109 protein-coding genes and 5 tRNA genes (2 of these 114 cut by a window edge) are annotated in these 112,251 nt (G+C 64.5%); 63 read left to right on the top strand and 51 right to left on the bottom strand.

What is annotated here, in order from left to right; all coding sequences use genetic code 11:
* The 7 genes from L0963_RS07975 to L0963_RS07945 all read left to right on the top strand — a co-directional run.
* Window positions 1–621, top strand: partial view of a pyruvate dehydrogenase complex dihydrolipoamide acetyltransferase gene (locus L0963_RS07975; protein ID WP_234179072.1) — the final stretch only. The gene continues 660 nt to the left of window position 1, outside the view; 621 of the gene's 1,281 nt are visible here — the last part of the coding sequence; its start codon lies beyond the left edge, outside the window; it ends in the stop codon at window positions 619–621.
* Between the two features lies 1 nt (window position 622).
* Complete coding sequence (gene lpdA, locus L0963_RS07970) at window positions 623–2,035, top strand: dihydrolipoyl dehydrogenase (protein WP_234179070.1); 1,413 nt, start codon at window positions 623–625, stop codon at window positions 2,033–2,035.
* Window positions 2,036–2,041: 6 nt separating this feature from the next.
* Window positions 2,042–2,638: a hypothetical protein gene (locus L0963_RS07965; protein ID WP_234179068.1), complete on the top strand. Its 597-nt coding sequence runs from the start codon at window positions 2,042–2,044 to the stop codon at window positions 2,636–2,638.
* A gap of 23 nt (window positions 2,639–2,661) precedes the next feature.
* Window positions 2,662–3,276 carry a phosphatase PAP2 family protein gene (locus L0963_RS07960; RefSeq protein ID WP_234179066.1) on the top strand — a complete coding sequence of 205 codons (615 nt, stop codon included), beginning with the start codon at window positions 2,662–2,664 and terminating at the stop codon, window positions 3,274–3,276.
* A gap of 38 nt (window positions 3,277–3,314) precedes the next feature.
* Window positions 3,315–4,235, top strand: a complete 921-nt coding sequence (locus tag L0963_RS07955; RefSeq protein WP_234179065.1) for an aminotransferase class IV — start codon at window positions 3,315–3,317, stop codon at window positions 4,233–4,235.
* Entirely contained in the window at window positions 4,232–4,966 is a 735-nt protein-coding gene (locus L0963_RS07950) for a sulfotransferase (RefSeq protein ID WP_234179063.1), read from the top strand. The genes L0963_RS07955 and L0963_RS07950 overlap by 4 nt, the downstream gene beginning before the upstream one ends.
* Before the next feature lie 73 nt (window positions 4,967–5,039).
* Entirely contained in the window at window positions 5,040–6,359 is a 1,320-nt protein-coding gene (locus tag L0963_RS07945) for a Xaa-Pro dipeptidase (protein WP_234179120.1), read from the top strand.
* A gap of 20 nt (window positions 6,360–6,379) precedes the next feature.
* On the opposite strand, the gene L0963_RS07940 is transcribed toward L0963_RS07945, so the two are convergent.
* The 8 genes from L0963_RS07940 to L0963_RS07905 all read right to left on the bottom strand — a co-directional run bounded on the left by L0963_RS07940 (window position 6,380) and on the right by L0963_RS07905 (window position 15,005).
* The gene (locus L0963_RS07940; RefSeq protein ID WP_058811709.1) at window positions 6,380–7,159 is read right to left on the bottom strand and encodes a tyrosine-protein phosphatase; all 780 of its coding nucleotides are present in this window, start codon (window positions 7,157–7,159) and stop codon (window positions 6,380–6,382) included.
* A gap of 2 nt (window positions 7,160–7,161) precedes the next feature.
* On the bottom strand, window positions 7,162–7,965 hold the full coding sequence (locus L0963_RS07935) for a crotonase/enoyl-CoA hydratase family protein (protein ID WP_003051289.1): 804 nt from the start codon (window positions 7,963–7,965) through the stop codon (window positions 7,162–7,164).
* A gap of 104 nt (window positions 7,966–8,069) precedes the next feature.
* Window positions 8,070–9,200 (bottom strand): CaiB/BaiF CoA transferase family protein, encoded by a 1,131-nt coding sequence (locus L0963_RS07930; RefSeq protein ID WP_217373381.1) that lies wholly within the window; start codon window positions 9,198–9,200, stop codon window positions 8,070–8,072.
* Window positions 9,201–9,336: 136 nt separating this feature from the next.
* Window positions 9,337–10,587, bottom strand: coding sequence for an acetyl-CoA C-acetyltransferase (locus tag L0963_RS07925; protein ID WP_234179061.1), 1,251 nt, complete (start codon window positions 10,585–10,587; stop codon window positions 9,337–9,339).
* 24 nt (window positions 10,588–10,611) lie between these two features.
* The gene (locus L0963_RS07920) at window positions 10,612–11,394 is read right to left on the bottom strand and encodes an SDR family NAD(P)-dependent oxidoreductase (RefSeq protein WP_186403215.1); all 783 of its coding nucleotides are present in this window, start codon (window positions 11,392–11,394) and stop codon (window positions 10,612–10,614) included.
* Window positions 11,395–11,405: 11 nt separating this feature from the next.
* Entirely contained in the window at window positions 11,406–12,611 is a 1,206-nt protein-coding gene (locus L0963_RS07915) for an acyl-CoA dehydrogenase family protein (RefSeq protein ID WP_234179059.1), read from the bottom strand.
* Window positions 12,608–13,702, bottom strand: a complete 1,095-nt coding sequence (locus tag L0963_RS07910; RefSeq protein ID WP_186403217.1) for an acyl-CoA dehydrogenase family protein — start codon at window positions 13,700–13,702, stop codon at window positions 12,608–12,610. The genes L0963_RS07915 and L0963_RS07910 overlap by 4 nt, the downstream gene beginning before the upstream one ends.
* A gap of 118 nt (window positions 13,703–13,820) precedes the next feature.
* Window positions 13,821–15,005: an acyl-CoA dehydrogenase family protein gene (locus L0963_RS07905; RefSeq protein WP_186403218.1), complete on the bottom strand. Its 1,185-nt coding sequence runs from the start codon at window positions 15,003–15,005 to the stop codon at window positions 13,821–13,823.
* Between the two features lie 121 nt (window positions 15,006–15,126).
* Here L0963_RS07905 and L0963_RS07900 point away from each other — a divergent pair, with 121 nt between their 5' ends.
* Both L0963_RS07900 and L0963_RS07895 read left to right on the top strand, forming a co-directional pair.
* Complete coding sequence (locus L0963_RS07900; RefSeq protein ID WP_234179057.1) at window positions 15,127–16,107, top strand: NAD(P)H-dependent flavin oxidoreductase; 981 nt, start codon at window positions 15,127–15,129, stop codon at window positions 16,105–16,107.
* A gap of 232 nt (window positions 16,108–16,339) precedes the next feature.
* Window positions 16,340–17,566, top strand: a complete 1,227-nt coding sequence (locus L0963_RS07895) for an alpha/beta fold hydrolase (RefSeq protein WP_234179055.1) — start codon at window positions 16,340–16,342, stop codon at window positions 17,564–17,566.
* Between the two features lie 25 nt (window positions 17,567–17,591).
* Here L0963_RS07895 and L0963_RS07890 read toward each other — a convergent pair.
* Both L0963_RS07890 and folK read right to left on the bottom strand, forming a co-directional pair.
* Window positions 17,592–17,667: transfer RNA gene (locus tag L0963_RS07890), tRNA-Lys, on the bottom strand.
* 44 nt (window positions 17,668–17,711) lie between these two features.
* Window positions 17,712–18,239 (bottom strand): 2-amino-4-hydroxy-6-hydroxymethyldihydropteridine diphosphokinase, encoded by a 528-nt coding sequence (folK, locus tag L0963_RS07885; protein ID WP_409574545.1) that lies wholly within the window; start codon window positions 18,237–18,239, stop codon window positions 17,712–17,714.
* A gap of 17 nt (window positions 18,240–18,256) precedes the next feature.
* On the opposite strand from folK, the gene L0963_RS07880 reads away from it, so the two are divergent.
* Window positions 18,257–18,946 (top strand): uracil-DNA glycosylase, encoded by a 690-nt coding sequence (locus L0963_RS07880; RefSeq protein WP_234179053.1) that lies wholly within the window; start codon window positions 18,257–18,259, stop codon window positions 18,944–18,946.
* Here L0963_RS07880 and L0963_RS07875 read toward each other — a convergent pair.
* The gene (locus tag L0963_RS07875; RefSeq protein WP_186403223.1) at window positions 18,907–19,383 is read right to left on the bottom strand and encodes an RNA pyrophosphohydrolase; all 477 of its coding nucleotides are present in this window, start codon (window positions 19,381–19,383) and stop codon (window positions 18,907–18,909) included. The two genes, L0963_RS07880 and L0963_RS07875, sit on opposite strands and share 40 nt — an antisense overlap.
* Window positions 19,380–20,321, bottom strand: a complete 942-nt coding sequence (locus L0963_RS07870; RefSeq protein ID WP_186403224.1) for an alpha/beta hydrolase — start codon at window positions 20,319–20,321, stop codon at window positions 19,380–19,382. The genes L0963_RS07875 and L0963_RS07870 overlap by 4 nt, the downstream gene beginning before the upstream one ends.
* A 196-nt stretch (window positions 20,322–20,517) precedes the next feature.
* Here L0963_RS07870 and L0963_RS07865 point away from each other — a divergent pair, with 196 nt between their 5' ends.
* The 6 genes from L0963_RS07865 to L0963_RS07840 are packed head-to-tail and all read left to right on the top strand — an operon-like array spanning window position 20,518 to window position 28,312.
* A complete protein-coding gene (locus L0963_RS07865) occupies window positions 20,518–22,380 on the top strand; it encodes a 2-oxoacid:acceptor oxidoreductase subunit alpha (protein ID WP_186403225.1) in 1,863 nt (620 codons plus the stop codon).
* On the top strand, window positions 22,377–23,414 hold the full coding sequence (locus L0963_RS07860) for a 2-oxoacid:ferredoxin oxidoreductase subunit beta (RefSeq protein ID WP_003051331.1): 1,038 nt from the start codon (window positions 22,377–22,379) through the stop codon (window positions 23,412–23,414). The genes L0963_RS07865 and L0963_RS07860 overlap by 4 nt, the downstream gene beginning before the upstream one ends.
* Window positions 23,415–23,454: 40 nt before the next feature.
* Entirely contained in the window at window positions 23,455–24,402 is a 948-nt protein-coding gene (locus tag L0963_RS07855) for a metal-dependent hydrolase (protein ID WP_234179051.1), read from the top strand.
* Window positions 24,402–25,790, top strand: coding sequence for a cryptochrome/photolyase family protein (locus tag L0963_RS07850; protein WP_234179048.1), 1,389 nt, complete (start codon window positions 24,402–24,404; stop codon window positions 25,788–25,790). Before L0963_RS07855 ends, L0963_RS07850 begins: the two co-directional genes overlap by 1 nt.
* A 35-nt stretch (window positions 25,791–25,825) precedes the next feature.
* Complete coding sequence (locus L0963_RS07845; RefSeq protein ID WP_234179046.1) at window positions 25,826–27,109, top strand: SAM-dependent methyltransferase; 1,284 nt, start codon at window positions 25,826–25,828, stop codon at window positions 27,107–27,109.
* A 30-nt stretch (window positions 27,110–27,139) separates the two neighbouring features.
* Entirely contained in the window at window positions 27,140–28,312 is a 1,173-nt protein-coding gene (locus L0963_RS07840; RefSeq protein ID WP_234179044.1) for a serine hydrolase domain-containing protein, read from the top strand.
* 131 nt (window positions 28,313–28,443) lie between these two features.
* Here the strand turns inward: L0963_RS07840 and L0963_RS07835 are convergent, their stop codons facing one another.
* The 3 genes from L0963_RS07835 to purF are packed head-to-tail and all read right to left on the bottom strand — an operon-like array spanning window position 28,444 to window position 31,091.
* Window positions 28,444–28,836: a hypothetical protein gene (locus L0963_RS07835; protein ID WP_186403231.1), complete on the bottom strand. Its 393-nt coding sequence runs from the start codon at window positions 28,834–28,836 to the stop codon at window positions 28,444–28,446.
* A 58-nt stretch (window positions 28,837–28,894) separates the two neighbouring features.
* Complete coding sequence (locus L0963_RS07830) at window positions 28,895–29,623, bottom strand: SDR family NAD(P)-dependent oxidoreductase (RefSeq protein ID WP_186403324.1); 729 nt, start codon at window positions 29,621–29,623, stop codon at window positions 28,895–28,897.
* Between the two features lie 10 nt (window positions 29,624–29,633).
* The gene (gene purF, locus L0963_RS07825) at window positions 29,634–31,091 is read right to left on the bottom strand and encodes an amidophosphoribosyltransferase (protein WP_062764792.1); all 1,458 of its coding nucleotides are present in this window, start codon (window positions 31,089–31,091) and stop codon (window positions 29,634–29,636) included.
* A 144-nt stretch (window positions 31,092–31,235) separates the two neighbouring features.
* On the opposite strand from purF, the gene hisI reads away from it, so the two are divergent.
* The 5 genes from hisI (at window position 31,236) to L0963_RS07800 (ending at window position 36,057) form a co-directional block, all read left to right on the top strand.
* Complete coding sequence (gene hisI, locus L0963_RS07820; protein WP_186403232.1) at window positions 31,236–31,610, top strand: phosphoribosyl-AMP cyclohydrolase; 375 nt, start codon at window positions 31,236–31,238, stop codon at window positions 31,608–31,610.
* Window positions 31,603–32,151: a hypothetical protein gene (locus tag L0963_RS07815; RefSeq protein ID WP_186403233.1), complete on the top strand. Its 549-nt coding sequence runs from the start codon at window positions 31,603–31,605 to the stop codon at window positions 32,149–32,151. The genes hisI and L0963_RS07815 overlap by 8 nt, the downstream gene beginning before the upstream one ends.
* 63 nt (window positions 32,152–32,214) lie before the next feature.
* Window positions 32,215–32,646, top strand: coding sequence for a MerR family transcriptional regulator (locus L0963_RS07810; protein WP_003051357.1), 432 nt, complete (start codon window positions 32,215–32,217; stop codon window positions 32,644–32,646).
* A gap of 68 nt (window positions 32,647–32,714) precedes the next feature.
* Entirely contained in the window at window positions 32,715–34,517 is a 1,803-nt protein-coding gene (locus L0963_RS07805) for an acyl-CoA dehydrogenase C-terminal domain-containing protein (protein ID WP_234179043.1), read from the top strand.
* A gap of 46 nt (window positions 34,518–34,563) precedes the next feature.
* Window positions 34,564–36,057, top strand: coding sequence for a phospholipase D-like domain-containing protein (locus tag L0963_RS07800; protein ID WP_234179042.1), 1,494 nt, complete (start codon window positions 34,564–34,566; stop codon window positions 36,055–36,057).
* A 10-nt stretch (window positions 36,058–36,067) separates the two neighbouring features.
* Here the strand turns inward: L0963_RS07800 and L0963_RS07795 are convergent, their stop codons facing one another.
* Genes L0963_RS07795 through L0963_RS07775 form a run of 5 tightly spaced genes read right to left on the bottom strand, consistent with a single transcriptional unit; the run spans window position 36,068 to window position 41,271 of the window.
* Entirely contained in the window at window positions 36,068–36,919 is an 852-nt protein-coding gene (locus tag L0963_RS07795) for an HpcH/HpaI aldolase/citrate lyase family protein (protein WP_186403236.1), read from the bottom strand.
* Window positions 36,919–37,371 (bottom strand): MaoC family dehydratase, encoded by a 453-nt coding sequence (locus L0963_RS07790; protein ID WP_186403237.1) that lies wholly within the window; start codon window positions 37,369–37,371, stop codon window positions 36,919–36,921. Before L0963_RS07790 ends, L0963_RS07795 begins: the two co-directional genes overlap by 1 nt.
* A gap of 2 nt (window positions 37,372–37,373) precedes the next feature.
* A complete protein-coding gene (locus tag L0963_RS07785) occupies window positions 37,374–37,832 on the bottom strand; it encodes a GNAT family N-acetyltransferase (protein ID WP_186403238.1) in 459 nt (152 codons plus the stop codon).
* Entirely contained in the window at window positions 37,829–39,667 is a 1,839-nt protein-coding gene (locus L0963_RS07780) for an acetyl/propionyl/methylcrotonyl-CoA carboxylase subunit alpha (protein ID WP_234179041.1), read from the bottom strand. The genes L0963_RS07785 and L0963_RS07780 overlap by 4 nt, the downstream gene beginning before the upstream one ends.
* A 5-nt stretch (window positions 39,668–39,672) precedes the next feature.
* Window positions 39,673–41,271, bottom strand: coding sequence for a carboxyl transferase domain-containing protein (locus L0963_RS07775; protein ID WP_186403240.1), 1,599 nt, complete (start codon window positions 41,269–41,271; stop codon window positions 39,673–39,675).
* 145 nt (window positions 41,272–41,416) lie between these two features.
* Between L0963_RS07775 and L0963_RS07770 the strand changes: the two genes are divergently transcribed.
* A complete protein-coding gene (locus tag L0963_RS07770; protein WP_186403241.1) occupies window positions 41,417–43,501 on the top strand; it encodes a M13 family metallopeptidase in 2,085 nt (694 codons plus the stop codon).
* A gap of 108 nt (window positions 43,502–43,609) precedes the next feature.
* Here the strand turns inward: L0963_RS07770 and L0963_RS07765 are convergent, their stop codons facing one another.
* From L0963_RS07765 to L0963_RS07750, 4 genes are read right to left on the bottom strand one after another with little or no spacing between them, the layout of a single operon-like run.
* On the bottom strand, window positions 43,610–43,891 hold the full coding sequence (locus L0963_RS07765; RefSeq protein WP_186403242.1) for a hypothetical protein: 282 nt from the start codon (window positions 43,889–43,891) through the stop codon (window positions 43,610–43,612).
* A complete protein-coding gene (locus L0963_RS07760; RefSeq protein WP_234179040.1) occupies window positions 43,888–44,307 on the bottom strand; it encodes a VOC family protein in 420 nt (139 codons plus the stop codon). Before L0963_RS07760 ends, L0963_RS07765 begins: the two co-directional genes overlap by 4 nt.
* Window positions 44,304–44,651: a hypothetical protein gene (locus L0963_RS07755; protein WP_186403244.1), complete on the bottom strand. Its 348-nt coding sequence runs from the start codon at window positions 44,649–44,651 to the stop codon at window positions 44,304–44,306. The genes L0963_RS07760 and L0963_RS07755 overlap by 4 nt, the downstream gene beginning before the upstream one ends.
* Window positions 44,648–45,817 (bottom strand): isovaleryl-CoA dehydrogenase, encoded by a 1,170-nt coding sequence (locus tag L0963_RS07750; protein WP_186403245.1) that lies wholly within the window; start codon window positions 45,815–45,817, stop codon window positions 44,648–44,650. The genes L0963_RS07755 and L0963_RS07750 overlap by 4 nt, the downstream gene beginning before the upstream one ends.
* A gap of 136 nt (window positions 45,818–45,953) precedes the next feature.
* On the opposite strand from L0963_RS07750, the gene cysD reads away from it, so the two are divergent.
* From cysD to L0963_RS07725, 5 genes are all read left to right on the top strand, one after another.
* Window positions 45,954–46,859: a sulfate adenylyltransferase subunit CysD gene (gene cysD / locus L0963_RS07745; protein WP_186403246.1), complete on the top strand. Its 906-nt coding sequence runs from the start codon at window positions 45,954–45,956 to the stop codon at window positions 46,857–46,859.
* A gap of 117 nt (window positions 46,860–46,976) precedes the next feature.
* Window positions 46,977–48,878 carry a sulfate adenylyltransferase subunit CysN gene (cysN, locus tag L0963_RS07740; RefSeq protein ID WP_234179039.1) on the top strand — a complete coding sequence of 634 codons (1,902 nt, stop codon included), beginning with the start codon at window positions 46,977–46,979 and terminating at the stop codon, window positions 48,876–48,878.
* A gap of 3 nt (window positions 48,879–48,881) precedes the next feature.
* Window positions 48,882–49,169, top strand: a complete 288-nt coding sequence (locus L0963_RS07735; protein WP_234179038.1) for a DUF2061 domain-containing protein — start codon at window positions 48,882–48,884, stop codon at window positions 49,167–49,169.
* A complete protein-coding gene (locus L0963_RS07730; protein ID WP_186403249.1) occupies window positions 49,166–49,909 on the top strand; it encodes a 3'(2'),5'-bisphosphate nucleotidase CysQ in 744 nt (247 codons plus the stop codon). Before L0963_RS07735 ends, L0963_RS07730 begins: the two co-directional genes overlap by 4 nt.
* Before the next feature lie 80 nt (window positions 49,910–49,989).
* On the top strand, window positions 49,990–51,126 hold the full coding sequence (locus tag L0963_RS07725; protein WP_186403250.1) for a zinc-binding dehydrogenase: 1,137 nt from the start codon (window positions 49,990–49,992) through the stop codon (window positions 51,124–51,126).
* Window positions 51,127–51,205: 79 nt separating this feature from the next.
* On the opposite strand, the gene L0963_RS07720 is transcribed toward L0963_RS07725, so the two are convergent.
* The 3 genes from L0963_RS07720 to L0963_RS07710 all read right to left on the bottom strand — a co-directional run bounded on the left by L0963_RS07720 (window position 51,206) and on the right by L0963_RS07710 (window position 54,564).
* On the bottom strand, window positions 51,206–52,291 hold the full coding sequence (locus tag L0963_RS07720; protein WP_234179037.1) for a cell wall hydrolase: 1,086 nt from the start codon (window positions 52,289–52,291) through the stop codon (window positions 51,206–51,208).
* A gap of 66 nt (window positions 52,292–52,357) precedes the next feature.
* Window positions 52,358–53,278: a cysteine synthase A gene (gene cysK, locus L0963_RS07715; RefSeq protein ID WP_186403252.1), complete on the bottom strand. Its 921-nt coding sequence runs from the start codon at window positions 53,276–53,278 to the stop codon at window positions 52,358–52,360.
* A complete protein-coding gene (locus tag L0963_RS07710; protein WP_186403253.1) occupies window positions 53,275–54,564 on the bottom strand; it encodes an MFS transporter in 1,290 nt (429 codons plus the stop codon). The genes cysK and L0963_RS07710 overlap by 4 nt, the downstream gene beginning before the upstream one ends.
* A 128-nt stretch (window positions 54,565–54,692) precedes the next feature.
* Between L0963_RS07710 and L0963_RS07705 the strand changes: the two genes are divergently transcribed.
* On the top strand, window positions 54,693–56,411 hold the full coding sequence (locus L0963_RS07705) for a DUF885 domain-containing protein (RefSeq protein ID WP_234179036.1): 1,719 nt from the start codon (window positions 54,693–54,695) through the stop codon (window positions 56,409–56,411).
* Window positions 56,412–56,593: 182 nt separating this feature from the next.
* Window positions 56,594–57,589 carry a glycosyltransferase gene (locus L0963_RS07700; RefSeq protein ID WP_186403255.1) on the top strand — a complete coding sequence of 332 codons (996 nt, stop codon included), beginning with the start codon at window positions 56,594–56,596 and terminating at the stop codon, window positions 57,587–57,589.
* A gap of 6 nt (window positions 57,590–57,595) precedes the next feature.
* On the opposite strand, the gene L0963_RS07695 is transcribed toward L0963_RS07700, so the two are convergent.
* Complete coding sequence (locus L0963_RS07695) at window positions 57,596–58,891, bottom strand: RsmB/NOP family class I SAM-dependent RNA methyltransferase (RefSeq protein WP_186403256.1); 1,296 nt, start codon at window positions 58,889–58,891, stop codon at window positions 57,596–57,598.
* Between the two features lie 55 nt (window positions 58,892–58,946).
* Here L0963_RS07695 and L0963_RS07690 point away from each other — a divergent pair, with 55 nt between their 5' ends.
* Window positions 58,947–59,156 (top strand): DUF1674 domain-containing protein, encoded by a 210-nt coding sequence (locus tag L0963_RS07690; protein WP_234179034.1) that lies wholly within the window; start codon window positions 58,947–58,949, stop codon window positions 59,154–59,156.
* Between the two features lie 21 nt (window positions 59,157–59,177).
* Here L0963_RS07690 and L0963_RS07685 read toward each other — a convergent pair whose 3' ends face one another.
* From L0963_RS07685 to L0963_RS07675, 3 genes are all read right to left on the bottom strand, one after another.
* Window positions 59,178–59,732 (bottom strand): cytochrome b, encoded by a 555-nt coding sequence (locus tag L0963_RS07685; protein ID WP_003051454.1) that lies wholly within the window; start codon window positions 59,730–59,732, stop codon window positions 59,178–59,180.
* Between the two features lie 12 nt (window positions 59,733–59,744).
* Complete coding sequence (locus L0963_RS07680; protein ID WP_234179032.1) at window positions 59,745–60,521, bottom strand: SapC family protein; 777 nt, start codon at window positions 60,519–60,521, stop codon at window positions 59,745–59,747.
* Window positions 60,522–60,613: 92 nt separating this feature from the next.
* Window positions 60,614–62,056 carry an FAD-binding oxidoreductase gene (locus L0963_RS07675; protein WP_234179031.1) on the bottom strand — a complete coding sequence of 481 codons (1,443 nt, stop codon included), beginning with the start codon at window positions 62,054–62,056 and terminating at the stop codon, window positions 60,614–60,616.
* 177 nt (window positions 62,057–62,233) lie between these two features.
* On the opposite strand from L0963_RS07675, the gene L0963_RS07670 reads away from it, so the two are divergent.
* Window positions 62,234–62,764 carry a hypothetical protein gene (locus L0963_RS07670; RefSeq protein WP_186403260.1) on the top strand — a complete coding sequence of 177 codons (531 nt, stop codon included), beginning with the start codon at window positions 62,234–62,236 and terminating at the stop codon, window positions 62,762–62,764.
* Window positions 62,765–62,899: 135 nt separating this feature from the next.
* Complete coding sequence (locus L0963_RS07665) at window positions 62,900–64,261, top strand: DEAD/DEAH box helicase (RefSeq protein ID WP_217373416.1); 1,362 nt, start codon at window positions 62,900–62,902, stop codon at window positions 64,259–64,261.
* Window positions 64,262–64,291: 30 nt separating this feature from the next.
* Here the strand turns inward: L0963_RS07665 and L0963_RS07660 are convergent, their stop codons facing one another.
* A complete protein-coding gene (locus L0963_RS07660) occupies window positions 64,292–65,308 on the bottom strand; it encodes an NADP-dependent oxidoreductase (RefSeq protein ID WP_082819950.1) in 1,017 nt (338 codons plus the stop codon).
* Between the two features lie 91 nt (window positions 65,309–65,399).
* Between L0963_RS07660 and L0963_RS07655 the strand changes: the two genes are divergently transcribed.
* A tRNA-Ala gene (locus L0963_RS07655) sits at window positions 65,400–65,475 on the top strand.
* A 23-nt stretch (window positions 65,476–65,498) separates the two neighbouring features.
* On the opposite strand, the gene L0963_RS07650 is transcribed toward L0963_RS07655, so the two are convergent.
* The 5 genes from L0963_RS07650 to cpdR form a co-directional block, all read right to left on the bottom strand.
* Window positions 65,499–66,551 carry an aspartyl/asparaginyl beta-hydroxylase domain-containing protein gene (locus tag L0963_RS07650; RefSeq protein ID WP_234179028.1) on the bottom strand — a complete coding sequence of 351 codons (1,053 nt, stop codon included), beginning with the start codon at window positions 66,549–66,551 and terminating at the stop codon, window positions 65,499–65,501.
* Window positions 66,548–68,857 (bottom strand): ATP-dependent helicase, encoded by a 2,310-nt coding sequence (locus L0963_RS07645; RefSeq protein ID WP_217373418.1) that lies wholly within the window; start codon window positions 68,855–68,857, stop codon window positions 66,548–66,550. The genes L0963_RS07650 and L0963_RS07645 overlap by 4 nt, the downstream gene beginning before the upstream one ends.
* Window positions 68,858–68,870: 13 nt before the next feature.
* Complete coding sequence (locus L0963_RS07640; protein ID WP_234179026.1) at window positions 68,871–69,761, bottom strand: Rossmann-like and DUF2520 domain-containing protein; 891 nt, start codon at window positions 69,759–69,761, stop codon at window positions 68,871–68,873.
* Between the two features lie 75 nt (window positions 69,762–69,836).
* A tRNA-Val gene (locus L0963_RS07635) sits at window positions 69,837–69,911 on the bottom strand.
* Window positions 69,912–69,984: 73 nt separating this feature from the next.
* On the bottom strand, window positions 69,985–70,362 hold the full coding sequence (gene cpdR / locus L0963_RS07630) for a cell cycle two-component system response regulator CpdR (protein ID WP_062764864.1): 378 nt from the start codon (window positions 70,360–70,362) through the stop codon (window positions 69,985–69,987).
* Window positions 70,363–70,513: 151 nt separating this feature from the next.
* Between cpdR and L0963_RS07625 the strand changes: the two genes are divergently transcribed.
* On the top strand, window positions 70,514–71,389 hold the full coding sequence (locus tag L0963_RS07625; RefSeq protein ID WP_234179024.1) for an N-formylglutamate amidohydrolase: 876 nt from the start codon (window positions 70,514–70,516) through the stop codon (window positions 71,387–71,389).
* 181 nt (window positions 71,390–71,570) lie between these two features.
* Here the strand turns inward: L0963_RS07625 and L0963_RS07620 are convergent.
* A tRNA-Pro gene (locus L0963_RS07620) sits at window positions 71,571–71,647 on the bottom strand.
* A 106-nt stretch (window positions 71,648–71,753) separates the two neighbouring features.
* On the bottom strand, window positions 71,754–72,182 hold the full coding sequence (locus L0963_RS07615) for a JAB domain-containing protein (RefSeq protein WP_234179022.1): 429 nt from the start codon (window positions 72,180–72,182) through the stop codon (window positions 71,754–71,756).
* Between the two features lie 131 nt (window positions 72,183–72,313).
* Between L0963_RS07615 and thyA the strand changes: the two genes are divergently transcribed.
* The 4 genes from thyA to L0963_RS07595 all read left to right on the top strand — a co-directional run bounded on the left by thyA (window position 72,314) and on the right by L0963_RS07595 (window position 76,989).
* On the top strand, window positions 72,314–73,249 hold the full coding sequence (thyA, locus tag L0963_RS07610; RefSeq protein WP_003051489.1) for a thymidylate synthase: 936 nt from the start codon (window positions 72,314–72,316) through the stop codon (window positions 73,247–73,249).
* Window positions 73,250–73,343: 94 nt separating this feature from the next.
* A complete protein-coding gene (locus L0963_RS07605; RefSeq protein WP_234179020.1) occupies window positions 73,344–74,639 on the top strand; it encodes a 3-methyl-2-oxobutanoate dehydrogenase (2-methylpropanoyl-transferring) subunit alpha in 1,296 nt (431 codons plus the stop codon).
* A 29-nt stretch (window positions 74,640–74,668) separates the two neighbouring features.
* Window positions 74,669–75,673 carry an alpha-ketoacid dehydrogenase subunit beta gene (locus L0963_RS07600; protein ID WP_003051495.1) on the top strand — a complete coding sequence of 335 codons (1,005 nt, stop codon included), beginning with the start codon at window positions 74,669–74,671 and terminating at the stop codon, window positions 75,671–75,673.
* A gap of 5 nt (window positions 75,674–75,678) precedes the next feature.
* Window positions 75,679–76,989 carry a dihydrolipoamide acetyltransferase family protein gene (locus L0963_RS07595; RefSeq protein WP_234179018.1) on the top strand — a complete coding sequence of 437 codons (1,311 nt, stop codon included), beginning with the start codon at window positions 75,679–75,681 and terminating at the stop codon, window positions 76,987–76,989.
* Between the two features lie 60 nt (window positions 76,990–77,049).
* Here the strand turns inward: L0963_RS07595 and L0963_RS07590 are convergent, their stop codons facing one another.
* From L0963_RS07590 to L0963_RS07575, 4 genes are all read right to left on the bottom strand, one after another.
* Window positions 77,050–82,179 (bottom strand): hypothetical protein, encoded by a 5,130-nt coding sequence (locus tag L0963_RS07590; RefSeq protein ID WP_234179016.1) that lies wholly within the window; start codon window positions 82,177–82,179, stop codon window positions 77,050–77,052.
* A gap of 61 nt (window positions 82,180–82,240) precedes the next feature.
* Complete coding sequence (locus L0963_RS07585) at window positions 82,241–83,305, bottom strand: DUF11 domain-containing protein (RefSeq protein ID WP_062902398.1); 1,065 nt, start codon at window positions 83,303–83,305, stop codon at window positions 82,241–82,243.
* 73 nt (window positions 83,306–83,378) lie between these two features.
* The gene (locus L0963_RS07580) at window positions 83,379–83,843 is read right to left on the bottom strand and encodes a hypothetical protein (protein WP_120649328.1); all 465 of its coding nucleotides are present in this window, start codon (window positions 83,841–83,843) and stop codon (window positions 83,379–83,381) included.
* Window positions 83,844–83,854: 11 nt separating this feature from the next.
* The gene (locus L0963_RS07575; protein ID WP_234179015.1) at window positions 83,855–84,856 is read right to left on the bottom strand and encodes a hypothetical protein; all 1,002 of its coding nucleotides are present in this window, start codon (window positions 84,854–84,856) and stop codon (window positions 83,855–83,857) included.
* A gap of 209 nt (window positions 84,857–85,065) precedes the next feature.
* Here L0963_RS07575 and L0963_RS07570 point away from each other — a divergent pair, with 209 nt between their 5' ends.
* Both L0963_RS07570 and L0963_RS07565 read left to right on the top strand, forming a co-directional pair.
* Entirely contained in the window at window positions 85,066–86,262 is a 1,197-nt protein-coding gene (locus L0963_RS07570) for an AI-2E family transporter (RefSeq protein WP_234179013.1), read from the top strand.
* Window positions 86,263–86,305: 43 nt separating this feature from the next.
* Window positions 86,306–86,382: transfer RNA gene (locus L0963_RS07565), tRNA-Asp, on the top strand.
* A 32-nt stretch (window positions 86,383–86,414) separates the two neighbouring features.
* On the opposite strand, the gene L0963_RS07560 is transcribed toward L0963_RS07565, so the two are convergent.
* The 5 genes from L0963_RS07560 to L0963_RS07540 all read right to left on the bottom strand — a co-directional run bounded on the left by L0963_RS07560 (window position 86,415) and on the right by L0963_RS07540 (window position 89,408).
* A complete protein-coding gene (locus tag L0963_RS07560; protein WP_234179011.1) occupies window positions 86,415–87,686 on the bottom strand; it encodes a hypothetical protein in 1,272 nt (423 codons plus the stop codon).
* A gap of 58 nt (window positions 87,687–87,744) precedes the next feature.
* Complete coding sequence (locus L0963_RS07555) at window positions 87,745–87,987, bottom strand: DUF2842 domain-containing protein (protein WP_003051523.1); 243 nt, start codon at window positions 87,985–87,987, stop codon at window positions 87,745–87,747.
* Window positions 87,984–88,562, bottom strand: a complete 579-nt coding sequence (locus L0963_RS07550; RefSeq protein WP_234179008.1) for a 5-formyltetrahydrofolate cyclo-ligase — start codon at window positions 88,560–88,562, stop codon at window positions 87,984–87,986. The genes L0963_RS07555 and L0963_RS07550 overlap by 4 nt, the downstream gene beginning before the upstream one ends.
* Window positions 88,563–88,786: 224 nt before the next feature.
* Window positions 88,787–89,215: a cell division protein ZapA gene (locus L0963_RS07545; protein WP_003051532.1), complete on the bottom strand. Its 429-nt coding sequence runs from the start codon at window positions 89,213–89,215 to the stop codon at window positions 88,787–88,789.
* On the bottom strand, window positions 89,208–89,408 hold the full coding sequence (locus L0963_RS07540) for a hypothetical protein (protein WP_003051535.1): 201 nt from the start codon (window positions 89,406–89,408) through the stop codon (window positions 89,208–89,210). The genes L0963_RS07545 and L0963_RS07540 overlap by 8 nt, the downstream gene beginning before the upstream one ends.
* A 147-nt stretch (window positions 89,409–89,555) precedes the next feature.
* Between L0963_RS07540 and tkt the strand changes: the two genes are divergently transcribed.
* The 5 genes from tkt (at window position 89,556) to L0963_RS07515 (ending at window position 95,526) form a co-directional block, all read left to right on the top strand.
* Window positions 89,556–91,523: a transketolase gene (gene tkt / locus L0963_RS07535; protein ID WP_234179006.1), complete on the top strand. Its 1,968-nt coding sequence runs from the start codon at window positions 89,556–89,558 to the stop codon at window positions 91,521–91,523.
* 37 nt (window positions 91,524–91,560) lie between these two features.
* Window positions 91,561–92,568: a type I glyceraldehyde-3-phosphate dehydrogenase gene (gene gap, locus L0963_RS07530; protein ID WP_003051541.1), complete on the top strand. Its 1,008-nt coding sequence runs from the start codon at window positions 91,561–91,563 to the stop codon at window positions 92,566–92,568.
* A 137-nt stretch (window positions 92,569–92,705) separates the two neighbouring features.
* Window positions 92,706–93,902 carry a phosphoglycerate kinase gene (locus tag L0963_RS07525; RefSeq protein WP_062902404.1) on the top strand — a complete coding sequence of 399 codons (1,197 nt, stop codon included), beginning with the start codon at window positions 92,706–92,708 and terminating at the stop codon, window positions 93,900–93,902.
* A 77-nt stretch (window positions 93,903–93,979) separates the two neighbouring features.
* Complete coding sequence (locus tag L0963_RS07520) at window positions 93,980–94,870, top strand: fructose bisphosphate aldolase (RefSeq protein WP_442800550.1); 891 nt, start codon at window positions 93,980–93,982, stop codon at window positions 94,868–94,870.
* Window positions 94,870–95,526: an O-methyltransferase gene (locus L0963_RS07515; RefSeq protein ID WP_234179004.1), complete on the top strand. Its 657-nt coding sequence runs from the start codon at window positions 94,870–94,872 to the stop codon at window positions 95,524–95,526. Before L0963_RS07520 ends, L0963_RS07515 begins: the two co-directional genes overlap by 1 nt.
* Here the strand turns inward: L0963_RS07515 and L0963_RS07510 are convergent.
* On the bottom strand, window positions 95,523–95,924 hold the full coding sequence (locus L0963_RS07510; protein ID WP_234179002.1) for a hypothetical protein: 402 nt from the start codon (window positions 95,922–95,924) through the stop codon (window positions 95,523–95,525). The two genes, L0963_RS07515 and L0963_RS07510, sit on opposite strands and share 4 nt — an antisense overlap.
* 35 nt (window positions 95,925–95,959) lie before the next feature.
* Here L0963_RS07510 and thiE point away from each other — a divergent pair, with 35 nt between their 5' ends.
* The gene (gene thiE, locus L0963_RS07505; protein WP_234179000.1) at window positions 95,960–96,589 is read left to right on the top strand and encodes a thiamine phosphate synthase; all 630 of its coding nucleotides are present in this window, start codon (window positions 95,960–95,962) and stop codon (window positions 96,587–96,589) included.
* 10 nt (window positions 96,590–96,599) lie between these two features.
* Here the strand turns inward: thiE and L0963_RS07500 are convergent, their stop codons facing one another.
* Window positions 96,600–96,746, bottom strand: coding sequence for a hypothetical protein (locus L0963_RS07500; RefSeq protein ID WP_202988281.1), 147 nt, complete (start codon window positions 96,744–96,746; stop codon window positions 96,600–96,602).
* A gap of 137 nt (window positions 96,747–96,883) precedes the next feature.
* Here L0963_RS07500 and L0963_RS07495 point away from each other — a divergent pair, with 137 nt between their 5' ends.
* The 3 genes from L0963_RS07495 to L0963_RS07485 all read left to right on the top strand — a co-directional run bounded on the left by L0963_RS07495 (window position 96,884) and on the right by L0963_RS07485 (window position 100,431).
* The gene (locus tag L0963_RS07495) at window positions 96,884–98,845 is read left to right on the top strand and encodes an OPT family oligopeptide transporter (RefSeq protein ID WP_234178998.1); all 1,962 of its coding nucleotides are present in this window, start codon (window positions 96,884–96,886) and stop codon (window positions 98,843–98,845) included.
* 104 nt (window positions 98,846–98,949) lie between these two features.
* A complete protein-coding gene (gene efp / locus L0963_RS07490; protein ID WP_003051563.1) occupies window positions 98,950–99,513 on the top strand; it encodes an elongation factor P in 564 nt (187 codons plus the stop codon).
* Between the two features lie 99 nt (window positions 99,514–99,612).
* Entirely contained in the window at window positions 99,613–100,431 is an 819-nt protein-coding gene (locus L0963_RS07485; RefSeq protein WP_062902411.1) for an inositol monophosphatase family protein, read from the top strand.
* Between the two features lie 75 nt (window positions 100,432–100,506).
* On the opposite strand, the gene L0963_RS07480 is transcribed toward L0963_RS07485, so the two are convergent.
* Entirely contained in the window at window positions 100,507–100,992 is a 486-nt protein-coding gene (locus tag L0963_RS07480; protein WP_062902412.1) for a YbjN domain-containing protein, read from the bottom strand.
* Window positions 100,993–101,207: 215 nt separating this feature from the next.
* On the opposite strand from L0963_RS07480, the gene L0963_RS07475 reads away from it, so the two are divergent.
* The 14 genes in view from L0963_RS07475 to nuoL are tightly spaced (at most 35 nt apart) and all read left to right on the top strand, a layout consistent with a single transcriptional unit that may run on beyond the window.
* Entirely contained in the window at window positions 101,208–101,582 is a 375-nt protein-coding gene (locus tag L0963_RS07475) for an NADH-quinone oxidoreductase subunit A (protein WP_003051572.1), read from the top strand.
* Complete coding sequence (locus L0963_RS07470; RefSeq protein WP_086455609.1) at window positions 101,579–102,133, top strand: NuoB/complex I 20 kDa subunit family protein; 555 nt, start codon at window positions 101,579–101,581, stop codon at window positions 102,131–102,133. Before L0963_RS07475 ends, L0963_RS07470 begins: the two co-directional genes overlap by 4 nt.
* A complete protein-coding gene (locus L0963_RS07465) occupies window positions 102,133–103,050 on the top strand; it encodes an NADH-quinone oxidoreductase subunit C (RefSeq protein WP_234178996.1) in 918 nt (305 codons plus the stop codon). The genes L0963_RS07470 and L0963_RS07465 overlap by 1 nt, the downstream gene beginning before the upstream one ends.
* A 35-nt stretch (window positions 103,051–103,085) precedes the next feature.
* On the top strand, window positions 103,086–104,303 hold the full coding sequence (locus L0963_RS07460) for an NADH-quinone oxidoreductase subunit D (protein WP_234179118.1): 1,218 nt from the start codon (window positions 103,086–103,088) through the stop codon (window positions 104,301–104,303).
* Window positions 104,300–104,563, top strand: coding sequence for a hypothetical protein (locus tag L0963_RS07455; protein WP_234178994.1), 264 nt, complete (start codon window positions 104,300–104,302; stop codon window positions 104,561–104,563). Before L0963_RS07460 ends, L0963_RS07455 begins: the two co-directional genes overlap by 4 nt.
* The gene (locus L0963_RS07450) at window positions 104,556–105,224 is read left to right on the top strand and encodes a complex I 24 kDa subunit family protein (RefSeq protein WP_234178992.1); all 669 of its coding nucleotides are present in this window, start codon (window positions 104,556–104,558) and stop codon (window positions 105,222–105,224) included. The genes L0963_RS07455 and L0963_RS07450 overlap by 8 nt, the downstream gene beginning before the upstream one ends.
* Window positions 105,224–105,385 carry a hypothetical protein gene (locus tag L0963_RS07445; protein WP_202988282.1) on the top strand — a complete coding sequence of 54 codons (162 nt, stop codon included), beginning with the start codon at window positions 105,224–105,226 and terminating at the stop codon, window positions 105,383–105,385. The genes L0963_RS07450 and L0963_RS07445 overlap by 1 nt, the downstream gene beginning before the upstream one ends.
* The gene (gene nuoF, locus L0963_RS07440; RefSeq protein ID WP_234178991.1) at window positions 105,385–106,674 is read left to right on the top strand and encodes an NADH-quinone oxidoreductase subunit NuoF; all 1,290 of its coding nucleotides are present in this window, start codon (window positions 105,385–105,387) and stop codon (window positions 106,672–106,674) included. Before L0963_RS07445 ends, nuoF begins: the two co-directional genes overlap by 1 nt.
* Window positions 106,674–108,686 (top strand): NADH-quinone oxidoreductase subunit NuoG, encoded by a 2,013-nt coding sequence (gene nuoG, locus L0963_RS07435; protein ID WP_234178990.1) that lies wholly within the window; start codon window positions 106,674–106,676, stop codon window positions 108,684–108,686. Before nuoF ends, nuoG begins: the two co-directional genes overlap by 1 nt.
* Window positions 108,683–109,726 carry an NADH-quinone oxidoreductase subunit NuoH gene (nuoH, locus tag L0963_RS07430; RefSeq protein ID WP_062902417.1) on the top strand — a complete coding sequence of 348 codons (1,044 nt, stop codon included), beginning with the start codon at window positions 108,683–108,685 and terminating at the stop codon, window positions 109,724–109,726. The genes nuoG and nuoH overlap by 4 nt, the downstream gene beginning before the upstream one ends.
* Complete coding sequence (gene nuoI, locus L0963_RS07425; RefSeq protein ID WP_058811641.1) at window positions 109,723–110,211, top strand: NADH-quinone oxidoreductase subunit NuoI; 489 nt, start codon at window positions 109,723–109,725, stop codon at window positions 110,209–110,211. The genes nuoH and nuoI overlap by 4 nt, the downstream gene beginning before the upstream one ends.
* Window positions 110,212–110,223: 12 nt before the next feature.
* Window positions 110,224–110,835, top strand: a complete 612-nt coding sequence (locus tag L0963_RS07420; protein ID WP_003051606.1) for an NADH-quinone oxidoreductase subunit J — start codon at window positions 110,224–110,226, stop codon at window positions 110,833–110,835.
* Window positions 110,832–111,137 carry an NADH-quinone oxidoreductase subunit NuoK gene (gene nuoK / locus L0963_RS07415; RefSeq protein WP_003051614.1) on the top strand — a complete coding sequence of 102 codons (306 nt, stop codon included), beginning with the start codon at window positions 110,832–110,834 and terminating at the stop codon, window positions 111,135–111,137. The genes L0963_RS07420 and nuoK overlap by 4 nt, the downstream gene beginning before the upstream one ends.
* Before the next feature lie 4 nt (window positions 111,138–111,141).
* On the top strand, window positions 111,142–112,251 hold the 5' portion of the coding sequence (gene nuoL / locus L0963_RS07410) for an NADH-quinone oxidoreductase subunit L (RefSeq protein WP_234178989.1). It continues 924 nt past the right edge of the window; the window shows 1,110 of its 2,034 coding nt (coding positions 1–1,110); it begins with the start codon at window positions 111,142–111,144; the stop codon falls past the right edge of the window.

The raw sequence follows: 112,251 nt of genomic DNA, 5'->3' as shown, positions 1-112,251 counted from the left end.
CAGGAGGTGCCGCACATCTATCTGACGGTCGATGTCCAGCTCGACAAATTGCTCAAGCTGCGCGGCGAACTCAACGCGGCACTCGAGCCGCAGGGCGTCAAGCTCAGCGTCAACGACCTGCTGATCAAGGCGCTGGCAAAGGCGCTGATCCAGGTGCCGAAATGCAATGTCAGCTTCGCCGGCGATCAGCTCATCAGCTACGAACGCGCCGACATCTCGGTCGCGGTCAGCGTGCCGGCTGGCCTGATCACCCCGATCATCGTCGGCGCCGACGACAAGTCGGTCAGCAAGATTTCGACCGAGATGAAGGAACTTGCGGGCCGCGCCAAGGAAGGCAAGCTCCAGCCGCACGAATATCAGGGCGGCACCGCCAGCCTGTCGAACATGGGCATGTTCGGCATCAAGCAGTTCGAGGCGGTCATCAACCCGCCGCAGGGCATGATCATGGCGATCGGCGCGGGCGAGAAGCGGCCTTATGTGGTCGACGACGCGCTCGCCATCGCGACCGTGATGTCGGCCACGGGCAGCTTCGACCACCGCGCCATCGACGGCGCAGACGGCGCGCAGTTGATGCAGGCGTTTAAGCAGATCGTCGAAAACCCGCTCGGACTGGTGGCGTAACATGGCTGAAAATTACGACCTCATCGTTCTAGGCTCCGGCCCCGGCGGCTATGTCGCGGCGATCCGCGCGGCGCAGCTTGGGTTGAAGACCGCGATCGTCGAGCGCGAGAATCTGGGCGGCATCTGCCTCAACTGGGGCTGCATCCCGACCAAGGCACTCCTGCGCTCGGCCGAGATCTTTCATTATATGAGCCACGCCAAGGATTATGGCCTCGCCGCCGCCGGCATCAGCGCCGATCTCGATGCGGTGGTCAAGCGGTCGCGCGGCGTCGCGAAGCAGCTCAATCAGGGCGTCACGCACCTGATGAAAAAGAACAAGATCGCGGTTCATATGGGCGACGGCAAGCTCGCCGGCGCGGGCAAGGTCGAGGTGAAGGGCGACAAGGGCAGCGAGACGCTGACCGCCAAGCATATCATCGTCGCGACCGGCGCCCGCGCGCGCGACCTGCCTTTCGCGCCAGCCGACGGCAAGCGCATCTGGACCTATCGCCATGCGATGACCCCGGCCGAAATGCCCAAGAAGCTGCTCGTCATCGGATCGGGCGCGATCGGGATCGAATTCGCGAGCTTCTACAACGATATGGGGGCCGAGGTGACGGTCGTCGAAATGCTCGACCGCATCGTCCCTGTCGAGGATGCCGACGTGTCGAGCTTTCTCGAAAAATCGCTGAAGAAGCAGGGCATGACGATCCTGACCGGCGCCGGCGTCGAGGAGTTGAAAGCGACCGCGAGCGGCGTTTCGGCGAAGATCAAGACGAAGGACGGCAAGGTTCAGGCGGGCGACTACAGCCACGCGATCGTCGCCATCGGCATTGTTCCCAACACCGAAAATATCGGCCTCGAAGCGCTCGGCGTCAAAACGACGAAGGGGCATATCGACACCGATCCCTATTGCCGCACCAATGTGAAGGGTCTGTGGGCGATCGGCGATGTCACCGCGCCGCCGTGGCTCGCGCACAAGGCCAGCCACGAAGGCGTGATCGCGGCCGAGGCGATTGCGAAGGAACTCGGCAACAAGGACGCGCACCCGCATCCGATGGACGCGAAGAACATCCCCGGCTGCACCTATTGCCACCCCCAGATCGCAAGCGTCGGGCTGACCGAGGCGAAGGCCAGGGAAGCGGGCTATGACGTCAAGGTCGGCAATTTCCCTTTCATCGGCAACGGCAAGGCGATCGCGCTCGGCGAAGTCGAAGGGTTCGTGAAGACCGTGTTCGACGCCAAGACCGGCGAACTGCTCGGCGCGCATATGGTCGGCGCCGAAGTGACCGAAATGATCCAGGGCTATACCGTCGGCAAGACCGCCGAGCTGGTGGAACAGGATTTCATGCACACCGTCTATCCGCACCCGACGATCAGCGAGACGATGCACGAAGCGGTGCTTGGCGCCTATGGGCGGGCGCTGCATATCTGATCGCGCTTGAACCCGTCGATCCTTCACTATGCGCGCGGCGGCAATAGCGGGAAGGCTCTGCTCTTCCTTGCCTTTGCGGTCGTGGCTTTCCTTGTGGCCGGGTTGATGTACGACGACGCCCACGCCCCGCCGCCGCCGCCAGTGCCTCTCGCCGGCGGCTTGTGGCCCGCGTCGGCGCCGCGGCGCGATCCGCTGGCACCGTTCCATATGATCGTGCTGATCGGGGCCGGATGCGGCTGCCTCTTCTATGCGGCGCGGCATGGGGGGCGGGCGGCCGCGGCGCGCGTTGCGGCCAGGATCGAGAACGGGCGCCTCTATTCCGATCTGCTGCACGATGCCGGGATCGGGTCGCTCGATGCGCGCGACATCACGCAGCTTCTCGTCGAACGCGCCGATCGCCTTCCGGGCGACCTCTCCGTATCGGTTGGATTGGGCGCCGGTTTCCGGCACGGACTATATCTCGCCTATCGCACCGATCAGGGGCCGGGCGTGCTGCGGTTGATGGACAATGACGTCGACGGCGGCACCGAGCAACTGCGCCGTTTTGCCGCCTATCTCGAGGCATGGCGCAAGCCCGCCGGCGACCGGATCAGGCAAGCCTGATCGTGGCGCAACCACCGGCGCGTTTGCGGAACAGGGCGGTCATCGTCGTGATGCTTGCTGTCGCGGTGCTGATGCTCGGCCTGCTGACCCGCGCTGATTATGGCGCGGCCCTCGACGCCGCGATCGCGCGGCATCTTACGTGGCCCGACGGCGCCGGTCCCGCACCGCTTATCGCCTTCATGCAGGCGATAAGCTGGATCGGCGGCGGCACGCCGCGTTGGGTACTGGTCGGCCTGATCGCGGCGGCGGTGCGCTTTTGGGGCGGGCGGCGTCCGGCGCTCGCGATCGTGGCCGCAGTGCTGTTCGCCAACATTGCGTCGAGCCTGCTCAAGGCGGCCTTCGACCGCCCGCGCCCCGACCTGATCGCGCATCTCGATCATGTCAGCAGCGCCTCCTATCCCAGCGGCCACGCCACCAGTGCAGCGGCGCTCTACCTGACGCTGGCGTTGCTCGCGCCAGTGCAATGGCGGCGGGCGACATGGACCCTCGCGGTGCTGATGATCGGCTTTACCGGCCTGTCGCGCATCATGCTCGGCGTGCATTGGCCGAGCGATATCGTGGGCGGCATCCTGCTCGGCGCGGCCTTCGCGCTGACGGCGGCGTGGTGGGCGCAACCGGAGCGCGCCGGGCTGGCATGACCGCTCGACAGCGCCGGCCAAGCAGCTAGGGTGGGGTGATGACACATGGCACGCATGACTTCGTCCCCGATCCGCGCAACGACGCGATCCTAATCAACGTCAACGGCGCGCTCGTTCCGCGCGCCGAAGCCAGCGTGTCGGTCTTCGACAGCGGCTTCATGCTCGGCGACGGAGTGTGGGAGGGGATCCGCGTCCACCGCGGCCGCATGGCCTTTCTCGACCAGCATCTCGACCGGTTGTGGGAGGGCGCGAAGGCGATCGCGATGGACATCGGGATTTCGCGCGAAGCGCTCGAACGGCGGCTCTACGACACGATCGATGCCAACCGGATGGACGCGTGCCATATCCGCCTGATGGTGACGCGCGGTATCCGCTCGACCCCTTATCAGGATCCGCGCGTGATCGTTTCGCCCGCGACGATCGTCATCATTGCCGAACATAAGGACCCACTGCCCGCGACGGTCGAAAAGGGGCTGTCGCTCTTTACCGTCCACGTCCGCCGCGGCGATCCCGCGGTGCAGGATCCGAAGCTCAATTCGCATTCGAAGCTCAACTGCATCACGGCCTGCATCCAGGCGGCGCAGGCGGGCGCCGACGAGGGGCTGATGCTCGATCCGCACGGCTTCGTCGCGACCTGCAATTCGACCCATTTCTTCATCGTCCGCAAAGGCGAGGTGTGGACGTCGACCGGCGATTATTGCCTGGGCGGGATCACGCGCGGCAACGTCATCCGTATCTGCCGCGACAACGGAATAGCGGTCCATGAACGGAACTTCTCGCTGACCGATGTCTATGGCGCCGACGAGGCGTTCGTGACCGGCACCTTTGCGGGCGTCGTGCCTGCGCACACGATCGACGGGCGCACGCTGACCGATGGGCGCGGGCCGATGGTCGAGCGCCTGCAGGGCCTCTATCGTGCGCTGATCGAGGCCGATATCGCGGCGCGGGGACGACCGTGACCGATTGCATCCGCATCGCCATGTGGTCGGGGCCGCGAAACCTGTCGACCGCGATGATGCGCAGTTTCGGCAGCCGCGCCGACAGCATCGTCACCGACGAACCTTTTTACGGTGCCTATCTGCGGCAAACCGGCGACCCGCAGCCGATGAGGGAGCAGGTCATGGCGTCGATGGACTGCGATTGGCGCAGCGTCGCGCGCACCCTGTCGGGGCCGAATCCCGCCGCCACGCCGATCTGGTACCAGAAGCATATGGCGCACCATATGGTCGGCCCGATTGCGCATCACGATCTGCCCGGCCTTCGCCACGCCTTCCTGATCCGCGACCCGGCGCGCGTCGTCGCGAGCTATGCCGCCAAGCGCGTGATGGTCCGCCCCGACCATCTCGGCACCGCGCGTCAGGTCGAGTTTTTCGACCGCGAGGCCGACCGGCTCGGCCATGCGCCGCCGGTGATCGACAGCGCCGACATATTGCGCGATCCGGCGGCGATGCTGCAGAAATTGTGCGCAGCGCTCGGCATCGACTGGGATGCCGCCATGTTGCGGTGGCAACCCGGAATCCACGCCACCGACGGTATATGGGCCTCGCATTGGTATGATGCGGTCGCCGCCAGCACGGGCTTCGGTGCGCCCGACAAGCCGGCGGCGCCGCTGTTGCCTCAGGCCCAGGCCGTCGCGGACGCGTGCCGCGCCGACTATGCCTATCTTGCGCAGCATAAAATCGCCGCCTGACGCAATTTTCGCTGTCCTACACGGGCGCCTTTTGCCATCAAGTCTGCGGGCAGCAACAGAGGGTGGACGCGTGATGCAATCCAGTGTGAAGTTCGGCAGTTTTCTGCGGGGAATCGCGATCGGCGCGGCGGCGCTTTTCGCCGTTGGTACGGCATCGGCGCAGGACGCGGCGGCGACGCAGAAGACGGTGATTACCGCGGCGCGCTATCTCGACGTGCTGACCGGCAAGACCGTCGAGCATCCCGCGATCTTCGTCGGGCCAGACGGGCGCATCACCGGCATCGCCGATGCGCGCACCGTGCGCTGGGGCTCCGACGTCCGGCAGATCGACCTCGGCGATCGCACGCTGTTGCCCGGCCTCATCGACATGCACGTCCATCTGACCTCGCTCGCCGAAGTCGGCGGCTATCAGGGGCTGCGCTACACCGACAGCTTCTGGACCGTCGTCGGCGTCGCCAATGCGAAGAAGGTGCTCGACGCGGGCTTCACCACCGTGCGCAATGTCGGCTCGGCCGATTTCGAGGATGTCGGGCTGAAGCAGGCGATCGAGGGCGGTTTCATTCAGGGACCGCGCATCATTCCGGCGGGTTGGGCGATCGGCGCGACCGGCGGCCATTGCGACAGCGGCGGGCTGCCGCCCTCGATGGACCGCAAGGAGGCGTCGGTGATCGACAGCCCCGAAGAGGCGCGCGCGAAGGTGCGCTGGCTGCACAAATATGGCGCGCGCGTCATCAAGATCTGCGCGACCGGCGGCGTCTTTTCGCTCGGCGACAGCGTCGGCGCGCAGCAACTGACCTTCGACGAGATGAAGGCGATTGCCGACGAGGCGCATATGCTGGGGCTGAAGGTCGCGGCCCACGCGCATGGCGACGACGGGATCAAGACGGCGATCCTTGCCGGCATCGATACGATCGAACATGCCAGCCTTGCGAGCGATGCGGCGATCAAGCTCGCCATCGAGCACAAGACCTGGTTCGACATGGATATCTATAATGACGATTATATCCTCGCGACCGGGACCGCCAACGGCACCGAACAGGAAAGCCTCGACAAGGAAAAGGCGATCGGCCTTGCCCAGCGCCAGACCTTCCAGCGCGCTGTGAAGGCAGGAGTGCGGATACTGTTCGGCACCGATGCCGGCGTCTATCCGCACGGCGATAACGGCAAGCAGTTCGCAAAGATGGTCGAGTGGGGGATGACCCCGCTCCAGGCGATCCGCGCCGCGACGGTCAGCGGCGCCGAAGCGCTCGACATGACGAACGACCTCGGCGCGATCGCGGTCGGTCGCTACGCCGACATCATCGCGGTCGATGGCGACCCGCTCACCGATGTAACCCGGCTCGAGCATGTGGCCGCGGTCGTGAAGGGCGGGGTGGTGGTGAAGGGCGAATAATCTGCCCTTGAGGAAAGGGGCTAGACGACCAGCTTGTCGATCAGGGCCTCGCGCATCGCGGGGGTGAAATTCAGCACCGCCTCGGCATAGCTTGGAATATCCCCATGATCGCGGCGCACCGTCGCCAGCGCGGCGTCGAGATAGGCGGGATTGACCGACATCAGCGCGCGCACCGCCTCGTCCTTGATCTCCGCCCCATAGCGGGCGCGGATGTGCGCGGCGCCCTGCGCGATGCGTTCCTCGATCTTGCCCGCCGTGTTGGTGAGCAGATAGTCGTGCATCAGGTCATCTTCGTGCACGCCGACGAGCCGGTGGACGATCGCGACCGCAAAGCCGGTGCGGTCCTTGCCGGCGACGCAGTGCACCAGGCTCGGCGCGTCATATTCGGCGAGCGCCGCCAGATAGAGGCGCAGCGTCGCGACGAGCGCCGAGCGATAGGGCATGCCTGCATAGGTGTCGATCATTCGCGCCCGTGCCGTCTCGACATCGATCGCGCCGCCCGCCGCCTGAAGATGCGGTGCCAGGCCGGCGGTGACGCCGCCCGCGAACAGGACGCGCGCCGAAAAATTGTCGGAACGGCGACAGGGATGCATTTCGCGCTCGTCGTCGCCGCGCAGGTCGATCACGGTTTCGAGGCCCAGCGCATCGACCGCGCCCAGATCCGCGTCGGTCGCCTGTTCATGGTGCGCCGAACGCCAGAGCAGTCCCTGCCGTAGCCGCCCGCCATCCTCGACCGCATAGCCGCCATAGTCGCGGAAATTGTGGATGCCCGAAAGCGGCAGGACGCGGTCGGCGATCATGGCTATTCTCCGGTAAAGACGGGTGGGCGCTTTTCGACGAAGGCGTTGATCGCCTCGCGGTTGTCGGCGGTTTCGTGGACGATCGCCTGATAGGCGGCGCTGAGTTCGAGGATGTCGCTCATCCGGCTGTGCTGCGCCTCGCGGAGCAGCCGCTTGGTGAGCCGCAGCGCGCGCGGCGGGTTGCACACGATGCGCTCGGCGATCGCCACCGCACGGTCGAGCAGTTCGGCGTCGGGGACGACTTCGGTGACAAGCCCATAGTCCTTTGCCGTCTGCGCATCGAAGCGGTCGCCGGTCAGGAAGAGTTCGGCCGCGCGCGGATAGCCGAGGACGCGCTGGAGAAGCCAGGCGCCGCCGTCGCCGGGGACGATGCCGACCTTGATGAAGCTGCAGGCGAATTTGGCGCTCTCCGCCGCGATACGGATGTCGCAGGTGCAGGCAAGGTCGCAGCCGAGGCCGACGGCATGGCCGTTGACCGCGGCGATCATCGGGATTTCGCAGTCCATCAGCGCGCGGATCACCGCCTGCACGCCGCGGCGATAATTGGCGCGGGTTGAATCAGGCTGATCGAGCACGCCGATCCCCTTGCGATCCTGCATCGACTTGAGATTGCCGCCCGCGCTGAACGCCTTGCCGCTGCCCGTAAGGATGATCGCGCTGACGCTGCGATCCTCGCCCAGCGCGCGGAGCGTGTCGACGATATCGTCGCAGTCGGCATGGGTGCCGATGGCGTTCATGCTCTCGGGCTTGATCATCGTCAGGATGGCGATCTTTCCCCGCCGCTCGACACTCAGAAATTCGCCCATCATCACCTCTCCTGTACCGCGCACAGGCTATGCCCCGCGGTCTGTTCTGGCAAGTTGCAGATGGCGTTGCCGGGCGCGGATCGGCGCCCGGTCGCCGTATCGGTTCAGCGGACCGCGCCTCCGCTGCGCAGCGCAGCGATTCGCTCGGCGTCGTAGCCGAGCGCGGCAAGCACCGCGTCGCCATCGGCGCCCACCGCCGGAGCGGGACGCGGCGTGTCGGCCTTCGTCGCCGAATAGCGCGGAGCGGGGGCGGGCTGGGTGGCGCCGCCGACCGAGAGGAAGGTTTCGCGCTCGACATTGTGCGGATGCTGCGGCGCCTCGGCGAGCGAAAGGACGGGGGCAAAGCACACGTCGGTCATTTCCATCAGCGCGCACCATTCGTCGCGCGTCTTGGTCGCGAACAGCGCTGTCAGCTTGTCCTTGAGCGGTTCCCACTGCGACGGGTCCATCTGCGCATCGAAGGCGGGATCGGCGTCGAGCCCGGTCTTTTCGCGCAGCAAGGCATAGAATTGCGGCTCGATCGAGCCGATCGAGATGAACTTGCCGTCGGCGCACGCATAGGTGTCGTAGAAATGCGCGCCGGTATCGAGCATGTTCACCCCCGGCTCGTCGCGCAGCCGACCCATGGCATAAAAGCCCCAGCTCATCCCCGCGAGCAATGCCGACCCGTCGGTCATGGCGCAGTCGATGACCTGACCCTCGCCGGTCTTCGCGGCGTGCAGCAGCGCGCTTGCCATGCCGAAGGCCAGCATCATGCCGCCGCCGCCGAAATCGCCCACATAATTGACTGGCGGCACCGGCTTTTCTCCAGCGCGGCCAACGGTATGGAGGACGCCCGACAGCGCGATATAGTTGATGTCGTGTCCGGCCGCCTGCGAATAGGGGCCATATTGGCCCCAGCCGGTCATGCGTCCGTAAACAAGCCTGGGATTGTCGGCGAGCAGCACATCGGGGCCGAGCCCCAGCCGCTCCATGACGCCCGGACGATAGCCTTCGATGATGCCGTCGGCGCTCTTGCACAGATCGCGCGCGATCGCGACCGCATCGGGATTTTTCATGTCGAGCGCAATCGAGGTGCGGTTGCGCGACAGCGGATCGCGCGGGTCCATGAAACCGCCGGGACGATCGATGCGGATCACCTCCGCACCATGGTCGGCGAGCATCATCCCGCAATAGGGGCCGGGACCGATCCCTGCAAATTCGATGATCCTGATGCCCTTCAGGGGTCCGGCCATGTCGTGTCTCCCATGCCTGCATCGTGATTGCGAGGACCCCGGACTTGATCCGGGGGACGCTGCAATCCAGGGGGGCGTAAACCGCCCTGGATTGCTTCCCCCGGCTTTCGCCGGGGTCGCAATGACGATGATTGTCTTAGATGCGTTCGATGATGATGGCCGGTGCCATGCCGCCCGCGGCGCACATGGTGACGAGGCCATAGCGGCCACCCGAGCGTTCGAGTTCGTCGAGCGCGGTGCCGATCAGGATCGAACCGGTCGCGCCGATCGGGTGACCGAGCGCCATCGCGCCGCCGTTGATGTTCACCTTTTCGCGATCGAGGTCGAGGTCGCGGATGAACTTTTCGGCGACCACCGAAAAGGCTTCGTTGATTTCCCAGACGTCGATGTCGTCCTTGGTCAGTCCCGCTTTTTCGAGCACCTTCTTGGCCGCCGGAACCGGGGCGTTGAGCATCAGCGTCGGATCGTCGCCGATATTGGCATAGGCGACGACGCGGGCGCGGGGCTTCAGGCCATGCTTGTCGGCATAATCCTTGGATGTCAGCAAAATCGCGGCGGCGCCGTCGACAACGCCCGACGAATTGCCTGCATGATGGAAATGCTGGATTTCAAGGTCGGGATAGCGGCGGTTGATCTGCTTCCGGAAGGTGAAGCCGCCGCCCATGTCGAAATCGGCGAGCGCAGCAAAGCTGGGCTTGAGTGACGCAAGGCCCTCCGCGGTGGTTTCGGGGCGCGGGAACTCTTCATGGTCCAGCGCAACGCTGCCGTCCGGGTTGAGGACGGGCACGACCGACTTGTTGAAGCGGCCTTCCTTGATCGCCCTGTCGGCGCGCTGTTGGCTGACGAGTGCGAGCGCGTCGAGCGCTTCGCGGCTGATGCCTTCGATCGTCGCGATCGCGTCGCCGCAGATGCCCTGGTGCGACTGCGGGTGGATTTCGTCGAGCGCTTCATGGCCCGATCCCATCAGGCGCGGCGGCAGCCCAGCGTTCGCCTGCTCGGCGGCAAAGGCGGTGGTGTAGCTCATCATCTCGGTACCGCCGGCGACGACGCAATCTTCCATGCCGCTCATCACGCTCGCCGCGGCGAAATTGACCGAGCTGATGCCGCCGCCGCAGAAGCGGTCGAGCGTCGTTCCGCTGGCCTTGGTGTCGTACCCCGCCGACAGCGCCGCCATGCGGCCAAGGTCGCCGCCCTGCTTGCCGTTCTGCGACGAGGTCGACCAGACGATATCGTCGACCGTTGCCGTGTCGAGATGATTGCGGTCGCGGATCGCGGCGAGGACGGTGGCGGCGAGATGCTGTGGGTGAAGATGCGACAGCGCGCCCTTGCCGGGCTTGCCGATCCCGCGCGGGGTGCGGACGGCGTCGATGATATAGGCTTCGGCCATGGAGGTATTCCTTCGCTGGGTGACTTAACGGGGAGCCATGCGGATCGCGCCGTCGAGGCGGACGGCCTGGCCGTTGAAATAGGTGTTGCGGATCATTTCCATCGCCAGGCTGGCATATTCCTCGGCCTTGCCGAGCCGCTTGGGGAAGGGGACCGACGCTTCGAGGCTTTCTTTGACCTTGGGGTTCATATTGCCGAGCAGCGGCGTACCGAACACGCCGGGCATGATCGAATTGACCCGGATGCCGAGGTCCATCAGATCGCGCGCCATCGGCAGGACGAGGCCGTTTACCCCGGCCTTGGCCGACCCGTAGATGACCTGACCGATCTGTGCGTCCTGCGCCGCGACCGAGGCGGTGAAGATGATTGCGCCACGTTCGCCGTCTTCCAGTTCGGGCAATGTCGCCATGCCTTCGGCCGCGATCGATCCGATGCGATAGCTTGCGGTCAATATGCCCGCGACACCATATTCATAATCCGCGGTTGGGGTCCGGCGAAATTTGCCCGTTTCCTTGTCATAGGCGAGCGTCTTGCCGCGGCGCGACGTCATCGCGCAGTGGACCGCGATGCGTTCCTGACCATGAGCGGCGCGCGCCTTGGCAAAGCCGTCGAGAACCGACTGTTCGTCGGTGATATCGACATGGACGAACAGGCCGCCGATCGATTGCGCCACCTCTTCGCCCAGCGCGTCGTTGATATCGAAGATCGCGACCTTCACACCCGCGGCGGCAAGCGCTTCGGCGGTTGCGCGGCCAAGACCGGACGCGCCGCCCGTGACAACGGCCGCGGTCGAGGAATCGAGTTTCATGGGGAGGCTCCTCAGGCTGGAATCTGGTTGAAGGGGACGCCCTTGTCGGGGCGATGGTCTTGCGGCAGGCCGAGGATGCGCTCGGCGATCGTGTTGAGCAGCGTTTCGTCCGATCCGCCGGCGATGCGGCCGGTCGGCGCGTTGATCCAGCTCGCTGCCCAATCGTCCTTGGGCGAGGCATGCTCGTCGAAGTGGAAGCCGCCGACGCCCTGCAGGTCGATCGCGAGTTCGGACAGCTTCTGGCGCGAGCGCACCGCAACCAGCTTGTTGAGCGAGCCTTCGGGGCCCGGCGTCATACCCGCCTGCATCATCAATCGTGCGCGGACATTGATCGAATCGAGTCCCGAACGCATCGCATAGTTGCGGGCGATCTGCTGCCGGATGCGGCCATCCTCGATCGCCGGTCGGCCATTGATCATCAGGTCTTTCGCCATATCGACGAACAGGTCGAGGTGCGGGCCGAATCCGGCGCTGTCGGTTGCGACATAGCGTTCGATCATCAGGGTCGCGAGCGCGACCGAGAAGCCGCCGCCGACCGGAGACATGCGGTGGTCGTCGCTGATCTTCACATCGTCGAAGAAGACTTCGTTGACGTGACTGTCGCCGCCGGCGAGCTTGATCGGGCGCACGGTGACGCCGGGCGCCTTCATGTCGACCCAGAAATAGGTAAGGCCCTTGTGCTTGGCGACGGTCGGGTCGGTGCGCACGACGATGACGCCATAGTCGCTATATTGCGCCCAGCTCGTCCAGACTTTCTGGCCGTTAATCTTCCATCCGTTGCCATCGGTTTCGGCGCGCGTGCGCAGGCCGGCAAGATCGGTGCCGCCCGATGGTTCGGAGAAGAGCTGGCACCAGATTTCTTCGCCCTGCAGCGCCTTGAGCACGCGCTCCTTCACGAAATCGCGGTCGGAGCCGAACTGCATCAGCACCGGCACCGGCATGCCGAGCGAGATGCCGAAATAGACGTTGGGGAAGCCGTGCTTCATCTCCTCGGCTTCGAAGGTGATCTTCTCGATATGGCCAAGGCCCTGTCCGCCGAGGTCGGTAGGCCAGTTGATGCCGGCGAAGCCCGCATCGAATTTCGCCTTTTGATAGCGGCGTCCGAGCGCGAGATCCTCTTCGACGCTCAGGCCCTTGCGGGCCGCCTTGCCGAACGTGGGCGCGACGGATTCGCACCAGGCCGCGGCCTTCGCGCGATAGGCTTCGAGATCGCTCATGCTGCTTCTCCTGCCAAGCGGTCGACCAATATATCTTCCCAGAACAGGCTGCTTCCCTGTTCGAGCGCCAGCGTGCGGGCGCGGCGCATATGAAGGTGAAGGCCGATTTCCCAGGTCACGCCGATGCCGCCGTGGATCTGCACGCAATCGCGCGCCGCGGTATCATAGGCTTCGGTCGCCGAAAGCCGCGCCGCGGCGGCCGCCGTCACGAAATCGCTCTGCCCCTCGCGCGAGGCCGCGTGGATGCAATTGGCGCGCGCGAGTTCCACAAGGCCGTAGAGTTCGGCGATGCGGTGCTTGATCGACTGGAAGGCGCCGATGGGCTGCCCGAAGGCCTTGCGCGTTACGGCATAGTCGCGCGCGATTTCCATCAGCGCCTCGGCGCCGCCCGTCTGCTCATGCGCGGTGATGACGGCCTGCAATGCCAGAATGTGCAGCGCCGCCGCGCGCGCGGCGCTTCCGCTGACGAGCGTCTCGGCGGGCGTATGAGAAAAATGCAGGTCGGCGAGGCAGCGGCTGTTGTCGAAGCTGTCGATCGCCGTCTTTTCAACCTTGGCAAGATCGACAAGGGCAAGCACCGGCATCCCCGGGCCATTGGCGAAGACGATGGCAACGTCGGCATGTAATGCACCCGAAACGCCGTCCTTCACGCCATCGAGCCGGTCATCGGTCAGTGTGACCTTGGGATGGGCGGGCAGGGCGTCAGGCCCCGAAGCAATCGCGACCGCCCCGATGACGTCCCCGCTTGCCAGGCCCGGTAGCCAGCGCTGTTTCTGATCATCGCTGCCGTATAGCTCGATCGCTTTTGCCGCACCGAAATTCGAGGTCAGAAAGGGTGCGCCGCTGAGCGTGCGGCCCGCCTGGTGCGCGATCAGCCCGAGTTCGACGAGGCCGAGCGCAAGGCCGCCATAGGCTTCCGGCAAGGCCAGCGCGGTCCAGCCCTGTTCTTTTGCGGTGGCCCAGAAGGCTTCGTGATAGCGCCCGCTCGTCTGGAGCAGCGGGAGCAGATCGTCCTTGTGCACGCGCGCTTCCAATATGCGGCGCGATTCGGTGGCGATCGCCTGTTGTCCTTCGTCGTACAAAATCGACATCGGTCCGAGTCCTCTACCCTTTATGTTTTCACCCATCATCCGGACGTTAACGTAAACGTCAAGTCGTTTTGACGCTACGGCTGGAGGATCGGGCGGCAAAGCGCAACTGACAGGGGCATCAGGTGCGTCCGGCCTTCCAGTCGCGGCGGATCTTCTTGGCAAGGCTCCATTTGTGGACCTCTGTCGGACCGTCGTAGATGCGGAAGGCGCGCACTTCGCGGAACACCTGTTCGACGATCGTGCGATCGGTGACGCCGGTCCCGCCCATCACCTGAACGCAGCGGTCGGCGATCCGCATCAGGGCTTCGGAGACCGCAACCTTTGCCATCGAGCTTTCGACGGTGCCGAGCGATCCGGTGTCGAGAACGCCGGCGCACCAGTCGATCATCAGTTCGGCCTGCTTCAGATCGATCATATTCTCGGCGAGCATGAAGCCGACGCCTTCATGCTCGATCAGCGGCTTGCCAAAGGCTTCGCGCCGGTTGGCATAGTCGGTCGCGATTTCGTGCGCGCGAATGCAGCAGCCGAGCCAGCGCATGCAGTGCGACAGCCGGGCGGGGGACAGGCGGACCTGCGCGTAGCGAAATCCTTCGCCCGCCGCGCCCAGCATCTGGTCGGCGGGGATGCGCAGATTGTCGATGGTCAGCGTCGCGTGCCCGCCAGGCATCGAACTGTCGATCGTGTTCGGAATCTCGTCGATGCGGATCGCCGGATCGGGCAGGTCGACGAGGAACATGCATGCGCCTTCTTCGGCCTTCGCCATGACGATGCCGACGCGCGCGCCTTCCGCGCCGGTGATGAAGGTCTTGCGGCCGTTCACGACCCAATGATTGCCGTCGGGGCGGCAGGTCGTTTTCATCATCGACGGATCGGACCCCGCACCGCCTTCTTCGGCGGGTTCGGTCATGAAAAAGGCCGATCGGACGCGGCCCTCGACCATCGGCTTGAGGAAACGTTCCTTGAGCTCGGGGCTGCCTTCCTTGCCGAGAAGATACATATTGCCTTCGTCGGGCGCCATCGTGTTGCACGCGAGCGGACCGAGCGGCGAAAGCCCCGACTTGATGAGGACGACCGCCGTCTCGCGCTGATTGAGGTGGCTGCCATCGGACAGGATGTGCGGCGTCAGCACGCCCGCGGCCCGCGCATGCTCACGCATTTCCATCACCAGCTCGTCGGTCGGTGCGCCATGATGGTCGCGGCGCGGGTCTTTCTCATAGGGGACCACCGTCTCGCGGACGAAGGCCTCGACCTTGGCTGCAATCGCGAGCGCCCGATCCGATATGCCTTGGTGCGTCGCCGCCATTCCGATTCCCTTCGCTGTCTAACTATATCGTCTCTCAACCCGACGTTGACGTAAGCGTCAAGTTAATTCAAGGGAGAAGCAACGGTGCCGTAACGGCAGAGACAGAAGGGAAGGATGGACCATGGCTTTCAAGACGCGCATCACCGAAATGCTGGGTATCGAGCATCCGATCGTGCAGGGCGGCATGCAGAGTGTCGGCTATGCCGAACTGGCGAGCGCTGTGTCGAACGCCGGCGGCCTCGGCATCCTCACCGCGCTGACCCAGCCAAGCCCTGACGCTCTGCGCGACGAAATCGAACGCTGCCGGTCGATGACCGACAAGCCCTTCGGCGTGAACATGACGGTCTTTCCGACGATCAACGCCCCCGATTACAAGGCCTATGCGCAGGCGATCATCGACGGCGGCGTCAAGATCGTCGAAACGGCGGGCACGCAGGCGGTGCGCGAGATATGGGAAATGCTCAAGCCCCATGGCGTTACCATCCTCCACAAATGCACCGCCGTGCGTCATGCGCTGTCGGCCGAAAAGGCGGGCTGCGATATCATCTCGATCGACGGCTTCGAATGTGCAGGCCATCCCGGCGAGGACGATATTCCGGGGCTGATCCTGATCCCGGCCGCCGCCGACAAGGTGAAGATCCCGATGCTGGCGTCGGGCGGCTTCGGCGACGGTCGCGGGCTGGTCGCAGCGCTGTCGCTCGGTGCCGAAGGCATCAACATGGGGACGCGCTTCTGCGCGACCAAGGAAGCGCCGATCCACGACAATGTGAAGCAGGCCTATGTCGATAATGACGAGCGCGGCAGCTTCCTGATCTTCCGCAGCCTCAAGAACACCGCGCGCGTCGGCAAGAGCGCCGTGTCGGAGGAGGTGGTGCGCCGCCTTGCGCAGCCCGATGCGACCTTTGCCGACGTCGCCGAACTGGTCAACGGCAAGGCCGGCCGCGAACTCCTCGAAACGGGAGATCTGACGAAGGGGGTATTCTGGGCCGGGATGGTCCAGGGCCTTATCCATGATATTCCGAGCTGCCAGGAATTGATCGACCGTATCATTGCCGAGGCGGAGGCTGTCCTCGATCAGCGACTGGCCGGGTTTCGAGCCTGAACGGCCTTCCCAAAGAAATGCCCCGCCGGTGGGACGCCGGCAGGGCAGTTGGGGGAGGTGATCTGGGTGGCAACTGGTGCAGGGTTGCCATGAACGCAGGTTCGATCACCAGAACCCGCCATCCGCTTTTGGCAATGGCGCGGTTCCCCGACTTTGACTTGCATCAACAAGCGAAAATAATCATGCCCGACCGGTCGCCGCCGCGGCACCGGACGAAAGAGATTTTCACGGCATGAGCATCGTTCATTATCAGGGCTTCGCGGGAATCCGCCTCGAAGCCGACGTTATCGGATCGGACAATGATCCGGCGGTGCTGCTGCTCCACGGTGCCGGTCAGACGCGCGCGATCTGGTCGAATGTCGCCGACGCGCTCGAACAGGCCGGCCGCCGCGTCATCAGCCTAGACCTTCGGGGTCATGGCGGTAGCGAGTGGCCCGAGGACGGGCGCTATGATTTCGATGCGTTGGTCGGCGATCTGCGCGCGGTGCTGGCACAGCTCGGCACGCGGCCGGTCGTTGTCGCCTCGACCCTGGGCGGATGGATCGCCGCCGCCGCGCTCGAACGCGACGCGGCAGTGCTCGCCTCGGGGCTGGTGCTCGTCGACCTGCCGGTCAGCGACGATGTAACGATGGCGCAGCGCATCGGCGACCGCCTGCGCGAAGCGGCCAACCGGGCGCCTGGTCAGGCTGCGTGGGACGCCCGGCTGTTCGAAGCCTTCGACGCCGCTACCGTGTCCGAGCGGCTTTCGGGGATCGCCCCCAATATAGCCCTGCCGACGCTCTATGTCCGCGGCGCGATGAGCGAACTCGTCTCGCGCGCCTCGGCGGCGGCGTTCGTCGGCCAGCTTCCCGACGGCGAACTGGTCGAGGTGGAGGATGCCGCGCTGGTCGTCACCGAAGACCGGATCGACGCGCTTGGCGCGCATCTGATCGACTTTCTTGAGCGCCGCGCGCCGCGCGGGTGGCCGGAATATCGCGCTGGGTCCGACGCGCGGACCTTTCGCGACGCACTCGGCTGCTTCGCGACCGGCGTTACCGTGGTCACCGCTATCGATGCGGCGGGCCAGCCGATCGGCCTCACCGCCAACAGCTTCACCTCGGTATCGCTCGACCCGCCGCTCCTCCTCGTTTGCATCGCGAACAACGCCGGCAGCGCGGCAGTGCTGCGCGAGGTCAAGCATTTCGCGGTCAATGTGCTCCAGATCGGCCAACAGCCGACCTCCAACCGCTTCGCGGGCAAGGGCGAGGATCGCTTCGCCGCAACCGGATGGGAGATCGGCGAATTCGGTACGCCGGTGCTGTCGGGATCGCTCAGCAGTTTCGAATGCGCTCGCGAGGCGGTGCATCCGGGCGGCGATCATTTCATTCTTGTCGGCCGCGTCCTGAAGGCGATTTTCGAACCGCGCCGCGATCCCTTGCTCTACTTTCGCGGCAAATATCGCAAGCTGCACTTCGCCTGAGGTAAAGCGGCGATTCCGGCGGTTATGGTGAGCCCTGCTGGGTTCGAACCAGCGACCTACTGATTAAAAGTCAGTTGCTCTACCGACTGAGCTAAGGGCCCATCGCGGACCGCCGGGGGGCGGTGTGCGAAAGCGAGCCGTCGCCCTAGTGCGCCGAAGCGCCGTGGTCAACCGGCTTTGCCCGCGAAAGACGCGCGGCGAGTTGCCGGACGCTTTGGCCGCTGAGTGGATGGCGCCAGGCGGGTGCGATCATGCGGAGCGGGCCAAGCACGAAATCGCGCACGGTCATTGCCTCGTGCGGCACGGTGAGCGCCGCATCGCTCCATCCGCCCTCCGACCACAGCAATATGTCGAGGTCGAGCGTGCGAGCGCCCCAGCGCTGGCCGCGCCGCCGTCCGAAAGCTGCTTCGATGGCTTTCAGCCGATCGAGCATCTCGGGCGGGCTGAGCGGCGAGGCGACGAGCGCGACGGCATTGGCGTAGCGGCGGCGCGATGGACCGAGCGGCGCGCTGGCGACGATCGGGCTCGCATCGACGGGTTCGATTTCGTCGCTTTCGAGCGCGGCAAGCGCGGCGAGCAACACGCGCCGCGGATCGCCGAAGCGGACGTGGCGGCGGTTCGAACCAAGGCCGATGGCATAGAGGGGGAGGGGCGTTGCGCTGGTCATGCCCATGCGCCTATCGCAGCGGGGTGAAGATTGACAGTCCTTTGCCCGCCACCGAGCCGCCGCGCGATTGCCTGCGCTGCCCGCGACTCGCCGGCTTGCGCGCCGCCTGTCGCGCCGAGCATCCCGATTGGTGGAACGCGCCCGTCTATGCATTCGGCGACCCCGATGCGTGGCTCGCCATCGCCGGGCTCGCGCCGGGAAAGCACGGCGCCAACCGCACCGGGCGGCCGTTTACCGGCGATTATGCGGGCGACCTGTTGTTCGAAACGCTCGCCGCCTTCGGGCTCAGCCGCGGCGTCTATGACGGGCGGATCGACGACGGGCTGCGCCTGGACGGAACGATAATCGTCAACAGCGTCAAATGCCTGCCGCCGCAGAACAAGCCGACGCCCACCGAAATTGCTGCCTGCCGCCCCTATTTCGAGGGACAGCTCGCAGCGCTACCACAGGTCAGGGTGCTGATCGCACTCGGCCGAATTGCACATGACGCGGCGGTTCGCGCTGTGGGCGGGCGGCTCGCCGCCTATCGTTTCGCGCATGGCGCGGTGCATCGCCTGCCCGACGGGCGTCATCTGGTCGATAGCTATCATTGCTCGCGTTACAACACGAACACCGGGCGACTGACGCCGGCGATGTTCGCCGACGTCTTTCGCACCGCCGTCGCGCTGCGCGATCAGACCAGCGGGCGGAATTCGTCGACGACGGCGCGGTAAAGCTGGCGCTTGAACGGGACGATCAGCCGTTCGAGTTCGTCGAGTTCGGCCCAGCGCCAGGCGCGAAACTCCTGATGCCGGGTCGCGATATCGACATCGCTATCCTCGCCCATAAAGCGCATCAAAAACCACGACTGGCGCTGACCGCGATATTTCCCGCCCCACATCCTGCCCATCAGATGGTCGGGCAGATCGTAGAAATGCTCGGTCTTGCTGCGCGCGATGATATCGACCAGCCCGGCATGGACGCCGGTTTCCTCGCTGAGTTCGCGGATTGCGGCATCTTCGGCATCCTCGCCGGGATCGATGCCGCCTTGCGGCATCTGCCACGCGTCCTCGGCCGAATCGAGTCGCTGGCCGACGAAGACGAGGCCATGGCGATTGGCGAGCATCACCCCGGCGCAGGGGCGATAGGGAAGGGCGCTGGGGTCGATCATGCGGTCGCTTCGGCGACGATCGCCTTGAGGACCGTCAGATTGCCGCGGATGTCGTCCTTGGCACTCGGAATGCCCTGCGCCAGACAGATATAGCCGTGGATATTGCCTGCAGCTTCACGATAGGTGGTCGGCACGCCAGCGGCGATCAGCTTGCCGGCATAGGCGCGGCCCTGATCGCGCAGCGGATCGAGTCCCGCGGTGACGAGCAGGGTCGGGGGCAGGCCGGCGGCGTCGAAATCGATCGGCGACGCGCGGCGATCGGCAGGGTCGGCGGCATAATGATCGCCGAACCAGGTCATGCCGCCTTCGGTGAGCAGATAGCCATCCTTGAAATCGCGGTAGCTTTGCCAATCCTGATGCGTCGTGACCGCCGGATAGATCGGATGGATCGCGACCACGGGCTTCGCGGCTGGCGCATCGCGCAGCGCGAGCGCGGTCGCGATGGTCAGATTGCCGCCCGCGCTGTCGCCCGACAGGACCAGCCCGGTGCATGGGATATTGTCCGCAACCCAGCGCGTCGCCGCCTCGCAATCCTCGGGCGCCGCCGGGAAGGGGTGTTCGGGCGCGAGGCGATAGTCGACGGCAATCACCGGCATGTCGAGCTGGCGTGCCGCTTCGGCACAATAGGGATCGTGCGTGTCGAGATCGCCGATCACCCAGCCGCCGCCATGGTAGAAGACCATGACCGGTCCGGGCTCGCGATCGGGACGGTTGTCATAGATGCGGATCGGGATCTCGCCGGCGGGTCCGGGAATGGTGCGATCCTCGATCTTGGCGATTGCGCCGCGCGGCACGTCGGCCATCTGCCCCATAACGCGCATCATTTCGCGCCCCGCCTCGGGCGGCATCTCTTCCATCTTGGGGCCTTCCTGGGCATTGAGGAAAGCGAGAAAGGCCGCCACATCGGGGCGAACATAAGGAGTCGTGCCGTCGGTCATCCGTCAAATCCCTTGCTATGTTGTTGCCGCTGCTATTCGCCATCGGGCGGCATAATTCAATGGCAATTGGAAACTGATTACGGCAGGCGCGCGCCGATCCGCTTTGCAGCGCACAAATTTTTCTGAATTGCGGGCGACGAAAGACGGGCCTAGGCCCATTCCGGTAATTCGCAGGACTCTAAAGGCAGAACAGAAAATGGCGACAGTGGTCGAGGACCGGGCCGAAGATCGGCAGTCCCCCCGTTCCGACGCAGTGGTGGTTCGTTTCGCAGGCGACAGCGGCGACGGGATGCAGCTTACCGGTGGTCAGTTCACGCTTTCGACCGCGCTCGCGGGCAATGACCTGGCGACTTTCCCCGATTTTCCGGCCGAAATCCGAGCGCCGCAGGGGACGTTGTTCGGTGTTTCGGCGTTCCAGATCAATTTCGGGTCGAGCGAGATCACGACCGCGGGCGACGCCCCCGACGTGCTCGTCGCGATGAACCCCGCGGCGCTCAAGACCAATGTCGGCGTGCTCAAGCTGGGCGGCCTGATCATCGCCGACGAAGGCGAATTCAACGACCGCAATCTCGCCAAGGCGAAATATGACGCCAATCCGCTCGAGGATGGCAGCCTTGCGAAATGGCAGCTGCTGAAGCTCAACATCAGTCAGGCGACGATGGATGCCGTCAAGCCGTTCGGGCTCGGCAACAAGGAAGCGCTGCGCTGCAAGAATATGTGGACGCTCGGCCTTGCGCTGTGGATGTTCGACCGCGACCGCCAGCCGCTGACCGAGTGGCTGAAGGCGAAATTCGCCAAGGATCCCAATCTTGCCGAAGCGAATATCGCGGCGCTTAATGCGGGCCATGCCTATGGCGAAACCGCCGAACTCGCGGGACCGCTCAAGCAGCATCATGTCGCGCCGGCGCCCGCCGAACCCGGCCTCTATCGCACGCTGACCGGCGCCGAGGGCATCGCGCTCGGTCTTGTCGCCGGGGCGCAGCTTGCGCATCTGCCGATGTTCTTCGGCGGTTATCCGATCACACCCGCATCGGCGATCCTCCACCATCTGTCGCGGCTCAAGGAATATGACGTCACGACCTTCCAGGCCGAGGATGAAATCGCCGCAATCTGTTCGGCGATCGGTGCGAGCTACGCAGGGTCGCTGGGCGTCACTAGCTCGTCGGGTCCGGGCATCGCGCTGAAGGGCGAGGCAATGGGCCTCGCGATCATGACCGAACTGCCGCTCGTCATCGTCAATTCGCAGCGTGGCGGCCCGTCGACGGGCCTGCCGACCAAGACCGAACAGTCGGATCTCTATCAGGCTGTCTATGGCCGCAACGGCGATGCGCCGATGCCGGTGATCGCCGCGCGCTCGCCTGGTGACGCGTTCGAATGCGCGATCGAGGCGTGCCGGATCGCGGTCCAATATATGACGCCGGTGATGTTGCTGACCGACGGCTATATCGCCAACGCGGCCGAGCCGTGGAAAGTCCCCGACCTGACCGCCTATGAAGCCTTCCCGGTCGAATTTCTGACCCAGGTACCCGAAGGCGGCTTCAAGCCCTATGGCCGCGACGAAAAGCTCGCGCGCCCCTGGGTGAAGCCGGGTACGCCCGACCTGCTGCACCGGATCGGCGGGATCGAGAAAGAGATCGACACCGGTCACATCAATTATGCGCCCGAAAATCACCAGGCGATGACCGACATTCGCAAGGCGAAGATCGACGGGGTCAAGGTTCCCGACCAGATCGTCGAACTCGGCGCCGAAGGCGGCAAGCTTGCCATCGTCGGCTGGGGATCGACCTATGGCCCGATCCATCAGGCGGTGCGCCGCAAGCGCGCCGAAGGGAAGGACGTCAGCCAGATTCACCTGCGCCATATCTGGCCGCTCCCCGCCAATCTGGGCGAATTGCTCAAAAGCTATGACAAGGTGATCGTGCCCGAAATGAACACGGGCCAGCTCAAGACGGTGCTGCGCGACCAGTATCTGGTCGATGCCAAGCCGCTCAACAAGGTGTCGGGCCAGCCCTTCCGGATTGCCGAAATCGAAGCTGCCATCGAGGAGGCGCTCCAGTGAACGAGATGACGACCATCGCCCGCACGACGACGCTCAAGGATTGGGAAACCGATCAGGAAGTGCGCTGGTGCCCCGGCTGCGGCGACTATGCGATCCTGAAGGCAGTGCAGCGCACCCTGCCCGAAATCGGCGCGGTGCCCGAAAGCACCGTGTTCATCAGCGGGATCGGCTGCTCGTCGCGCTTTCCCTATTATGTCGAAAGCTATGGCTTCCATACGATCCATGGCCGTGCGCCGGCGTTCGCGACGGGGCTGAAGCTTGCCAATCCCGAACTCGACGTGTGGATCGTCACCGGCGACGGCGATGGTCTGTCGATCGGCGGCAATCACACGATGCACCTTATCCGGCGCAACCTCGATTGCCAGATCATGCTGTTCAACAACGAGATTTACGGGCTGACCAAGGGCCAATATTCGCCCACCAGCCGCGTTGGCACCAACAGCCCGTCGACCCCGTTCGGCTCGGTCGACCGCCCGGCGCAGCCCTGCGCCTTCGCACTCGGCGCGGGCGCCCGCTTCGTTGCGCGCGGCTTCGATGTATCGAAGGAACTGCCGAATGTTCTGAAAGCAGCCCATGCGCACAAGGGCGCGGCCTTTATCGAAATCTTCCAGAACTGCATCGTCTATAACAAGGACGTGTTCCAGGATTTCGCCGCGCCGAAGGGCGCTGAAGACCGCCAGCTCTGGCTCCAGAACGGGGAACCGATGCTGTTTGCCAAGGGCGCGAAGGGTATCGCGCTCGATCAGGAGGCGCTGACGCTCAAGGTCGTCGATGTCGTCGATGGCGACTGGCAGGCGGCGGGCGTGATCGTCCACGACGTCACCAACCGCAGCGTCGCGCACATGCTCGTGGAAATGCGCTTCGGCGAATTCCCGATGGCGCTCGGTGTCCTCTACGATGATCCGCGTCCGACTTTCGAAGCCGACGTATGGCGCCAGAACAAGGCGGCGGCTGAGGGCAAGAAGGCCGATCTGCAGAGCCTGCTCAAAAAAGGGCAGACCTGGACGGTCAGCGAAGGTGGGCCCGATCTCTGATCGCTTGCGGTCGATGCGCGCGTCGGCTTTATAGGGGCGCATGGACAATCTGACCCACAGCCTCGTCGGCGCGGTACTTGGGCAAATGGGACTCAAGAAAAAGACCGCGCTGGCGATGCCGACGCTGATCCTCGCCGCGAACCTGCCCGATATCGACGCAAGCTGCGCCTTTTATGGCGTCGAATCGCTCGCGATGCGCCGCGGGATCACCCATGGGCCGATCGCGCTGCTTTTGCTGCCGGTCCTGCTCTGGGCCGCGATGATTGCCTTCGACGGCTGGCAGACGCGGCGGGGAACGCGGCCCGCTACAAGGCCGCCCTTGCATCGCGGCTGGTTGCTCGCGCTCGCCTATATCGGGTGCCTCAGCCACCCGGCGCTCGACTGGCTCAACAACTATGGCGTGCGGTTGCTCGAACCGTTCAGCCACCGCTGGTTCTACGGCGATACACTGTTTATCATCGACCTGTGGATATGGCTGGCGCTCGGCCTGTCGGTCTGGCTGTCGCTGCGACGCGAACGTCGCGGGGCGCCTGACTGGCAACGACCGGCTTGGATCGGTTTCACCGCCGTTTGCGCCTATATCTTCGCCAACGGTGTCATGACGGGGCAGGCCGAGGCGCAGGCATCCGACCTGCTGCGGCGGAGCGGACAAGACGGCGCGCTGGTCGTCGCGAGCCCGCCGCCGATCGCCTTCTGGCGGCGCGATATCTTTTGGCGCGGCGGTGGACGCTATGGCAGCGGCGCCTACGCGCTGGGGCAGGGGAGCACGGTGGAGCCGGGGGTTCCGACGGGCATGGACGACATGCGCCTCCGCGAGTGGCTGAAGTCCGATCCGCCCGCGCGCGCCTTCCTTTTCTGGGCGCGGATGCCGGTCGCGACGCGCGACGGCGATGCGATCGTCCTGCACGATCAGCGCTACATGCAGCCGCTGGCGCGCGACAACTTTACGGTGCGCGTGACCGCACCCGATACCGCCAGCTATCCCTGATGGCACCGCCGACGATCCTGTGGTTTCGCCGCGATCTGCGGCTCGCCGATCAGGCGGCGCTAGTCGCTGCGGCGGCATCGGGGCCGGTCATTCCCGTCTATATTCTTGACGACGAAACGCCGCGGCATCGCGCGATGGGCGGCGCGTCGCGCTGGTGGCTGCATCACAGCCTCGCGCGGCTCGACGAAAGCCTGCGCGCGCGCGGTTCGCGGTTGATCCTGCGGCGCGGCAAGTGCGAGGACGAACTGGCGAAGATTGCCGAGGAGAGCGGGGCCGGCGCCGTGCATTGCCTCCGTCATTACGAGCCGTGGTGGCGCAATGCCGAGCGCGCGGTCGCGAAGCGCCTCGATCTTAGATGTCACGACGGCAATTACCTCGCGCCACCGGGCTCGGTGAAGACCGGCAGCGGCGGTCTCTATAAAATCTACACGCCTTTCTGGCGCGCGCTGCGCGATCATATGCCGCCGCCTGTGCCCGTGGATGCGCCCGAAGGCCTCGATGCGCCCGACCGCTGGCCCGCGTCGGACCGGCTGGACGATTGGAGACTGCTGCCGTCCCGGCCCAATTGGGCGATTGGGTTCGAAGGCGAATGGACGCCGGGCGAAACGGGCGCGCAGGTGCGACTCGGCGCTTTTGCCGAGATCGCGGCGCGTTATGACGAGCAACGGAACCTGCCCGCGATCGAAGGCAGTTCGCGCCTGTCGCCACATCTTCACTTCGGCGAGGTTTCGCCCGCCGCGATCTGGCATGCCGTCGCAGACGCGGGGGGATCGGTCGATGTGTTCCTCGCCGAGATCGGGTGGCGCGACTATGCGCAGACGGTGATCTTGCAATATCCCGATTACGGCGGCCGCAGTGCCCGCGAAGCCTTCGATACCACGCTGCCCTGGCGGAGCGGCAAGGAGGCCGACGCCGATTTCGCCGCCTGGCAACAGGGACGCACGGGCTATCCGATCGTCGATGCCGGCATGCGGCAGCTCTGGGCAACCGGCTGGATGCACAATCGCGTCCGGATGATCGCCGCGAGCTTCCTCATCAAGCATCTGCTCATCGACTGGCGGCGCGGCGAACAATGGTTTTGGGATACGCTGGTCGATGCCGATTACGCGTCCAATGCGGTGAATTGGCAGTGGGTCGCGGGGTCGGGTGTCGACTCGAACATGTTTCCGCGGATCATGGCGCCGCTCAGTCAGTCGGAGAAATTCGATGCCGCCGCCTATATCCGCCAATGGGTGCCCGAACTGGCCGACATTGGCGAGCCCGCAATCCACGATCCTGACGAATTCGGCCGCCGTCCGCGAAGCTATCCCCCGAAAATCATTGGGCATCGCGAAGCCCGCGCGCGGGCGCTGGCGGCTTATGACGTCATGAAGGCCGACGACAACTGATTGTCATGGCGCAGGTTTTGCGGCAGGGAATGCTAATGAACACCCATGTCAGCCCCCGTCGCGGCAAAGCGCTTCTTCGCGCCGACAGGGCTTTTCGGTCGGGTGGTTTCATCGCGCGCCTCGTCGGCCGCGCCCCGTCGGCGCTGTTCCATCGCCTGCTCGACCGCATCGATGCCGGGCTGGGCAAGGGGACGCTCGAGGGACATCTGCCCGACGGCAGCGTGCGCATCCTGGGCGGGCGGGGCAAGGGGCCGACCGCAATCGTTCATCTGAAAAGCTGGTCGGCGCTGGTGCGCCTCGCGATGTCGGGATCGGTCGGCTGGTACCGGGCCTGGGATCTGGGCGAATGGAGTTCGCCCGATCCGGTCCCGCTGTTCGATCTGTTCATGCGCAACGGTGAAACACTGGGCAATGTCGCGCGCTCGCGCGGGCCGCTGCACTGGATCAATCGCGCCGCCCATATCGTCAACCGCAACAGCCGCAGCGGTTCGAAGCGCAATATTCTGGCGCATTACGATCTGGGCAATGATTTCTACCGGCTGTGGCTCGACAGCGGACTCAATTATTCGAGTGCGTTGTTCACCGACCTTAGCATGACGCTGGAAGAGGCGCAGGAGGTCAAGGTCGATGCGATCCTCGACCGGCTCGACCTGCGGTCGGGGACGCGACTGCTCGAAATCGGCTGCGGCTGGGGCGCGCTCGCCGAACGCGCGGTCGAGCGCCACGATGTTCTCTACACCGGTATCACCCTGTCGCCGTCGCAGGCGGAGGTGGCCGAGGCGCGATTGCAGGCGGTCGATCTTTCGGGGCGCTCGCGTGTCGAAATCTGCGATTATCGCGACGCCAAGGGTCCCTATGACGCGATTGCGAGCGTCGAAATGGTCGAGGCGGTGGGGCAGACCTATTGGCCAGCCTATCTCGACGCGATCGCGCGGCTGCTCCGCCCCGGCGGCAAGGCGGCGATCCAGTATATCGCGATCAACGACGCGCTGTTCGAACGCTATGCGGCGAGCAGCGACTTCATTCAGGCCTATATTTTCCCCGGCGGTTGCCTGATTTCCGAAAGTCGCTTCCGCGCCTTGGCCGAAGCGCGCGGGCTGGCATGGGGCAATGTGCGTCACTTCGGCGGCGACTATGCCGAAACGCTGCGCCAGTGGCGCGAACGTTTCGACGAGGCGGTGTCGGCGGGGCAACTCCCGTCGGGCTTTGACGAACGCTTCATCCGCCTGTGGCGCTATTATCTGCAATATTGCGAAGGCGGCTTTCGCGGCGGCGGGATCGACGTCGCGCAGGTCACGCTGGAAAAGATCGACGGATAGTCGCCTGTAATCGAGAAGAGGGAGAGGGGAATGCGACGACGATTGGCCGCCTTGCTATTGCCCGTGGCGCTGGCCGGCCTTGCCGCGCCCGCCGCGACACAGACCACCGACGCCATGCCAAAGGATCAGAATGTGCTGTTTTGGAGCCAGGATCAACGCGACGCTGCTTTCCGTACGATGGAATCGGTGCCCAAGGTCGTCGTGTACACCATTGCGGCGGGCGGCCCGGTCTATCCGCTGCCCGAAGGACGGCCGATCGATGTCGGGGTCGACATCGACGCGCATATGGCGCGCCAGCGCAATGCGGGGCTGATCATCGTTCAGGACGGCAAGATCCGGCTCGAAAAATATGCTCTCGGCTATGGTCCTGCGGGGCGGTGGACGAGCTTTTCGGTCGCGAAGAGCTTCACCTCGACGCTCGTCGGCGCGGCGGTCAAGGACGGCTATATCAAAAGCCTCGACGACAAGGTGACGCAATATATCCCCGGACTTCGCGGTTCGGCCTATGACGACGTCAGCGTGCGCCAGCTTCTCACGATGACCTCGGGCGTGCGCTGGAACGAGGATTATACCGATCCCAAATCGGACGTCGCGCAGTTCAATCTGCAAAAGCCCATCGCGGGTGAGGATATTACCATCAGCTATATGAAGACCTTGCCGCGCGAAGCGCCGGCGGGGTCGAAATGGGTCTACAAGACCGGCGAGACCAATTTGATTGGCGTCCTCGTGTCGAGCGCAACGGGCAAGACACTGTCAGCCTATCTGTCCGAAAAAATATGGAAGCCGTTCGGCATGGATCAGGACGCCGTCTGGATGCTCGGGCCGACGGGGCACGAGATCAGTGGTTGCTGCGTATCGGCCAGCCTGCGCGATTATGCCCGCTTCGGTCTGTTCATTCTCGGCGGCGGCGTGGCTGGTGGGGAGAAAGTTCTGCCCGACGACTGGCTCGCCGCCGCGACGACCAAGCAGGCCGCGATCGACCAGCCGGGGCGCGGCTACGGGTATCAATGGTGGACCAACGATGACGGCAGCTTCGCCGCGCAGGGCATCTTCGGGCAGGGCATCTTCATCGACCCCAAACGACGGCTCGTCATCGCATCGAACGGCAACTGGCCGACCGCAACCGACCCCGAAGGCGTGGGCGCGGCGCGCGAGGCCTTTTACAAGGCGGTGCAGGCCGCCGTGGACAAGGAAAGCCACTGATTTTTCGGTGCGTCATTGCGAGCGGCGAAGCCGCGCGGCAATCCAGAGCGGGCGTAACCGCCCTGGATTGTTCGCAGCGCCGGCAATGACGATTTGAAGACCCTTCTCGCCCTCTTTCGCTACAATGACGTTCAGGCGATCGGTGCGGCTGTCGCGCGCTGGGCGAGCCAGGCGGCGGCAACCGGGATCAGGACGCCTAGCGCCATCACCCACCAGGCATCAGCCAGGCTGATCGAACGATAGATGGCTGCGCCCAGAATCGCTCCGGCAACAACCCAGCCGGCGCCGGTGCCGTCCGAAATGCGCATCGCGAGCCAGCTTCCGGCGAAGGTGCCAACGAACCAGCCGACGAGCAACGCAATTGTCGCGCCGAGCGGGATCAGGATTTCGCCAGTGTCGAGGTCATAGACTTCGGGAGCGAATTCGCCGCCCGCATATTGGGCGATCCACAACAGGCCGAAGGCGACCGCAATGCCGATAACCGCCGCGACCGCGGAACGTAGAATATTGCCGCCCATTTTCATGCCCTTGCTTCTCGAAACGCTTGAGAGCGCGTGATAGCCCGGGAAAGCAAATATCGCGTTAAGCCTCTGCCATCACCTTCGGCAGCGCGTGATAAGCGGTGCTGTCGAAGCCATCGACCATCATCCTGGCGACGAATTCGCCGACGACTGCCGGATCCTTGATGCTCTGCGGGTCTTCGCCGGGATAGGCGCGTGCGCGCATCTGGGTGCGCGTGCCGCCGGGGTCGAGAATTGCGGTGCGGACGTTCGAGATATTGCGCATTTCGGCGCCATAGCTCGACACCAGTACCTCGAACGCCGCTTTTGAGGCGGCGTAGGCGCCCCAATAGGCGCGCGGCGTCCGCGCGACGCTGGTCGACAATGCGACGAGGCGCCCCGCGGGCGCGCGGCGCAGCAGCGGATCGAAATTGGCGATCAGCGCCTGCTGCGCGACAAGATTGAGCGTCAGCAGCTTGTTGAATTCCTTGCTGTCGATCGCGCCAACCGGGGTCAACGTGCCGAGCATCGCGGCATTGAGTACCAGCATGTCGAGTTGCTGCCACCGTTCGGCGATCGCGCTCGCCAGCCGGGCGATGCTGTCGCCGTCGGTCAGGTCGAGCGGCGCAATGGTCGCGCTGCCGCCCGCATCGTGGATGCGGTCTTCCAGTTCCTCGAGCCCGCCCGCGGTGCGGGCGGTGATCACGACATGCGCGCCGCGTCGTGCGAGCGATTCGGCGATCGCAGCGCCGATGCCGCGGCTCGCGCCGGTGACGAGCGCCGTCTGTCCTGCCAGTTCTTCAGAATTCATCGTCATTTCGTCAGACAACCCGTTCGGCAAGCAGCGAAAACTGATCTTCCAGGCTGTTCTCGTCGAAATCGGTCAGCGTGGTCGGATAATCGCCCGTGAAGCAGGCGTCGCAATATTGCGGACAATCATCGGTGCGCCGCGCCTCGCCCAGCGCGCGGTACAGGCCGTCGATGGTCAGGAAGGACAGGCTGTCGGCATTAATGAAATTGGCCATCTGGCCGACCGTCATCTGCGCCGCGAGCAGCTTGGCGCGTTCGGGCGTGTCGACGCCGTAGAAGCAGCTATGCGACGTCGGCGGGCTGGCGATGCGCATATGCACTTCGGCGGCCCCCGCGTCGCGCATCATCTGCACGATCTTGAGGCTGGTCGTGCCGCGCACGATCGAATCGTCGATCAGCACGATCCGCTTGCCGGCGATCAGCGCGCGATTGGCATTGTGCTTCAGCTTGACGCCGAGATGGCGAACCTTGTCGCCCGGTTGGATGAAGGTGCGGCCGACATAGTGCGAACGGATGATGCCGAGCTCGAAGGGAATGCCAGATTCCTGCGCATAGCCGATTGCCGCCGGGGTTCCCGAATCGGGGACCGGGATGACGAGATCGGCATCGACCGGATTTTCGCGCGCCAGTTCGGCGCCGATCGCCTTGCGCACCGAATAGACGCTGGTGCCGTCGACGATCGAATCGGGGCGCGAGAAATAGACATATTCGAAGATGCACGGCCGTGCCGCGCGGTCGGCGAAGGGGCGGTGCGACGAAAGCTGGCCGTCGCGAATGATCACAAGTTCGCCGGGATCGACCGAGCGGACGAATTCGGCGCCGACGACGTCTAGCGCCACGGTTTCGGACGCGAGGATATACGCATCGCCCAGCTTGCCGATGACCAGCGGACGAATGCCGAGCGGATCGCGGCAGCCGATCATGCCTTCCGCGGTCAGGCAGATCAGCGAATAGGCGCCCTCGACCTGTTTCAGCGCGTCGATGAAGCGATCGAGCAGGGTGCGATAGTTGGACGTGGCGACCAGGTGGATGATGACCTCGGTATCGCTCGTCGACTGAAAGATGGATCCGCGGCGCACCAATATCTTGCGCAGCGCCATCGCGTTGGAAATATTGCCGTTATGCGCGACCGCAAAGCCGCCGGTGGCCAGGTCGGCGAACAGCGGCTGGACATTGCGCAGCGCCGTCTCGCCGGTGGTCGAATAGCGGACATGGCCGATCGCCGACGCGCCTGCGAGCTGGCGGATGATGTCGTCGCGGTCGAAATTGCCCGCAACATGCCCCATCGCGCGGTGGGTATGGAAATCCTTGCCATCGAAGGCGGTGATGCCCGCGGCTTCCTGACCGCGGTGCTGCAGGGCGTGAAGCCCCAGCGCCGCGACCGCAGCGGCACTTTCGGCGCCGTGAATACCAAAGACGCCGCACTCCTCGCGGAGCTTGTCGTCGTCAAAAGGATGGGTCGTCAGCATGTCAATCCAGGGGCAGGGGGCTGGGACTGCCGCGCATATAGGAGTGCCGAACCCAAATGTCGCCCCCCATATTTGACCTTTTGATGTCAACCGGACCCGCGCGGGGGGTGACAGCCGCTCTCGACCTGCTCTAAGGCGCGGACCATGGATGCTTCGCGCGACACCACCGACAGTTTCCTGCCGCGTTTCGACGCCGCCGGGCTGGTGACCGCCATCGTGACCGACGTCGACAGCGGAGTGCTGCTGATGGTCGCGCATATGAATGCCGACGCGATCGCGCTGACGCAGGAGACGGGGCAGGCGCATTTCTGGTCGCGGTCGCGGGCCGCGCTGTGGCGCAAAGGCGAAACCTCGGGCAACGAGCTGGCGGTCGTCGAGATGCGCGTCGATTGCGATCAGGATGCGCTGCACTTGCGCGTGAAGCCTGCCGGTCCGGCCTGTCACACCGGGCGCCGGTCCTGCTTTTATCGCCGGATCGAGCGCGACGGCAGCCTGACCTTCCTAGATACCGATGCCTAGCCCACGCGTCGCGGGCCTTCTCGTCGCGGTTCTGCTGCTCGTCGGCGGCTGCGACCGGGCGAAGCGCGATGGCGCCGATGCCGCGATCGATACGCGCAATCCGTTGGAAATCGCCGCGCGCGAACGCGGGGTGGTACGCGCCGATGCAAGCGATCCGACCGGCCTGTTCGAACGCACGCACGAGCTTGGCCGCGATGCGATGTGCGTTGTCCCCGATGGCGCCGGGCAGTGGCGCTTTGCGGTGAGCGCGTCTTTCGGACCCGGCCTGTCGTGCAATGCGCGCGGCACCATCGTCCGCGACGGGGATGACTGGCGGATGCGCTTCGCCGGGGTCGAGGGATGCGAGGCACTTGTCCACGAAGAGGATGACGAACTGCGCCTGCCCGGACGCCTGCCGTCGCAATGCGACAGCCTGTGCCCGTCGCGCGCCTCGCTCTCGGGTCTGCGCCTGCCGCGGGCGAGCTGGTCGGCGGACGATGCAAAGGGCTTGCAGTTGCGCGATGGACGCGGCAATATGGTCCGGCCTTGCGGATCGCCGTAAGCGGCGCTTTTCCTTATCTCCGACGGCCTTGACGTTCACGTCAACGGAAACTAGTCTTTCGGGATGACCGAAGAATACGGCCACGCCCATATCGACACGCCCGATCATCTGGGGCGCGAGCAATATAGCATCACCGATCTGTCGACCGAATTCGGCGTCACCGCGCGCGCGCTTCGGTTCTACGAGGACGAAGGGCTGATCAGCCCCTCGCGCAAGGGGCTGTCGCGTATCTATTCGAAACGCGACCGCGCCCGGCTGGCCTGGATTCTGCGTGCCAAGCGCACCGGATTTAGCCTGGCCGACATTCGCGAGATGATCGACCTTTACGACGTCGGCGATGGCCGCAAGCTCCAGCGCCAGGTCACGGTCGAAAAATGCGAGGAGCGCATCGCGCTGCTCCAGCGTCAGCGCGATGACATCGACAGCGCCGTCGAGGAACTGACACGTTTCATCGATATGGTGAAAAAGGTCGACGCTGGCGAAAAAGTCGGCTGAGCTTCGGCAACCAGAACCTCCCCGGGCAAGTTTGATTGCCAACACCTGATTTATCGGAAAGATTTCGCATGCCTGTCTACCGCGCCCCGATCCAAGATACGCTGTTCCAGCTCAATGATGTCCTCGGTATCGATCGCTACGCCGACCTGCCGGGCTTCGCCAATGCGTCGCCCGATATGGTCGAAGCGGTGCTGACCGAGGCCGGCAAATTCTGCGAAGAGGTGCTGTTCCCGATCAACCGATCGGGCGACCTCGAAGGCTGCACGCGGCATGAAGATGGTTCGGTCACCACGCCCGAGGGGTTCAAGGAAGCGTATAAGGCCTATTGCGAGGCGGGCTGGACGCTGCTCAACCAGCCCGAAGAATTCGGCGGCCAGGGATTGCCCCATGTCCTCGGCTTTCCGGTCGAGGAATATCGCATGGCGGCGAACCAGGCCTTTGCCATGTATCCGGGGCTGACGCAGGCCGCGGTCTCGGCGTTGCTGGTCAAGGGGTCCGACGAGCAGAAGAGGCTCTATGTCCCCAAGATGGTGTCGGGCGAATGGGGCGGCACGATGAACCTGACCGAACCGCAGTGCGGCACCGATCTTGGCCTGATCCGCACCCGCGCGGTGCCGAACGGCGACGGCAGCTATTCGATTACGGGGACGAAGATTTTCATCTCGTCGGGCGAGCATGACCTCACCGACAATATTATCCACCTTGTGCTGGCAAAGACCCCCGACGCGCCCGACAGCGTCAAGGGAATCTCGCTGTTCATCGTCCCCAAGTATCTGGTGAACGACGACGGTTCGCTCGGTGAGCGCAACACGCTGTCGTGCGGGTCGATTGAGCACAAGATGGGCATCCACGCCAATGCGACCTGCGTGATGAACTATGACGGCGCAAAAGGCTGGATGGTCGGCGAGGAGAACAAGGGCCTTGCCGCGATGTTCGTGATGATGAACGCCGCGCGCCTCGGCGTCGGCATACAGGGGTTGGGTCAGGCCGACATAGCCTATCAGAATGCCGTGCAATATGCGCAGGACCGCCGGCAGGGCCGGGCGCTGACCGGGCCGCAGGATCCCGCCCAGAAGGCCGACCCGCTTTTCGTCCATCCAGACGTGCGCCGCATGCTGATGGATGGCAAGGCGGTGGTTGAGGGGCTGCGCGGCCTGTGTCTCTGGGGCGCGCTGCAGGTCGATCTGGCGCATGGCGCCGCGTCCGAAGAGGAGCGGCAGCAGGCCGACGATCTCGTCAGCCTGCTGACCCCGGTGATCAAGGGCTATGGCACCGACAAGGGCTATGACGTCGCGACCAACGCGCAGCAGGTGTTCGGCGGCCACGGCTACATCGAAGAGCAGGGCATGAGCCAATATGTCCGCGATGCCCGCATCACGATGATCTACGAAGGCGCCAACGGCGTGCAGGCGATGGACCTCGTCGGCCGCAAGCTCGCGCAGAATGGCGGCCGTGCCATCCAGGCCTTTTTCGCGATCGTCGACGCCGAATGTGCGACGGCGAAGGACAAGCCGGCCTTCGCCGATTTCGCGGGGCAACTCGAAAAGGCCAATGGCGAACTCAAGGCCGCGACGATGTGGTTCATGGCCAATGGCATGACCGACCCCAATAATGTCGGCGCGGGCGCGCATCATTATATGCACATCATGGGTATCGTCGCGCTGGGCCTCATGTGGCTGCGCATGGCCGAAGCGGCACAGAAGGCGCTCGACGAAGGGCGCGGGAACAAGGCGTTCCTCGAAGCCAAGCTTGTTACCGCGCGTCATTTCGGCGAACGCTTCATCCCCGATGCGGGCGCGTTGCGTCGCAAGATCGAGGCCGGCAGCGAGGCGATGATGGCGCTGACGCCCGATCAATTCTTCGCCGCCTGACGTGCAGGCTCGCAACCATCGCCGCCGCCCGTGCGTGTAGGCGGCGATGAGCGAGGATGCGCTGACCCCGATCGTTGAGGAAGGCCGCAATTGCTGGCGGATCGAACGCGCCAACAAGGCGCGGATGATCGTCGATGCGGCCGACTATTACGCGCTGCTCGTCCGGCTGATGGAGCGCGCGAAAGAGCGCATCCTGCTGATCGGCTGGGACTTCGACCCGCGGATTGCCCTGACGCCCGACGAGGCGGGCAAGGGCGAATCGCTGGGGCATTTTCTGCTGCGTCTGGCCCATGCGAAGCCCGACCGCGATATCGACATTCTTCGTTGGAATTTCGGCGGGCTCAAACAGTTCCTCATGCCGCGCATCGTCTCGATGGTGCTGCGCTGGAAGGTGACGCGCTCGATCAGCTTCCGGCTCGACAGCGCACACCCGACCGGGTGCAGCCATCACCAGAAGGTCGCGGTGTTCGACGATCATCTGGCGGTGTGCGGCGGCATCGACGTGTCTTCGTCGCGCTGGGACACGCGGGGCCATTGCGACGGCGATCCGCGGCGCACCAACCCCGACGGCAAGCCCTATATGCCGTGGCACGATTCGACGATGATCCTCGCCGGGCCGGTGGGCGAAGCGCTTGCCGATCTGGGCAACGAACGGTGGCAGCGCGCAACGAACAAGCAATTGCGCGACGTAAAGGGCGACGGCGAAAACTGGCCCGAAAATCTCGCACCCGATTTTACGAACGTCGATGTCGCGATATCGCGCACGCGCGCCGAATATGACGGCTATCCCGAAATTCGCGAGATCGAGCAGCTCTATCTCGACATGATCGCTGCGGCGAAGCGCTTCATCTATTTCGAGAATCAATATTTTACCTCGGCCAAGATCGCAGCGGCGATTGCCGAGCGGCTGGACGAGGACGATCCGCCCGAATTTGTCATGGTGATGCCGCGTACCGCCGACGGCTGGCTCGAACAGATGGCGATGGACGCGGCGCGCGTGAAGCTGGTGCGCGCGATCGCCAAGGCGCGGCACGGCGACCGCCTGCGCGTCTATGTCCCGCACACCGCGGGCGGCGACCCGATCTATGTTCATGCAAAGACTGCGGTCGTCGACGATCGCCTGCTGCGTATCGGATCGTCGAACATGAACAATCGCTCGCTGGGGCTCGACAGCGAATGCGATGTGACGATCGATGCCGCTTTGCCCGCGAACCGCGGCGTGGAGCCGACGATCCGGGCACTGCGCGAATCGCTGATCGGCGAGCATCTGGACGTCGATCCGGCCGATGTCGGCCGACTTTATGAAACAACGGGGTCGCTCATCGATGCGATCGAGGCGCTGCGCGGACCGGGCCGCTCGCTCGAGTTACTCGATCTCGTCGAGCCCGGGCCGTTTGACGATTACATCGCCGAGCATGAACTGCTCGATCCCGAAAATCCCGACGCGATGTTCGAAGGGATCGCCGAGCGCGGGCTGCGCCGGAACTGGCACCGCGGCAAAGCCTGGATGAAGCGTCACCGCCCGTTCCGGCGGAGATGATAGCGCGGCGTCAGTCCGCCAGCGACAGGATATGCCGCGCCTGTTTGAGGTGCGGGGCATCGACCATTTTGCCGTCCACCTGAAGCACCCCCGAGCCCGGATTGGCGGCGAAGGCATCGACGATCGCCTGCGCACGCTGAACCTCGTCGGCGGACGGGGTGAAGGCAGCATTGATCGGCGCGACCTGTGACGGGTGGATTGCCATCATGCCGGTAAAGCCATCGCGCCGCGCGCGCGCAGCATAGGCGGCAAGGCCCGTCTCGTCCTTGATCGCGGGAAATACCGTATCGATCGCCGCGACGCCCGCACCATGTGCGGCGAACAAGGTTAGCGCGCGGGCGACCTGATAGGGTTCGGTGTAGCGCCCGTCGGCCTCGCGGCTCGTCGCCGCGCCGATGGCGGCGGGCAAATCCTCTGCGCCCCAGGTGAGGCCGACCAGCCGGGCCTTCGCCTCGCGATAGCTGCCCAGCGTAAAGATCGCCGCCGGGGTTTCGGTCGCGATCGGCAGCACCGGCGGCAACGACGCATCGGCGGCCCCCTCGCTACGAAGGATCGTATCGAGCTGGGCGATGCTCGGCGCGCCTTCGGCCTTGGGCAGCATGATCGCATCGGGGCGCCCGCCGACAATGGCAGCAACGTCGTCGGCGGTCATATGCCCGTCGAGCGGATTGACACGGACCATCGTAAAGACTTCGCGCGTTCCGGCGAGATAGGCGGCGACCGCTTCGCGCGCGGCCTCCTTGTTTGCAGGGGACACCGAATCTTCGAGGTCGAGGATGATCGCATCGGCGCCCGACGCCGCGGCCTTCGCGAATCGTTCGGGGCGGTCGCCGGGGACGAAGAGGAGCGAGCGGAGGCGCATCAGACGTTCTTCCTGTTGATCAGCGCTGACCGTTCGCACTGGCAGACGATTTCGTCGCGCTGGTTGATGCAGCGATGGAGGAAGGTCACGATGCCCGCATTCGGCCGCGATTTCGATTCCTTGAGGCCGATCACCTCGCTCGTCGCGCGCAACGTGTCGCCGATGAACACCGGCTTGGGCATCACCAGCCTGTCATAGCCGAGGTTCGCGACGAGGGTGCCGAGCGTCGTATCGCCGACCGACAGCCCGACCATCAGGCTGAAGGTGAAAGTGCCGTTGACGAGGATCTGTCCGAATTCCGATGCTTTAGCAGCCTCGATGTCGAGATGCAGCGGCTGCGGATTGTGCGTCATTGTCGTGAACAGCAGATTGTCGGTCTCGGTCACGGTGCGGCGGATCTCGTGCACGATCGTGTCGCCGATCTGCCATTCGTCGAAAAACTTGCCTGCCATCGTCAGTCCCTCAAATGCAATTTCATGCCGACATGGCTCTGCACGAAACCGAGCCGGGCGTAGAAGCGGTGCGCGGCAGTCCGTGTCGCCGATGATGTGAGCTGGACGAGTTTGCAATCGCGCGCGCGGCACTGTTCCACCGCCCAAAGGATCATCTGCTCGCCCAGCCTTTGGCCGCGCAGGTCGGCGGCGATCCGCACCGCCTCGATCAAGCCGCGCCAGCTTCCGATAAAGGAAAGCCCCGGCAGGAAACTGAGTTGCATCGTCCCGACAACGCGGCCATCGAGTTCCGCCGCAATCAGCCGCTGGTTCGGGTCGGCGTCGATCGCCTCGAACGCGGCAAGGTAACGTGGGTCCGAGGGATCGGCCTCGCGCGCCGGCGGGATCGTGTCCTCGGCGAGCATGGCGAGGATGGCGGGAAGATCCGCCGCCGTCGCATCGCGAAGGATCAGGCCGCTCACTCGGCGGCCTCGATCTTCGCGAGCAGCGCCTCGACCTGCACCTGCGCCCCGGCCGCAGCGTTGAGTTCCGCAACGATGCCGTCGAAGGGCGCGGTCAGGCTATGCTCCATCTTCATCGCCTCGAGCGTCAGCAGCTTCTGACCCTTGGTCACCTTGTCGCCCGCGGCGACGTCGACCGCTATGATCTTGCCGGGCATCGGCGACAGGATCGCCCCGTCGCCCGCTGCGCCGCCGGCGCCGCCCGCGGCGCGCCAGGGCGTAAGCTGCCACACCGCGCCGCTTTCGGCGACGAGCATGGCGGGGGCGGGCTCCTCGGCGCCGGGGCCGTGCAGCGTCACGTCGACGCGCTTGCCGTCGAGCAGGAAGGGCGCGGTGCGCACGTCCGGCGCGTTGAGACGGAAGCCCGACTGCAGCGAGCGGGGAACCATCGCCATAGCGGCGTTTGTCAGCGCCTGATCCGACGGCATCGGCTCGGCCTTCATGCTGTCGCCATCGCGGCCGATCAGCCCGGTATCGACCGTGCCCGCAACGAAATCGGGATGGCTGAGCGCGGCAATCAGAAAGGCCGAATTGGTCTTTACCGGCCAGATCGCGCTGTCCTCCAGCATTTCGGCTAGCATTTCGCGGGCTTCATCGCGGTCGTCGCCATAGGCGATCACCTTCGCGATCATCGGGTCATAGAAGGGCGACACCTCGGCGCCTTCATAGACGCCGGTGTCGATGCGACCGAGATGCTCTGGAAGCTGGAACAGTTCGAGCGTGCCGATAGAGGGCAGGAAGCCCTTGGCCGGATCTTCGGCATAGAGGCGCGCTTCCATCGCCCAGCCGTTGATCGCCAGTTCGCCCTGCGTCAGCGGGATCGGCTCGCCCGACGCCACGCGCAGCTGCCATTCGACCAGATCGACGCCGGTGATCTCCTCGGTGACGGGATGCTCGACCTGCAATCGCGTGTTCATTTCCATGAACCAGATGCGGTCGGCGCGAAGGCCTTCCGACGCGTCGGCGATGAACTCGATCGTGCCCGCGCCGACGTAATCGACCGCCTTGGCGGCGCGCACGGCGGCGGCGCAAAGCTCGGCGCGCGTCGCTTCGTCCATGCCGGGGGCAGGGGCTTCCTCGATCACCTTCTGGTGGCGCCGCTGCAGCGAGCAGTCGCGCTCGAACAGATGGACGACATTGCCGTGGGTGTCGCCGAACACCTGCACCTCGATATGGCGCGGAGTGAGGATATATTTCTCGATCAGCACATGATCGTTGCCGAACGACGCCGCCGCCTCGCGCTGGCACGAAGCGAGCGCGTCGGCAAAGTCCGCCGCCGCATCGACCTTGCGCATCCCCTTGCCGCCGCCGCCCGCGACCGCCTTGATGAGAACGGGATAGCCGATCTGCGCGGCTTGCTCGGCGAGGAAGGCAGGGTCCTGATTTTCGCCCATATAGCCCGGCGTCACGGGCACGCCGGCCTCGGCCATCAGCTTCTTGGCGGCGTCCTTCAGGCCCATCGCGGTGATCGACGAGGGTTTCGGCCCGACCCAGACGAGCCCGGCGTCGGCGACCGCCTGTGCGAATTCGGCATTCTCGGAGAGGAAGCCGTAACCCGGATGGATCGCCTCGGCGCCGGTCGCCTTCGCGGCGGCGATGATCTTCTCGCCCACCAGATAGGATTCCCGCGCCGGCGACGGCCCGATATGCACAGCTTCGTCGGCCTCGCGCACATGCAGCGCCTTCGCGTCGGCGTCCGAATAGACCGCAACGGTGCGAATGCCCATCTCGCGCGCGGTGCGGATGATGCGGCAAGCGATTTCGCCGCGATTGGCGATGAGGAGGGATTGGATCATCTCGATTACATCCTGAACACGCCGAAGCCACGCTCTTCGATCGGGGCATTCAGCGTTGCGGAAAAGGCGAGACCGAGCACATCGCGCGTCTGTGCGGGGTCGATGATGCCGTCGTCCCACAGCCGCGCGGTCGCGTGGTATGGATTGCCTTCGTCCTCATATTTCTGGCGGATCGGCGCTTTGAAGGCTTCGGCCTCCTCAGGCGTCCATTTGTCGGCATCGCGGTGGACCGTCGCGAGAACGCTCGCCGCCTGTTCGCCGCCCATCACGCTGATCCGGCTGTTCGGCCAGCTGAACAGGAAGCGCGGGCTATAGGCCCGCCCGCACATGCCGTAATTGCCCGCGCCGAAGCTGCCGCCGATCAGCACCGTGATCTTCGGCACCGTCGCGGTTGCGACCGCGGTGACCAGCTTCGCGCCATGCTTCGCGATCCCCTCGGCCTCATATTTGCCGCCGACCATGAAGCCGCTGATGTTCTGGAGGAAGAGCAGGGGGATGCGCCGCTGCTGCGCCAGTTCGATGAAATGCGCACCCTTCACCGCGCTCTCGCTGAACAGCACGCCGTTGTTGGCGAGGATCGCTACGGGCAAGCCCCAGATATGCGCGAAGCCGCAGACGAGCGTGCTGCCGTAGTTCGCCTTGAACTCGTGGAACTCGCTGGCATCGACGATGCGCGCGATCACCTCGTGCACATCATAGGGTGCGCGGACATCCTCGGGGATGATGCCATAGAGCTCCTCTGCATCATATTTCGGCGGACGCGGCTCTTTCATCGCGACGTCGAAGCCATCGTCGAAACCGAAGGTCGAGACGATGTCGCGTACGATGGTCAGCGCATGTTCGTCATTCTCGGCTAGATGATCGACCACGCCCGACTTCTTCGCGTGCAGGTCGCCGCCGCCAAGGTCTTCGGCGCTGATTTCTTCGCCCGTCGCGGCCTTCACCAGCGGCGGGCCGGCGAGGAAGATCGTACCTTGGTTGCGCACGATCACGGTCTCGTCGCTCATCGCGGGCACGTAGGCCCCACCCGCGGTGCAGCTCCCCATCACGCACGCGATCTGCGGGATGCGCTTTGCCGACATGTTCGCCTGATTGAAGAAGATGCGCCCGAAATGGTCTCGGTCGGGAAACACCTGGTCCTGATGCGGCAGGTTCGCGCCGCCGCTGTCGACGAGGTAGATGCACGGCAGGCGGTTCGCCTCGGCAATCTCCTGCGCGCGCAGATGCTTCTTGACGGTCATCGGATAATAGGTGCCGCCCTTCACCGTCGCGTCGTTGCACACGATCATCGCCTGCCGCCCCGATACACGGCCGATGCCCGCGATCATGCCCGCGCCGGGAACCTCGCCCTCATACATGTCGCCTGCTGCGAGCTGGCCGATTTCGAGGAAAGGCGAACCCGGATCGAGCAACCGTTCGACCCGTTCGCGCGGAAGCAGCTTGCCGCGGCTCGTGTGGCGTTCGCGCGACTTTTCGTTGCCGCCCAGCGCCGCTTCGGCAACGCGCGCATAGAGCGCGTCGCGCAGGCCGCGGTTGTATGCGGCGCGGGCCTGGGTCTGCGGATCGTCGGGATTATATTGCGTCGAAAGGACGGGGGCGCTCACGGTTCACTCTCTCCCTGAAACTGTCTGCGCCCTAGCCGGTCGCTCGTCGATTGGAAAGCACCGCAGGCCGAAAATGGTTGGTATTGAAACGAGATTGTCACAGGCGTATCGCCGTCCGACACCCCCCAGAAAGCAAGGCAACGCCATGAAAAAGACCGTCCTCGCCATCCTCCTGTCCACCGCGACGATCATTGCCGGGCCGATCGCCTGCACCAGCGCCAACGGCGACAAGGCTGCTTACACGCTCGGCACCGACCTTGGCATCAGCAAGGAAGCGATGGACACCAGCGTCAAGCCGGGCGACGATTTTTACGCCTATGCGAACGGCAATTGGCAAAAGGTGACCCAGATCCCCGCCGACCGCTCGTCGATTGGCGCCTTCTACACCGCCTTCCTTGAAACAGAGAAGCGGACGCGCGAGCTCGTCGATGCGATCGTCAAGAGCGGCGGCGATGCGGGCACCGACGACGGCCGCATTGCTGCCTTCTACAACGCCTATATGAACACCAAGGCGATCGACGCCGCCGGGATGAAGCCGGTCGAGGCCGATCTGGCGCGCTTCGACACCATTGCCGACAAGGCGGCGCTGTCGACCATCCTGGGCGAACAGACGCGCGCCGATGTCGATCCGCTCAACGCCACCGACTTCAACACCGAGAATCTCTTCGGCATCTTCGTTTCGCAGGGACTGGCGACGCCCGGCGAGGTTATTCCCTATATGCTGCAGGGCGGCCTCGGCCTTCCCGAGCGCGAATATTATCTGTCGGCCGATCCGAAGATGGCGGGCATCCGCGACGCCTACAAAGCCTATATCGCCAAACTGCTGACTCAGGCGGGGGTCGCCGATGCCGATGCCAAGGCGCAGCGTATCTTCGATCTCGAAACGAAGATCGCCCGCGCGCATGCGACGCGCGAGGAGAGCGAGGATTTCACCAAATCGGCCGACGTCTGGACCAAGGCCGACTTTGCCAAAAAGGCACCCGGGATCGACTGGGACGCCTATTTTGCCGCCGCCGGGCTCGACAAGGCGGCGAAGTTCGGCGCCTATCATGCGCGGGCGATCACGGGCCTGTCGGCGCTCGTCGCATCGCAGCCGCTCGAGGCGTGGAAGGACTGGCTCGTCTTCCATCAGATCAACAGCCATACCGATGTGCTGCCAAGCGCGCTCGACGATGCGCATTTCGCCTTTTACGGCACCACCCTCTCGGGCACGCCGCAGCAGCGCAGCCGTGACAAGCGCGCGCTCGACGCGCTCAACACCTATCTCGGCGATGCGGTCGGCCGCGTCTATGCCGAGAAATATTTCCCGGCGTCGGCCAAGGCCGAAGTCGGTGACATGGTGAAGGGGATCAAGGCCGCCTTTGCGAAGCGCGTCAACACGATCGACTGGATGGCTCCCGAAACGAAGAAGGAAGCGATCAAGAAGGTCGAAACGATCGTCGTCGGCGTCGGCTATCCCGAAAACTGGCGCGACTATGGCAGCTACACGATCAGCGCCGACGACGCCTATGCGAACGAAGTCGCCGGCGAGAAGGCGGAATATGCGCACCAGCTCGCCAAGATCGGCAAGCCCTTCGACAAGGGGGAATGGTGGATGACCCCGCAGACGGTCAATGCCGTCAACCTGCCGGTGCAGAATGCGCTGAATTTCCCCGCCGCGATCCTGCAGCCGCCCTTCTTCGACGCCAAGGCCGATCCCGCCTATAATTACGGCGCGATCGGCGCCGTCATCGGCCACGAGATCAGCCACAGCTTCGACAATAATGGCGCCGCCTTCGATTCGACCGGCGCGCTGCGCAACTGGTGGACGGCCGAGGATCTCAAGAAGTTCGAGGCGGCGGGGGCGGCGCTGGCCGCGCAATATGACAGCTACAAGCCGTTCCCCGATCTTGCGGTCAACGGCAAGCTGACGCTGGGCGAGAATATTGCCGACGTCGCGGGCCTGCAGGCGGCTTATGACGCCTATCGTGCGTCGCTGAACGGCAAGGAAGCGCCGGTGATCGACGGCTTCACGGGCGATCAGCGTTTCTTCATCGCCTATGCGCAGACCTGGGCGACCAAGATGCGCGACGAGGCGTTGCGAGCGCGGATCGCGACCGACGGCCATGCGCCGGGCAACTACCGCGCACTCACCGTCCGCAACCTCGACGCGTGGTACAAGGCGTTCAACGTTCAGCCGACCGACAAGCTGTATCTCGCCCCCGATCAGCGCGTCCGCGTCTGGGGGTAATGTCCGCTTCTCGTCGTTGCGAGGAGCGGAGCGACGAAGCAATCTCCAGTCATCGGCCCGAGGTTGACTCGGGACGCTGGAGATTGCTTCGCTGCGCTCGCAAAGACGCTATATTTCTGATGCCTGCGGCGTCCCCGGCTTTTCCTTGAGGATCAGGTACCGGTAAACGCCGACGCAGTTGATGCACAGCAGCGCGATATTCTGCCAGCCGATGCCTTCGCTGTCGCTTTGCAGAAAGCCCCACGCGACGAGCGCGATGCTGCTGGTCACGAAAATGACGAAGGCCCAGCCGGTCGGGCGTCGCCCGAGATTGAGCGACACGATCAGCGCCGCGAGCGTTCCGGCCCCGGCGCCATAATATTGCAGCGCGTCGAGCAGCGTATCGCTCATCCGCCGGTCGCCCCGAACACGAACTCGAGCTTCAACCCGTCAGGGTCGGCAAAGAAGAGCGCATAATAGGTCGGTCCGTAGCGCGGATAATCGGCGGGGGCATCGAGGATCTTCGCGCCTATGCTGCGCAGCAAATCATGCAGCGCATCGACGTCGGCGCGGCTTTCGGCAGTCCAGGCAAGATGATGCAGTCCGGGCGAAAAGCGGTCGTGGCTCCGTAGCGCGCCGGGGCCATGCGCTTCGACGATCCCGATCGAATGGAACGGTTCGCCGTCGCGGTCCCAATCGCTGCCATGATCATAATCGGCGGCGCGCCGGTAGCCGAGAAAGCCCAGCACCGCATCATAGAAAATCCGCGACCGCGCCGCGTCGCGAACCGTCAGGTCGATATGGTGGACAAGGCCGCGCGCGCTCATAAGGCCCCGGCAATCGCGAGCAGTCCGGATGCGGTCAGAAACGGCCAGCCGATATGTCGGCCGCGCGTATATACGGCATCGAACAGGCCGGTCGCGGTCCACGCGGCCCCGATCAGCAGGATCAGACCGCGCGGCGTTCCGGGCCACAGGATCGACGCGGCGGACACCAGCATCAGGAGCGAGAGCGCATGCCATGCCAGACGAAACACCCGCCGCGCCAAGTCGATCCCCATGATTCCGCTGTCGAGCGACATCAACGGCCTGACAAGTCGCCTTTCGCCCAGCAAGCCGTGCACCAGGGCGGTCGCCACCATCAAGGTGGCCGACAGCCCCAGCCAGATCACGCGCCTGCGCCGATCAGTTCGCGGCCGATCAGCATGCGGCGGATTTCGTTGGTGCCCGCCCCGATGTCGAGCAGTTTGGCATCGCGCCAATAGCGCTCGACCGGCCAGTCCTTGGTGTAGCCCGCGCCGCCAAGCGCCTGGATCGCTTCGCCCGCGACCTTCACCGCGCTTTCGCTGGCCAGCAGGATGGCGCCCGCGGCGTCAAACCGCGTCGTCAGCCCGGCGTCGCATGCCTTGGCGACATTATAGACATAGGAGCGCGCCGACTGGAGCGCCACATACATGTCGGCGACCTTGGCCTGCATGAGCTGGAACGAGCCGATTGGCTTGCCGAACTGCTTGCGCTCGCGAAGATAGGGGATGACCGTGTCGAGGCAGCCCTGCATGATGCCGAGCTGAAGCCCGGCGAGCACGACGCGCTCATAGTCAAGGCCCGACATCAGGACGCCGACGCCGCCGTTGACCGGCCCCATCACCTGGTCCTCGCTGACCTCGCAATCGGTGAAGACGAGTTCGGCGGTCGGGGATCCGCGCATGCCGACCTTGTCGATCTTTTGCCCGATGCTGAAGCCCGGCATATCCTTTTCGATCAGGAAGGCGGTGATGCCGCGTGATCCCGCTTCGGGCGTCGTCTTGGCATAGACGACCAGCGTATCCGCACAGGTGGCGTTGGTGATCCAGAATTTGGTGCCGTTGAGGACATAGCCGCCCTGAACCGGCTCGGCCTTCAGCTTCATCGAGACGACGTCACTCCCGGCGCCGGCTTCCGACATCGCAAGGCTGCCGACATGCTCGCCCGAGATCAGCTTCGGCAGATATTTCGCCTTTTGCTCTTCATTGCCCCAGCGGCGGATCTGGTTGACGCACAGATTCGAATGGGCGCCATAGGACAGGCCGATCGCGCCGCTCGCGCGACTGACCTCCTCGACCGCGAGAACATGTTCGAGATAGCCGAGGCCGAGACCGCCCCATTCTTCCTCGACGGTGATGCCGTGCAGGCCCAGCGCGCCCATCTGCGTCCACAACTCGTCGCGAGGGAACCAGTCCTCGCGGTCGGCCCTGTCGGCCAGCGGCGCAATCTGCTCGTCGGCGAAGCGGGCGGTGGTGTCGCGGATCATCTCGGCGGTCTCGCCAAGGGCAAAATCGAAATCGGGTGTGGCGCGCATATCGTCCTCTGTTTCTGGTTTCGGATGCGACTAGCAGGAAGCGGGCGCGGTTTGAAGCGCAGCGGACAAGTCTGGCTTGCAAGGCGAAAAGGCCATACAGCTTGCGTGCCGCCATGGGGGTCGGCAAGGGCGGGGCATGATCGACACGCTTACCCATCTGGACCGTCTCGAGGCCGAAAGTATCCACATCATGCGCGAAGTGATGGCCGACGCCGTCAACCCCGTGATGCTCTATTCGGTCGGCAAGGACAGCGCGGTGATGCTGCATCTCGCGCGCAAGGCCTTCTATCCCTCGCCGCCGCCTTTTCCGCTGCTCCACGTCGATACGACGTGGAAATTCCGCGCGATGTACGAACTGCGCGACCGCATGGCCGCGGAATCGGGCATGGACCTGATCGTCCATCAGAACCCCGAGGCGAAGGCGCGGGGGATCAATCCGTTCGACCATGGGCCGCTGCACACCGACATGTGGAAGACCGAAGGGCTCAAGCAGGCGCTCGACCTTCACGGATTCGACGTCGCCTTCGGCGGTGCTCGGCGCGACGAGGAAAAGAGCCGCGCGAAGGAGCGCATCTTTTCCTTCCGCACCGCGAGCCACGGCTGGGATCCCAAGCAGCAGCGCCCCGAGCTCTGGAACCTCTACAACGCGCGCAAGGCGAAGGGGGAAAGTATCCGGGTCTTCCCGATCTCGAACTGGACCGAACTCGACATCTGGCAATATATCGCGCGCGAGAATATTCCGATCGTGCCGCTCTATTTCGCGGCGCCCCGACCGACGGTGATACGCGACGGGCTGTTGCTGATGGTCGATGACGACCGCTTCCCGCTACGCGACGGTGAAGAGCCCGTGATGCGCTCGGTGCGTTTCCGCACCCTCGGCTGCTATCCGCTCACCGGGGCGGTCGAAAGCGAGGCGACGACGCTCAGCCAAGTCATCCAGGAAATGCTGTTGACGACGACCAGCGAACGCCAGGGACGTATCATCGACAAGGATGGCGGCGATGCGTCGATGGAGAAGAAGAAGCAGGAGGGGTATTTTTGACCCGCCGCGTCAATCTTCAGATTGACGAAGGGTCAACCCCCGCGAAGGCGGGGGTCTCTTTCTGTATCAACGGACGAAGCGGGATTCCCGCTTTCGCGGGAATGACGAAGTAAGAATATGACCGACCCCATCTACGTCACCGACGCCCTGATCGCCGAAGACATCGACGCCTATCTCGCGAGTCACGAGCGGAAGTCGCTGCTGCGCTTCATCACCTGCGGCAGCGTCGATGATGGCAAATCGACGCTGATCGGGCGGCTGCTCTACGACAGCAAGATGATCTTCGAGGATCAACTCGCCGCGCTCGAGGCGGACAGCAAGCGCGTCGGCACGCAAGGCGGCGAGATCGATTTCGCGCTGCTCGTCGACGGGCTTGCCGCCGAGCGCGAGCAGGGAATCACGATCGACGTCGCTTATCGCTTTTTCACGACCGAAAAGCGCAAGTTCATCGTCGCCGACACCCCGGGACATGAGCAATATACGCGCAACATGGTCACCGGCGCGTCGACCGCCGACCTTGCCGTGATCCTTGTCGATGCGCGCAAGGGCGTGCTGACGCAGACGCGCCGCCACAGCTTTCTCGCGCATCTGCTCGGCATCCGGCATATCGTGCTTGCGGTGAACAAGATGGACCTTGTCGGCTATGACAAGACGGTCTTCGATCGCATCACGCTCGCCTATCGGGCCTTCGCGAGCGAGATCGGCATTACCAATTTCACCGCCATCCCCATCTCGGGCTTCAAGGGCGACAATATCACCGCGTTGTCGGCGAACACGCCCTGGTTCAAGGGCCCGGCGCTGATCGAGCATCTCGAAACGGTCGAGATCGGCGGCACCGCCGACGAGGCGAAGCCCCTCCGGATGCCCGTTCAATGGGTCAATCGCCCGAACCTCGATTTTCGGGGTTTTGCTGGGCAGCTTGCAAGCGGCAAGGTCAAGCCGGGCGACGCCGTCCGCATCCTGCCGAGCGGGAAGACGACGACGATCGACCGAATCGCTACGCTCGATGGCGATCTGGACGAGGCAGTGGCGGGCCAGTCGGTGACGCTGACGCTGACGGACGAGGTCGATTGTTCGCGCGGCGATGTCATCGCAGCCGCCGATGCGCCCCCCGAAGCCGCCGACCAGTTCGAAGCGACGCTCGTCTGGATGGCGGACGAGGCGATGATTGCGGGCCGCGCCTATTGGCTGAAGCTTGCGACGCAGAGCGTTTCGGCAACCGTGCAGGCCCCGAAGTACGAGATCAACGTCAACACGCTCGACCGGCTGGCCGCAAAGACGCTGGACTTGAACGGGATCGGGGTGGTCGAGGTGTCGACCGACAAGCCGATCACCTTCGAAGCCTATGCCGACAACAAAACGCTCGGCGGCTTCATCCTGATCGACAAACTGACCAACGCGACGGTGGCCGCCGGGATGCTGCACTTCAGCCTGCGCCGCGCACAGAATGTCCATTGGCAGGCCGGCGACATCGATCGCGACATGCGCGCGAACCTGAAGAACCAGCGCCCGGCGCTGCTGTGGTTTACCGGCCTGTCGGGGTCGGGCAAATCGACGATCGCGAACCTTGTCGAAAAGAAGCTGCACCGGATGAACAGGCACAGCTTCCTGCTCGACGGCGATAACGTCCGCCACGGGCTCAACAAGGATCTGGGTTTCACCGAAGCCGACCGGATCGAGAATATCCGCCGCGTCGGCGAGGTTGCCAAGCTGATGACCGACGCCGGGCTGGTCGTCATCACCGCCTTCATCTCGCCCTTCCGCGCCGAGCGCGAAATGGTGCGCGCGATGCTGCCCGAGGGCGAGTTTCTCGAAATATTCATCGACACCCCGCTGGCCGAGGCGGAACGGCGCGACGTCAAGGGCCTCTACAAGAAGGCACGGGCGGGTCAGCTCAAGAATTTCACGGGAATCGACAGCCCTTATGAGGCGCCCGAGGCGCCGGAGATTCGCATCGACACGACTGCGATGACGGCAGAGGAGGCCGCCGACCTCATCGTCGAACGGCTACTGGGCTAACCGGTGCTGCTGTTCCGGGGCCGCGAGGCGCACAGCCGGTCTTTCGCCAAGGCGGTCAGCTGGCGCGCTCTGGGCAGCATCGACACCTTCATCCTCAGCTACATCTTCACCGCCAATGTGAAGGCCGCCGGCGCGATTGCGAGCACCGAGGTGCTGACCAAGATGCTGCTCTATTATGTGCACGAACGCGCGTGGAGCCGCGTGACCTGGGGCATGGACAAGGCGCCCCGCGAGTCAGAAACCGAAAGGCTTGACGAACGCGGCGACGAAGGCTCTGGCACGCAGCCATGACCGAGAATGACGAACAATTGGCGGCGCGGCTCGCCGACGCCGCCGGCCGTATCCTGCTCGATCTGCGCGCGGCGGGCGATCTTGCGGGCAAGGCGCTGGGGCAGGCGGGTGACGAGGCCGCCAACGCGATGCTCTGCCGCGAACTTCGCGCGGCGCGTCCCGACGATGCGCTCTTGTCTGAAGAGGAAAAGGACAATCCGGCGCGCCTTGCCAGTCGCCGCGTGTGGATCGTCGATCCGCTCGACGGCACGCGCGAATATGGCGAGGGCCGGTCCGACTGGGCGGTGCATGTTGCGCTCGCGGTCGATGGCGTCGCCAGCGTCGGCGCGGTCGCGTTGCCGGGGCTCGGGCTGACGCTGACCTCGGGCGCGCCGACCGCATTGGCGCCTGCCAACGATCCGCTGCGGATGCTTGTCAGCCGCACCCGCCCCGCTGCGGAGGCGGTTCAGGTCGCCGAACGGATGGGCGCAGAACTGCTTGCGATGGGCTCGGCCGGAGCGAAGGCCATGGCCGTGGTGCGCGGGGAGGCCGACATCTATCTGCACACCGGCGGCCAATATGAATGGGACAATTGCGCGCCCGTTGCGGTTGCGCAGGCTGCGGGGCTGCACGTCAGCCGCGTCGATGGCTCGCCGCTGCGCTACAACAATGCCGATACCTATCTGCCCGACCTGCTCATCTGCCGCCGCGAACTGGCGGATGAGGTGCTGCGCCTCGCGTCGGAATATTCGCCCGGCTGAACCGGGCGGCATTGCCAGCGGCGGCCCTTCGCCCTAACCCGTTGCATCGAGAAACCAAATCACGCCAAGGGAGACGTGCGATGACCGATTTGCCCGAAACCAATCTGACGATGCTGACGCTCGCCAAGCCGGAGGGCGAGCTCGAAGTCTATTTCGAACGCCGCCCGATGCCCGAGCCCAAGCCGCACGAGGTGCTGGTGAAGGTTCTCACCACGCCGATCAACCCGTCCGACCTTGGCCTGCTGTTCGGCGGTGCCGACATGACAAGCGCGCGCGCCGGCACCCGCGATGGCTTGCCGATGATCACCGCCGATATTCCGCCGCCCGGCATGCGCGCGATGGCGAGCCGGATCGGCGATGCGCTCCCGATCGGCAACGAAGGGTGCGGCATCGTCGTTAAGGCGGGGTCCTCGCCCGAGGCGCAGGCTCTGATGGGCAAGACCGTTGCACTGCTTGGCGGCGAGATGTATGCTGAATATCGCTGCCTTCCCGTTCAGATGACAATGCCGTTGCCCGACGGCACCGATCCGGTCGATGGGGCATCCTGCTTCGTCAATCCGCTCACCAGCCTTGCTTTCACCGAAACCATGCGGATGGAGGGTCATAACGCGATCGTCCACACAGCGGCGGCGTCGAACCTCGGCCAGATGCTCGTCAAGATCTGTGCCAAGGACAATATCCCGCTCGTCAACATCGTGCGCAGCGCGGCGCAGGTTGAATTGCTGAAGGGGATCGGCGCGACGCATATCGTGAACAGCAGCGACGATGATTTCGTCGACCAGCTCGTCGCCGCGATCACCGAAACCGGCGCCACGATCGGCTTCGATGCGATCGGCGGCGGCAAGCTTGCGGGGCAAATTCTCGCGGCGATGGAAGCGGCGGCGGTCAAGCGCATGACCAGCTACAGCCGCTATGGCTCGGACACCTTCAAACAGGTCTATATCTACGGCGCGCTCGACCTCGGCCCGACGCTGCTCAACCGCAGCTTCGGCTTCAGCTGGTCGCTCTCGGGCTTCCTGCTCACGCCCTTCCTGCAAAAGGCGGGGATGGAGACGGCTATGCGGATGCGTCAGCGTGTCGTCGACGAACTGACGACGACCTTCAAGAGCCATTACAGCCACCAGATTTCGCTGGCCGACGCGCTCAACCTCGACGTCGCGCACGCCTATAATGCGAAGCGCACGGGCGAGAAATATTTGATCCGTCCGCACGGCTGAGCGCTGGAGCCTTCAAACGGGCTGCAGCTTTGCGAGCGAAGCGATCCGGGGTTGCTTAAACCAGGCTGGATTGCTTCGCTCAGCGTTTCATGCACTGCCGCGTATCGTCGCGCGCATATTCGCTGCAGTTCCACAGTGCCTTTTCAAAGCCCGATTTTTCGTCGCGCAGATAGGAAAAGCTCATCGCCGCGCGCTGCATGTCGTTCATCGCGTCGCTGTCAGGCTTCATGATCGGGTTGGTCCAGCCCATGAACTTGCAATAGGCGCGCTCGCCGCACAGCCGCAGCGCAAGCGCAACGAAGCTTTCGGGCGTCGCGCGGCGGTCGAGTTGGACATAGATGGCATCGCGCCCCACCGCGTCTCCGGCGCCCGTCACCAGCTTGACCGGGCCAATGCTGGCGGCGCCTTCGGCAAGATCGCTTGGCGGCGCGAGGGCAAGCGCATGGGCGGGCGACAGGGCCGCCATCTTCGCAATGGGCGCGTCATTCGCCGACACCGCGCCGCGGAATGCGCCGGGCGTTCCCCAGAAACCGGGCCAGCGGAAAAACAGATGCGTGCCTTCGCTCGCGATCTTTTCCAGACTGTCGCTCCAATAGGGGCGCACCCAGTCGGTGTGATAATGCGTCGCCAGCCCGACTTTCGGATCGATCAGTCCGGAGAGCATGCGGTCGGCATTGCTGCGCGCGCGCGTCCATGCGGCATCCGAATAGCGGCGATTGAGCGCGCCGTCGCAGGTGAAAGTGAACTGGCAGCCGGTGGTGCGTTCCGATCCCTGGAAAACCACCCCGCAGATCGTCTTGGGGAAGGCAGGGTGCCGGACGCGGTTGATGACCACCTGACCGACCGCAAGCTGCCCCTTGCCATCGTCGCCGGCCTCGTAAAGCATCGCCGCTGCCATGCAGTCGCGGGCACGGTCGCGCGCCTCGCCCGCGCCGGGATAGACGAACGGGCGCGCTGCGACGAAACCCTTGGTCACAAAGGGTATGCGGTCATTTTCGGCGCGCGCATCCTGCTCGGTAACCGGGGCGAACTCCATCGGCTGGACGTCGGGCACGACGTTGGCGGGCGGCGCAACGGGGTGCGGCATCACCGGCAGCGGGCGGCTCGCCTGTCCGCTGAAATGCAGCACCGCGGCAATCGCCGCGAAGCTAAAATGCGCGAACAACCAGCCGCGCCATTCGCGCGGGCTATACGCCTTATCCGGATGCTCCGCGGGGAGCATGGCTGCTGCTCAGATCTCCGGCAGGAAGTCAGGCACCGACAGATAGCGCTCGCCGGTGTCATAGTTGAAGCCGAGGACGCGGCTGCCCGCCGGAAGCTCGGCGAGCTTCTGCTTGATCGCCGCCAGCGTCGCGCCCGACGAGATGCCGACGAGCATTCCTTCCTCGGTCGCCGAGCGCCGCGCCATCTCCTTCGCATCGGCCGCATCGACCTGGATTACGCCGTCGAGCAGGTCGGTATGCAGGTTACGCGGGATGAAGCCGGCGCCGATGCCCTGGATGGGGTGCGGGGCAGGCTGGCCGCCCGAGATGACCGGCGAAGCGACGGGCTCGACGGCATAGACCTTCAGATTGGGCCAATGCTGTTTCAGGAACTGCGCAACGCCGGTGATGTGGCCGCCGGTGCCGACGCCGGTAATCAGCGCGTCGATCGGCGTGTCCTTGAAATCGTTCAGGATTTCGGGGCCGGTGGTCCGGACATGGATGTCGATGTTCGCCTCGTTCTCGAACTGCTGCGGCATCCAGGCACCGGGGGTGGTTTCGACCAGCTCGATCGCCCGCTCGATGGCGCCCTTCATGCCTTTTTCGCGCGGCGTCAGATCGAAGGTCGCGCCATAGGCCAGCATGAGGCGGCGGCGTTCGAGCGACATGCTTTCGGGCATGACGAGGATCAGCTTATACCCTTTGACCGCAGCCGCCATCGCGAGGCCGATGCCGGTGTTGCCCGACGTCGGCTCGACGATGACGCCGCCCGATTTCAGGCTGCCGTCGCGCTCGGCCGCTTCGATCATCGCCAGCCCGATACGGTCCTTGATCGACCCGCCCGGATTGGCGCGTTCGGACTTCACCCAGACTTCGGCATCGGGAAACAGCCTCGCGACGCGAATGTGCGGCGTGTTGCCGATGGTTTCGAGGATCGAATTGGCTTTCATCGAGGGTCTGCCTTGAATTGGGGTTCAAATGTTCGCGCGTGGCGCAGTTCGGGGAACAGGCGCGACCATAGCGCCGTCACACCGACCGCCGCAAGACCGCCAACGACCACCGCGCTCACCGGGCCAAGCACCGCCGCCATCGCGCCGGCGCGCATTTCGCCCAATTCGTTCGACGCGGAGATGGCGAGACCCGACGCCGCGCTGACGCGGCCGCGCATATGGTCGGGTGTGTTGAGCTGGATCAGCGTCCCGCGCACGAACACCGAGAACATGTCGGCAGCGCCCATGGCCACGAGCAGCGCGAGCGACAGCAGGAAGTTGGTCGACAGGCCGAAAGCGACCGTCCCGGCGCCGAATGCCGCGACCGCCCACAGCATCTTGACCCCGACGTTGCGCTCGATCGGCCGCCACGCGAGGCCCAGTGCGATGATCGCCGCGCCGACCGCGGGGGCCGCGCGCAGGAAGCCGAGCCCTTCGGAACCGGTATGCAATATGTCGCGGGCATAGACGGGAAGCATCGCCGTCGCGCCCGACAGGATCACCGCGAACAGGTCGAGCGTGATGGTGCCCAGCAGGAAGCGCTCGGTCCAGACGAATTGCAGCCCGTCGACCATCTCGCGCAGCGGATGCCGGCGCACTTCGGGAGGCGGCGGCAGCACCGGGCGGACCCTGCTGACCGTGAAGGCTGAAAGGACCAGCAAGGCGGCTGCGAAGATATACACCGACGTCGGGTGAACGGCGTAGATCAGGCCGCCCGCCGCCGGCCCGATCACCGACGCCGATTGCCAGGCGATACTGCTCATCGCGATCGCGCGCGGCAGCACCGTTGGCGGCACGATATTGGGCGCGATCGCGCTCATCGCCGGTCCCGAAAAGACGCGGGCGACGCCGTGCAGCGCCGCGAGGGTGAAGAGCAGCGGAAGCGTCAGCCCATCGGTCCAGGTGAACCAGCCGAGCGACGCGGCGATCGTCAGGTCGATCATGTTGGAAAAGATCGCGACGCGCCGCCGCTCGAACCGGTCGGCGGCCCAACCCGCGACGGGGGTCAGCAGGGCAAGCGGAATGAACTGGACGAGGCCGAGCAAGCCGAGCTGGAACGACGCTTCCTTGATCGACATGCCATAGCTGGAGCGCGCCGTATCATAGAGCTGATAGCCGATGACGACGACCATCGCGATCGTCGCCATGACCGCGGTGAAGCGCGCGAACCAGTAATAGCGATAATCGGCGAAACTGAGCGGGGAGGGGGGCTTCGACGGGCCGTCGATGGAGGAGGAAGTGGCCATTGCGATTTGCCCTAACCGTCTTTTGGCGCCTGTCCAGCATGCTTTGTCGCCGCCGTTCGTCGATTATCGGGTGCAGCCCGTTGGACGCGGTGGCAGACAGTCGCCATCGATCAAGGGAGACGCATCGAATGACACGTAAATTTGCCCGCTTCGGCGGCGCGGCGATGGCCGGCGCGCTGCTCGTGCTTGCCGCATGCAGCGCCGAAAAGGCGCCGCAGTCCGCCGGATCCGCCGCCAATTGGACCGAATTTCGCGACCAGTTTCTTGCCGGCTATTTCCCGTTGAATCCCAATTTCGCGGTCTATCAGGGCAAGCATGAGTTCGACGGTCAGCTTCCCGACTGGTCGGCGGAGGGATTGCAGAAGCAGATTGCTTTCCTCGAAAAGACGATCGCCGATGCCCAGGCATTCAACGGCAAGATGAGCGATGCCGAGAAATTCGAGCGCGATTATCTCGTCCATGTCGCGCAGGGGCAGCTCTTCTTTCTGAAGGACGCCGATTTCCCGCATAAAAACCCGGCCTTCTACGTCGGGCAGCTCGACCCCAACGTCTATATCTCGCGTCCCTATACCGATCCGGCAACGCGGATGAAGGCGTTCATTTCCTACGCCGAAAAGGTTCCGGCGGCCGCTGCGCAGATCAAAGCGAATCTGAAACTGCCGATGCCCGCGACCTTCGTCAAATATGGCAGCGCCGGCTTTGGCGGCTTCGCGGACTATTACACGGGTGATGCCAAGGCCGCCTTTGCCGATGTGAAGGACCCTGCGCTGCAAAAGCAGTTCGACGAGGTTGCGGCCAAGGCGGCCGCGGCGATGAAGGATCTCGCCGCCTATGTGGCGTCGCAGCCGGGCAGCGCCGACGGCTGGGCGCTCGGCGCCGACAAATTTTCGAAGATGCTGCTCACGAACGAAGCGGTGGACACGCCGCTCGACGAACTCGAGCGGATCGGCCAGGCCGACCTCAAGCGCAATCAGGATGCGTTGAAGGCGGCGTGCGCGACCTATGCCGCCGGTATGACGATCGCCGATTGCATGAAAAAGATGGGGTCTGACAAGCCCGCCGATGGTCCGGTGGCCGAGGCGCGGCGCCAGCTTCCGATGCTGCGCGCTTTCCTTGTCGAAAAGGATCTCGTGTCGATCCCGGGAACGGAACAGGCGCAGGTCGAGGAATCGCCGCCCTACAACCGCCAGAACAGCGCCTATATCGATATCCCCGGACCCTATGAGAAGGGCCTGCCGTCGGTCTATTACATCTCGCCGCCGGACCCGAGCTGGGACAAGCAGACGCAGCTCGACTTCGTACCGGGGAAGAAGGATCTGCTCTTCACCTCGGTCCATGAGGTCTGGCCGGGTCACTTCCTCAATTTCCTGCATTCGAACCGGGCGGAAAGCATCTTCGGCAAGCTGTTCGTCGGCTATGCCTTCGCCGAGGGCTGGGCACATTATACCGAGGAAATGATGTGGGACGCGGGGCTCGGCGATGGCGACCCCGAAACGCACATCGGCCAGCTTTCGAACGCGCTTCTGCGCAACTGCCGCTACCTGTCGGCGATCGGTCTTCACACCAAGGGAATGACGGTCGCGGATTCGGAAAAGCTGTTCAAGGAGCAATGCTATCAGGACGAGGGCAACGCGCGGCAGCAGGCGGCGCGCGGCACCTATGATCCGCTCTATCTCAACTACACGATGGGCAAGCTCATGATTCGCAAGCTGCGCGAGGATTGGACCAAGGGGGACAAGACGAAGTGGAAGGCCTTCCACGACGAATTCCTCTCCTACGGCGGTCCGCCGATCCCGATGGTGCGCGCGGCGATGATGAAGGAAGCGAGCCCGAAGGCGGTTTTCTGATCGCATTCAGCGCGCAAGGTGCCGGCTGACCGTTGGTTGGCCGGCACCGACCTGCCCCATTTTGGGGCTGCTCGGACATGGTTAAGCCAAATTGACGGTCTTGCTGGCCGCGGATAATGGCAAAACGATATCGTCCCAGCAGTTGCCCCATCAGCTGACTGGCTTTTTGAAAGTCGGTCCACATGTCTGCATCGCGGCTCAGTGTCGTCATGCCCATGTATAATGCGGCGCGCTTTGTCGAGGCGGCGATCGACAGTATCCTGGCCCAGACGATGGGCGATTTCGTCTTTTACATCGTCGATGACGGTTCGACCGACGCGTCGGGGGACATCGCCGCACGCAAGGCGGCAGCCGATCGGCGGATCAGGCTGATCCGTCAGTCCAATCAGGGCATCGTTGCGAGCATGAACCGCATGCTTGGGCTGGTCGAAACGCCCTTCGTGGCGCGTATGGATGCCGACGACATCTCGCTGCCCGACCGCTTCGCGCTGCAACTGGCGCATTTCGACCGGACGCCGACGCTCGGCGCGCTCGGTGGGCAATATGTCGAGATCGACAATGGCGGGCGCCGGCGGAGCGGCCATTTCCGGCAACCGGTGGGCTGCGATGACGTGCGCGCCGAACTCGAACTGCGACCCGCGGTCGCCAATCCGACTGTGATGTTCCGCACCGATGCGTTGCGAAAGGCCGGGCTCTACCGTCCAGCGTTCGGCTATTGTGAGGATTACGACCTCTTCCTGCGTCTTTCCGAGATTGCCGACATCGACAATCTGCCGGAAACGCTGCTGCTCTATCGCCGATCGCCGGAACAGATGAGTGTCGCCAACAACGCGCAGCAGACCGAACAGGCCGCCTATGCCCGGCTCGCGCATCTGGTGCGCAAGACGGGCGCCGCCGATCCCTTTCGCGATATGGAGCGGTTGCCGCCGCTCGCCGATCTCGATGCGCTGCTCAAAAAGCCCGGCATCGGACGCATGGTGGAGACCGATATCATCGCCGCGCGCCGCTATGCTGTCGCCAGCATGGCCGACAGCGAGTTCGTCGACTATTGCAAGCGGCTGGCGAGCGGCGTGCGGCTGGAGGCCGCGACCCGTACGGTCGTGCGCTGCCTCGTCAATCGGCGCGTCGATCGGGCGTTCCGCTTGGCGAGTTCGCTCGTCGCCGGGGTTTTCGTCTGACGCGGGTCAGGTTGACGGCGCGCGCAGCCGCGCAACGAAAAAGCCGTCGAGCCCGCCCACATTGGCCAGCATTCCCGGTAATGTGCGAACGCAGCCCATGGCATCCGGTGACACGCCCTGCGGCAATTCGTCAGGCCGTACGGGGGCGATCTGCCATGCCGGATGGGCGTCCAGAAACGCCTTGATCTGCTCCTCACCCTCGGCGCGCTCCAGCGAGCAGGTCGCATATACGAGCGACCCGCCCGGCTTGACCCAACCGGCGGCGCGCGCGAGCAACTCGCCTTGCAGCGCGGCAAGCTCGTCGATCTGCCGGTCTTCGATGCGGTGCAGCACATCGGGATGGCGGCGGAAAATGCCGGTTGCCGAACAGGGGGCGTCGAGCAGCACGGCATCGGCCTGTGCGTCCGGCTCCCAGCGCCGGATGTCGGCCTGAACGATCTCCGCGGTCTGCTGCGTCCGGCGCAGATTGTCGGTCAGTCGTTCGAGCCGGCGCGCGCTGGTGTCGACGGCCGTCACCGCCCAGCCCGCCGCGGCGAGCTGCATCGTCTTTCCGCCCGGCGCGGCGCACAAGTCGAACACCGACCGGCCATTGCCCTGACCAAGCAGACGGGCCGGGATGCTGGCGGCAAGATCCTGCACCCACCAGCCGCCATCGCGGAAGCCGGGCAGGTCTTCGACCGCGCTGCCCCGCGCCAGCCGATAATGGCGCGGCGCGAGCGATCGGGCTTCGGCCCATCCCGCGGCGTCGGGCTCGGCTGCAAAGCTCAGGTCGATCGGCGGCGGTGCGCTCCAGCCATGTTCGGCCGCGGCAACCGTCTCGGCGCCCCAGGCATCGTGCCAGCGCGCCGCCGTCGCGGGCGGCAGGCTCGCGCGCTCGGGTAGTTTCCACGCGTCTTGTTGTGCGCGCGACAGAAGCGCGTGAACCAGTCGCCGCGGCCCACCCGGTACGAGCGGCAGCGCGGTGGCAACCACCGCATGCGGCGGGCTGCCGAGCGCGAGCAATTGGGCGAGCGCGAGCCGCAGCACGGCGCGCGACTTCACGTCCTCGGGTAGCGGCTGGGGCGTTGCGCTATCTATCAGCGCGTCGATGTCGACCATCCAGCGCAGCGTTTCCGATGCGATGGCAATGGCGAAGGCCCGATCGGACGGCGGGAGGCCCTGCGTGGCGGCATGCGCCGCGATGTCGAGCGCTTCACCGCGGCGCAGCACTGCGTCGAGCAGGCGCAGCGCGGCGCGGCGTGGCGCGGTGCCGGCGGGCTCACTTTCGCCGCCTCGTGACCGGCGCCCGCGGCGCTCGGGCATTTTCCGTCGGCTATCATTGGCGTTCTTCATCACTACGTCCTATATCGGATTCATCATGGCGCACGACCCTCAATCCGACCACATCGGCGGCACGCCCCGCGCGACCAAGCGTCCGGGCGATGTCAGACCGCCCGCAAGCTGGACCAACGAACCGCTGCCCAAGCCGCAACCGATTGTCGAAGATGCCGCAGAGGCGCAGCCCGGCGGCCGCAACCCGGTACGCTATGGCGACTGGGAATTGAAGGGTCTGGCGATCGACTTCTGATCGACCGCCAAGCGGCATGGATCAGAAGGGGTTCATCCGGCCCATCAGCCGCGTGCGGTCGACATATTGATGCTTCAGCACCGCCAATATGTGGATGACGACGAGCACGAGCATGGTGATGCCCAGCAGTTCGTGTCGTTCGTGCAGCGTGTCGGCGAGCGCCTTTGACGGCGCGGCGATCGACGGAACGGTGAACAATCCGAAGAAGTCGATCGGCCGATCGGCGGCGGACATCCAGACCCAGCCCGACAGCGGCAGCAGGATCAGCAGCAGATAGAACAGGAAATGCAGGATCTTGCTGACCGGACGCTGCCATGCGGGCGTTCCGGCGGGCAGCGGCGGAGGCTTGTGCCCGAGGCGCCACAATATGCGCAGCGCGGTCAGCACGAGGATCGTTATCCCCAGCGCCTTGTGGATGTTCATCGCTTCGCGGTGCGCTTCGCGCGGCAGACCTTCGGTCAGCATCGCAAGACCGATATTGACGATGACCGAAAGGCCGATCAGCCAATGCAGCCATATGGCCACCTTCGTATAGCGCGGGTCGGCGGTCGATCCGGCATCGGCGAGGGTGGCCATATCGCGTTCTCCTTAGGCGACGGGGGCGTCCGTCATTGCCGGCACCTTGCCAGCTTTTACCTGTTCGGCAAAGATGTCGCGCATCAGCTGGAGCGAAAGCAGGTGCGCATAGATGAGCGGCAACGTGCCGTTCTGCATCAGCTTGCGCAGCACATCGCCGCGCAGTTCACGCAGCTTGTTTTCGTCGACCATCTGGAAACCGCGATAGACGAAGGGCTTGTCCGAACCGTCGGGCTGGATGGCGACTTCGCCGTCCATCAGCAGGTCGGCTTTCTTGAGTTCGTCGACCAACATGCCGGTGCGCTGTCCGGCCTCTTCGAAGTTGCGGCAGAAATCGAGTACGGCTTTGGTCTGCTCGCTCGGCTGGCCGTCAACGAACAGGGCGTCGCCCTCGTCGAACTTGCCGACCGCGCCAGAGGTCGGGTCGAAGCAGAGCGACAATTCTTCGCTGCCCGGGTTGAGGCGGGCGAGAAGGAAGGGGTAGCGGCGAATATAGGCCGGAACATAAACCGGATTCTTCAGCTTGCCTTCGTCGTCGACGAAGACGTTGACGCCTTCGTTGAGGCCCATGAGCGCCAGCGGAACCGGATTGTCGCCAGCCGAAAAGATGATCGGAAAGAAGCGGCAAGCCGAGGTGAATTCGTCGGCGGTCAGCGGAATCGCATGCTGGCCGACGAGAAACTTCGCTTCGGCGAGCGGGCGGGCACGGAAATCGGCATGGTCGACGCTCGAAAGCGGGACGATGTCGCCATAGAAAAGCGGCAGGTTGTTGGCGGGCGCAGTGGCCATGGTGAAACTCCGGATTGGCGCCCCCAAAGGGATCGAGGACGAAAGGAATAATCGCGCGCCTTATTGGCAGGCGCGGCGCGGCGCAAGGGGCGTTAGGCCAAGGGCGCCTTCTGGGCGACCAACTTGCCGGGATTGAATAGCCCCAGCGGATCGAGTCCGTCTTTGACCGCACGCAGCGCGGCGAGGCGGGCGGGGCTGTCGAGTTCGGCGAGCATCTCGCGCTTCATCTGCCCGATACCATGTTCGGCCGAGATCGAGCCGCCGAGTTCGAGAACGTGGGTGTAGACGATCCGGCTTGCGTCCTCGCCGTGCGCCGCGAGCCATGCACGCCCATCGACGCCGGCTGGTGGTTGAACATGATGGTGGACGTTTCCGTCGCCGAGATGGCCGAAGGACAATGCCCGCGTGCCCGGAAATGCGGCATCGAGGCGCGCGGGGTTTTCCGCAATGAACTGCGGCATCCGGTCGACGGGAACGCTGACGTCATGCTGGAGGGCGGGGCCTTCGGCGCGCTCGGCCTCCGAGATCGAATCGCGCAGGCGCCAGAATTGCTCGCTTTCGCTTCCGTTCTTGGCAATCGTGACGTCACGGATCAGCCCGTCTTCAAGCGCCTTTGCAAGCGATGATTCCAGCGCCTCGGTCAACGCATCGCCATCGTCACCGGCCAGCTCGACGAGCGCATACCAGGGATCGGAGGCAGCGAGCGGCGCGCGGGTCTGCGGAATATGGCGCAGCACCGCTTGCAGGCAGGCGTCGGGGATGAGTTCAAAGCCTTCGAGCGTGCGAACGAGCGCGGCGTCGAGCCGGCGCAGGAGGCGCAGCGCATCGTCGGGCGAAGCAAGGCCGATCCACGCGGTGCCGCGCGCGGCGGCGGCGGGGACGAGGCGCAGCGTCGCGGCGGTGACGACGCCGATCGTGCCCTCGGCGCCGCAGAACAGATGCCGCAGGTCATAGCCGCGATTATCCTTCTTGAGCGGGGCCAGCGCGTCGAGAAGCTCGCCGTCGGGCAGAACGGCCTCGACGCCTTCGACCAGCGCCCGCATCGTTCCGAACCGCAACACCTGCGTTCCGCCGGCATTGGTCGAAACCAGCCCGCCGACCGTCGCCGACCCCTTGCCGCCGAGGGTCAAGGGAAAGCGCAGTCCGTGCGCAAGGGCTGCGCCATGCAGGTGTTCTAGCACGACCCCCGCTTCGACGATCGCCAATCCGGCGGCGACGTCGATATCACGGATCCGGTTCATGCGCCGCAGGCTGAGCAGAAGCTGGTTGCCCGTCGCGTCGGGTGTTGCGCCGCCGACCATGCCGCTGTTTCCGCCTTGCGGGACGATGGCAACCTGCTCCGCGGCGCAGAGCCTGACGACTGCGGCGACCTCGTCACGATTGGCCGGGGAAAGCATGGCGGCCGCTTGGCCTCGATAACGGCCGCGCCAATCCGTGAGCCAGGGTGCCATATCATCGGGATCGCGGGTGAACCCCTTGGGGCCCAGCAGATCGGCGAGGCGGTTGAGCAGGTCGGCGGAGGGCGGTTGGGTCATGCAGGGCGTCTCGTTGGGGCGCGGGCGCGCAATAGGAGTCGACATCAATTCATTTGCTGTTCAATCATGGTCGTTAAAGGGTTGGCATATGAATTGCCACCTTGTGGGGCTTTGCAGCGAACGGGAGTATCGGGTGAACGCCATGGCCTGGCACAGTGATGCGGAGCGCGCGCATCCATGGTGACGGCGCTGGCCCTGCTGGTCGCGGCGGCTGCGCCCGCGTCGGACGTGCACATCGCGGCAACGTTGCCGCCGGTCGAGGCGTCGTTGCCCGCCATTGCCCCCCCTGATGCCGGCTTTTTCCAGGTGGTGATCGAGCAGCAGATCATCATCCGTGTTCCGGCACAGCGTAGTCCAATCAATAATTTCTCAGCCCCCGCGCCGCCGCCACCGCCCGTTCGTCCGCGCGAAGCGCAGGTGATCTGGAAGGAAAAGAAGGGGCCGCGCTGCGTCGCGATGAAGAACATCGTGCGGATGGAGGCGGTGCAGCGCGACAGCATCGACCTCATCACCCGCCAGAAGCAGTTGCTGCGTGCCCAGTTGAACCGCGGCTGCCGGGCGCTCGACTTCTATGCCGGCTTCTACATGAAGGGAAACAAGGACGGGCAGCTGTGCAAAGGCCGTGACGAAATCCATGCGCGGACCGGCGCAAAGTGCGAGGTAGACGAGTTTCGCTTGCTCGTCCCGGTGGCGCGCGACGACGACTGAGCGGGGCGGCGCGCGATTTTTCGGCCAGATCGGTCGGCTTTTCTTGACTTTTCACCGCCACTTCCCCTAGGGGCGCGGCAGCAACGGCTGGCGTGGGAAGCCGTGCTACAACATTTTTCCGGACATGATGACCTTATGAAATTTGCCGACATCGGCCTTTCCGACGAACTTTTGCGCGCTGTGACCGAAGCGGGCTATGACGAACCGACACCGATCCAGGCGGGCGCCATCCCTTCGGTTCTGATGATGCGCGACATTATCGGCATCGCGCAAACGGGCACCGGCAAGACCGCGTCCTTCGTGCTGCCGATGATCGACATTCTGGCGCATGGCCGCGCCCGCGCGCTGATGCCGCGCTCGCTGATCCTCGAACCGACGCGCGAACTTGCGGCGCAGGTGGCCGAGAATTTCGAAAAATACGGCAAATATCACAAGCTTTCGATGGCGTTGCTCATCGGCGGCGTCCAGATGGGCGATCAGATCAAGGCGCTCGAAAGGGGCGTCGATGTGCTGATCGCGACGCCCGGCCGCCTGATGGACCTGTTCGAGCGCGGCAAGATATTGCTCACCGGCTGCGACCTCCTCGTCATCGACGAGGCGGACCGGATGCTCGACATGGGATTCATTCCGGACATCGAGAATATCTGCACCAAGCTGCCGGCGAATCGCCAGACCTTGCTCTTTTCGGCGACGATGCCGCCGCCGATCAAGAAGCTCGCCGACAAATTCCTGTCCAATCCCAAGACGATCGAAGTCGCGCGGCCCGCGAGCACCAACGTCAATATTACCGAGTTCCTGGTCAAGACCAGCGAGCGCGGCAAGCGCGAAACGCTGCGCGGGCTGCTCGAGGAAGAGGATATCAGCACCGCGATCATCTTCTGCAATCGCAAGACGACCGTGCGTGAGCTCGCCAAATCGCTCCAACGCTACCGCTATCGCGCGGGCGAGATCCATGGCGACATGGATCAGTCGAGCCGCATTGCCGAACTCGATCGCTTCAAAAAGGGCGATATCAACATCCTCGTCGCGTCCGACGTCGCGGCCCGGGGTCTCGATGTGAAGGGCGTCAGCCACGTCTTCAACTTCGACGCGCCTTGGCATCCCGACGACTATGTCCACCGCATCGGACGTACCGGGCGGGCAGGGGCGAAGGGCCGGGCCTTCACGCTCGTCAGCCCGTCCGATGCGGAGGCGGTTGACAACATCCAGAAGCTGACCGGCCACAAGATCGATATCTTTGCGGGCGGCGAGCGTCAGGAACCCACCGAAGAGATTGAGGAAAAGCAACCGCCGCAAGCGAAGAAGAGCCGGCGCGGCGGTGCGAAACCGAAATCGAAGGACGATGCACCCCGCGCGGAATCCAAAAGCAGCGTATCCAGGCGCCCCGAACGCAAGACACCTGATGCGCCGCGCCAGAAGCCGGTTCGCGACGACGAACCCGACGACGGCTGGAACGGCCCGATGCCGGGCTTCCTTTCGGTCGGTTTCGGTAGCTAAAACCGGGCCCGGATCGGCGGTGCGTTCGCGTCAGACGCGGACGAGCATCTTTCCGATATTCGCGCCGGAAAACAAACCAAGGAACGCGTCGGGCGCCGCTTCGACCCCGTCGCGCACGGTTTCACGCATCGTCACCGCACCGCTCGCGATCAGCCCTGCCATGTCGGCGTAGAATTCTTCCATGCAGTCGAAGAACTGGTCGGTATAGATAAAGCCCTCCATGCGGATACGCGCCGGGATCGTCCGGATCAGGTTGCGCATTTCCTGGGGCTTTCCGTCATTATAGACGTCGATCATGCCGCAGATGGCAAAGCGGGCGAAATCATTGGCGAGTGCGAAGGCCGCGTCGAGATGATCTCCCCCGACATTGTCGAAATAGACGTCGATGCCACTTTTGCCGAGACCGTCCAGCGCTTCGGTGAGCGCGGGGACCAGCGGGCCCGCCTTGTAATCCACAACGGCATCGGCTCCCAGATCCTTGACCCAGCCGCATTTTTCTGCGCCGCCGGCGGAGCCGATAACCGTCATCTCGCGCGCTTTGGCGATCTGGACCACCGCCGAGCCAACGGCGCCTGCGGCGGCGGACACGAAAACCGTGTCGCCGGGCTTTGCCGCTGCAATGCGGAGAAGGCCGATCCACGCGGTGCCCCCGGTCAGCCCCATATTGTGGAGAAAGGTCTGGGGCGGCATGCCAGCGGCGAGCAGATCGGCAGGCAGCTTGGTGGGCGTCATCTCCAGCCCGATGGTTCCGCCGTCGCGCCAGCCGCCCATGTGCAGGATGATGTCGCCCGGCGCAAAGCCGTCCATTGCGCTTTCGACGACTTCGCCGATCGCTCCGCCGGTCATCGGCTGGTCTAGCTGGAAGGAGGCGGCGTAGCTTTTGGCATCGTTCATCCGGCCGCGCATATAGGGGTCGACCGACAGCCAGTGATTGCGCACGCGAAGCTGATCGGTTTCGAGCGGCAGATCGGGAAGCGCGTGCAGCGCAAAATCGTCGATCGTCGGCAATCCTTGCGGACGACGCACCAGATGCCATGCCTTCGCCATCGATCGTTCCCCCCAATTATCCGAAGATATTTCCTATCGTCAGAAAAGCCGTTGCCAGTGTCAACCAGTCCCGTTAAGAGCGCCCCGTCGCGGGGCCGTAGCTCAGATGGGAGAGCGCTGCAATCGCACTGCAGAGGTCAGGGGTTCGATTCCCCTCGGCTCCACCAGCGACATTCCTCGAATTTTTTGATCAGTGACCGTCATCATAGGCGTCGATGGCAGAAAACAGTATCGTGAGCTGCTCGCGTTCGTCGGTGTCGATGTCGGGACGCCATATCTCGAATAACAGCACTGTGCGGTCGCTGGTGCCGCGATTCCACGCTTCATGTTCAAAGCTGTCGTCGAAGATCATCAATTCACCTTCGCGCCATGCGCGCGTTTCGGCGCCGACGCGGATGCCGCAGCCATCGGGCACTACGAGTGGCAGATGGCAAATAAGCCGAGTATTAAGCAGCCCGTGATGTGGCGCAATGTGGGTTCCGGGTTTGAGACGGGAAAACAACGCTATGGGTGCACGTCCCGGGATCACTGGCTGCGGGGCGAGCGCCAGCGTTGCGAGAGTTTGCGGGCACAAGCGATCCATGCCGCTTGCAATCTCGCCACTTTGCCACAGCCAAGCCGCTCCCCAGTCCGGCTTGTCCAGCAATGGATTGTTGGGCGGAGGTCGATCGGGGTTGGCCGCGACATAGGGCGAAAAATGTTCGCCCGGATCGTTCAACAAGGCTTGCAGTTCGTCGCGGATGGCGGCGGTGGCGGTCTCCACTTCGGAAACCCAGTCAAATTCCGACCGATCAAAAAATGCCCGCTGCGCAAGGCCGGGAAAGTAGAACATATTAGGCTGCTGCTGATACAGCGGTTGTTCGCCCGATAATAGCCGCAGAGCCTCAGCTACACGCGGGGTCGCGGTGCGTTGGTCGAGTCCGGCTGCGCGAAGGCGGCTGAACAGGTGGTCGGCCAGAACATTGTCGACATCGGACAAATATTGCTCCGCTCTTTGCAACGAAGGGTGCAGCGCAGGATGCACGTCCCGAGCCTGGGCCGCGGTTGCCAGCGCCAAGCGGTAGAAGCTGCTGGCGGCACGCTCGTCATTGAGCCGACGCTTGAGTTCCGCCATCGCGATCAGCGCCGCGATGTTGGTCCGATCCGCTCGAATGAGCGCGTCGAGCGCCGCTGCTTCGGCGGCTGAATCGCCCCTGCCATGGGCTTCGTGTGCTTTGCGCAGCCATTCATCCTTGGTTGTCATGCCGCCCTCACAAAGCCGTCGAGCACCCGCTTTGCGCCCGCCTGCTCGAATTCGACCTCCAGCTTGTTGCCGTCGATGTCGATGATTTCGCCATAGCCGAATTTTTCGTGGAACACGCGCATACCGATGGCGAGGTCGGCGCGCGGCTTGGCTCCCACCGATGCGGCGGGCGCTCGCTCGGATGGCGCGGGCGCGCGGGTGACGGTCGATGATTGGGCGACCGCGCGCTGCCATGCCGGGCCGCGCGTCATGGTGCGGGCGGGCTGGCGTTCGGCAACATGCGCAAAAGGATCGCCCTGCGCCGCCCAGTTGGCCCGCCAAAGGCTCTGGCCACCACCGAAGCTGTTCTCGCTCGCCACATGCTCGGGCGGGATTTCGCCGATGAAGCGGCTCGGGATGCTGCTCATCCACTGGCCGTAGATGCGCCGGTTCGCGGCATGATAGATGCTGGCGCGCTGACGGGCGCGGGTGATCGCGACATAGGCCAGTCGGCGCTCTTCCTCCAAGCTCGCCGTCCCGCCCTCATCCATCGCGCGTTGCGACGGAAAGACCCCGTCCTCCCATCCGGCGAGGAAGACATGATCGAATTCGAGGCCCTTGGCGGCATGGATCGTCATGATCGTCACCGTTTCGGTCTGGTCGTCATTGTCGCGGTCCATCACCAGGCTGACATGCTCGAGGAAGGCTTCGAGCGAGTCATATTCTTCCATCGCGCGAACGAGTTCGGAGAGGTTTTCAAGCCGTCCCGCCGCCTCGGCGCTGCGATCGGCCTGCAGCATCGCGGTATAGCCCGATTCATCGAGGATGAGCTGCGTCAGCTCGGGATGCGACAGCTCGCCCGCCTTCGATTGCCAGCCGCGCATCATCGCAACGAAATTGGCGAGCTGGCGCCGCGCCTGCGGAGTCAGCTCGTCGGTTTCGGTGATCCGTGACGCCGCATGAAACAGCGGGGTCCGGTCGATCCGCGCGAACTGGTGGATCCGCGCCACCGCCTTGTCGCCCAATCCGCGCTTCGGGACATTGACAATCCGCTCGAACGCCAGATCGTCGGCTGGCGACTGGACGAGGCGCAAATAGGCGAGCGCATCGCGAATTTCGGCGCGCTCATAGAAGCGGAAGCCGCCGACGATGCGATAGGGCATGCCGATCGCGATGAAGCGATCCTCGAATTCGCGGGTCTGGAACTGTGCGCGGACGAGGATGGCGGCGCGGTCAAGTGAAACCCGCCGGCGTTGCAAATCTTCCAGTTCCTCGCCGATCCGCCGCGCTTCCTCGGGGCCGTCCCACACGCCGACGACGCGCACCTTGTCGCCCGCATCGAGTTCGGTCCACAGCGTCTTGCCGAGGCGGTCGCTGTTCTGCGCAATCAGCGCCGACGCGGCCGCCAATATCTGCGGGGTCGATCGGTAATTCTGCTCGAGCCGGATTACCGTCGCGCCGGGAAAGTCCTTTTCGAAGCGCAGGATGTTCGCGACCTCGGCGCCGCGCCACGAATAGATCGACTGGTCGTCGTCGCCGACGCAGCAGATATTCTTGCGCGCCTGCGCCAGCAGCCGCAGCCAGAGATACTGGCTGGCGTTGGTATCCTGATATTCATCGACGAGGATATATTTGAAGCGCTGCTGATAATGTTCGAGCACATCGCGGTGATTTTTCAGGATCACCAGCATGTGCAGCAGCAGGTCGCCGAAATCGCAGGCGTTGAGCGTCTTCAGCCGCGCCTGATACAGCGCATAGAAATGGCCGCCCTTGCCGTCGGCATAGGCTTCCTTGTCACCCGCATCGAGGTCGGGCGGCGTCAGGCCGCGGTTCTTCCACTTGTCGATCAGCGCCGCGAGCTGGCGCGCCGGCCAGCGCTTTTCATCGAGTCCCTCGGTCTGGATGATCTGCTTGAGCACGCGAAGCTGGTCGTCGGTGTCGAGGATGGTGAAATTGCTTTGCAGGCCGACGAGTTCGGCGTGACGGCGCAGCATTTTCGCGCAGATGCTGTGAAAAGTGCCCAGCCAGGGCATGCCCTCGACCGCGTCGCCGATCATCCGCCCGATGCGTTCGCGCATCTCGCGCGCTGCCCTGTTGGTGAAGGTGACGGCCAGGATTTCCGACGGCCAGGCGCGCCGCGTCGCGATGATATGCGCCAGCCGTGCCGTCAGTGCGGCGGTCTTGCCCGTGCCGGCCCCGGCGAGCATCAGCACTGGACCTTCGGTGGTGAGAACGGCCTGCCGCTGCGGGCCGTTCAGGCCCTGCAGATAGGGCGGATCCGACGGCGAGGGCGGCGGCAATTCGGGGAGGGATGAGGGGGTATCCATTATGCGCGAACGATTAGGGAACAGCGCCGCTGCTGTCCAGTGCGCGGCGCAGCGCTGCGTCGGGCCGGGCGCCCTCGTGTTCGAGCCGGTCTATCGTGGCAACCGCCATCGCCCGATATGCGGCGACAAGGTCGGGATCATGCGCGGCAAGCGCCGCAACATGATCACGGATCGTCTGAACGTCGCCACGCAGCAACGGTCCCGAAAGGGCACCGAACCCGCGGTCGAGGCTGTTGTCCAGAGCAGCCTGCACCAGCGGCGCGAGCAGCGCGCGCGGCGCGGCGACTCCCGCGCGTTCAAGAGCCTGCGCGGCATCGGCAATCAGCGTCACGAGATGGTTCGACGCGTGGCAGAGCGCCGCGTGATAAAGCGCGCGGCGCTCTTCGGGAATTTCGACCGCAACACCGCCGAGCAGGCCGACGACCCGCCTGGCTTGCACGGCTGCGTCGACGCTTGAGCCGGTGATCGCAAAGCGCGCGCGCGCCATCCGCGCGACTTCACCCGGCGGGTTGCCCGTGAAGGTCATCGCCGGATGGATAGCGGCCGTCAGCCAGCCCGCATCGCGCAGCGGCGCCAGAGGCGCGGCTCCGCTACGGCCGCTGACTTGGAAAACGAAAGGCGAGGACGGCGTCTTGGATGCTTCGGCCGCCAACGTGGCCACGATACCGGAAAGGGCGTCATCGGCAACGGCGATCGCAATCGCATCGCATGTTTGGACGAGTGCCCCAAGGTTGGGGGTGGTTTCGATGCCATCGACTTGCCGCTCCGCTTCGGCCAGTTGTTCGGGCGAACGTCCCCATAGCAAGGGCGGTTTGTGCGACGCGGGCTTCAATCCGAGCGCCAAGGCGCGCGCTACGCGGCCCGATCCTACGATTCCGATCCGCCGAAATATGTCGATGTTCATGATGTCTGCGATACGGCAGATCATGGTCTGCCGCCACCCGGCGACGGGATCAGGGCTAATCGAAAGGGAGGAAAATGGTGGGCGTGGCAAGGATTGAACTTGCGACCCCTGCGATGTCAACACAGTGCTCTACCACTGAGCTACACGCCCACACGTTTTGGGGTGACGCGCGCCTTAAAGGCCTCGGCGCAGGCTGGCAAGCCCTTCGCGCGCAAAGTTGAAATTATTGTTGGTTGCTGCGATCGGCGCGGCCGAAAAGCATATCGACCTCGCGCACCAGATCCTTGAGGTGAAAGGGCTTGGACAGCAGCTTGGCTTGCGGGACATTCTCTTCGGCGCGCAGCGATACCGCCGCGAATCCGGTGATGAACATCACCTGCGTTTGCGGCGCCGCCTTTGCGGTGTGCTGCGCCAGCTCGATACCATCCATTTCGGGCATCACGATGTCGGAGAGGAGCAGGTCGAATGTGCCCGAATCGATATAGGGGACCGCTTCGGTCCCGCGGTCGACCGCGGTCACATGATAACCCGCGCTGGTCAGCGCCCGCGCCAGATATTCGCGCATCACATCATCATCTTCGGCGAGCAAGATGCGGATCATCGTAAAATTCTGCCCCTGTCTTCCGGCTGCGCCCGACCGTGTAATCGCGCGTACCGCACCCCTCGAATGAAACTGTGTCATAGCGGGAGAGATTTAACAAATTCCCGCGCCGCTGGATTCGTCGGCGCTTTTTTGCCACCCTCTCATATCGATGCCCCACCGCACCCTTCCGCCCGCCGCAATCGCGGTCCAACGTCCCGACGCGCCAGGCTCCGTCGTCGTGTCGATCCCGCATGCCGGGCGCCTCTATCCGCCTGAAATACTTGCAGCGGCGCGCGTGCCGATCGCCGATCTCGAGCGGCTGGAGGATCGCTGGTGCGATGTCATCGCGGCGGGTGCGGTCGAGGCCGGCGCGACAGTGGTGCAGGCGCTGTGGGCGCGCGCTGTCGCCGATTGCAATCGCGGCGAGGGGCAGATGGCGCCCGCCGAGGTCGCAGTGCCGCTTCGCGCACAATTTTCGGCGCCGGGCCGCAAGGAGCGCGCCGGGCTGGGCGTCGTGCCGACGCGGCTCGCCGACTGCGGTACATTGTGGAAACGTCCGATCGACCGGGCCGCGCTGCACTGGCGTCTCGAATCGCTGCATCGGCCCTATCATGCAGCAATTGCCGAAGAACTCGCTGCGGCGCGTGATCGCTTCGGCCACGCCATTCTGATCGACCTGCACAGCATGCCTTCGATTCCGTCCGGACAGCCAGGTCATGGGGCGCGCATCGTGATCGGCGATCGCTTCGGCACGTCCGCGGGCGAGTGGCTGTCCGACCTGCTTCTCGACAGTGCCGCACGGCTCGGCGTCGCCGTGACGCGCAACCAGCCCTATGCGGGTGGGCATATCGTGCGGACGCACGGGCGACCGCTGGCGGGCGTCCACGCGGTTCAGATCGAAATCGACCGGAGCCTCTATCTGCACCCCGACAAGAGCGTCGATGCGGCCCGTTCGGGCGCCCTTGCACGCTGGTTCGCCGGCCTGATCGATGCGGCGGGGCAGATGCGTCCCGATGGCGACATGCTGCCGCTGGCCGCCGAATAAAAAACCACCTCGTACCGGAGTACGAGGTGGCCAGGGTCCAGGGAGGACGCACCCACGTCCGCTAGGACGAGGCGCTCGCCGCGATGGAAAGGGGGAAAACCATGGCGGCGTAGGATCAATTTAGGATGGGTCGCGACACGTTACAAGACGCGTCTGTGCAAAATCTGCAGCAATGCGAAACTGGTCGGGGAGAGAGGATTCGAACCTCCGGCCCCTGCCTCCCGAAGACAGTGCTCTACCAGGCTGAGCTACTCCCCGACCGATCTCTGGCGCCGGCGGACCGGCGCGAGGGCAGGGCGGTCCTCTAGACGCGCCTTTTCGGAACTTCAAGCGTCAATCGGCAGCTTTGGCGATATTCGCCGATTTAGAGCAATTGCGCGCGGCGAAAGCTGAAATGACCATGATCGACGAAGATCAGATGATCGGTCAAATCGACGGCGATTCGGCGGAGAAAATCTATTGCCTCGCCGGTTGCGGCCAGATCGGCTTCGCTCGGGTAGGCGCAGCCCGATGGATGATTATGCGCCATTAGCACGGTTGCGGCGCCCCGGCCGATCAGCCGGTGCCAGCAAGCGGGGGCGATCGTGCAGCGGCCGTCGATACCGCCTTCGCAGCATTCGATCCGCATCAGGCGCCCGAAACCGTCGAATCCGGCCAGGATCAACCGCTCGCGGTCAGCGGGGAACTCGGCGCGCAGCAGATCCCGGGCCACCGCGTCCTCCGCGTCGCGATCGACGAAGCCGCTCAGCGTCGTGCCATCGAAGGGGCGGGCAGGTGGGAAAGCGAGCGCCATCACCGAAATCTGCGCCCCGTGCCCGCGCGCGCCAAGCCGGGACTGGGCCGAAACGGTGCGAGGTCGGGCGGGGCGCTTGCGGGCCGCGTCGCTGCCGCCTAGCAAAGAGGCCGCAATGCCGGGAGCGAGTCTTGTCCGAATCCATCCATTATGAACTTCAATATCTCGACTTGATGCGTCGGATATGGACCGAAGGCGACGAACGCGTCGACCGCACCGGGGTCGGGACGCGCTCGCTGTTCGGCGAAACGATGCGCTTTTCGCTGCGCGACGATGCCATTCCCTTGCTCACAACCAAGCGCGTGTACTGGAAAACGGCGCTGCGCGAGCTGTTGTGGTTCCTGACCGGCGACACCAATATCCGACCGCTCGTTGCGCAGGGCGTCCGCATATGGACCGACTGGCCGCTCGAGAAATATCGCCGCGCGACGGGCGAGCAGATCGACGCCGAAGCGTTCGAGGCGCGGATCGTCGCCGATCCTGATTTCGCGGCGGCGTGGGGCGATCTGGGGCCGGTCTATGGTCATCAGTGGGTCAATTGGCCGCGCTATGAGCCGGCGGGCGAGGGGCTGTTCCGCCGCGCGGAACAGGGGCACAACCAGATCGCCGCGCTGATCGACTCGCTCCGCAACAACCCCGGATCGCGCCGGCATATCTTCACCGGCTGGAATGTCGCCGATCTCGACCGCATGGCGCTGCCGCCCTGTCACATGACCTATCAGTTTCATGTGCGGAGCGACGGCGGACTGTCGTGCCTTCTGTTCCAGCGGTCGTGCGACCTGGGCCTGGGTTTTGCCTTCAACATATTCGAAGCCGCGCTTCTGACGCGGATGGTTGCGGCGCAATGCGGCCTTCATGCCCATGAACTGGTGTGGACCGGCGGCGACGTCCATCTTTACCTCAATCACGCAGAGCTTGTGGAGCAGCAGCTTCGGCGCGTTCCATCGGGCGCACCGCGATTGCGCATCCTTCGGCAGGCTTCGAGCATTTTCGATTATGCGTTCGACGATTTCGCGGTCGAGAATTACGCCCCGCAGGCGCACATTTCCGCGCCCGTCGCGGTCTGAGAGGCCGACATTGCATTGCTATGCAGGAAGTAATAATATGTCGTCCAATTGAAATATAACGGCGCGGCGATTCGCGCCCTGAAGGGACGAAGATATGCCCGAAACGCATCGGCGCCCGGCGAGCAATCTGCCGCCGCTGTCGCTCCATATTCCCGAACCCCGCTATCGTCCCGGCGACACGCCCGACTTTGGCGATATCGATGTTCCGGCGGTCGAGGCGACCCCGCGTCCGGGCGAAGCGACCAAGCCCGATGCGATGCGCGATATGTGCTACGGCCTTGTCCGCGTGCTCGATTTTGACGGGCAGGCGAAGGGCGCATGGGATCCGAAGCTCAACGCCGAACGGTTGCGCGCGATGCTGCGTTACATGATGCTCGTCCGCGCCTTCGATGACCGCATGTTCCGCGCCCAGCGCCAGGGCAAGACCAGCTTTTACATGAAATGCACCGGCGAGGAGGCGACCTCGGTCGCCTCGACGATGGCGATCGACCGCGCCGATATGTGCTTTCCCAGCTACCGCCAGCAAGGCATCTTGATCGCGCGCGATTATCCGCTGATCCAGATGATGAACCAGATCTATTCGAACCGCGGCGACCATCTGCTCGGGCGGCAATTGCCGATCATGTATTCGGCGCCCGAGCACGGGTTTTTCAGCGTTTCGGGCAATCTCGCGACGCAATATCCCCAAGCAGTCGGCTGGGCGATGGCATCGGCCTCGAAGGGCGACAGCCGCATCGCGACCGTGTGGTGCGGCGAAGGGTCGTCGGCCGAAGGCGATTTCCATTCGGCGCTAACCTTTGCGACCGTCTATAACGCGCCGGTCATCTTCAACGTCGTCAACAACCAGTGGGCGATTTCCAGCTTTTCGGGTTTTGCCGGGGGTGAGCGGACGACTTTTGCGGCGCGCGCCGTCGGCTATGGCATCGCCGGCCTGCGCGTCGACGGCAATGACCCGCTTGCCGTCTATGCCGCGACGCAATGGGCGGCTGACCGGGCGCGGACGAATAACGGTCCGACGCTGATCGAACATTTCACCTATCGCGCCGAAGGGCACAGCACCTCGGACGACCCGAGTGCCTATCGCGCAGCGCAGGAAGCGAGCGCCTGGCCGTTCGGCGATCCGATCGCGCGCCTGAAGCAGCATCTGATCGCGCTAGGCGAATGGGACGATGCCCAGCATGATGCGCTGCGCGCCGAGCTCGACGATCTGGTAAAGACGACGCAGAAGCAGTCGGAAAAGCTCGGGATTCTGGGTCACGGCATGCACCAGCCTTTCGAAACGATGTTTGAGGATGTCTTCGAGCAAATGCCTTGGCATCTCAAGGAGCAGTGCGATCAAATGCTGGCCGAACAGGAAAAGAAGTTCGGCCCCAATTGGAAGCCCGAATGATGGCCGGCGAAACCCAGACCAAGACGACGATGAACATGATCGAGGCGATCAACAGCGCCATGGACATCATGCTCGAACGCGATCCTAACACCGTCGTGATGGGTGAGGACGTCGGCTTTTTCGGCGGCGTCTTTCGCGCTACCGCGGGCCTGCAGAAAAAGCACGGCAAGACGCGTGTTTTCGATACCCCCATCAACGAATGCGGCATCATCGGCGTCGCCGTCGGCATGGGCGCTTATGGCCTGCGTCCGGTCCCCGAAATCCAGTTTGCCGACTATATCTACCCCGGGCTCGACCAACTCGTGAGCGAGGCGGCGCGGCTGCGCTATCGTTCAGCGAACGATTTTATCTGCCCGATGACGGTACGCACGCCGTTCGGTGGCGGCATTTTTGGCGGCCAGACGCACAGCCAGTCGCCCGAAAGCATCATGACGCATATCTGCGGCGTGAAGACGGTCATTCCGTCGAACCCCTATGATGCCAAGGGCCTGTTGATCGCAGCGATCGAGGATAACGACCCCGTCGTCTTCCTCGAACCCAAACGTATCTACAATGGCCCGTTTAGCGGCTATTACGACCGCCCGGTCGAACCCTGGTCGAAGCATGATGCGAGCGCGGTCCCCGAAGATTATTATCGCATCGAACTCGGCAAGGCGGCGACGGTACGCGCCGGCGAGGCGGTGACGGTGCTCGCCTATGGCACGATGGTCCACGTCGCCAAGACGGTGATCGAGGAGATGGGCGTCGACGCCGAAATCCTCGACCTGCGGACGCTGCTGCCGCTCGACATCGATGCGATCGAAACCTCGGTAAAGAAGACCGGGCGCTGCCTCATCATCCATGAAGCGACGCGCACCTCAGGCTTTGGCGCCGAACTGGCGGCGCTCGTTCAGGAACGCTGCTTCTATCATCTCGAGGCGCCGGTTGAGCGCGTGACGGGTTTCGACACGCCTTACCCCCACAGCCTCGAATGGGCTTATTTCCCCGGGCCGGTGCGCATCGCGACCGCGCTCGAAAAGATCATGAAGGATTGACCGCCATGGCTCGCTATTCATTTCGCCTGCCCGACATTGGCGAGGGCATCGCCGAGGCCGAGATTGTCGCCTGGCACGTCAAGATCGGCGAGCGCGTCGAGGAGGACGCCCAACTGGCCGACATGATGACCGACAAGGCGACGGTCGAAATGGAATCGCCCGTGTCGGGGGTCGTTGTCGAACTCGCCGGTGACGTCGGCGACATGGTTTCGATCGGCTCGACGCTGGCGGTGATCGAAACCGACGGCGAAGCCGCGGTCGAAGACATGATCGCCGAAGAGGAATTCGAAGAGGACATCGCGGCCGAAACGCCGGGTGTAGAAGAGGCTGCGGTGGCGGAAGCGCCGCCGTCCCTCCAAGCCGTTCGCCCGGAGCCTGTCGAAGCGCCGTCCTTGTCTTCCACCGTTGAAAAAAAGGACGGGGCTTCGACAAGCCCAGCCCGAACGGAACAGGGTAGAGCCATCCTCGCATCGCCGGCCGTTCGCGCCCGGGCGAAGGATTTGGGCATCGATCTGGGGCAGGTCCATTCCGACGGCGACCGCATTCGCCATGCCGATCTCGACGCATTTCTCCGCTATAGCGGCGGGCAGGGCTATCACGCCCCGGGCGCCAGCCGTGCGCGCGCCGACGAACCGGTCAAGGTCATCGGCATGCGCCGCAAGATCGCCGAGAATATGGCGGCGTCGAAGCGCGCGATCCCGCACTTCACCTATGTCGAGGAAATGGACGTCACCGCGCTCGAAGCGATGCGCGCCGACCTCAATGCCAATCGCGGCGGCCGGCCGAAGCTCACGATGCTGCCGTTCCTGATCGTCGCGATCTGCCGCACGATTCCCGAATTTCCCATGATCAACGCGCGTTACGACGACGAAGCGGGTGTTGTGACGCGGCATGGTGCCGTCCATCTCGGCATGGCGACGCAGACCGATGCCGGACTGATGGTCCCGGTGATCCGCGACGCACAGGACAAGAATGTGTGGCAGCTCGCGAGCGAAATCGGCCGGTTGGCGGAGGCCGCACGCACGGGCAAGGCGAAGGTCGAGGAACTGACGGGGGGCACGCTGACCGTCACCTCGCTCGGCCCGCTCGGCGGCATCGCGACGACCCCGGTGATCAACCGGCCCGAAGTCGCTATCATCGGCCCGAACAAGATCGTCGAACGCCCGGTTTTCGACGGCGACGACATCCGCCGCGCCAAGCTGATGAACCTGTCGATCAGTTGCGACCACCGCGTTGTCGATGGCTGGGACGCCGCAAGCTATGTGCAGGCGCTCAAGAAGCTGATCGAGACGCCGGTTCTGCTGTTCGCGGACTGAGTCTATGTCGTCATTGCGAGGAGCTTCGCTGCGCTCGCAATGACGGCTATCCAAGCTGCGTTACAATCCCAGCCCGGCAAAGCTCGTCTGGTCGAACTTCAGCTTGAAGGTCACATAGGCGCCCGAGCGGGCGGAGCGCGCGTCCTCGAAATCGCGGTCGTGGAAGCCCGCGAAATTATAGCCGAAGGTGACATTCGCATTGGTCATCGGCGCGAGAGTCAGCGTCGGGCCGGCGGCCCAGGCGACGGTATCGCCGCCGGTTCCGACGCGAACGCTGCCCGAGGCGCCGACATCGACATGCTCGCCCAGGTTGAAGCGGAAGTCGGCGCCGAACATGTTCGACCAGCCTTTGACGTCATCGGCGCCGAAGCGGTCGAAATTATAGCGCGTGCCCCAGAAGAAGCCGAATTCGCCGCGTTCATACCATAGCCCATCGCCGTCGCGCCGATCGCCGCGATCACCGAGCGGCGACCAGTTGACCGACAAGCTGTTGATGACGCGGCGGCTGGTGGCATCGCCATCGATTGTCAGCGCGGCGCCGCCGATCGGCCCGGCCTGACCCGCGACTGCATCGCGCACCTTGTCCGAACGGACTTCGGTCTTGTTGAGCCAGGACAGCCGCGAATCGGCGGGACGATGCGCCCAGCTGAGTTCAAACTGGATCACTTCGGTCGACGGCGTGGTGCCGGCACCGCTGGCCTTCGCATAGGTGAAGAGCGCACCGAGCGCCCGGCCTTCGCCAAGCTGGCGCAGCCCGCCGAGCGTGAGGCCATAGCGATTGGCAAGCTCGCCATCGCGATATTCGGCGCGGCCCGTGATCGTCCAGCGATCGGCGCGATAGGTGGCGCCGGTGCTGACCGCCACGAAATCCTCGGTCAGCGTCCCGTTGCCCGCAAGGAAACCACCCGACGCCGCAGGCTGACCCGCGTTCAACACATCGCCCGCGCGGATACCGCCCAAGGTGCGGTTTCCGTCGACCGACAGATCGACCGACCAACGCTCGCCGAGCCGCAGCGACTGCGACAGGCCATAGGCCGCAAAGCTGCGCGGGCCATATTCGCTGATATCCTGCTGGTTCGCGGTCGCGAGCAGGCGTGCCCCGGCCCATGGCGCGAGGTCGAAGCCCAGCCGCGCGGTGCGGGCCTTGACACTGCTGCCGTCGGCGATTTCGTAGCTACCGACCAGATTGACGTCGCGCGTGATCGCGAACCGCGCGCCGAGCCGCTGGCGGGTCGGGAAATCGACGCTTGCATCCTGTCCGCCCAGGGCGAATTCGCTCTGCGCGTCGAGTTCGAGGCGCTTGTCGAACAGCCGCTGCGTCGCACCGAGCTGGACGATGTCCGATTTGTTGGTGCTGCCGTCACTGAGCCGGTCGTCGGCGTGGGTCAGTCCGGCGCGGAGCAGCGTGGTGCCATTGTCATATTCGACCAGCGCGCGCGCCGCCCGGCGGCGGGCATCGGTGTCAAGATAATCTTCCTGCCACGCGCTGCCCGTCACCGAAAGCTGGCGTCCAACGCGCAGCCGTCCGTCGAAGCCGAACTTGCGCGTGCCGTTTTCGCTGCTGCTGATCTGACCGGTGCCGAATCCGCTTTCCTGTTCGCGGACATAGGCCAGGAAGTCGGCGCTGCTGCTGTGATGCTCGGCCTCGATCAGCCACGCCTTCGCGGTTCCGGTGGCACTGCTGTTGCTGCTGCCCGCCTTGCTGCTGGCGTCGCTGACCGCGATTTCGGCGCGAACCTCGGTATCGGTATCGGGCCGGAAGCGCGCATCGACGCCGCCGAGGTTGGTTTTGCGATCATTATCCTCGTCGTGGATCAGCGTCGCGCCGACGCGCAGCCGGTCGTCGTCGCTGCGATAGCTTACGCGGCCGCCGGCATTGAGCACGCGTTCGCCGACGCCATCGACTTCATATTCGGCTACGATAAACTGCGGATCTAGCGCCGAGGACCGGCTGCGTATCGGCTCGCGAAAGCGCAGCGTGCCAGCGGCGTAATCGATGTCATAGTCGATGTTGCGCGTCAGCGTCTTGCTGTCGACGATGCGTTCGCTGTGCAGCCGGTCGCGCGTTTCGATCGTGATGCGGTCGCTGTTCGGCAGAATGTCCCGCGCAGCGAGCTGATAGGGGCCGGTCAGGCCATTGCCCTGAATCTCGTCGCGGCGGAAGCGGTAGGGCGTATCGGCGGCGAAGGCCGTCGCGGCGAGGTTGCGCCCGCGATACTCCGCCTTGGCACCGTTGAGCGCGCGCTGATAGCGGGCGAGCTGCGGCTCCGAAATGCCCGTCTCGAAATCGCCGAACATCGCATAGAATTGCGGCCGTTCGAGCCGCAGATAGAGCTTGCGGACCGACGCGGCATCATAGCGCGTCTCGTTGCGGTCGGCGTAAATGGTGTAATAGGCGCGCGGATCGATCACGCCGCCAAATCGCGCGTCGTCCTGTTCCTTGTCGCTGTCATAGGCCAGCGTCATCAGCCATTTGCCCTGGATGCGGCCCTTGGCATAGAGCGCGAGCCGGGCGTCGGCGTTGAGGTCGTCGAGCTTCTCCGCGACCGCTTCCATCCTGTCGTCCAGCGTATTGTAGCCGAGCGTTCCAGCCGCAAAGCCCACCACCGTCCACGGGCGATTGCCCGGATCGAGCCAGGTTTCGATCGTTTGCTGGCGCTCGACCTTGGTGTCGCGAAAGCGGAAATCGATCGTCAGTGTTCCCGAAGCGGTCGTCGGTTCGAGCTCGATGAAGGCCAGCCCGTCGTCGCCTTCGGTCTTCCAGACCGGCTGCGCGCGTTCGAGCCCGGCAAGCTGGCGCGCCTGCTGCGCTTCGGCCTCGACCGCCGGGTAATAGGGTGCGGGGACGCTGAAATCGCCCGTCAGTCCCGCGCGGATCGGCTTGCCGTCTCGATCGGTCAGACGCACCGCGATCACCGGGCGCGTGACACCGTCCGCCACAAGCACCGATTTGTCGCGCACCAGCGTCGCGCGCATCGGCGTGATCGAATAATGGACATTGCGCTCGATCGTCTGCAATGGCGCGCCGTTCGCATCCTCGACCTTTGCTTCGAGGCGATTCTCACCCTCGGCAATCTCGATCCCGCGCCAGACGCTGACGGCGACGCTCCCGTCGGCCGACTTGCTGACGCCCTCGAAATTGAGCGCATTGACCGGATTGCCATTGATGCTGAGCGTCACGCGCTGTCCCGGCAGATGCTTGACAGCGGCGCGGATCGACTTGGCGCGCGGATTATGAACGGGTTCGGGGAACAACCAGCCGATGCCGGGTGCCTGGCCGGCAAGCCAGTCGCGATTGGCACCTGCGGCTTCGGGATCGCTGAGGGTTTTGCGGGTTTCGGCAGGATTGGTTGCCGGGGCGGCGCGCGGCGCGCTTATCGCGGCGCGGAAATCGGCGCGCTTCAGCGAACCGCCGCGACCTTCGACGAAGCGCGAGATCGCACTGCCGGCATCGACGGTCGAGCGGGCGCAATCGACCGGCGCGCGATCGAGCGGAAGGGTCGAAGGATCGATCTGGACGACGTGCAGGCCGGGGCGAACGCCTTCGAAATGATAGCGCCCATCCTCGTCGGTGACGGTGTAGCTGCCGTCCTGGAGCATCACGCGGACGCCGCCGATTCCGCGCGCCTTGCCCGGGTCGACGGCGCAGCCGCCGTCGGTGATACGGCCGATGATCGTCATACGGTCGCCAAGCTGGTCGCGTTTGATCGCGATCGTCGCTTCGGCGACATTGCTGACGGTCCCGCGGTTGTCCTGCGCCGTCGCGCGATTGAGCGCGCTGCCCGGCTGCGCCGAAACGGTGACTTCGGCGACATAGGTCAGCAGCACCGACGCCGAGGGCGCAATTGCGGGGAGGGCGACGCTGAAGCTGCGCCCGTCGGCTGCGACGGTGGGGTCGACGCGCGTGCCGTCGATGCGGACCGTATCGGCGCGAAGGCGCATCCCAGCGGGCAACTGGTCGCCGACCGTCACTGCACCGGTCGTCCGCCGCGCATCGCGGTTCGAAACCGTAATGCGATATTGGACGACATCGCCAGGCACCGCGACCTGCGTCGAAGTCGTCTTGGCGATCACCAATGGCTGGCCGGGCTGATCGACGGGAATATCGACCCGCACCGGGGCAGGGCTGGAAAGCGTGAAGGCGCGGCTGTAGCTCGCGTCGGTGATCGTGAAGGGCTGACCGTCATCGGGACGGCGCAAGCTCGCAAGATCCGCAGGGCTGGAAGCCGAGGGCGCGGTGTAAGGCGCGGGCGGTTCGACGAGCAGTCGATAGGTGCCGGGCGCAACGAACGGAAAGCGATAGTCGCCCGCGGGGAAGGTATAGACCGTGCCACCGCTGTCGGTGACATTCTGCCCGGTGACGACCGTGGACGGGTAGGAGGAGGTTCCGTCGTCGCCGAACACCTGCGCCGGCTGGCCGGTTGCTGCGTCGATCAGCGTGACGCGGCTGCCGGCGACGGGCGAACCATCGCCGCTGTCGAAGACGATGCCGAAGGGATCGACCAGAAAGTCGATCGTCGCGATGGCGACAAGGCTCGCATTGGCGCGATCGGTGACGCGGACCTGAATTGGCGCACCCGGCGTGACCGACAGGCGGCAATCGTCGGCAACCACGGCGGGCGGAACGCCGATCGTGTTGATGATACCGACAAATTCGCCGCTGTTTGGTGCGGTTTCGGTCAGCGTGATCTGTTCATGATCGCCATTCTGCAAGTCGACGCTGACGGGCAGCAGGTCGCGCTGCGCCGGATCGGTATTTGCGGAGGCGAGGGTGACGCCGACAACAAGCATTTCGCCCGCGCGGAAGCTGGCGGTGCTCTGCAGCGACGCCGGGTTGGTCGGAAGGCCGGCATAGGGTCCGGCAAGCTGGATGAGTTGGCCCGCGCTGGCGGCGCTCAGGCCCTGGGCGGCGATGATCGACCCGCCGCAGGGCGTCGGAACGACCGGAACCGACTTGTTGCCTCCGCTGTCGACCAGGCGGTAGGTGCTGATGACCGGCTGCTCGGGCGGCCTTGCAAGCACCGTCACATCGACGCGATTGGAAAGCGTTTGCGTGGCGCCGCCGCTGCCCGTCCACTGCGCCGATGCGGTATTCGAAATCACCTGCGCATGCGCCGCGGGTGCCGCAGGCAGCAAGGCTGCCGCGACCAAGGCGGTCACATAGGAGAGGGTTTTCGAGCCGAAGGTCATTGCCGGTCCTGAAGGGGACGGTGCCGCGCCATGCGCGCCGCCGCCCCCTTCACTGGTCCTGTCAGTTGACGGTCGCGCGGAACAACAGGGTGCGCGTGTCGCCCGCGGCCACCGTCGCAACGGTGCCCGACACGACCGGCGCGGCATAGTTGGTCCCTGCCGCAACGCCGTCGGTGTTGCAGGTGCCTGCCGTAACCGTGCCGTTGACCCGCGCCGAACCGGCGACATAGGTCAACTGCGTCGGGACGCTGTCGTTGATTGCGACCGACGTGGCGCTGGCACCGCCCGCGGCGTTGGCGACGAGGATGCAATATTCCACCGTCGCGCCCGGGATCAGCTTCGGATTCGTCGTTCCGTTGAACGGATCGTCGACCACGCGGCTGGTCTTGGTTACAGTGAGTGTCGCGGTCTTGACCGTATAATCGTCGGCGGCGCTATGCGACGCGTCGCGATTGGCGTCATTCACCCCGGCGACGTCCGCAAAGACAGTGTCCTTGGCGGCCGTATTGGCCCCGGCAGTCTGCGTAATCGCGGCGCCCTGCGTGCCCGAAGCCCCACCTTCGCGTGCCGTTGCGCGCAGCTGGACGCCCGCAACAGCACCGGTGGAAAGACCGGCCGGGACGTCGGCGACGACGAACAGCCGGATCGGCGTATCGGTTGCAAGCTCGTCGATATAGGTGACGAGCGTATCGGCCGCATCGAAGCTGCCGACCGTACCCGACGATATATTGTCGCGGTAGATGCGGACGTTGCTCACATCGAAGCTGTCGGTGCCGCCATGCGCAGCCGTCCCGCCAGCGATCTGGCTGGCCGTCAGTGCGAAATCGAGCACTTCGTTCGACGTATTCGTCAACTGGAACGTCGTGACGGCATTGCTTTGCCCCGGCACGACCTCGGTCGTGACGCTGCCCACTTCTTCGACAAGCAGATTGATCTTGCGGTCGACGACGAAGCTGTTCGACGCGGTCTGCTGGCCCTGTGCGACGCCGCCGACCTGATAGTCGACGGTGACGTTATTCGTAATGGTGGTGCCCGCGGTCGTGCCGGCCGCATAGGCCGGGCTGGCAGCGATCAACGCGATCGCTGTCATTCCGATGGCGCCCACATAAGTCAGCTTGCTGGTCATAGCTGAACTCCAGGCTTGTTCGGTCCCCTATTGCCCCACCGCCGGTGACCTTTAAGCGGTTATGATCAGAGGGTTATTTTACGACCCCCCTGAAGATGAGCTTGCCGGTCGCTCCTGCCGGGATCGGCTTCTGGAACGCCCAGCGAACGTGTGTGACATCGGCGGGCTGCGCCGGGCGGCGCGTTCCGTCGGCCATCGGCACGGTCAGATCGGCGAGCTGTCCCCACATCTTGCCGCCATCGACCGAGACGAGCGGCGGCGTATCGCCGGCGCCCGCAAAACGGACCGCTGAGGGCATCGGATTGGTGATGACGAACTTGTCGGCAGGCTGCGCGCCCGCGTTGCGATAGTTGAGCACGAAGACCAGCCGGTCGCCAGGAACGACGACCTTCGGTTCCTCGAGCAGGACGCGCTGCTTGCCGGCCGCGTCGGTCGTCACCCGCTCGACGAAGACATTATTGTCGAGCGCGACCTGGTTGGCGGCGAACGCCTGTGCCGGTGCGAGGGCGGCGATCAGAAGGAAAAGAGCCTTGCGCATGCGAATCTCCATCAGTCGATCTTGGTCTTGAAGGTAACGGTGCGGGTCTGGCCGCCCGCGACGGTGCCGAGTTGCACGCGGATCCGTGTGCCGTTGTAGTCGCCGGCATCGGCGTCGCTCGCATCGCTCAGCGGCGCACCGCCAAGAGTGATCGAGCCGGTGACATAGGATGTGTCGGCCGGAATATTGTCGGTGATCGCAAGACCGCCGACCGACCCCGTGCCGGCGACCGTCGCGGTGATCGTGTAGGTGATCGTCGCGCCCGGAACGGGCTCGCTGCCGCCGAACGGATCGGCGACGACTGCCGATTTGACGAGCGTGACGGTGGCCGCCGACACCTTGTAGGCGCCATTGTCCTGCCCGTCGGCGCCGGTTGAACCGACGACCGCATCGCCGCCGCCCTGGCCCTGGCCCGCGAAGGTGGTGCCCGGGGCGCCGGTGCCGGTCTTGGCCGCCGCGACCAGCGTCACGATGCCGCGATCATTGTCGGCGACCGTCCCCGGCGTCGTCGCAACGACGAAAATGCGCGCGCTCTGGTCGGGGTTGAGCACCGGATCGTTCGACCCGGCGGTATAGAGCGTGTCGGTGGCGGGATCGAAGATGCCGTCGCCATTGTCGATATAGATGCCGGTGATGGTCGGGTCGTAATTGTCGCCGCCGACATTGGCGATCGTGCTGAGCCCGAACGCTTCCTGCCCGTTGCCGGTGTTGGTCACGGTGAACGTAAGCAGCTGGTTGGTCCCGCCGGGCGTCGTTGCGACATCCGACGGGTTGTTCGAGGCAACCGTCACGTCGAGCAGTTCGTCGACGCGCAGGTTGACCGTGTTCGAATCGATCGTCTGCGTCCCCGCTCCGTTGTCGAAGCTGGCGCTGGCGGTGTTGCTGATGGTCGATCCGGCTACCGTACCGGCGGCATGCGCCTGCATCGGCAGGGCGAGCGCGCAAAGCAATTGGGCGGAATAAGAGGGTCGAAGAAGCTGATGCTTCGCGCCCCCCACAGGCGCTTTCATCATCGAATTGGCTCCATAATTGCTGGTCCTTGGGAGCCGTCCTCGCGGAAAAAGGGTAATTTCTGGTTAAAATGGTGAAAATACTCGGCCTTTTGTCCTAAATGGGGACAGGGGAATAATGGCGCACCATTGGGCCAATCCCTTCGGGCGCCACTGGCGCCGACGCCAAAGTGCGCCTAAGAGGATCGGGTTCAACGGGAGCGATCGACGCAATGGAGGACAGCGAGCACCCGAAGGTGCCACCCTTGCTCAAAGACGCAGCGCAACGCGTTGAGATCGATGATTTTCGTCGGGACCGGTTGCTCGCGGCGCTGACGCTTATCATTGGTGCGGCCTTCTGCCTGGGGCTGCCCTTCGCGCTGCAGGCCGGCGCCGAATTCTTCCTGCCGCTCACAGCGGCGATCGTCGTTTCCATTGCCCTCGTTCCGCTGCTCGAATGGCTCGAACGGCGCCGCGTTCCGTCGGCGCTGGCGGCCTTTTTGGCGCTCTCGAGCTTTCTGATGCTGGTCAACGCGGCGCTGGCGATCATCGTCGTTCCCGCGACGGGCTGGTTCGCGCGCATCCCCGAATCGATCCCGCGCATCCAGACCAATCTGGCGCCGGTGATCGATTTCTATTCGACCTTGCAGAAATTCGTCGACCGCACGTTGACCTCGGTCGCGAGCGGGTCCGAAGCGACCGCGCAGGCCATGGCCGCCACCGCGCCAACCTCGGTCGTCGACTATTTCATCTCGGCCGCGCCCGCGGCGGCAGTGCAGCTTCTCTTCGCGGTACTCGTGATCTTCTTCTTCCTCGCCGGATGGACGCGGCTGCGGCGCAGCACGATCCGCCGGCGCGGCAGCTTCGATGGCGCGATGCAGACCGCGCGCGTGATCCAGAATGTCGTCGATGCGACTGCCGACTATCTCGCGACGATCACGATGATCAATGCGCTGCTGGGACTGATCGTCTCGCTGTTGCTGTGGGCGCTTGGCATGCCGTCGCCCTTCATGTGGGGCGGCATCGTCTCGCTGTGCAATTTCGTGCCCTATCTCGGGCCGATCGTCGCCGCGATGCTCCTGGGTCTGGGCGGGCTGATGACCTTCGACGCGGTCGGGGTCGCGCTGTTGCCGGCCGTCATCTTCATCGGGGTGCATCTGGTCGAGGCGAATTTGATCACGCCGCTGGTGTTGGGGCGGCGGCTGACCGTCAATCCACTGCTGATTCTCGTCTCGCTCAGCTTTTGGGGATGGGTGTGGGGGACGCCGGGGGCGCTGCTTGCGGTGCCGCTGCTCCTGATCGTGCAGACCGTCCTTGCCTCGACCGGCACGCCTGATCTTGCCGGTTTTCTATTCGAAAATGGGACGCTCACCGCGACAGAAGAGATGCGCGAGCGATTAAATCGAAAAGAGTTTGATCGGGACGGTTGACAGGTCGGGACGAGGGCAATATTGGCGCGGCTCCCAAGCGCAAGCGGGTGTAGCTCAGTTGGTTAGAGCGCCGGCCTGTCACGCCGGAGGTCGCGGGTTCGAGCCCCGTCACTCGCGCCACTTGCCCTGAATTTCGGCAGGTGGCGCCTCCTTCAATCCTTGGCTTGGGTCGCTTCCGTCTCTCGCGAATATATCGGATATTCGATCGCACCGGCCTTCTGCCGGGCAAGCTCCACCGGCGCCATATCGAACCCGTCGGGGATGGCGAACTGCTCCGGCGCATCGCAGATTTGCGCAATGCCGAAACGCCGCTGCATGACGTCCTGAAATTCGGTGAGATTGCCGATCGGGGCATCGCAGCGCAGCCGACCTCGCTGATAATCGGCCGCTGCGCCTGCGATGGCGAGCAGCGTGATTGCGCCGTCCGTATCGCCGGTCTTGTCGCGTAGCCACGCGAGTTCGGGCATCAGCAACCAACGCAGCGGATAGGCGGACGTCTCGCTTGCCAACGGCTCGAGCAAGCGCCGCGCCCCGGCATAATCGCGTCCGGCAACGGCAGCATAAGCGCGGGTGATCACCGCATCGGTCGCGGCGTCGCCAGTCCGCTCGGCGCGCCGGAAATATTCGGCGACAAGGACATAGCGGACGCAATCGGCGCACGCTGTCCTGTCCCAGTCGGGCATGGGGACATCGGCCTGCGGATAAAAGAGAATGTCGGCGATCTTCGCGCTCGGCAATTCGCGCCGGCAATCGGTCGAAATCAGCCAGCTTCGCGCATCGCGCGTCACCTCGATCGTCGACCCGGCATAGTCGAAGGGGCAGGGCGGAACCTCGCTTTTGCTGCGGTGCGCCGTCAGCCCCATCTGTTCGAGTTGCAGACAGGGATCGGCAAGCAGGCGATCGAGTTCCGCCGCCGCCGCCGGAAGCAGGCGGCCGCGCTGGACGCGGCGGCTCTTGTCGGGGGCGGGCTTGACCTGCTCGGTCATGAAACCATAGGCCGCATCGGGCTCTTCGAACAATTCGGGGGGCGGCGGGGGCGGTGGCACGGGCGGCAGCGTCCCATGATCGACGCGCAAGACTTGCCATGCCCCGGCCGCGTCGCGCCACAGGGTGCTGACGGTCGAAAAGCGGATATCCTGCGTGATGCTTGAACCGATCACGCCGCGCAGCATGATCGTTGCGCCGCCGCTACCCGGTTGCGTATCGGGATCGGGCGCCCCGGCCCATTCTTCAAACCTTGCCCGATAGTCCGGCGTGGCCAGGCCGTCGGGCGTCAAGGCGGCAAGATCATAGCCTTTGGCAGCGGCGGGGCACGCCTTGACGAGCGCCTTCACCTGCTTGCGCAGGCCGTCATCACGCGCCGCCGCCGGGGTGCTCGCCAAAATCAGCGACAGGACAGCCGCCGTTCCCATAGATACCCGCATCGCGCCTGCCTCCCCAATGGTGCGCGCAGGCTATAGAATAATCGGGCGGTGCCAATCCCTATTGTGGGGCGCGCCAGCGCCCGGTTTCCATCCAGCACAGCAGTGGCCGCAGCGGCAGCACCCATACCCAGGCGATCCCCGCGACCAGATAGAAAATCGCCTGCACCAGCACCGGCCAGCCGCCGACCCACGGCGAGAGGCTGACGACGGCCGCCGCCCACGCCGTGATCAGCGCCAAGATCAGAAGGATGCCGGTCGGCTTACGCCAGCTTGGCTGCGGATCGGCGGGGGGCTCGCTCACAATCGGTCTCCGGTGATGATATATTCCTGCTCGGTCAGGACCGCATCGAGCAAAATATCGGTTTGTTCAATGGGAACAGTGTCAACTTCCTGCACCGACCAGCCGATTCCGATGCGCGGAACCGCCGGATTTTCAGCAAAGAACCGGTCATAATGCCCGCCTCCCTGGCCGAGACGGCCGCCGTGGCGGTCGAAACCGACGAGCGGGCAGAGGACGATGTCGGGATGCGCGATTTCGGCGCTATCGGGCGGCTGGGGCGATCCCCACGGACCCTTGCGAAGCGCATCGCCATCGTCCGATATCCGAAAGGTCATGGCGGCCGTGCGGTCTGCGTGATGCGGCAGCGCGATGCGCCGGCCATCCAGCAGCAGCAGCGGGCGGATATCGGGTTCGTCGCCCCACGGTGCATAGGCGCCGACGACAGGGCTGGCATCGAGCAGCTTGCGGAGCGTGTCGGGAACGGCGCGAAAGGCAGCGAGCCGCCCCATCGGGTCGAGATTGGCGACGAAATGGCGGCGGCGAAAACGCAACCGGTCGCGCAGCGCCTGTTTCTGCGAAGCGAGGTCGGGCGTCATGCGGGCCGGGCCTCCTTCAAAGCCTGTCGGGTTGGCGGGACCACCATGGGTCGGTTTCCGGAAGATCCTCTGACGCCAGTAACGTCAGGTGGGGGCCATGTACGTCGGACCAGGGTCCGGGCAGGGACAGCTCCCTTGGATGATGTATCGCCTCAGGGATTTTCGCAACGGCTCGTGCCGGGCAGTACCCGCCGATGCCTATTTAGGGACGCGGGGCCCCATCCTCAAGCGCTTTGCTCAACCTTTGCGGCGAGCGCTTCGATCCGGTCGGCGATCTGGAGCAGTGCGCGGTCGTGCGTTGTGCGCGGCGCGGCTGCTACAGCGGGCGGCGGCGCGGCCTTAAGTGCCTCGATTTCCCTGCGGGCCGCAGCGAGTTCGTCACGCGCCTGCGTTTCGCGGCTTTCCGCTAGCGCAACCGCGGCGCGCAGCGAATCGGATTGGGGCTCGGACCTGTCGACCTTGGCCTTTGCTTCCTGCGCCTCGTCGGCGAGCATGAGCGCCGCGAAGAGAAGCTGGCGTACCTCGGTGCTGCCTGGGATGGCGCGGACCTTTTCGTCGATCAGCCCGGCGAGCTTCTGAAGCTGCGGCTCCTCGCCGTCGGCGCAGGTCAGGTCATAGGTGCGCCCGGCGATGTTCAGTCGGACATCAGCCACGATTCGCCTCCGCAATCAGTCGGTCCAGTTCGCCGATAACAGCGTTAACTTCGGCCTTCAGGGCCGATTGATCGCTTGTCGGTTGATCGGATGCGCCGCGTTCTGCGCGCTCGGCCAGGCTCTTTTCGATGCGGCTCAGCGCGCGCTCGATGCGGCCGATGGCGAGGCTGGATTCGTCGAGATCGAGTTCCATGCCACAGGGGTAGCAGCGCCGGGGGAGGGGTGCAATCGCCTGTCGGCGCCGAAATGCGCGCGAATTCTTGCCGCGGGCGGTTGACTCTCGGCGGCGCCGCCGCAAAGGGCAGTCGCGCACGCCAGCCCAGACATAAGCGGGGAAAAGATGACACTGCCCGAACGCCAGCTCGCCAACGCGATCCGCGCGCTTGCGATGGACGCCGTACAGGCCGCGAACAGCGGTCACCCCGGGATGCCGATGGGCATGGCCGACGTCGCGACCGTCCTCTATTCGGATTATCTGAAGTTCGATCCGAGCGATCCCAAATGGGCCGATCGCGACCGATTCGTCCTGTCGGCGGGCCATGGCTCGATGCTCGCTTATGCGACGCTCCATCTCGCGGGCTATGCGCATCCGACGATGGAGGAAATCCGCAATTTTCGCCAGCTGAACAGTCCTTGCGCCGGGCATCCCGAAAATTTCGAGCTTGCCGGGGTTGAAACGACGACGGGGCCGCTGGGGCAGGGGCTTGCGACTGCGGTCGGCATGGCGATCGCCGAGCGCCATCTCAATGCCATTTACGGCGACGACCTCGTCGACCATCGCACCTGGGTCATCGCCGGCGACGGCTGCCTGATGGAAGGCATCAATCACGAAGCGATCGGCGTGGCCGGCCATCTGGGCCTTGGCCGCCTGATCGTGCTGTGGGACGACAACAAGATCACGATCGACGGGTCGACCGACCTTTCGACCAGCGAGGACGTGAAAGCGCGTTATGCGGCGACCGGTTGGCATGTCGACAGCTGCGACGGCCATGATGCTGCCGATATTCGCCGCGCGATCGACGCGGCGCTGGCGGACGGTCGCCCGTCGCTGATTGCGTGCAAGACGCTGATCGGCTTCGGCGCGCCGAACAAGCAGGGCACGTCGGCGACGCATGGCTCGCCGCTCGGCGCCGACGAGGTGGCGGCGGCGCGCGCCAATATGGGCTGGACCGCCGAACCGTTCGTCATTCCCGCCGACATTGCCGACGCATGGCGCGGCTTTGGCCAGCGCGGCCAGTCACTTCATGCTGCGTGGAATTATCGCCTTGCAAGTAGCGATAAGAAAACGGATTTTGAGGATCGCCTGAGCGGCAAGGTCGCGCCGGGTGATGCTTTCAAGGCCTATCTCGACGGGCTGGTTGCCGAACCGCCGAAGGTCGCGACGCGCAAGGCGTCGGAAAATGCGCTGACCGCGCTCACCGCCGACATCGCCTCGCTTGTTGGTGGCAGCGCCGACCTTACCGGCTCGAACAATACCAAGACATCGTCGACCAAGCCGCTGAACCGGAACGATTATTCGGGTCGCTACATCTATTATGGCATCCGCGAATTCGGCATGTCGGCGGCGATGAACGGGATGGCGCTGCACGGCGGCGTGATCCCCTATGGCGGCACTTTCCTGGTCTTTTCGGACTATTGCCGCGGCGCGATCCGGCTGTCGGCGCTCCAGCGTCAGCGCGTCGTTTACGTGATGACGCACGACAGCATCGGGCTCGGCGAGGATGGACCGACGCACCAGCCGATCGAGCATCTGCAGTCGCTGCGCGCCATGCCCAATCTGCTCGTGATGCGCCCCGCCGACGCGGTTGAGACGGCCGAATGCTGGGCGATCGCGATCGCGCAGGACAGCCGTCCGACGCTCCTCGCACTCACGCGCCAGAATCTGCCGCCGCTGCGTCATGACGTCACGGAAAATCTTTGCTTGAAAGGCGGTTATCGCCTTCGCAGCGCCGCCGCGGCGCGCAAGGTCGTGCTGGTCGCGACGGGCTCCGAAGTGTCGCTGGCGCTCGATGTCGCCGAAAAGCTCGAAGCGGCGGGGCAGGGTGCCGATGTCGTTTCGATGGTGTCGACGGAATTGTTCGACGAACAGGATGCGGCCTATCAGGCCGACCTGCTGCCCGACGATGCCCTGATCGTCTCGATCGAGGCCGGGACGACCTTCGGCTGGGAACGCTACACCGGCCGCCATGGCCTGCGCTTCGGCATCGACAGCTTCGGCGCGTCGGCGCCGATCGATGATCTCTACCGGCATTTCGGCCTGACGGTCGACGCCATCACCCCCAAGATTCTGGCGCGGCTCGGCGCATAAGACCGGCCGCCACCTTCCGCAGAAAGGACTAACCGACATGGCAGTGAAAGTCGCAATCAACGGTTTCGGACGCATCGGCCGCAATGTGGCGCGCGCCCTTCTCGAGCGCACCGATCACGACCTTGAACTGGTGTCGATCAACGATCTGGGCGATGCCAAGGCCAATGCCCGCCTGCTTCGCCATGACTCGGTTCATGGCGCCTTCAACGGCACCGTCGAAGTCGATGGCAACGACCTGATCATCAACGGCAAGCGCATCCAGGTCACCGCCGAGCGCGATCCCGCCGCCCTGCCGCACGCCGCCAACGGCGTGGACATCGTGATGGAATGCACCGGCTTCTTCACCAACAAGGCCGGCGGCCAGAAGCATCTCGACGCCGGCGCGAAGCGCGTACTCATTTCGGCGCCCGCCAAGGAAGTCGACCTGACCGTCGTTTACGGCGTCAATGACAGCCAGATCACCGCCGATCACCGGATCATCTCGAACGCGTCCTGCACCACCAACTGCCTCGCGCCCTTTGCCAAGGTGCTGCACGAAGCGATCGGTATCGAACGCGGCCTGATGACGACGATCCATGCCTATACCAACGACCAGAAAATCCTCGATCAGATCCACGACGATCCGCGCCGCGCCCGCGCCGCCGCAATGTCGATGATCCCGACCTCGACCGGTGCGGCGGTCGCCGTCGGCCTCGTCCTGCCCGAGTTGAAGGGCAAGCTCGACGGGTCATCGATCCGCGTTCCGACGCCGAATGTGTCGGTGGTCGACCTCACTTTCACCCCGTCGCGCGAAACGACCAAGGAAGAAGTGAACGCGGTGCTCAAGGCCGCGGCCGAAGGCGCGCTGAAGGGCGTCCTTGGTTATACCGAGGAACCGCTGGTTTCGATCGACTTCAACCATAACGCCGCCAGCTCGACCATCGACAGCCTTGAAACCGCGGTTATCGACGGCAAGCTGGTGCGAGTGCTGAGCTGGTACGACAATGAATGGGGCTTCTCCAACCGCATGATCGACACGGCGGGCGTGATCGCGAAGTTCCTTTAACAATATCCTTGTGCCCCCGCGAAGGCGGGGGCCCATCTCCGACCGCATCGGAATGAAACCGGCGGTGATCAGGGGATAAGAGCGCAGGAGATGGACCCCCGCCTTCGCGGGGGAACACTCCGGGATCGGAGTGAAAGATGGCAGATTTCAAGACGCTCGACGACATCGGTGACGTCACCGGCAAGAAGGTGCTGGTGCGCGTCGATCTCAACGTGCCGATGTCCGATGGCGCCGTGGCCGATGACACGCGAATTCGCGCAGCGATGCCGACGATCCGCGAACTGTCGGACAAGGGTGCCATCGTTCTCCTGCTCGCCCATTTCGGCCGTCCGAAAGGGGCGAAGAACCCGACCCAGTCGCTCAGCCTCGTCATCGACGGCGTCGCCGACGTCCTCGGCCATTCGGTGATGTTCATTCCCGATTGCACCGGCGAAGGCGCCAAGGCGGGCGTTGCCGTCCTCGCGCCCGGCGACGTCGCCGTGCTCGAAAATGCGCGCTTTCATGCGGGTGAGGAAAAGAACGACCCCGCGTTCGCCGATGCGCTTGCCGAAATCGGCGACATCTATGTCAACGATGCCTTTTCGGCGGCGCACCGCGCGCATGGCTCGACCGAGGGCATTGCCCATCGGCTGCCCGCCTATGCCGGCCGCGCGATGGAGGCCGAGCTCAAGGCGCTCGACGCGGCGCTCGGCAACCCCGCGCATCCGGTTGCGGCGGTTGTCGGCGGCGCGAAAGTGTCGAGCAAGATCGACGTGCTGCGCAACCTTGTCGGCAAGGTCGATCATCTGATCATCGGCGGCGGGATGGCGAACACTTTCCTCGCGGCGCGCGGCGTCGATGTCGGCAAGTCGCTGTGCGAGCACGACCTCGTCGATACCGCCAACGCGATTTTCGACGCGGCGGATGCCGCAGGCTGCACCGTCCATCTGCCCTATGACGTGGTCGTCGCGAAAGAATTCGCCGCGAACCCGCCGACGCGCACCGTGAACATCCACGAAGTTGCGGCGGACGAGATGATCCTCGATGTCGGGCCTGCGGCGGTCGAGGCGCTCGGTGACGTGCTGAAAAGCTGCCGCACGTTGGTGTGGAACGGTCCGCTCGGCGCTTTCGAGATTGCGCCGTTCGACGCCGCAACCGTCGCGCTCGCCCGGACGGCGGCGGCGTTGACGCGCGAAGGGTCGCTGATTTCGGTTGCCGGCGGCGGCGATACCGTCGCCGCGCTCAACCATGCCGGCGTTGCGGACGAGTTCACCTTTGTTTCGACCGCAGGCGGCGCCTTCCTCGAATGGATGGAAGGAAAGCCTTTGCCGGGGGTAGACGCGCTTAAGGCCTGAGTTCCCATCGCATTGCGTCCCAAGCAACGGGCCGCTATGCGCGCCGCACCATACGTATGCAAATCCACGGAGACGTTATGACGACCGCCAATGCCGAGATGCTGGATAAGATCAAATCGGGCCAGGGCTTTATCGCCGCGCTCGACCAGAGTGGCGGTTCGACGCCCAAGGCGCTCAAGGGCTATGGCATCGAAGAAGACGAATATTCGGGCGACGAGGAAATGTTCGCGCTGATCCATGCAATGCGCAGCCGGATCGTGACCGCACCCTGCTTCAACGGCGATAAGGTGATCGGCGCGATCCTGTTCGAACGCACCATGGACGGCGAAGCCGATGGCAAGCCGATCCCGGCTCTGCTGTGGGAGCGCGGCGTGGTCCCGTTCCTCAAGGTCGACAAAGGCCTCGAACCCGAAGCTGACGGCGTTCAGTTGATGAAGCCCAACGCCGATCTCGACGCGCTGTGCGAGCGGGCGGTTGCGAAGGGCGTGTTCGGGACCAAGATGCGCAGCGTCGTCAACCTCGCCAACCCGGTGGGCGTCAAGGCAATCGTCGCGCAGCAATTTGCCGAAGCCGCGCGCATCGCCGCGCACGGCCTGATGCCGATCATCGAACCCGAAGTGAATATCAAGAGCCCCGAGCGCGATGCGGCGGACCGACTGTTGCTGGCGGAAACGCTCGCGGCGCTCGACGCATGGACCGGCGCGCCGGTCATGCTCAAGCTGTCGCTGCCCACCGAAGCAGGCCTGTTCCAGCCGCTCGTCGATCATCCCAAGGTGCTGCGCGTCGTCGCGCTGTCGGGCGGCTTCGCGCGCCCCGAAGCGTGTATCGAACTGGCCAAGAATCCCGGTATCATCGCCAGCTTCAGCCGCGCGCTCCTGGAAGATTTGCGCGCGTCGATGAGCGACGCGGAATTCAACGGCTCGCTCGGCGGCGCGATCGACGAAATTCACGCCGCATCGGTCGCCTGATGACCGATAGCTGGGACCGCGTCGACACCTATATCGGCGAGAAGCTGATTGGCGACGACCCGATCCTGGCGGCCGCACTCGCCCACAATGCCGAAAACGGCTTGCCACCGATCGACGTCTCGGCGGCGCAGGGCAAGATGCTCTATCTGCTCGCACAAATGGCGGGCGCGCGGCGCATCCTCGAAATCGGGACGCTCGGCGGCTATTCGACGATCTGGCTCGCGCGGGCGCTACCGGACGATGGCGCGCTGGTGACGCTGGAAGTCGACCACATGCATGCCCGCGTCGCGCAGGCGAATCTCGATCGCGCCGGCCTCTCTGATCGGGCCGAAATCCGCGTCGGCCCGGCGATGGACAGCCTTGCCGCGATGACCGACGTCGCGCCTTTCGACATGGTCTTCATCGACGCCGACAAGCAGAGCAATGTCGATTATGTCGCCGAAGCGATCCGCCTCGGCCGCAGCGGCACGACGATCATCGTCGACAATGTCGTGCGCGAAGGCGGCGTCCTCGATCCCGCCAGCCACGATCCCGGCATCTTGGGCGCACGCGCGCTGTTCGATTTTCTGCAATCCGACCCGCGCATCGACGCCACCGCCGTGCAGACGGTCGGCGCGAAGGGATGGGACGGCTTCGTGTTGGCGCGGGTCGCCTAAAGACCGCCCATGAATCGGAAGGCGAAGCGGTAATCGCCGGCCTTGATAGGTCGGTCGGGGCGCTTGTCGGGATGCATCGATTCGAGCGTGATCGTGCCGTCGGCCAGCGGTGTCGGTTCGCCTAGCACCGCTTCGAAAGGCTGTGCCTCGCCATTGGGACGAAGCCACAGCATCTTCACCCGGACGCGGCCTGCCCACACACAGGCGACTCCGACGGGGCAGCGACTGTCCTCGATCACCGCGACCGGCTGGATCAACGGGCCGTCGGCATAGGCGCGCTGGCCGATGGCGACATTGGCGGCGTCGCGCAATGCGGTAACGTCGCGAGTCGCTGCACAGGCCGAAACGGTCGCAGCAGTGACGAGGGACAGGGTGGTGGCGCGAAACATCTTCTGCATTTGCGGCATGCTGGCGGCGTAGCTATGAACCCGCCATGACCGAACCGACCTGCCAGCTTTACCTCATCTCGCCACCTGATGTCGGCGGCGACTTTCCGGCGCAACTCGAAGCGGCGCTGGCCGCCGGCCCGGTTGCCGCGTTCCAGTTCCGCGTCAAGGGTTTGACCCAGCACGAAGCGGCGCGCCTTGCCGAACCGCTACAGGCGATTTGCGCCGCGCACGATGTCGCCTTCATCGTCAACGACGACATGGCGCTGGCGAAGCGGCTCAAGGCCGATGGCGTCCATCTGGGGCAGGGGGACGGCGATCCGCAGGAGGCGCGGCGGCTGCTCGGCCCCGGCGCGCAGATCGGCGTAACCTGTCACAACAGCCGCCACCTTGCGATGGATGCCGGCGAAGCGGGGGCGGATTATGTCGCCTTCGGCGCCTTCTTCCCCACGACGACAAAGGCGGTCGAACATCGCGCCGAGCCCGAAATCCTCAGCTGGTGGCAGGGACTGTTTGAGCTGCCTTGCGTTGCGATCGGCGGGATCACGGTCGAGAATGCGGAGCTGTTGATCGATGCTGGCGCCGATTTCCTTGCGGTATCGGGCGGCGTCTGGAACCATCCGGACGGCCCGGCCGCGGCGGTGCAGGCTTTCGCCGCGCTGATGGCAGCGGATTAGGCCGCGCGCGTCAGTTCCGCGTGCGCGGGCGCTCGTCGCGCGGTGCGTCGTCGCACTTGCGCCACCCGAACAGACCCGCGCACGGCGCCGGGCGCTTGACCGAAGCGGCCGCTTCGGGGCCGGGATGCGGCTTGGGATCGGGAAGGGCCGTTGTCATGCCCGGCTCTATGCGCCGCGCCGCGGAGCGATGATTGGATCGAAGCGTCAATTCGGTTTCGCTTCGTCGCGTTTCCACGCCTGTTTTGACTTGCCTAATTCCCCGCCGCCCGCAACACAGCGCGCGGGGAGAAATTTATGTCCGATACCGACCAGCGCAGCGTTTCGATGCGCGAACTCACCGTCCGCGGGATCGTCCTTGGCGGACTGATCACGCTGCTGTTCACGGCGGCAAACGTCTATCTGGGGTTGAAGGTCGGGTTGACCTTTGCGACCTCGATTCCCGCCGCGGTCATTTCGATGGCGATCCTGCGCTTCCTGTCGGGGGCGACGATTTTGGAGAATAATATCGTCCAGACGATCGCCAGTGCGGCGGGGACGCTTGCGGCCATCATCTTCGTCCTGCCCGGTCTGGTCATCGTCGGCTGGTGGCAGGGTTTCCCCTATTGGACGACCGCCGCCGTCTGTTTCATCGGCGGAACGCTGGGCGTGATGTTTTCGGTCCCGCTGCGCCGCGCACTCGTCGCCGGGTCGGACCTTCCCTATCCCGAAGGCGTCGCCGCGGCCGAAGTGCTCAAGGTCGGGTCGCGCGCGGGCGAGGGGGCCGAGGAGAATCAGCGCGGCCTGCGTACGATCCTGCTCGGATCGCTGATCAGCGCCGGTTTCTCGCTGCTTGGCGCGATGAAGCTCGCGGCGCTCGAAGTGTCGAAGAATTTCAAGCTCGGCGTCGGCGCCACCGGCGTCAGCGGCAGCCTGTCCTTCGCGCTGATCGGCGTGGGGCATCTTGTCGGTCTGTCGGTCGGCGTGGCGATGTTCATCGGCATGGTCATCGCATGGGCGGGCCTGATGCCCGCGCTGACGGCAGCGCAGGGACTGACCGGACCGGTCGATGATGTGGTCGGCATGGTGTTTTCGCAGCAGGTGCGCTTCATCGGCGCCGGGACGATCGGGGTCGCGGCGCTGTGGACGCTGCTCAAGATCGTCGGCCCGATCGTCAAGGGCATCAAGGGTTCGATCGCGTCGTCGCGGGCGCGCGGCGCGGGCGAGGTGGTCGAACTGGGCGAGCGTGATCTGTCCTTCGGCATCGTCGCGGGGACGATCCTGGGCTCGCTGATTCCGATCGCGGGATTGCTGTGGTTCTTTGCGCAGGGCGGCCCGATCGCGGCCAATCCGGTCGGCGTCATTTTCGCGACGCTGCTGTTCGTGCTGTTCGTCGGCGCGATCATCGCCGCGGTTACCGGCTATATGGCCGGCCTGATCGGTGCGTCGAACAGCCCGGTGTCGGGCGTCGGTATCCTCGCCATCATTGCCGCTTCGCTGATGCTGCTCCTCTTCTTCGGGCGCAATCACAGTGAAGCCGATACTGCCGCGCTTGTCGCCTATGCGCTGTTCACCACTGCGATCGTCTTTTCGGTCGCGACGATTTCCAACGACAATCTCCAGGATCTGAAGACCGGCCAGCTCGTCGGTGCGACGCCGTGGAAGCAGCAGCTCGCGCTGGTTATCGGTGTCGGCTTCGGTTCGCTCATCATTCCGCCGGTGCTCGACCTGTTGAACCAGGCATTTGGCTTTGCCGGTGCCGCGGGGGCGGGCGCCAATGCGCTGCCGGCGCCGCAAGCGGCCCTGATCAGCGCACTGGCCAAGGGCGTGCTCGGCGGCGATCTGCGCTGGGATCTGATCGGCTATGGTGCATTGATCGGCATCGCCATCATCGCCGCCGACGAGATATTGGGGCGTATGGGCAAGCTGCGCCTGCCGCCGCTCGGTGTCGGTATGGGCATCTATCTGCCGATGTCGCTGACCTTGCTCATTCCGATCGGCGCGGTGATCGGCCATTTCTGGGAAAAACGTGCCGAACGCAGCACCCGCCCCGAATTTTACAGCCGAATGGGCGTCCTGCTCGCGACGGGCTTCATCGTCGGCGAGAGCATTTTCGGGGTATTGTTCGCGGGCGTCGTCGCGGGTTCGGGAAGCGATGCGCCGCTGGCGCTCGTCGGGGAGAGCTTCGAGCCGACGGCGATTGTCGTCGGCCTTTCGCTCTTCGTCGCGCTGATCGCATACAGCTATCGGCGCACGCGCCGCGCCACCGAAAGCGTCTAACGCGCTTGCCCTTGGCCGCGCAGGCGGCTAAGGGCGCGCTCCTGTGACCGGCGCACCCGCTGCGCCGGCGGCTCTTTCCATCCTTGAACTAGCGAGTGTGCGCGATGAAAATCACCGGCGTTGAAATCCGTCCCGGCAATATTATCGAATATGAGGGCGGCATCTGGAAGGTCACCAAGATCCAGCACACCCAGCCGGGCAAGGGCGGCGCCTATATGCAGGTCGAAGCCAAGAATCTGATCGACGGGCGCAAGCTCAACAACCGTTTCCGCAGCGCCGATACGGTCGAGAAGGTCCGCCTCGACACCAAGGATTTCCAGTTCCTCTATGCCGAGGGCGACGACCTCGTGTTCATGGACAAGGACAGCTACGAACAGATCACCATCTCGAAGGATGTCGTCGGCGAAGCCCACGAATTCCTGCAGGACGGCATGGAAGTCGTGCTCGAACTGTGGGAAGAGCGCCCGATCTCGGTCGAACTGCCCGAACAGATCGAAGCGACGATCGTCGAGGCCGATGCGGTGGTGAAGGGCCAGACGGCCTCTTCGTCGTACAAGCCCGCGATCCTCGACAATGGCGTGCGGGTCATGGTGCCGCCCCACATCACCAGTGGCACGCGTATCGTGGTCAACGTCTATGACCGCGAATATGTCCGCCGTGCTGACTAAGTAACGTCGCCCCCGCGAAGGCGGGGGCCGCTAGCAATCTGGCGCAACGCAGCCAGCGGCCCCCACCTCCGCGGGGCCGACGCGTTGAAGGAAACAAAAATGGCCGTATCCGGCATCATCACCGTCATGGAACGTGCCGCGCGCAAGGCGGGCACGAAGCTGCGCCGCGACTTTGGCGAGATCGAGCATCTGCAGGTTTCGCAAAAAGGACCAGCGGATTTCGTGTCCAAGGCCGACCAGGCCGCCGAGCGCACGCTGTATGACGAACTCACCCATGCCCGTCCGGGTTGGGGTTTCCTGATGGAGGAAGCTGGCGAGATCGAAGGCGAGCCCGGCAAGCCCCGCTTCATCATCGACCCGCTCGACGGCACCTCGAACTTTCTGCACGCGATCCCGCAATTCGCGATTTCGGTCGCGGTGCAGGAACCGAAGCTCGGCGGCGGCTGGGGCGATGTGACCGCGGGGCTGATCTATCAGCCGGTTACCGACGAAAGCTATTGGGCGGAACGCGGTCGCGGCGCATGGTTGCATGACCGGCGCCTGCGCGTCTCGTCGCGCCGCAATCTCAATGAATGCCTGATCGCGACCGGCATCCCCTATATGGGCCATGGCGACTTCGGCCAGTGGAGCCGCATTTTCGGTGCGGTTGCGCCCGAAGTTGCCGGCATCCGCCGCTTCGGCGCCGCCAGCCTCGACCTCGCATGGGTCGCCGCGGGGCGGTTCGACGGATTCTGGGAAGCCGATCTGTCGATTTGGGACGTTGCGGCGGGCATGTTGCTCGTGCGCGAAGCCGGCGGCTTCGTCAGCGATTTCCGCGGCGGCGATCGGGCGATCGAGCGCAGCGAGTTCATCGCGGGCAGCGGCGCGGTGCATTCCAAGCTGCAAAAACTGGTCGCGGGCGCGCTGCGCAACGCCTGACCCGTTATGCAAGCGCAAAAAAGGCCATCCGCGGGATAACCGGGATGGCCTTTTTGCTGTCCGCGTTTCGCCCTATCAATCGTCGTAGATGAACTCGCGATAGGCATCCATCAGCGACGCCCAGGTGTTGAAGCTCTCGCCCAGATTTTCGCGCGGCAATCCGGCAAAATCGACATCGACGTCCATTTCCAGCACCGGATCGCCTTCATTGTCGCGATAGGCGCGCGCAAAGCGTTTTTCCTTGTTCCAGCTGTTGAATTTTTCGAACGACAGATTCTTCGCGTCGTTGAAGCCCATATAATATTGCAGCGTCTTGCACTCCTTGTGCGCGTCGTTGCAGTTCATGAACAGAACGAGGAATTTCAGACCGTTGCGGCTGCTCTCGATATAGGGATCGGCATCGCTGGCGGTCACCAGCTTGGCGGGCCAGCCCTGCGATTCGACGATCGCGACGATTGCTGCGGGATTCTTGGGCGTAACCAGTTCGGCATGGGCCGGCGTCGCGCCGAGCGCGGTGGCGGCAAGTGTGGCAAGAGCAGTGGCAAATGGCAGTTGGCGCATAAAGTCCCCCAGTTGGATGGCGGCAAATCGTGCCGCAACACGCGTCCCGTTCAGCCGCCTAACATAGCTTCGCCCGTCCTTGCCAGCGTTCCCCGCGCTTTTGGCGTTCGCAAGGCGATTTTCCTGTCCGCAGCGCTTGCGGGCAGCGCCATGCTGGCCTAAAGCGCCCGCAGAAACGGGGTGGCAAACGCCCGAAATCATGACTGCGAGCTCCCATGGTCGATCTGACTCAATATTTGCCGATCCTGATATTCCTGGGCATCGCCGTTGCGCTGTCGGCGGCTTTCGTGTTCCTGCCGATGGGCGTGGCGCGGTTGACCGGGGCGCATCAGCCCGATCCGGCGAAGCTGACCGAATATGAGTGCGGCTTTCCCGCTTTCGAGGATGCGCGCAGCCAGTTCGACGTGCGCTTCTATCTCGTCGCGATTCTGTTCATCATCTTCGATCTTGAAGCGGCCTTCCTCTTTCCCTGGGCGGTCAGCCTGAAGGAAATCGGCTGGGCCGGCTGGGCGACGATGATGGTTTTCCTGGCCGAGCTCGCGATCGGTCTTGTCTATGCGTGGAAGAAAGGGGCGTTGGATTGGGAATGAGCAATTCGACCATCCTGACCCCCGGCACGATGCCGGTCGCTCCGGGGACCGCCCCGGACCAGAGCTTTTTCGACGATCTTAATGCAGAGGTCGGCGACAAGGGGTTTCTCGTCACCTCGACCGAGGATCTGTTCAACTGGGCGCGCACCGGCTCGCTGTGGTGGATGACCTTCGGCCTCGCTTGCTGCGCGGTCGAGATGATCCACGTCAACATGCCGCGGTATGACATGGAACGCTTCGGCGTTGCGCCGCGCGCCAGCCCGCGCCAGTCCGACGTGATGATCGTCGCGGGCACGCTGTGCAACAAGATGGCCCCGGCGCTGCGCCGCGTCTACGACCAGATGTCGAACCCCAAATATGTGATTTCGATGGGTAGCTGCGCCAATGGCGGCGGCTATTACCACTATAGCTATTCGGTGGTGCGCGGCTGCGATCGTATCGTGCCCGTGGACATCTATGTCCCCGGCTGCCCCCCGACCGCCGAAGCGCTGCTCTACGGCGTCATGCAGTTGCAGCGGAAAATCCGCCGCACCGGAACGATCGAACGCTGATGGCCAGTCCCGCTCCCCTGATCGCGCCGCGCGACGGCATTGTCGAGGCGCTGAAGAAAGTCGTCGGCGGCGATCTGATCGCGCATGTCTTCGCCGTGGGCGAGGACAGCATCACCGTGCGCCGCGAAGCGGTTGCCGGGGTGATGGTCGGCCTGCGCGACGAACTTGCCTATCAGCAGCTCATGGAGATCGCCGGGGTCGATTATCCCGACCGGCCAGAGCGGTTCGAAGTCGTCTATCATCTGCTCAGCGTGACCCAGAACCATCGTCTGCGCGTCCGGGTGCTGACCGACGAAGCAACGCCGGTGCCGAGCATCGTTGCCGTGTGGCCCAACGCTGGCTGGCTCGAACGCGAAGTGTTCGACATGTACGGGGTGCTGTTCAGCGGCAATCCCGACCTGCGCCGCATCCTGACCGACTATGGTTTCCAGGGGCATCCGCAGCGCAAGGACTTCCCGCTGACCGGCTATACCGAACTGCGCTATTCCGAAGAGGACAAGCGCGTCGTCTATGAACCCGTCAAGCTGGCGCAGGATTTCCGCAGCTTCGACTTCCTCAGCCCGTGGGAAGGCGCCGACTATATCCTTCCCGGCGACGAAAAGGCGGGCGGCACCGGTGAGGCGCCGGGCAAGGGCGCGCCGACGCCGATGACCGCAGAGGCCGTCAAGAAGGCCGACGAGGCCAAGAAGGCGCCGCCGCCGACGCCCAAGACGACCGACAATGCCAAACAGACCGGTGCGGGCGACAAGGCGAATAAGGAAGCCGCGAAGCCGAGCAAGGACAGTGCCAAGGCCAAGCCTGCGGCAAAGGCGAAGACGCCCGCGACCAAGAAGGCCGAAAAGGCTCCGGCAAAGCCCAAGGCGGCTGCCAAGGCTCCGGCCAAGCCGCGCAAGCCCAAAGCAGGAGGTGACGCATGACCGATAATGCGACGGTCCGGCACCACGGAAGCGACATGTTCGAAGGCTATCCGGTCGATACCGCCGATACGGCGGGCGATCAGGTCGTCACCAATTACACCATCAACTTCGGTCCGCAGCACCCCGCGGCACACGGCGTGCTGCGCATGGTGATGGAACTCGACGGCGAGATCATCGAGCGCGTCGACCCGCACGTCGGGCTGCTCCACCGCGGCACGGAAAAGCTGATCGAATATAAGACCTATCTGCAGGCTTTGCCCTATTTCGACCGGCTCGACTATTGCTCGCCGCTCGGCATGGAGCATAGCTATGTGCTGGCGATCGAGAAATTGCTCGATCTCGAAGTGCCCGAACGCGCGCAATATCTGCGCGTGCTGTTCGCCGAGCTGACGCGCATCTGCAACCATATGCTCAACATCGGGTCGCACGTCATGGACGTCGGCGCGATGACGCCGAACCTGTGGGTGTTCGAACTGCGCGAGGATTGCCTCAACTTCTTCGAACGTGCTTCGGGCGCGCGGATGCACTCGGCCTGGTTCCGCCCCGGCGGCGTCCATCAGGACGTTCCCGAAAAGCTGCTCGTCGACATCGGCGAATGGGTCGACAAGCGCCTGCCCGAACTGTTCGGCGACGCGATGAGCCTCGTCATCGACAACCGCATCTTCAAACAGCGCAACGTCGATATCGCCGTGGTCAGCAAGGAAGACGCGCTGGCCTGGGGCTTCTCGGGCCCGATGATCCGCGGCAGCGGCATCGCGTGGGATTTGCGCAAGTCACAGCCCTATGACGCCTATGCCAAGATGGAATTCGACATTCCCGTCGGCACGCGCGGCGACTGCTACGATCGCTTCATGGTCCGCGTGCAGGAAGTCTATCAGTCGGCGCGCATTATCAAGCAGTGCCTGCGCGATATGCCCTCGGGCCCAGTCGCGAGCCTCGACCGCAAAGTCGTGCCGCCGAAACGCGGCGAGATGAAGCAGACGATGGAATCGCTGATCCATCACTTCAAACTCTATACCGAGGGCTTCCACGTCCCCGCGGGCGAGGTTTACGTGGCGACCGAAAGCCCCAAGGGCGAATTCGGCGTCTATCTGGTCAGCGACGGCACCAACAAGCCGTACCGCTGCAAAATCCGCCCCACGGCGTTTTCGCACCTTCAGGCGATGGACTTCATGTGCAAGGGCCACATGCTCGCCGACACCACCGCGATCATCGGCGCGATCGACGTCGTGTTCGGGGAGTGCGACCGGTGAGTCTACTGCATTCCTATCGCGTCTGGCTGGCCAGTGACCAAGCGGGACGATTTTATCGATATGTGAAAGGGACATGGGGTCTGGTCATGCTCGTTCTTTGGGCATGGATAGGGCTGGAAATAGCCTTTCCTGACCCCGCTGAACGAGGAACGGGCTTCAGTTTGCTGGCAATGGGGTTTTTGGGCTCTTTATATCTGACTGGCGCCTTCGCTGTGGTGCGCCTGTTTGTTGCGCCGGCTACCGGAGGGAAAAATGGCTGACGCACCTCAAATCCCCGACGAAACCGAAGTCCGCGCGCGCTGGGGCGCTTTTGCGTGGACGAAGGAAAATGCCGAGAAGGCCAAGGCCGTTATCGCGCGCTATCCCGCGGGGCGTCAGCGCTCGGCGGTGATGCCGCTGCTTGATCTCGCGCAGCGCCAGGTCGGTGCCGAGACGCAGACGCAGGGCTGGCTGCCCGTGCCGGTGATCGAATATGTCGCGGCTGAGCTCGATATGCCGTTCATGCGCGCCTACGAAGTCGCGACCTTCTACACCATGTACAATCTCGCGCCGGTCGGCCGCTATCATGTGCAGGTTTGCGGCACGACGCCGTGCCTGCTGCGCGGGTCGGACGATGTCATGGCGGCGTGCAAGAACCGCGGGATGACCAAAGGCAAGACCACGCCCGACGGGCTGTTCACGCTGACCGAGGTCGAGTGCATGGGCACCTGCACCAACGCGCCGATGGTCCAGATCAACGACGATAATTACGAAGATCTCGACTATGACAGCATGACCCGCATCCTCGAGGATCTGGCGGCGGGCAAACAGCCCAAGACCGGCACCCAGAATGCGCAGCGTCATACGAGCGACCCCGAAGGCGGCCCGACGACCCTGAAGGACATGGTCAAGGCCAATCACGACTATCGGAAGGAATGGTGATGACCCAGAAGGACATCATCACGATCCTCGCGATCATCGGCGCGCTTGTCGTACTCGGTTTCGTGCTGCGCGTGACCTTTGTGCTGATCGGTCCGCTGCTGATCCTCGCGCTCGGTTACGTCATTTACACGATGATGAAAAACAAGGGTGGGACCAACTGATGCTCGCCGACAAGGACCGCATCTTTACCAATCTCTATGGCTATCAGCCGTGGAACCTGAAAGCCGCGCAGGCGCGCGGCGATTGGGACAAGACCAAGGATCTGATGACTCGCGGCCAGGACGCGATCATCGAGGAGATCAAGGCGTCTGGCCTGCGCGGCCGTGGCGGCGCGGGCTTCCCGACCGGCCTGAAATGGTCGTTCATGCCGAAGGAACCGCGCGCCGACCGCCCGAGCTTCCTCGTCATCAACGCCGACGAATCCGAACCCGGCTCGTGCAAGGACCGTGAGATCATCCGCCACGATCCGCACAAGCTGATCGAGGGCGCGCTGATCGCGGGCTATGCGATGCGTGCGCGCGCTGCGTACATCTACATTCGCGGCGAGTTCATCCGTGAGGCCGAGACACTCTTCGCGGCGGTGCAGGAGGCCTATGACGCCGGCCTGCTCGGCAAGAATGCGGCGAAGTCGGGCTATGATTTCGACGTCTTCGTCCATCGCGGCGCCGGCGCGTACATCTGCGGCGAAGAAACCGCGATGATCGAAAGCCTGGAAGGCAAGAAGGGCCAGCCGCGCCTGAAGCCTCCGTTTCCGGCGGGGGCGGGCCTCTACGGCTGCCCGACGACGGTCAACAATGTCGAAAGCATCGCGGTCGTCCCGACGATCCTTCGCCGCGGCGCGGCGTGGTTCTCCAGTTTCGGGCGCGAGAATAACAAGGGCACCAAGCTCTTCCAGATCTCGGGCCATGTCGAACGCCCGTGCGTCGTCGAGGAAGAGATGGGCATCCCGTTCCGCGACCTCATCGAAAAGCATTGCGGCGGCATAAGAGGCGGCTGGGACAATCTGCTCGCGGTGATCCCCGGCGGTTCGTCGGTGCCGCTCGTCCCGGCGGCGCAGATCATGGACGCGCCGATGGATTTCGACGGCCTCAAGGAACTCGGCTCGGGCCTTGGCACCGCCGCCGCGATCGTGATGGACAAGTCGACCGACGTTGTTCAGGCGATCAGCCGTATCAGCTATTTCTACAAGCATGAAAGCTGCGGCCAGTGCACGCCGTGCCGCGAAGGCACCGGCTGGATGTGGCGCGTGATGGAGCGGCTGCGCACCGGCGACGCCGACATTAGCGAGATCGATACGTTATTCGACGTGACCAAGCAGGTCGAAGGCCACACCATCTGCGCGCTCGGCGATGCGGCGGCGTGGCCGATCCAGGGCCTGATCCGCCACTTCCGCCCCGAACTCGAACGCCGCATTCGCGAAAATGGCGGCGCGCTGGAGGCAGCCGAATAATGCCTAAAGTTACCGTAGATGGCGTAGAAATCGACGTGCCGCAGGGCGCCACCGTTCTGCAGGCGTGCGAGATGGCGGGGAAGGAAATCCCGCGCTTCTGCTACCATGAACGCCTGTCGATCGCCGGCAATTGCCGCATGTGCCTCGTCGAAGTGTCGCCCGGCCCGCCGAAGCCGCAGGCGTCGTGCGCGCTGCCGACCGCCGAAGGGCAGGTGATCAAGACCGATAGCCCGATGGTGAAAAAGGCGCGCGAAGGGGTGATGGAGTTTCTGCTCATCAACCACCCGCTCGACTGCCCGATCTGCGATCAGGGCGGCGAATGCGACCTGCAGGACCAGTCGGTCGCCTATGGCCGCGGTGCCTCGCGCTATGACGAGAACAAGCGTGCGGTGACCGAGAAATATATGGGGCCGATCGTCAAGACGGTGATGACGCGCTGCATCCAGTGCACGCGCTGCGTCCGCTTTGCCGAGGAAGTCGCCGGGGTCGAGGATATCGGCGCGATCTATCGCGGCGAGAATATGCAGATCACCAGCTATCTCGAGCGCGCGGTCGCGAGCGAGCTGTCGGGCAATGTCGTCGATCTTTGCCCGGTCGGCGCGCTGACCAGCAAGCCCTACGCGTTCGAGGCGCGGCCGTGGGAGCTGACCAAGACGCTGGGCATCGACATGATGGACGCGGTCGGCACCAATGTCCGTATCGACAGCCGCGGCCGCCAGGTGCTGCGCGTGCTGCCGCGCGTCAACGACGATGTGAACGAGGAATGGGCGAGCGACAAGACGCGCCACCATGTCGACGGCCTGATGCGCCGCCGCCTCGACCGCCCCTATGTGCGCAAGGACGGCAGGCTCGTCGAGGCGAGCTGGGCCGAAGCTTTTGCCGCGATCAAGGCGGCGAACGCCGGCAAGTCGGTCGCGGCGATTGCGGGCGACATGGTCGATTGCGAGACGATGTTCGCGGCGAAGGCGCTGGTGAATGCGCTCGGTTCCGACCTGCTCGAAGGACGCCAGACGGGCCTTGCCTATGACGTCACCAGCCTGTCGGCGGTCAATTTCAATACCACGATTGCGCAGGCCGAAAATGCCGACGTGATCCTGCTCGTCGGCACCAATCTGCGCTGGGAAGCGCCGCTCATCAACACGCGCGTCCGCAAGGCGGTGTGGAAGAAGGGCGCGAAAGTGTTCGGTATCGGGCCCGAAGTCGATCTCACCTACAAGACCGAATGGCTCGGCGACGATGCCTCGCTGGTCGCGAAACTGCCCAAGGCAGCGATGGATGCGCTGAAGGGCGCCGAGAGGCCGATGCTGGTATTCGGCGGCGGCGCGCTGTCGGTGCCGGGCGTCCATGGCGCCGCGCTGGCGCTCGCCAAGAGCGTCGACGCGGTGAAGGACGGCTGGAACGGCTTCAACGTCGTCCATTTCTCGGCCGCGCGCATGGGGGCCTTGATGCTAGGCTACGCACAGCCGGGCGGGATCAAGGACATCATCGCCGCCAAGCCCAAGCTGACCTTCTTCCTGGGCGCCGACGAGGTCGATTTCGCGGCCTTCGACAAGAGCTTCAAAGTCTATGTCGGCCATCATGGCGACAAGGGCGCGCATGCGGCCGACGTCATCCTGCCGGCCGCGGCGTGGACCGAAAAGGACTTCACGACGGTCAACACCGAAGGCCGCGTCCAGCGCAGCGAAAAGGCGGTGTTCGCGCCGGGTGACGCGCGCGAAGACTGGAGCATCTTCCGCGCGCTGGCCGATGCGCTCGGCGTCAGCGTCGGCTTCGACAGCTTCGACGAATGTCGCGCGGCGATGGTCGCGGCGGTGCCGGCGCTCGGCGTCGAGGGGCTGGCCGATTACGGCTGGTCCGTGCCCAAGCTCGACGCGAAGCCCGAGGCGCGCGCGATCCCGTCGCCGATCAAGGATTTCTACCTCACCAACGCCATCTGCCGCGCCTCGCCGACGATGGAGCGCTGCTCGGCCGAACTGCTGCATGGCGCGGATTATGCGGAGGCCGCGGAATGACCGAGTTTTTCCAAAGCCTGGGCATGTCCTATGAATGGGCGTGGGGCATCGCCACGATCTGCGGTATTCTGCTCATCGCGCTGCCGTTGATGCTCGCGGTGGCTATGATCATCTATGCCGACCGCAAGATCTGGGCCGCGATCGCGCTGCGCCGCGGTCCCAACGTCGTCGGTCCCTTCGGACTGTTGCAGAGCTTCGCCGACGGCTTGAAAGTTTTCCTGCAGGAAACGATCATCCCGTCGAGCGCGAACCGCGGCCTGTTCCTGATCGCGCCGATCATCACCTTCACCGTGGCGTTGATGGCGTGGGCGGTTATCCCGTTCAATTCGGGCGCGGTGCTCGCCGACATCAATGTCGGGCTGCTCTACATCCTCGCGATTTCGTCGCTCGGCGTTTACGGCGTCATCCTGTCGGGCTGGTCGTCGAACTCGAAATATCCCTTCTTTTCCGCGCTGCGCGCTTCGGCGCAGATGATCTCCTATGAAGTGTCGATCGGCTTCATCCTGATCGGCGTCGTCCTGTGGGCCGACAGCTTCAACCTCAATGAGATCGTCAAGGCGCAGCAGGGGCACGGGCTGGGCTTCGTCAACGCCTTCGGCTTCAACTTGCTGCTCTTCCCGCTCGCGGTGATGTTCTTGATCTCCGCGCTCGCCGAAACCGCGCGCGCGCCGTTCGACCTGACCGAAGCGGAAAGCGAACTCGTCGCGGGCTATCAGACCGAATATTCGTCGATGAGCTTCGCGCTCTTCTGGCTCGGCGAATATGCGAACGTCCTGCTGATGTGCACGCTCAACGCGGTGCTCTTCTGGGGCGGCTGGCTGCCGCCGGTCGACTGGGCGCCGCTCTATGCCGTCCCCGGCATCATCTGGCTGTTCGCGAAAATCCTGTTCTTCTTCTTCGTCTTCAGCTGGGTGAAGGCGACCGTCCCGCGCTACCGCTATGACCAGCTGATGCGGCTGGGCTGGAAAATCTTCCTGCCGATTTCGCTGATCTGGGTGTTCCTTATCTCCGGCTATCTGATGCTGACGAGGTATTCATGAGTTACGTTGCCCATCTCGTCAAAAGCTTCACCTTGTGGGAATTCGTGAAGGCGCACGCCCTCACGCTGAAATATTTCTTCAAGCCGAAGGCGACGATCAACTATCCGTTTGAGAAGAACCCGCTCAGCCCGCGTTTCCGCGGCGAGCATGCGCTGCGCCGTTATCCGAACGGCGAGGAACGCTGCATCGCGTGCAAGCTGTGCGAGGCGATCTGTCCGGCGCAGGCGATCACGATCGAGGCCGAGCCGCGCGACGACGGTTCGCGCCGCACGACGCGCTACGACATCGACATGACCAAGTGCATCTATTGCGGCTTCTGTCAGGAAGCCTGCCCGGTTGATGCCATCGTCGAGGGGCCGAACTTCGAATTCGCGACCGAAACGCGTGAGGAACTGCTCTATGACAAGGCCAAGCTGCTCGCCAATGGCGACAAATGGGAACGCGCGATTGCGGCCAATCTTGCCGCCGACGCGCCCTATCGGTAAGGGCGCGCGGACATGATTCAACTGATCGCCTTTTACCTGTTCGCGACCATCGTGATCGCGTCGGCCGCGATGGTGATTTTCGCTCGCAATCCCGTGCATAGCGTGATGTGGCTGATCCTCGCCTTCTTCAACGCGGCGGGGCTGATGCTGCTCGCGGGCGCCGAATTCATCGCGATGCTGCTCGTCATCGTCTATGTCGGCGCGGTCGCGGTGCTGTTCCTGTTCGTCGTGATGATGCTCGACATCGATTTCGCCGAATTGCGCGCCGGTTTCGTGCGCTATCTCCCGCTGGGCGCGCTCGTCGCGATCATCCTTGCCGCCGAACTGGTGTTCGCGGTCGGCGCCTGGAGCGCCGGGGGGATCGATCTTGCGGCGCGCGCCGCGCCCGTGGTCAGCGACAAGAGCAATATCCAGCAGATCGGCGAACTGCTCTACACGCGCTACATCTTCCTGTTCGAGGCGGCGGGCATCGTCCTCCTCGTCGCGATGATCGGTGCGATCGTGCTCACCCACCGCCAGCGCGGCGGCGTGCGTGGACAGAATATCAGCCAGCAGGTGCGCCGCCGTCCCGAAGATGCGACGCGCCTCGTCGATCCGGGCGTCGGGCAGGGGATGGAACTGTGATTTCGGTCGGCCATTATCTCGCCGTTTCGGCGGTGCTGTTCACGCTCGGCGTGCTCGGTATCTTTATCAACCGCAAGAATATCATCGTCATCCTGATGGCGATCGAGCTCATTCTGCTTGCCGTGAATATCAACCTCGTGGCGTTCAGCGCCGCGCTGGGTGATCTGGTGGGCCAGGTCTTTTCGATGTTCGTGCTGACCGTTGCCGCGGGCGAAGCCGCGATCGGTCTCGCGATCCTTGTCATTTATTTCCGCGGCCGCGGCACCATCGCCGTCGACGATGCCAACCGGATGAAGGGGTAAGCCGGTGATTCAGGCGATCGTTTTCCTGCCGCTGCTCGCGGCGCTTGTCGCAGGTCTGGGCCAGCGCACCATCGGCACCACCGCAGCAAAGCTCGTGACCACCGGTGCGCTGTTCGCAAGCTGCGCGCTGAGCTGGTCGATTTTCCTGTCCTTCGTCGCGGGAACGGGCGAAGCGGGTGTCACGCCGGTGCTGCACTGGGTTTCGTCGGGCGCGCTCCAGTTCAACTGGGAATTGCGCGTCGACACGCTGACCGCGGTGATGCTGGTCGTCATCACGACCGTTTCGGCGCTCGTCCACCTCTATAGCTGGGGCTATATGAGCGAGGACCCGGATCAGCCGCGTTTCTTCGCCTATCTGTCGCTCTTCACCTTCGCGATGCTGATGCTCGTGACCGCGAACAATCTCGTCCAGATGTTCTTCGGCTGGGAAGGCGTTGGTTTGGCGTCCTATCTGCTGATCGGTTTCTGGTACAAGAAGCCGAGCGCCAATGCTGCAGCGATCAAGGCGTTCGTCGTCAATCGCGTCGGCGACCTCGGCTTCATGCTCGGCATCTTCGGCACCTTCCTGGTGTTCGGCACCGTCTCGATCCCCGAGATTCTGTCCGCCGCGCCGGGCATGGCCGGATCGACGATCGGCTTCCTCGGCCACCGCTTCGACACGATGACCGTGCTCTGCCTGCTGCTGTTCATCGGCGCGATGGGCAAGTCGGCACAGCTTGGCTTGCACACCTGGCTTCCCGACGCGATGGAAGGTCCGACCCCCGTGTCGGCGCTGATCCACGCCGCAACGATGGTCACCGCGGGCGTGTTCATGGTCTGCCGCCTGTCGCCGATGTTCGAAGCCGCGCCGGTCGCGGCGGGCGTCGTCACCTTCGTCGGCGCCGCCACCTGCTTCTTCGCCGCGACCGTCGGCACGACCCAGTGGGACATCAAGCGCGTCATCGCCTATTCGACCTGTTCGCAGCTCGGCTACATGTTCTTTGCGGCGGGCGTCGGCGCTTATGGCGCGGCGATGTTCCACCTGTTCACGCACGCCTTCTTCAAGGCGCTGCTTTTCCTGGGCGCGGGGTCGGTCATCCATGCGATGCACCACGAACAGGACATGCGCTATTAT

The organism is Sphingopyxis sp. NFH-91 (genome assembly GCF_021401285.1).
Taxonomy (GTDB): domain Bacteria; phylum Pseudomonadota; class Alphaproteobacteria; order Sphingomonadales; family Sphingomonadaceae; genus Sphingopyxis; species Sphingopyxis terrae_A.
The sequence above is the reverse complement of the archived record's forward strand: the minus strand, read 5'-3'. Positions and strand labels throughout refer to the sequence as shown.

Bases quoted from the DNA above. Each gene is read 5' to 3' on its own strand.
- L0963_RS07805 (WP_234179043.1), top strand. From the start codon at position 32,715: ATGCCTGTCTACCGCGCCCCGATCCAAGATACGCTGTTCCAGCTCAAT.
- L0963_RS07955 (WP_234179065.1), top strand. From the start codon at position 3,315: ATGACACATGGCACGCATGACTTCGTCCCCGATCCGCGCAACGACGCG.
- L0963_RS07770 (WP_186403241.1), top strand. From the start codon at position 41,417: ATGAAAAAGACCGTCCTCGCCATCCTCCTGTCCACCGCGACGATCATT.
- L0963_RS07905 (WP_186403218.1), bottom strand. From the start codon at position 15,005: ATGGCGGCGACGCACCAAGGCATATCGGATCGGGCGCTCGCGATTGCA.
- L0963_RS07485 (WP_062902411.1), top strand. From the start codon at position 99,613: ATGGCCGTATCCGGCATCATCACCGTCATGGAACGTGCCGCGCGCAAG.
- L0963_RS07560 (WP_234179011.1), bottom strand. From the start codon at position 87,686: ATGCGGGTATCTATGGGAACGGCGGCTGTCCTGTCGCTGATTTTGGCG.
- L0963_RS07815 (WP_186403233.1), top strand. From the start codon at position 31,603: ATGCCTAGCCCACGCGTCGCGGGCCTTCTCGTCGCGGTTCTGCTGCTC.
- L0963_RS07780 (WP_234179041.1), bottom strand. From the start codon at position 39,667: ATGATCCAATCCCTCCTCATCGCCAATCGCGGCGAAATCGCTTGCCGC.
- L0963_RS07510 (WP_234179002.1), bottom strand. From the start codon at position 95,924: ATGCAGAAGATGTTTCGCGCCACCACCCTGTCCCTCGTCACTGCTGCG.
- L0963_RS07835 (WP_186403231.1), bottom strand. From the start codon at position 28,836: ATGAAAATGGGCGGCAATATTCTACGTTCCGCGGTCGCGGCGGTTATC.
- L0963_RS07895 (WP_234179055.1), top strand. From the start codon at position 16,340: ATGAGCATCGTTCATTATCAGGGCTTCGCGGGAATCCGCCTCGAAGCC.
- L0963_RS07750 (WP_186403245.1), bottom strand. From the start codon at position 45,817: ATGCGCGCCACACCCGATTTCGATTTTGCCCTTGGCGAGACCGCCGAG.
- L0963_RS07600 (WP_003051495.1), top strand. From the start codon at position 74,669: ATGAACATGATCGAGGCGATCAACAGCGCCATGGACATCATGCTCGAA.
- L0963_RS07475 (WP_003051572.1), top strand. From the start codon at position 101,208: ATGGTCGATCTGACTCAATATTTGCCGATCCTGATATTCCTGGGCATC.
- hisI (WP_186403232.1), top strand. From the start codon at position 31,236: ATGGATGCTTCGCGCGACACCACCGACAGTTTCCTGCCGCGTTTCGAC.
- purF (WP_062764792.1), bottom strand. From the start codon at position 31,091: ATGCTGACGACCCATCCTTTTGACGACGACAAGCTCCGCGAGGAGTGC.
- nuoH (WP_062902417.1), top strand. From the start codon at position 108,683: ATGACCGAGTTTTTCCAAAGCCTGGGCATGTCCTATGAATGGGCGTGG.
- L0963_RS07645 (WP_217373418.1), bottom strand. From the start codon at position 68,857: ATGGATACCCCCTCATCCCTCCCCGAATTGCCGCCGCCCTCGCCGTCG.
- L0963_RS07550 (WP_234179008.1), bottom strand. From the start codon at position 88,562: ATGACGCCCGACCTCGCTTCGCAGAAACAGGCGCTGCGCGACCGGTTG.
- L0963_RS07710 (WP_186403253.1), bottom strand. From the start codon at position 54,564: ATGGCCACTTCCTCCTCCATCGACGGCCCGTCGAAGCCCCCCTCCCCG.
- lpdA (WP_234179070.1), top strand. From the start codon at position 623: ATGGCTGAAAATTACGACCTCATCGTTCTAGGCTCCGGCCCCGGCGGC.
- L0963_RS07865 (WP_186403225.1), top strand. From the start codon at position 20,518: ATGGCGACAGTGGTCGAGGACCGGGCCGAAGATCGGCAGTCCCCCCGT.
- L0963_RS07670 (WP_186403260.1), top strand. From the start codon at position 62,234: ATGGTGACGGCGCTGGCCCTGCTGGTCGCGGCGGCTGCGCCCGCGTCG.
- L0963_RS07945 (WP_234179120.1), top strand. From the start codon at position 5,040: ATGCAATCCAGTGTGAAGTTCGGCAGTTTTCTGCGGGGAATCGCGATC.
- L0963_RS07725 (WP_186403250.1), top strand. From the start codon at position 49,990: ATGACCGATTTGCCCGAAACCAATCTGACGATGCTGACGCTCGCCAAG.
- L0963_RS07800 (WP_234179042.1), top strand. From the start codon at position 34,564: ATGAGCGAGGATGCGCTGACCCCGATCGTTGAGGAAGGCCGCAATTGC.
- thiE (WP_234179000.1), top strand. From the start codon at position 95,960: ATGACCGAACCGACCTGCCAGCTTTACCTCATCTCGCCACCTGATGTC.
- L0963_RS07695 (WP_186403256.1), bottom strand. From the start codon at position 58,891: ATGCCCGAGCGCCGCGGGCGCCGGTCACGAGGCGGCGAAAGTGAGCCC.
- L0963_RS07660 (WP_082819950.1), bottom strand. From the start codon at position 65,308: ATGGCGAAGGCATGGCATCTGGTGCGTCGTCCGCAAGGATTGCCGACG.
- L0963_RS07420 (WP_003051606.1), top strand. From the start codon at position 110,224: ATGATTCAACTGATCGCCTTTTACCTGTTCGCGACCATCGTGATCGCG.
- gap (WP_003051541.1), top strand. From the start codon at position 91,561: ATGGCAGTGAAAGTCGCAATCAACGGTTTCGGACGCATCGGCCGCAAT.
- L0963_RS07855 (WP_234179051.1), top strand. From the start codon at position 23,455: ATGGACAATCTGACCCACAGCCTCGTCGGCGCGGTACTTGGGCAAATG.
- cysD (WP_186403246.1), top strand. From the start codon at position 45,954: ATGATCGACACGCTTACCCATCTGGACCGTCTCGAGGCCGAAAGTATC.
- L0963_RS07845 (WP_234179046.1), top strand. From the start codon at position 25,826: ATGAACACCCATGTCAGCCCCCGTCGCGGCAAAGCGCTTCTTCGCGCC.
- folK (WP_409574545.1), bottom strand. From the start codon at position 18,239: ATGGGCATGACCAGCGCAACGCCCCTCCCCCTCTATGCCATCGGCCTT.
- L0963_RS07665 (WP_217373416.1), top strand. From the start codon at position 62,900: ATGAAATTTGCCGACATCGGCCTTTCCGACGAACTTTTGCGCGCTGTG.
- efp (WP_003051563.1), top strand. From the start codon at position 98,950: ATGAAAATCACCGGCGTTGAAATCCGTCCCGGCAATATTATCGAATAT.
- L0963_RS07925 (WP_234179061.1), bottom strand. From the start codon at position 10,587: ATGGCCGAAGCCTATATCATCGACGCCGTCCGCACCCCGCGCGGGATC.
- L0963_RS07540 (WP_003051535.1), bottom strand. From the start codon at position 89,408: ATGGAACTCGATCTCGACGAATCCAGCCTCGCCATCGGCCGCATCGAG.
- L0963_RS07705 (WP_234179036.1), top strand. From the start codon at position 54,693: ATGACACGTAAATTTGCCCGCTTCGGCGGCGCGGCGATGGCCGGCGCG.
- L0963_RS07570 (WP_234179013.1), top strand. From the start codon at position 85,066: ATGGAGGACAGCGAGCACCCGAAGGTGCCACCCTTGCTCAAAGACGCA.
- nuoF (WP_234178991.1), top strand. From the start codon at position 105,385: ATGCTCGCCGACAAGGACCGCATCTTTACCAATCTCTATGGCTATCAG.
- L0963_RS07495 (WP_234178998.1), top strand. From the start codon at position 96,884: ATGTCCGATACCGACCAGCGCAGCGTTTCGATGCGCGAACTCACCGTC.
- tkt (WP_234179006.1), top strand. From the start codon at position 89,556: ATGACACTGCCCGAACGCCAGCTCGCCAACGCGATCCGCGCGCTTGCG.
- cysK (WP_186403252.1), bottom strand. From the start codon at position 53,278: ATGAAAGCCAATTCGATCCTCGAAACCATCGGCAACACGCCGCACATT.
- L0963_RS07575 (WP_234179015.1), bottom strand. From the start codon at position 84,856: ATGATGAAAGCGCCTGTGGGGGGCGCGAAGCATCAGCTTCTTCGACCC.
- L0963_RS07920 (WP_186403215.1), bottom strand. From the start codon at position 11,394: ATGAAACTCGATTCCTCGACCGCGGCCGTTGTCACGGGCGGCGCGTCC.
- L0963_RS07850 (WP_234179048.1), top strand. From the start codon at position 24,402: ATGGCACCGCCGACGATCCTGTGGTTTCGCCGCGATCTGCGGCTCGCC.
- L0963_RS07470 (WP_086455609.1), top strand. From the start codon at position 101,579: ATGAGCAATTCGACCATCCTGACCCCCGGCACGATGCCGGTCGCTCCG.
- L0963_RS07480 (WP_062902412.1), bottom strand. From the start codon at position 100,992: ATGCGCCAACTGCCATTTGCCACTGCTCTTGCCACACTTGCCGCCACC.
- L0963_RS07585 (WP_062902398.1), bottom strand. From the start codon at position 83,305: ATGACCAGCAAGCTGACTTATGTGGGCGCCATCGGAATGACAGCGATC.
- L0963_RS07810 (WP_003051357.1), top strand. From the start codon at position 32,215: ATGACCGAAGAATACGGCCACGCCCATATCGACACGCCCGATCATCTG.
- L0963_RS07675 (WP_234179031.1), bottom strand. From the start codon at position 62,056: ATGACCCAACCGCCCTCCGCCGACCTGCTCAACCGCCTCGCCGATCTG.
- L0963_RS07465 (WP_234178996.1), top strand. From the start codon at position 102,133: ATGGCCAGTCCCGCTCCCCTGATCGCGCCGCGCGACGGCATTGTCGAG.
- nuoI (WP_058811641.1), top strand. From the start codon at position 109,723: ATGAGTTACGTTGCCCATCTCGTCAAAAGCTTCACCTTGTGGGAATTC.
- L0963_RS07690 (WP_234179034.1), top strand. From the start codon at position 58,947: ATGGCGCACGACCCTCAATCCGACCACATCGGCGGCACGCCCCGCGCG.
- L0963_RS07590 (WP_234179016.1), bottom strand. From the start codon at position 82,179: ATGACCTTCGGCTCGAAAACCCTCTCCTATGTGACCGCCTTGGTCGCG.
- cysN (WP_234179039.1), top strand. From the start codon at position 46,977: ATGACCGACCCCATCTACGTCACCGACGCCCTGATCGCCGAAGACATC.
- L0963_RS07940 (WP_058811709.1), bottom strand. From the start codon at position 7,159: ATGATCGCCGACCGCGTCCTGCCGCTTTCGGGCATCCACAATTTCCGC.
- L0963_RS07460 (WP_234179118.1), top strand. From the start codon at position 103,086: ATGTTCGAAGGCTATCCGGTCGATACCGCCGATACGGCGGGCGATCAG.
- L0963_RS07790 (WP_186403237.1), bottom strand. From the start codon at position 37,371: ATGGCAGGCAAGTTTTTCGACGAATGGCAGATCGGCGACACGATCGTG.
- L0963_RS07680 (WP_234179032.1), bottom strand. From the start codon at position 60,521: ATGGCCACTGCGCCCGCCAACAACCTGCCGCTTTTCTATGGCGACATC.
- L0963_RS07700 (WP_186403255.1), top strand. From the start codon at position 56,594: ATGTCTGCATCGCGGCTCAGTGTCGTCATGCCCATGTATAATGCGGCG.
- L0963_RS07910 (WP_186403217.1), bottom strand. From the start codon at position 13,702: ATGTCGATTTTGTACGACGAAGGACAACAGGCGATCGCCACCGAATCG.
- L0963_RS07595 (WP_234179018.1), top strand. From the start codon at position 75,679: ATGGCTCGCTATTCATTTCGCCTGCCCGACATTGGCGAGGGCATCGCC.
- L0963_RS07875 (WP_186403223.1), bottom strand. From the start codon at position 19,383: ATGATCGACCCCAGCGCCCTTCCCTATCGCCCCTGCGCCGGGGTGATG.
- L0963_RS07650 (WP_234179028.1), bottom strand. From the start codon at position 66,551: ATGACAACCAAGGATGAATGGCTGCGCAAAGCACACGAAGCCCATGGC.
- L0963_RS07515 (WP_234179004.1), top strand. From the start codon at position 94,870: ATGACCGATAGCTGGGACCGCGTCGACACCTATATCGGCGAGAAGCTG.
- L0963_RS07525 (WP_062902404.1), top strand. From the start codon at position 92,706: ATGGCAGATTTCAAGACGCTCGACGACATCGGTGACGTCACCGGCAAG.
- L0963_RS07615 (WP_234179022.1), bottom strand. From the start codon at position 72,182: ATGGCGCTCGCTTTCCCACCTGCCCGCCCCTTCGATGGCACGACGCTG.
- L0963_RS07795 (WP_186403236.1), bottom strand. From the start codon at position 36,919: ATGCGCCTCCGCTCGCTCCTCTTCGTCCCCGGCGACCGCCCCGAACGA.
- L0963_RS07640 (WP_234179026.1), bottom strand. From the start codon at position 69,761: ATGAACATCGACATATTTCGGCGGATCGGAATCGTAGGATCGGGCCGC.
- L0963_RS07730 (WP_186403249.1), top strand. From the start codon at position 49,166: ATGACCGAGAATGACGAACAATTGGCGGCGCGGCTCGCCGACGCCGCC.
- cpdR (WP_062764864.1), bottom strand. From the start codon at position 70,362: ATGATCCGCATCTTGCTCGCCGAAGATGATGATGTGATGCGCGAATAT.
- L0963_RS07520 (WP_442800550.1), top strand. From the start codon at position 93,980: ATGACGACCGCCAATGCCGAGATGCTGGATAAGATCAAATCGGGCCAG.
- L0963_RS07450 (WP_234178992.1), top strand. From the start codon at position 104,556: ATGGCTGACGCACCTCAAATCCCCGACGAAACCGAAGTCCGCGCGCGC.
- L0963_RS07605 (WP_234179020.1), top strand. From the start codon at position 73,344: ATGCCCGAAACGCATCGGCGCCCGGCGAGCAATCTGCCGCCGCTGTCG.
- L0963_RS07760 (WP_234179040.1), bottom strand. From the start codon at position 44,307: ATGAGCGCGCGCGGCCTTGTCCACCATATCGACCTGACGGTTCGCGAC.
- L0963_RS07500 (WP_202988281.1), bottom strand. From the start codon at position 96,746: ATGACAACGGCCCTTCCCGATCCCAAGCCGCATCCCGGCCCCGAAGCG.
- L0963_RS07930 (WP_217373381.1), bottom strand. From the start codon at position 9,200: ATGGCCGGACCCCTGAAGGGCATCAGGATCATCGAATTTGCAGGGATC.
- L0963_RS07830 (WP_186403324.1), bottom strand. From the start codon at position 29,623: ATGAATTCTGAAGAACTGGCAGGACAGACGGCGCTCGTCACCGGCGCG.
- L0963_RS07765 (WP_186403242.1), bottom strand. From the start codon at position 43,891: ATGAGCGATACGCTGCTCGACGCGCTGCAATATTATGGCGCCGGGGCC.
- L0963_RS07915 (WP_234179059.1), bottom strand. From the start codon at position 12,611: ATGAGCGATCTCGAAGCCTATCGCGCGAAGGCCGCGGCCTGGTGCGAA.
- L0963_RS07840 (WP_234179044.1), top strand. From the start codon at position 27,140: ATGCGACGACGATTGGCCGCCTTGCTATTGCCCGTGGCGCTGGCCGGC.
- L0963_RS07900 (WP_234179057.1), top strand. From the start codon at position 15,127: ATGGCTTTCAAGACGCGCATCACCGAAATGCTGGGTATCGAGCATCCG.
- nuoG (WP_234178990.1), top strand. From the start codon at position 106,674: ATGCCTAAAGTTACCGTAGATGGCGTAGAAATCGACGTGCCGCAGGGC.
- L0963_RS07685 (WP_003051454.1), bottom strand. From the start codon at position 59,732: ATGGCCACCCTCGCCGATGCCGGATCGACCGCCGACCCGCGCTATACG.
- L0963_RS07580 (WP_120649328.1), bottom strand. From the start codon at position 83,843: ATGCGCAAGGCTCTTTTCCTTCTGATCGCCGCCCTCGCACCGGCACAG.
- L0963_RS07870 (WP_186403224.1), bottom strand. From the start codon at position 20,321: ATGACCGACGGCACGACTCCTTATGTTCGCCCCGATGTGGCGGCCTTT.
- L0963_RS07935 (WP_003051289.1), bottom strand. From the start codon at position 7,965: ATGGGCGAATTTCTGAGTGTCGAGCGGCGGGGAAAGATCGCCATCCTG.
- L0963_RS07445 (WP_202988282.1), top strand. From the start codon at position 105,224: ATGACCCAGAAGGACATCATCACGATCCTCGCGATCATCGGCGCGCTT.
- L0963_RS07625 (WP_234179024.1), top strand. From the start codon at position 70,514: ATGCCCCACCGCACCCTTCCGCCCGCCGCAATCGCGGTCCAACGTCCC.